The organism is Bradyrhizobium sp. 23AC (assembly GCF_054863025.1).
In genome coordinates, this window is sequence record NZ_JAVAYN010000004.1 from 452,050 (window position 1) to 534,624 (window position 82,575).

Here is an 82,575-nt window from a genome sequence, read left to right on the forward strand (position 1 = left end):
ATGGGACCGAAACTGTCGGTCTCGATGCGGGTGGCGGGGCGGGCAGCCTTTGATCGGTCAGTCTTCGATCGGGCAGTTTTGGCCATGAGCACATCCATCCTGCCGCCCGAAATGCCGCGCGGCCGTTTCATGTGCTCTTCTATATAGACAGTTTGGCCGGGCGCGATGGCTTCGGCCCCAACCTAGATCATTTCTTGCGGAAACGATCGAGCCGCACGACTTCGGCGCCGCCCTGGTTCGGGGCCGCCGGCTCCTCCGTGCTTTCCGCCGTTTCAGGGGCGGGCGTCTGCACGGCGACGGCCGATGGCGCGGGAGCTGTCGGCAGCGTCTCGGGCGCGACTTCGGCGACGTCAGACGTGTCGAACTGCAGGCCGAACTTCACGGACGGATCGAGGAAGCTCTTGATGGCGCTGAACGGCACGATCAGCCGCTCCGGAATGCCGCCGAAGGACAGGCCGACCTCGAAGCGGTCCTCGAGCACGGTCAGGTCCCAGAACTGATGCTGCAGGATGATCGTCATCTCTTCCGGATATTGCGCCAGCAGCCGCGACGACAGCTTCACGCCCTCGGCCTTCGACACGAAGGTGATGAAGAAATGGTGCTCGCCCGGCAGGCCCTGGGCCGCGGCATCGGTCAGCACCTTCCGCAGCACGCCGCGCAGCGCGTCGCGGGCCAGCACATCGTATCGGATATGATCGGTCGCCATGGTGGTCCTGTTGCATCCCCGAAGCCGGACCGTGCCGACCCGACTCGCCAAGCCGCAATAGTACCGCGCCTGACGGGTCAGCAGGAGTCCCCGCCGGGGAAGAAATCAAGAGTAAAGTAGTAAAGTGGAGGCTTCTGTTGCCAGGTGCCTCCGAACCCCGCCTAACGGAGCTTAACCCGTTAGGACTTTAAGATGGTCTTTCAAACTGCGTTACGCAGCCTGAGCAACCGGAGCAAAGTTGTCGTTGGCAACTATTGCATAGCCCGATAACGGCGGAACAATACCGGGAAAAAGTTCGCCCTTTACGCCCTCGTCGATCCTATTTCGCCCCCGCCAAAGCCCGCTTCGGGATGACCCGTTGGTGGGCTTTGGTGGAGGCGCCGGGTACCGCCCCCGGGTCCGAATGGTTTATTGCGACGACCGTTTATTTCCATAGCCGGCGAACCGGCAGCCCCAATATAGGGCGCAAAGGTTTCGAAAAACAGGGGTTTGAACGGCCTCCGCAAGGTTCCCTTTGGATAGGTTCCGGCCGGACGGGGGCATGAGCTTGGCCGCGTGACGACCAGCGTTCTAAGCTCCTGAGATGCCCGAGGATTCCGCACCGGCCGCCCAAGAAACAGATCAGGTGCCGGACCACCGGGCGGCCGGCGCCGCTCCGCCCGGCCTGCTCGCGCTGTTTCTGGCCTTTGCCAGGATGTCGCTGGCCGGTTTCGGCGGGGTCTTGGTGTTTGCCCGGCGGGCGATCGTCGAGCAGCACCGCTGGATGAATGCGGACGAATTCAACGAGACCTTTGCGCTCTGCCATTTCCTGCCCGGACCCAACATCGTCAATCTGTCGATGGTGTTCGGATCAAGGCTGCGCGGCATCGCGGGCGGGGTTGCCGCCTTTGCCGGGCTGTTGCTGCCGCCGACGCTGATCATGATGGTGCTTGCGATCATCTACGCCCGTTACGGTGACCTCGACGTGCTGCGCCGCAGCCTCGCCGGCATCTCCTGCGCGGCGGTCGGACTCTTGATCGCGGTGGTGTTCCGCATGATGACGCCACTGCTGAAGCGGACGGATCCCCTCGCACTGATCCTGATGGCCGGCGTGTTCCTCGCCATCGGCGTGCTCCGCCTGCCGCTTCCGGCGGTGCTGCTGGTCGCGATCCCCGTCAGTGTCGGCGCCACTTTTTTCCTGCGGCGGAAAGTAGCAGCATGAAGCCCGAGAATCCGATCTGGGCGCTGATCTCCACCTTTGGACTGATGTCGCTGTTCGCGGTCGGCGGCGCCGCAGCGGCGGTGCCAGAGATGCACCGCATCGCGGTCGAGGTGCATCACTGGATGACCGACAAGCAGTTCACCGACGCCTATGCGATCGCGCAGCTCTCGCCAGGTCCGAACGTGCTTATCGTGACGTTAATCGGCTATGCCGTCGCCGGCATCCCCGGCGCGCTGGCGGCGACGCTGGCGATGTGTCTGCCGACAGCGCTGCTTGCCCATTATGTCAGCCGCCTCCTGAATCGGCCCAGCAAATCGCGTTGGCCCGGCTTGATCCAGGCTGCACTGGTTCCGCTTTCGATCGGATTGATGGCGGCGAGTGCCCTGATCCTGGCCCAGTCGACCGATCGCACAATTGCTGCAGTGCTTCTGACCGCAATGGTTGCGGTGATCGCCTCGGTCTCGCGCATCAATCCACTCTGGCTCCTGCTCGCCGGGGGACTGTTGGGTTTTGCTGGCATTGTGTAATGAAAATCGCTAGGCAGTGGTCGGGCGGGGGATCCATTTCCAGCCGATTTAGAACAACAGTGCTCGTGACTTACGGGTCGCGGAGGAGACATGCATGGCCGATACGATGGGCCACTCGGCGACTGCCACCCGAAACACATCGGTGGCGCTCGGCTTCTGTCTGCTGGCGATTGCGCCGCAGATTTTCGAATTCATCTGGTCGATAGGGACGATTTTCGGTTGGGGCGCGGGCCGCGGCCCGGCCACGGTCGTGATCAGCCACGCCACCGCGTTACTCGTCGGTGCGCCCAGTACGTTGATGGGAGCGGCCACCGGTGACACCAAGAAGGCGTCGTCCGAGGTGCTGCTCGCGCTGATCTATTCCTATCCGATCTTTGCGGTGGCGATCCTCACGCTGTTCATGACCATCAGGTCGGCGCAGGACTATGTCGGTGGGGTCATCCTGATGGCGCTGGCCCTGTTTGCGCTGTGGGCCTCGAGCGATCTGCAGGGGATGCGCGGCTTCTCCTTCGGCGCCGGCACCGCGCCGCGGATGTTCGGCGGACTGCTGGTCGCCTTGTCCGCCGGCATCGCCCTGACCGGACTTCTGACCGATGGGCCGGCGATGGCCCATTACTCGTGGCGCGGGCCGATGTTCGTGATGGCCGCGATCCTGTTTTTCGCGCTGGCGATCCGGCCGCTCGGCCTCGTGGTCACGGCCTTTGCGAGCTTCATGATCGCCGCGACGGGATCGCATGAGACGCGCTGGCTGGAGGCCGCCATCGTCGGCGCCTGCCTGACGATCGGCTGCGCGATCCTCTTTCCCTACGTGCTCGGGTTGCCGATGCCGATGTACCCGCGTTTCCTGATCCAGTGAGGGTGTGATGGATATCTTTGCCAACCTCGCTCACGGTTTTGCCGTCGCGCTCTCGCCCATCAACCTCCTGATGTGCCTGATTGGCGCGCTGGTCGGCACGCTGGTCGGCGTGCTCCCGGGCATCGGCACCATCGCCACCGTCGCGATGCTGCTACCGATCACCTTCGGATTGCCGCCGGTCGGCGCGCTGATCATGCTCGCCGGCATCTATTACGGCGCCCAGTATGGCGGCTCGACCACGTCGATCCTGGTCAATATTCCAGGTGAGGCGACATCGGTCGTCACCGCTATCGACGGTCACCAGATGGCCAAGCAGGGCCGTGCCGGCCCGGCGCTGGCGATCGCGGCGATCGGCTCGTTCTTCGCCGGTTGCGTTGCGACCGTGCTGATTGCCGTGCTCGGCGCGCCGCTGACCAAGCTCGCGCTGGCGTTCGGCCCGGCCGAGTATTTCTCGCTGATGGTGCTCGGCTTGATCTTTGCGGTCGTGCTGGCCAAGGGCTCGGTGCTGAAGGCGATCGCGATGATCGTGTTCGGCCTGCTGCTGTCGATGGTCGGCTCGGACATCGAGACCGGCGCTTCGCGCATGGCCTTCAACATTCCGGAGCTCGCCGACGGCCTCGGCTTTGCGACGGTGGCGATGGGCGTGTTCGGCTTCGCCGAGATCATCCGCAATCTCGACCATGGCGCCGAGATGAACCGCGATCTCGTGCAGCAGAAGATCACCGGCTTGATGCCGACCAAGAAGGATCTGATCGACTCGACGCCGCCGATCCTGCGCGGCACCGTGCTCGGCTCGATCCTCGGCATCCTGCCCGGCGGCGGCGCGGTCATCGCCTCGTTTGCGGCCTATACGCTCGAGAAGAAGCTCGCCAAGAACCCGTCGCGGTTCGGCCGCGGTGCGATCGAGGGCGTGGCGGCGCCAGAAAGCGCCAACAACGCTGCGGCGCAGACCTCCTTCATCCCGCTGCTGACGCTCGGCATCCCGCCGAACGCGGTGATGGCGCTGATGGTGGGCGCGATGACCATCCATGGCATCGTGCCGGGTCCGCAGGTCATGCAGAAGCAGCCCGACCTCGTCTGGGGCATGATCGCCTCGATGTGGATCGGCAATCTGATGCTGATCATCATCAACCTGCCGCTGGTCGGAATCTGGGTCCGGTTGCTTCGCGTGCCGTACCGGCTGATGTTCCCCTCGATCGTGATCTTCTGCGCGATCGGCATCTACTCGGTGAACAACGCACCGGTCGACGTCATCCTTGCCGGCGTGTTCGGTCTCGTCGGCTACTGGCTGATCAAGCACGATTTCGAGCCGGCACCGCTGCTGCTCGGCATGGTGCTCGGACCGCTGATGGAAGAGAACCTGCGCCGTGCGCTGCTGATCTCGCGCGGCGACTGGAGCGTGTTCCTGACGCGTCCGCTGTCGGCGGTGCTGCTCGCGATCGCGGCGAGCCTGCTGCTGCTCACGGTGCTGCCCGTGTTGCGGTCGAAGCGCGACCAGGTGTTCACCGAGTCCGAGAACTAGGGGGCTCCTGCGTCGGCACGCCGCATTCGGAAGTCGAATCGACTTGTGTTACAGCTTCGTGAAATGAAAATGCCGGCCTTTGGGCCGGCATTTTGCTGTGTCCAAGGGAACGACGGGGATCGACATGACCTTCATTCGCGCGCTCACGAGCGCATGTGCCGCAGCGCTCGCCTCGCTGTGCGCTTTTGTTGCGCCGGCCGATGCGCAGACTTATCCGACGCGCAGCATCACCATGATCGTACCGTTCGCGGCTGGCGGACCGACTGACGTGATCTCGCGCATCGTCACCGGGCATATGGCGCAGACGCTGGGACAGAGCATCATCATCGAGAACGTGGTCGGTGCCGGCGGCACCACCGCAACCACCCGCGCCGCGCGCGCGGCCAATGACGGCTATACGCTCATCACCGGGCATATGGGCACGCATGCCGCCTCGGTGCCGCTCTATCCCAAGCTCGCCTATCACCCCGAAAAGGACTTCGAGCCGATCGCGCTGCTCGCGGGTACCCCGATCCTGATCCTCGCGCGCAAGGATTTTCCGCCGAAGGATTTGAAGGAGTTCGTGGCCTATGTGAAGGCCAACGCCGAGAAGGTGAACGCCGCCCATGCCGGCGTCGGCTCGGTCTCGCACGTCTCCTGCGAGCTTCTGCACTCGATCCTCGACATCAAGCCGGTCGGCGTGCCCTTCAACGGCACGGGGCCTGCGATGAACGCGCTGGTGGCGGGGCAGGTCGACTATATGTGCGACCAGATCGTCAATGCCGTGCCGCAGATCAATGCCGGCACCATCAAGTCCTATGCGATCGCAACGCCGGAGCGCAATCCGTCGCTTCCGAACGTGCCGACCACGGCGGAAGCGGGCCTGCCGAAATTCCAGGCCCAGGCCTGGAATGCGATGTTCGCGCCCAAGGGAACCTCGCCGGCCATCCTGGCCAGCCTGAACGCTGCGGCCAACAAGGCGCTCGACGACGAGACCGTGAAGAAGCGTCTGCTCGAGCTCGGCAGCGTCATCCCAGGCCCTGCGGAGCGGACGCCGGAGGCGCTGGCCACCCTCGTCAAGAATGAGATCGCGAAATGGACGCCGGTGCTGAAGCCGGCCACTTAAGCAGCACTTTCAAGCCGATAGGCGAGGGGCGGGACGTTAGGTTCCGCCCCTTGTCGTTTGCGTCGGGACCACTCACTTTTCCGGGTATAATCGGAGCGGACAGCGAATCGCCGCTGTTGCAGCGCGGGGGCGGCCGCTAAGTTCGCCGGCTCCCCAAAGGCTCAGTCGCACATGCACCAGTATCAGGACCTGCTCGAGCGGATTCTTTCAGACGGCGCCGAGAAGACCGACCGGACCGGTACCGGCACGCTCTCGGTGTTCGGCCATCAGATGCGCTTCAATCTGTCGGCCGGCTTCCCGATGCTGACCACCAAGCGGCTGCCGCTGAAGGCGATCATCCACGAGCTGCTGTGGTTCCTGAAGGGCGACACCAACATCAAATATCTGCGCGACAACGGCGTCACCATCTGGGACGAATGGGCGGACGCCAATGGCGATCTCGGCCCGGTGTATGGTCATCAATGGCGCTCCTGGCCGGCGCCTGACGGCCGCAGCATCGACCAGATTGCGAACGTGGTCGACATGATCAAGCGCAATCCGGACTCGCGCCGCCTGATCGTCTCGGCGTGGAATCCAGCCGAAGTCGACAAGATGGCGCTGCCGCCATGCCATTGCCTGTTCCAGTTCTACGTCGCAGGCGGCAAGCTGTCCTGCCAGCTCTATCAGCGCTCGGCCGACGTCTTCCTCGGCGTGCCCTTCAACATCGCCTCCTATGCGCTGCTGACCATGATGGTGGCGCAGGTCACCGGCCTGAAGCCCGGCGACTTCGTGCATTCGTTCGGCGATACCCATCTCTACTCCAACCATCTGGAGCAGGCCCGGCTTCAGCTCTCGCGCGCGCCGCGCGCGCTGCCGGTGATGCGGATCAATCCCGATGTGAAGGACATCTTCTCCTTCCGCTTTGAGGATTTCGAGCTCGTCGGCTACGACCCGCATCCGCACATCAAGGCGGAAGTCGCGGTTTAGCGCCGATGTCGCTCAACATCCGCCGTGTGCGCCCGGGCGAAGCCGGGCTCGTTCTCGCTTTCATCCGAGAACTCGCCGAATACGAAAAACTCTCGCACGAGGTCGAGGCGACCGAGGCTGACATCGCTGCCGCGCTATTCGGCGAGCGACCGCAACTCTATTGCGCGATCGCCGAGTGGGACGGCGAGCCGGTCGGCTTCGCGGTGTGGTTTGCGAATTTCTCCACCTTCAGCGGCCGTCACGGCATCTATCTCGAGGATCTCTACGTGCGGCCGTCGCATCGGGGCAGGGGCCTCGGCAAGGCGCTGCTGGTCTATCTCGCCAAGGAATGCGTCGACAACGGCTGGTCCCGCCTGCAATGGGCGGTGCTCGACTGGAACGCGCCGTCGATCGCGTTCTACAAATCGCTCGGCGCCGTCATGATGGACGACTGGACGCTGTGCCGCGTCACCGGGCCAGCGCTGACGCGGCTTGCGGGGAGCACGAGCTGATGGAGATCGTCTTCGTCGTCGCGATCGCGGAGAACGGCGTCATCGGCGCGGGCAACGCGATGCCGTGGCGACTGAAATCCGACATGCAGCGCTTCAAGGCGCTGACGATCGGCAGGCCCGTGATCATGGGCCGCAAGACCTTTGAATCATTGCCCCGCCGTCCGCTGCCGGGCCGCACGAATATCGTCATCACGCGCGATGCGGGTTATCGCGCCAATGGCGCTGTCGTCACGACATCGGCGGCGGACGCCGACGCGGTCGCGCGTGGCGATGCCCTGCGGCGTTCGGTCACTGAGATCGCGGTGATCGGCGGCGCCGAGATCTTTCGGCAATGGCTCGATCGCGCCGATCGCCTCGAAATCACCGAAGTGCATGCGCGGCCGGAAGGCGACACGTATTTCGACATCGACAAGGCGGAATGGGACGAGGTGGCGCGTGTCCGCCATCCTGCCGCAGGCGAGGACAGCGCCGAATACTCCTATGTGACATATCGTCGGCGGCGCGGCCATTAACCGCTTTCTTCAATGTTTACATTGACTTTTTCGTGCCCGAGCATAGCTCGGAAGACGGTCACCGCTGCGTTGTAAGGGACTTGCCTGTCCCCTATAAAGCGGACCGGACAAAGCGGGCGGGGGCAATTCCACCCTGCCGAGGAGAGCGTCGAATGCCGTGGAAGAATCAGGGCGGTGGCCCATGGGGCTCGGGTCCGAAGGGACCATGGGGCTCAGGCCCGCAACCGGTCGGGCCGAGGCCGCCGGATCTGGAAGACCTTCTGCGGCGCGGCCAGGACCGCCTCCAGCAGATCATGCCGGGCGGCTATTTCTCCGGCATCGGCATCACGCTGATCGTGCTGCTGATCGTCGCGTTCTGGCTGCTGTCGGGCTTCTTCCGCGTGCAGTCCGAAGAGCTCGGCGTCGTGCTGCGCTTCGGCAAGCATGTTCGCACCGTGCAGCCGGGCCTGAACTATCATCTGCCCTATCCGATCGAGACAGTGCTGCTGCCCAAGGCGCTGCGCGTCAACACCATCTCGATCGGCATGACGCTGATCGACGATCCGGCGCGGCGCGGCCGCTCCATTCGTGACGTGCCGGAAGAGAGCCTGATGCTGACCGGCGACGAGAACATCGTCGACGTCGACTTCACGGTGCTCTGGCGCATCAAGCCGGATGGCGTCGGCGACTTCCTCTTCAACATCCAGAATCCCGAAGGTACCGTGAAGGCGGTGTCCGAAAGTGCGATGCGCGAGGTGATCGGCCGCTCGCAGATCCAGCCGATCCTGACCGGCGCACGCAACGTCACCGAGCAGGGCGTGCAGGAGCTGATCCAGAGGACGCTGGACAGCTATGGCGCCGGCATTCAGGTCACCCAGGTGCAGATGCAGAAGGTCGATCCGCCGGCGCAGGTGATCGACGCGTTCCGCGACGTCCAGGCGGCGCGCGCCAATCTCGAGCAGTTGCAGAACGAGGCGCAGACCTACGCCAACCAGGTGGTGCCGCAGGCGCGCGGACGCTCGGCCAAGATCCTGCAAGATGCCGAAGGCTACAAGGAGCAGGCGGTCGCCGAGGCCAAGGGCCAGAGCGCGCGCTTCCTGAAGGTTTACGAGGAATACAAGAAGGCGCCCGACGTGACGCGTGAACGGATCTATCTGGAGACGATGGAGCGTGTGCTCGGCGGCGCGGACAAGCTGGTCTATGACGGCGGGCCCTCGGGCCAGGGCATCGTGCCCTATCTGCCGCTCGGCGAACTGACGACCAAGCGGCCGCCTACCACCGGTCCGCAGTCGAGCGGAGGCAACCGATGAGGTCCCCGGTCACAGGTATCGTCACGCTGCTTGGGCTCCTGCTCGTCGTGATCGTCGGCTACATGTCGCTGTTCACGGTGCAGCAGACCGAGCAGACCATCGTGCTCCAGTTCGGCCGGCCCGTCGACGTCGTCACCGCACCCGGTCTGCACTTCAAGGCGCCGTGGAATTCGGTGATCAACATCGACAAGCGGATCCTCGATCTGGAGAACCCGTCGCAGGAAGCGATCGCCTCCGATCAGAAGCGGCTCGTGGTCGACGCCTTCGCGCGCTACCGCATCAAGGATGCGCTGCGCTTCTATCAGAGCGTCGGCTCGATCCAGGCTGCCAACATCCAGCTCACCACGCTCCTGAACGCGGCGCTGCGCCGCGTGCTGGGCGAGGTCACCTTCATCAACGTGGTGCGCGACGACCGCGAGAAGCTGATGCAGCGCATCCGCGACCAGCTCGATCGCGAGGCCGACGGCTACGGCATCCAGGTCGTCGACGTCCGGATCCGCCGCGCCGATCTGCCGGAGCAGAACAGCCAGGCGGTCTATCTGCGCATGAAGACCGAGCGCGAGCGTGAGGCGGCCGAGTTCCGCGCGCAGGGCGGCCAGAAGGCCCAGGAGATCAAGTCCAAGGCCGATCGTGAGGCGACCGTCATCGTCGCCGAGGCGAATTCGCAGGCCGAGCAGACCCGGGGTGCCGGCGATGCCGAGCGCAACCGCCTGTTCGCCGAAGCCTACAGCAAGGATGCCGACTTCTTTGCTTTCTACCGGTCGATGACGGCTTACGAGAACGGGCTGCGTTCGAACGACACCCGCTTCCTGCTGCGGCCGGACTCGGATTTCTTCCGGTACTTTAGTAACCCGTCCGGCAAGACGGCGACCGAGACGCCGGCGAAGCCGTAAGCTAGACAAAGGGCGGCGGATCTCGCCGCCCTTCGTCCAGACAAGAACAGCATAACGGGAGGTTCCAATCCGATGAGGTCCATTGCGTTCGCCGACTTCCTCATCGGCTTGGGCATCCTGTTCGTGCTGGAAGGCTTGATGTTCGCGGCAAGTCCCAACTGGATGCGCAAGGCCATGAAGAGCGCCATCGCCACGCCGGACAACATCCTGCGGGCGGTCGGGATTGGTTCGGCCGTCGTCGGCCTGGTCCTGATCTGGGTCATGCGGCGCCCCATTTAGGCGGCGCGCCAACGCCAAAGTGAAGGCGAGAGACCGGTTTTCGCCGTATTATCGGGGTCTTGAGGCCCGTTAAGCTCCGCGCTTGCGCCGTCCCCCCGTCAAGCGCAGTCTGGCGCCGAATCCCTCTCTCTGGAGATCACAATGACCGCTGCCACCATTGCCCCGTCCCGCTCGCGACTTGGTGTGCGAATTGGGCTGGCCGCGCTCGCCGTCGCTGCTTTCAGCGCGTTCGGCACGCCGGCTTATGCGCGCGGACCGGAGGGCATCGCCGACGTCGCCGAGAAGGTGATCGACGCGGTCGTCAACATCTCGACCTCGCAGACCGTCGAGGCCAAGGGCGGCGGCAGCAACGCCATGCCGCAATTGCCGCCCGGCTCGCCCTTCGAGGAGTTCTTCGACGACTTCTTCAAGAACCGCAAAGGTCCGGGCGGCAGCAGCAAGGGTGGCGAGCGCGGCGACAGCGGCCCGCCGCCGCGCAAGACCAACTCGCTCGGAAGCGGCTTCATCATCGACACATCAGGCGTCGTCGTCACCAACAACCACGTCATCGCGGATGCCGACGAGATCAACGTCATCCTCAACGACGGTACCAAGATCAAGGCCGAGCTGGTCGGGGTCGACAAGAAGACCGACCTCGCGGTGCTGAAGTTCAAGCCGACCAAGCCGCTGGTCGCGGTGAAGTTCGGCGATAGCGACAAGCTGCGTCTCGGCGACTGGGTGGTCGCGATCGGCAACCCGTTCAGCCTGGGCGGCACGGTGACGGCCGGCATCGTCTCGGCCAAGAACCGCGACATCTCCTCGGGTCCCTATGACAGCTACATCCAGACCGACGCATCCATCAACCGCGGCAATTCCGGCGGTCCGCTGTTCAACCTCGATGGCGACGTCATCGGCGTCAACACGCTGATCATCTCGCCCTCGGGCGGCTCGATCGGCATCGGCTTCGCCGTGCCCTCGAAGACGGTCGCGGGCGTCGTCGACCAGCTCCGTCAGTTCGGCGAGCTGCGCCGCGGCTGGCTCGGCGTGCGGATCCAGAGCGTTACCGACGAGATCGCCGAAAGTCTCAACATCAAGCCGGCGCGTGGCGCGCTGGTTGCGGGCGTCGACGACAAGGGCCCGGCCAAGCCGGCCGGCATCGAGCCGGGCGACGTCGTCGTCAAGTTCGACGGCAAGGACGTCAAGGATCCGAAGGACCTGTCCCGCGTCGTCGCCGACACGGCGGTCGGCAAAGAGGTCGACGTCATCATTATCCGCAAGGGCAAGGAAGAAACCAAGAAAGTCACGCTCGGCCGTCTCCAGGATCCCGAGAAGGTGCAGGCTGCGGTGAAGACCGACGAGCCCGCGCCCGAGAAGCCGGTGACGCAGAAGGCGCTCGGCCTTGATCTTGCGGCGCTGAGCAAGGATCTGCGCACCCGATACAAGATCAAGGAGAGCGTCAAGGGCGTGGTCGTCACCAATGTCGACGCCAATTCCGACGCCGCCGAGAAGCGCCTCTCAGCCGGCGATGTCATCGTCGAGGTAGCGCAGGAGGCGGTCACCAGCGGCGCCGACATCCAGAAGCGGGTCGACCAGCTCAAGAAGGACGGCAAGAAGTCGGTGCTGCTGCTGGTGTCGAACGCCGACGGCGAGCTGCGGTTCGTGGCGCTGAGCGTGCAGTAGTCTCGGGCGCGGTCCCGTAGGGTGGGCAAAGCGAAAGCGTGCCCACCGTCTTTCCACCGCCGCAGCAAGAATGGTGGGCACGGCGCAAGGGCGCCTTTGCCCACCCTACGGCTGCCGAGCGCGCCGCGAGAGAGGCTACCCCTCCACGAACTCGTCCCGCCGATACCCCTGCGCATAGAGCAGCGCGGTGAGGTCGCCGTGATCGATCCGCGCCGCGGCCGCAGCCGCCACGGCCGGCTTGGCATGATACGCGACGCCCAGCCCCGCGGCCTGGATCATTGCGAGATCATTGGCGCCGTCGCCGACCACGACCGAGTCGATGTCGTCGAGATCGAACGACTCCATCAGATCCACCAGCGTCGCGAGCTTCGCCGCGCGACCCAAAATCGGCTCCTTCACCTCGCCGGTGAACTTGCCGTCGCGCACGACCAGCTCGTTGGCGCGGTTCTCCTGGAAGCCGATCTTGGCGGCGACCGCGGTCGTGAACAGCGTGAAGCCGCCGGAGACGAGGCAGGTATAGGCGCCGTGGGCGCGCATGGTCGCGACCAGTTCGCGGCCGCCCGGGGTCAGCGTGATGCGCTTGGCCAGCACCTCGTCGACCACGCCGGCGGGCAGGTCCTTCAGCAACGCGACGCGCTCTCGCAGCGCCGGCTCGAACTCGATCTCGCCTCGCATCGCGCGTTCGGTGATGGCGGCGACGTGGGCCTTCATCCCGACGAGATCGGCGAGTTCGTCGATGCATTCCTGGCCGATCATGGTGGAATCCATGTCGGCGAGAAAAAGCTTCTTGCGCCGGGCGCCGACTGGCTGCACGACGATGTCGACGGGCAGGTCGCCGCGAAGCTCGCGGAGCCGCTGCTCGATGGCGTGACGGTCGCCTTCGAGGTTACTGTCGGCGCCGAAGGGAATGTCGACCGCGACCCCGTCGAACAGCCAGTGCGCGGGAGCCGCCTGAGGCAGCACGGCGCGGGCGCCATCGACGATGGTGGAGTCGAGCGCGGGATTGTCGGGATTGCAGATCAGCGTGGCGACGAGGGACATTTGAGGTTTTCGTGAGCGAGGGGCAAGTCAGCAGAAGCCATGTTGGCAAGGCCGTGCTTATCGCAGGCCCGACCGCCAGCGGCAAGTCGGCGCTGGCGCTGGAGCTTGCCCTCAGCACGGGCGGGGTCGTCATCAATGCCGATTCCATGCAGGTCTATCGTGACCTGCGGATCATCACGGCGCGCCCCACACAGGGCGAGGAAGCGCGCGCGCCGCATCGCCTGTACGGTCATGTCGATGCAGCCGTGAATTTTTCGGCCGGTGCCTGGGTGAGTGATGCCGCCAAGGCGCTCGACGAGGCGAAAGGCGAAGGCCGTCTGCCGATCTTCATCGGTGGCACCGGGCTCTATTTCAAGGCGCTGACGACGGGGCTCTCCGTGGTGCCGCCAATTCCTGCCGAGGTGCGCGAGGACGTGCGCGCGCGGCTGGAGCGCAACGGCGCGGAGGCGCTGCATGCGGAACTGGCGCGTCGTGATCCCAGTGCGGCCGGGCGTTTGAACCTGCGTGACCGCACCCGGATCGCGCGCGCGCTCGAAGTGGTCGAGGCGACCGGCCGTTCGCTGCTCGACTGGCACCGGGAGGGTCAGCCGCCGCTACTGCCGAAGGACACTTTTCACGCGGTATTTCTCGCTCCCGAGCGCGCCGAGCTCTACGCCCGCATCGATGCCCGCTTCGATACCATGCTGGGCGCCGGTGCGTTGAAGGAGGTCGAGCAGCTCGCCGCCAAAAACCTCGATCCGCTGCTGCCGGCGATGAAGGCTCATGGCGTGCCGGCCCTGATCCGGCATCTGCGCGGTGAGCTCAGCCTTCAGGACGCCGCAGGAATCGGCCGCGCCGACACCCGCCACTATGCCAAGCGGCAATTCACCTGGTTCCGGCACCAATTGCCGGAGTTCGAATGGGTGAAGCCCGGGGAGGCGAGGGGATGGCTCGCCGCCATTGTGAACGCGGCCCGCGACCCCGCCTGAGGCGCTTTTCTGTCCGGGTTCCAGAATTTACCTCTCGCCGAACCCGGGGAACACCGCTACACTGCCAAAATCGCGCGGGAACGGCCGCATCGCCTTGACATCCAGGCTTTGGCCGCTATGTTTCGCGCAACCTTTGGGAAGCCGGGCGCCCGCCATGCGTAACATTATTACCAAACTCCTTATCGCCGTCGTACCCAGGCACACCGCCGGGGGTGGCTAGCTGCCATCCACATGACAGGCGGTGTGCATGGGCCCTCTTCGGGGCCTTTTTTATTTCCCGAACCAGACACGAACGAAGCCGCTAACAACAGCGCATCCGGAGCAAGCCATGAGCGACAAGAGCCACGATCCGAACCAGATGACCGGCGCCGCGATGATCGTCCGCGCGCTCATCGATCACGGCGTGACCGACATTTTCGGCTATCCCGGCGGCGCGGTGCTTCCGATCTATGACGAGATATTCCAGCAGAGCGAGGTCCAGCACATTCTGGTCCGCCACGAGCAGGGCGCGGGCCACGCCGCCGAAGGCTATGCGCGCTCGACCGGCAAGCCGGGTGTTGCACTGGTGACCTCCGGCCCCGGCGCCACCAACATGGTGACGCCGCTGACCGACGCGCTGATGGACTCGATCCCGCTGGTCTGCATCTCCGGCCAGGTGCCGACGCATCTGATCGGCAACGACGCGTTTCAGGAATGCGACACCGTCGGCATCACGCGTCCCTGCACCAAGCACAATTGGCTGGTGCGCGACGTCAACGATCTCGCAAAAGTGCTGCACGAGGCCTTCTATGTCGCGACCTCGGGCCGTCCCGGCCCGGTGCTGGTCGACGTCCCCAAGGACGTGCAGTTCGCGACCGGCACCTATCATCCGCCGCGCAAATCCGACGTGCACCGCTCCTACGCGCCGCGCGTGAAGGGCGATGCGACGCAGATCCGCAAGGCCGTGGCGCTGCTGGCCAATGCCAAGCGCCCCGTGATCTACAGCGGCGGCGGCGTCATCAATTCCGGTCCTGAAGCGACCAAGCTGCTGCGCGAACTGGTCGAGGTCACCGGCTTTCCGATCACCTCGACGCTGATGGGCCTCGGTGCCTATCCGGCGTCGGGCAAGAATTGGCTCGGCATGCTCGGCATGCACGGCACTTATGAAGCCAACATGACGATGCATGATTGCGACGTCATGTTGTGCGTCGGCGCGCGCTTCGACGACCGCATCACCGGCCGCGTCGATGCGTTCTCGCCGGGCTCGAAGAAGATCCACATCGACATCGACCCGTCCTCGATCAACAAGAATATCCGCGTCGACGTGCCGATCATCGGCGATTGCGGCAACATCCTGGGCGACATCCTCCAGGTGTTCAAGGCGGAGACGAAGAAGCCCGACATCAAGGCGTGGTGGCAGCAGATCGCACAGTGGCGTGCCCGTAACTCGCTCTATTACAGGAAGAGCAACGAGGTGATCCTGCCGCAGCACGCGATCCAGAGCCTGTTCGAGGCGACGCGCGGCAGGGACACCTACATCACCACGGAAGTCGGCCAGCACCAGATGTGGGCGGCGCAGTTCTTCGGTTTCGAGGAGCCGCATCGCTGGATGACGTCGGGCGGTCTCGGCACCATGGGCTACGGCCTGCCGGCGGCCGTCGGCGTGCAGGTTGCCCATCCCGACAGCCTCGTCATCGACATCGCGGGCGATGCCTCGGTGCAGATGACGATGCAGGAGATGTCGACGGCGGTGCAGTACGAGCTGCCGATCAAGATCTTCATCCTGAACAACCAGTACATGGGCATGGTGCGGCAGTGGCAGCAGCTGCTGCACGGCAACCGCCTGTCGCATTCCTACTCGGAGGCGCTGCCGGATTTCGTCAAGCTCGCGGAAGCCTATGGCGGCGTCGGCATCCAGGTGCACAAGCCCGGCGATCTCGATGGCGCCATCCAGGAGATGATCTCGGTCAAGCGCCCGGTGCTGTTCGACTGCCGCGTCGCCGCGCTCGAAAACTGCTTCCCGATGATCCCCTCGGGCAAGGCGCACAACGAGATGCTGTTGCCGGAGCAGGCCAACGACGAGGCCACCGCCAAGGCCTTCGCCGGCGGCAAGGCGCTGGTGTGAGGCCATGTTCGACCTGACCGAGCTCGAGCGCGCACATGCGATCGTGGGGCAGGCGGTGCCGGCAACGCCGGCGTACGCCTGGCCGCTGCTCGCCGAGCGGCTCGGCGCGCAGGTCGTGGTCAAGCACGAGAACCACACGCCGATCGGGGCTTTCAAGGTGCGCGGCGGGCTGGTCTATCTCGAGCGGTTGAAGCGCGAGCGGCCGAACACGCCCGGCATCATCTCGGCAACGCGCGGCAATCACGGCCAGAGCCTGGCGTTCGCGGCGAGCCGCCACGGCGTGCCCGCGGTGATCTACGTGCCGCGCGGCAATTCGGCCGAGAAGAATCGCGCGATGAAGGCCTTTGGCGCCGAGCTCGTCGAGCATGGCGAGGACTTCCAGGCCGCGCGTGAGGAAGCCGAGCGCCGCGCGCAGTTTACCGGGCTCCATATGGTGCCGTCGTTCCACCCCGACCTCGTGCTCGGCGTCGCCACTTATGCGCTTGAGCTGTTCAAGACCGCGCCGGACCTCGACATTCTCTATGTGCCGATCGGGCAGGGCTCCGGCATCTGCGGCTGCATCATGGCGCGGGACCTGCTCGGCCTGAAGACCGAGATCGTCGGCGTGCAGTCGACGGAAGCTCCGTCCTACGCGCTGTCGTTTGCGGCCGGAAAGATTGTGACGACCGAAACCAGCAACACGCTCGCCGATGGCATGGCGACGCGCATTCCGGACGCCGAGGCATTCGCGCTGATCCGCAGGGGCGCCTCGCGCATCGTCCAGGTCACCGACGCTGAGGTCGCGGCCGCGATCCGCGCGCTCTGGACCGACACGCATAATCTCGCCGAAGGCGCGGGCGCCGCCGCACTCGCCGCGGCGCTTCAGGAAAAAGCAAAACTGTCAGGCAAGCGCGTCGGTCTCGTGCTGTCCGGCGGCAATATCGATTTCGATCTGTTCCGCCGTTGGGTCGGGACGGACGCGTCAGCGATGGCGTGAGGAAGAGACAAGAGGGGACGACAATGAACCAGCCCGCATCCGCCTACTTCATCGAGGACCGCCACGATCCCAACGAGACGCATACGCTCTCGGTGCTCGTGCAGAACGAGCCGGGCGTGCTCGCGCGCGTCATCGGCCTGTTCTCGGGCCGCGGCTACAACATCGAGAGCCTTACGGTCTCGGAGACCGAGGCCCAGAAGCACCTGTCGCGCATCACCATCGTCACCACGGGTACGCCGATGGTGATCGAGCAGATCAAGCACCAGCTCGACCGCATGATCCCGGTCTACCGCGTCGTCGACATGACCCAGACCAAGCGATCGATCGAGCGGGAGCTGGCGATGGTGAAGGTGCGCGGGCAGGGCGAGCATCGGGTCGAGGCGCTCAGGCTCGCGGATGCGTTCCGCGCCCGGGTGATCGACGCCACGACCGAGAGCTTTGTGTTCGAGATCACAGGCAATACGGACAAGATCAATCAATATATCGACCTGATGCGCCCGCTCGGCCTCGTGGAGGTGTCGCGCACCGGCGTTGCCGCGATCGGCCGCGGGCCTGAAGGGATGTGAACCATGCTGGCGCGCGACTGGTACTATAACGAGCGGAACCGGATGGGGATCGAGCCCGCGGTGGCCTCGATCTACGACGCCCACGACGATGCCGATCTGCGGGCGCGCGCTGCGCTGAAAATGCTGGGAGTCCAGCGCGGCTGGCGCATCGCCGACATCGGCTGCGGCAACGGCGTGCTGGCGACCGAAGCCGCGCTGCTGGGTGCCGAGGTCGACGCCATCGACATCTCGCCGGCGATGCTGGCGCTTGCCGAGATCTACGCGCGTGATCGCAAGGCGCCCGTGCGCACCCAGTCCGCCGGCCTGCTCAGCTTCGCCTATCGGCCGGAATCCTACGACCTGATCGTCAGCGAATTCACGCTGCACCACCTGCCGGATTTCTGGAAGGCGGTGGCGATGTCGCGGATCTATCGTGCGCTGAAGCCGGGCGCGAGCTTCTTTCTGCGCGACATCGTCTATGCCTCCATGCCCGACGCGATCGAGCGCGACGTCGAGCAATGGGCCGACTACCAGATCAAGAACCACGATTTTTCGCGCGAAGGCGTCGTCACGCATATGCGCGACGAATACTCCACCTTCGGCTGGGTGATGGAGCGGATGCTGACCGACGTCGGCTTCACGCTGGTCTCGGCCGATTACCACGCACCGATGCACGGCACGTATCTGCTGCGCAAACCAAGAGCCGGCGAGCAAGGCTAGACCAATAACAACAGGGCTGCACGACAGGGCAGAACCGAGAACAACAATGAAGCCGGCCGATATCCTCATCGCCATCCTGGTGGCGATCATCTGGGGACTTGCCTTCGTGGCGAGCCGGATCGCGCTCGACGAGCTTTCGCCGGAGCTGATGACGGCGCTGCGTTTCGGCATCGCTGCGATCCCATGCCTGTTCATCCGCAAGCCCAAGGTTGCCTGGTCGCTGCTGATCGCGATCAGCTTCACGTTGTTCCTCGGCCAGTTTCTGAGCCAGGCCTATGGCATCGCTCATGGCGTGCCGGTGGGGCTGACCAGCGTCGTCGTGCAGAGCCAGGCGCTGTTCACGATCGGCTTTGCCGCGATCGCCTTTGGCGAGCGGCCGACGCCGATGCAGGCGCTCGGCGTTGGTGTCGCTGCGATCGGCCTTCTGATGATCTGCGGTACGGTCGGCTATGATTTCAGCGTCGCCGCGTTTGCGGTGCTGATGATCTCGCCGATCAGCTTTGCCGTCGGCAATCTGCTGCTGCGCGGCGCCCGCGGCGTGCCGATGTTCGACCTGTTCGCATGGCTGTGCCTCGCCGCGGCCGTGCCGCTGTTCGTGCTGGCGCTGATCGCCAATGGTCCCGCGCCGACATGGACATCGCTGAGCCACATAACGCTGACAGCGGCTCTCTGCATGCTGGCGCTTGGCGGCATCTCCACCAGCATCGCCTACTGGCTCTGGGGCCGGCTGCTGCGTGACTATCCCGCCGCGCAAGTGGTGCCGTTTGCGCTGCTGGTCCCGTTCGTCGGCTCGGCCGCCTCCAGCATCGTGTTCGGCGAGCGGTTCGGCCCGTTGCGCCTCGCCGGCATGCTGACCGTGATTGGCGGTATCGCTGTGATGGTGCTGGCGAAGCGGCCCAAGGCGTTACCCGAAGAACCGTTGCCGAAAACGGCGTGAGGTGAGCATGTCCCAGTCGCTGCTCTATGCCTTCCTGATCTTCATGGTCGTGATGTATTTCACGCCCGGGCCGAACAACATCATGCTGCTGTCCTCGGGCCTGACCTACGGCTTCCGCCGCACCGTCCCCCACATTGTCGGCGTCGTCATCGGCTTCGCCTTCATGATCGCCGCCGTCGGCCTCGGGCTCGGCTCGGTGTTCCTGGCCTACCCGATCCTCCAGACTCTCCTGAAATATGCCGGTGCGGCCTATCTCGTTTATCTTGCTGCCGTGATCGCCATGTCCGGCCCGACCAAGCCGGGTGAAGGTGATGGTCGCCGTCCGATGACCTTCTGGGGCGCAGCCATGTTCCAGTGGATCAATGCCAAGGGCTGGGTGATCGTGATCGGCACCATCACCGCCTTTGCGGCCATCGCCCAATTCCCGCTCAACATCGCGATCCAGACCCTGATCAGCCTGCTGGTGGGGTCAGTGTCGTGCGTGGTCTGGGCGCTGTTCGGTACCGCGTTGCGGCCGGTCCTGACCTCCGAGCGGCTGGTCCGCGCCTTCAATATCCTGATGGCGATCCTGCTGCTGGTCTCCCTCTACCCCGTCTTCATGGATGCATGATGCCGCAGTTTTCCATGCAGAAACGGGTTTCCCAGGGGGCTGAAAATGCTCTAGACAGCCCCCGAAATCCGCAAATTTCACTGCCAAGACCTGACCAACGGCCGATTCTGGCCACCTGAACGAGGAAACGACCCATGCGTGTTTATTACGATCGCGACGCCGACCTGAACCTGATCAAGGGCAAGAAGGTCGCCATCGTCGGCTATGGCAGCCAGGGCCACGCCCATGCGCTCAACCTGAAGGATTCCGGCGTCAAGGACGTTGCCATTGCGCTGCGCAAGGACTCGGGCTCGGTCAAAAAGGCGGAAGCCGCCGGCTTCAAGGTGATGGAAGTCGCCGAAGCCGCCAAATGGGCCGACCTCGTCATGATGCTGACCCCGGACGAGCTCCAGGGCGACATCTACCGCGAGCACCTGCACGACAACATGAAGAAGGGCGCCGCCCTGGTGTTCGCGCACGGCCTCAACGTCCACTTCAACCTGCTCGACCCGCGCGCCGATCTCGACGTGCTCATGATCGCGCCGAAGGGCCCCGGCCACACCGTGCGCTCGGAGTATCAGCGCGGCGGCGGCGTGCCCTGCCTGATCGCGATCGCCAAGGACGTCTCGGGCAACGCCCATGACCTCGGCCTGTCCTACGCCTCGGCTGTCGGCGGCGGCCGCGCCGGCATCATCGAGACCACTTTCAAAGAAGAATGCGAGACCGATCTGTTCGGCGAGCAGGTGGTGCTCTGCGGCGGCCTGGTGGAGCTGATCAAGGGCGGCTACGAGACCCTGGTCGAAGCCGGCTACGCCCCGGAGATGGCCTATTTCGAGTGCCTGCACGAAGTGAAGCTGATCGTCGACCTGATCTATGAAGGCGGCATCGCCAACATGAACTACTCGATCTCCAACACTGCGGAGTATGGCGAGTACGTCACCGGCCCGCGCATCGTGACAGCCGAGACCAAGGCCGAGATGAAGCGCGTTCTCGCCGACATCCAGGGCGGCAAGTTCGCCCGCGACTGGATGCTCGAGAACAAGGTCAACCAGACCTCGTTCAAGGCGACCCGCGCCAAGCTCGCTCAGCACCCGATCGAGGAAGTCGGCGCCAAGCTGCGCGACATGATGCCCTGGATCAAGAAGGGCGCGCTGGTCGACAAGTCGAAGAACTAAGGCGTTTCCCGGACGCAGCGCATCACGCAAGTGGTGCGCTGCTGATCCGGGGTCCATTGCGGCTCCTGGGCCTCGGCTTCTGCGCTCCGTTTCGCTGCGCTTGTCCGGGACATGGGCAAAAATCCAAGGCATGATCGCAGGAACTCCAGGGGAGGAAGACCATGCGATCTGTCGTCGTCACCGGTGCGTCCACAGGCATCGGCTGGGCTACTGCCAAATTCCTGATCGGGCGCGGCTATCGCGTGTTCGGCAGCGTCCGCAAGCAGGCCGATGCCGACCGGCTTCAGGGTGAGTTTGGCGCCAATTTCGCGCCGCTGCTGTTCGACGTCACCGAGGAGGCCGCGGTCCTCGCTGCCGCGCGAAAAGTTCGCGAGGCGCTGGGTGGCGAGACGCTGGCGGGCCTCGTCAACAATGCCGGCATTGCCGTCGCCGGTCCCGTGCTCGAATTGTCGGCGGATGATTTCCGCCGCCAGATGGACATCAACGTCATCGGCCCTGTCATCGCGACCCAGGCGTTCGGGCCGCTGCTCGGGGCCGACCCGTCGCTGAAGGGGCCGAAGGGGCGGATCGTGATGATCAGCTCGGTCGCGGGCAAGAACGGCAATCCGCTGTCGGCGCCCTACTGCACCTCCAAGCACGCCGTCGAGGGACTGTCGGAAAGCCTGCGCCGCGAATTGATGCTGTTCGGCATCGACGTCATCATCGTCGCTCCCGGCGCGGTTAAGACGCCGATCTGGAGCAAGGCCGAACAGATCGATCTCTCCGTCTACCAGAACTCGCCCTATCTGCCAGCGCTGAACAAGGTCATGGCGTTCATGATGGACCTCGGCGCGAAGGGCCTGCCGGCCGAGCGGATCGCCGAGATCGTGTTCGAGGCGCTGACTGCGGCGAGCCCCAAGGTGCGCTATCAGATCACGCCGGACCCGCTCCGCCATCTGATCGGCGCCGTACTGCCGAAACGGACGATCGACCGGATCATCGCCAAGCGGCTCGGGCTGCTGCCGCAGTAAAGGCAGGCGCTTCAGCCCGCCGCAACGGTCTGCCCGCGCGAGTGGCGGGCCATCGCGATCATGCGCAGCATCATCACGATCAGAAGCGGTATGAGGAACGCGGCGTAGAGCGGCATCGCCGGCACGCGCTTGCCGAACGACACCATGAACTGGAGCCAGAGATAATAGCCGCCGACAAGGTGCAGCGTACGCCAAGCGCGGGAGCCGATCCGCGCGGCGGTGCGGTCGAACGAGGTGGCGCTCATCGCGATGATGAAGCCATAGCCGATGCCGCCGAAGATGTAGGAGACGGCCGAGGTTGCCTCGGCAAAGCTGGCAGGATCCATCCAGGCGAAAACAACGATCGCAACGGCGTGGATGGCGTGGGAAGCCGCAAAACTGAGGCCGAGATAGCGGCGGTTGCGGCGCTGCCAGCGCGTCCATGCGCTGGGCCAAAGCCGCGCCAGCGCTGCGGCGCTGAAGGCGAGGCAGAACAGCAGCAGCGAGCTGCGTGCGGTGAAACGGATCACCATCCGAACGCCCTCGACCTCGAATTGCCGCATCGAGGCGATCCACAGGCTGAGAAGGATCAGGCTGAGGGTGAGGGCGGCGAGCAACCGCCAGCCTTCGAACCAGCTTTGACGTTGCGGCATGGTGATCTTCCTCCGTTATGTAATCATCGATTACATTCGGCGTCGCGCGGCGGTCAATGGTGTAATCACCGCTTACATTCACGTTCGGGTGATGCTAGGAAGCGCCATGCCCGCCCGTCAGCCGTCCAAGCCGCGCGCCCGCCGCCCTGCCGCCCAGGCCAGGCCTTATCACCACGGCGACCTCCGCCGTGTCCTGATCGATGCTGCGCTGCAATTGGCGGAGGAGGGAGCGGAGGTCTCCGTCCGTGAGGCCGCGCGCCGGGCCGCGGTGTCGCCGGGCGCGCCGTTCCGGCACTTTCCGAACCGCGATGCCCTCATGGCGGCGGCGGCCGAGGAGGCGCAGCGGCGTTTCCGTGCCGAGATCGAGGCGGCGCTGAGCGAGGCTCCGGCGGCCGGCCCGCTTGCCCGTTTCCGTGCCTTTGGCGTTGCTTACCTGCGCTGGGCGATGCGCCATCCCGCCCATTTCGAGATCATCTCGACCGGGCGCTATTTCGCCCATGGCAGCTCCGCGGAATTGACGCGCGACAATGCCGAGTTAATCACGCTGACCGAGGGGATTCTGGCCGAGGCGGCGGAGCAGGGCCTGCTGCGCTCGGCCGACCTCAAGCGCATCCAGATCGCCGGCCGCGCCCTGGTCTACGGCTTCGCCCGGATGAATCTCGATGGCCACTTTCCGCGTTGGGGCGTCGAGGAGGGGGCGATCGAGCGGATGGCGGAAGGAGTGCTCGACCTCTTCATCGCCGGCATCGCAAAGCCCTAACCGAGCGAGCGGCTCGGCCCGCCGTGCGGGCTTCGCCGGTCACTAACAATAAGCGAAGGTTGGGTCACCGCATGCGTTGCCTGTCCTTGACCGTTCCGTTACAGTTTTATGACACGGTGCAGGCTTCCGGCTGCTCCGGACGCCCCGTCACCGTCTCGAGGACCAGACGGCCTGGCATCACCGCGCCGGACTTGAAGTATAGCGTGTCGTCGATGGCGTCCGCGCCCAATCCAGGTCCTTCTGCCGCCACCGCCGTGCTGGCGAGCGTCGCCGCGCTCGGCATCTGGCGGCTGCTCGCGGTTGCGGCGCCGCATCTGGCCGCGCTCGCGCTGATGTACCAGACCGAGACCGATTTCGGCTCGCGCCTCTCCTTCGCGCTGGCCTGGGGCATCCTCAATTTTTTCTGGATCACGCTGCTGCGCCGGCCGGCGCTATCAGGCGCGCTGTCGCTGACCATGGTCGTCGTGCTGGTGCTGCTGTCGCGGCTCAAGCACGACGTCGTCCAGATGACGGTCAACTTCATCGACCTGATGATGATCGACCGCGACACCGTCGCGTTCCTGTTCACGATCTTCCCGAATTTGCGCTGGTCGGTGATCCTGGCCGGCTTCGTCACGCTGCCGCTGATGTATGCGCTGTGGTGGCTCGATCCGTTCCGCATCCGCCGCCTACCGGCGCTCGCCTGCAAGCTGGCCTGCCTTGCCGCGCTGGTCGGCTATTCGCTCTATCATCCGGACGAAGCCTGGCGCGGCTATTACGACGACGGCTATCTGTCGAAATTCTTCCGCTCCGGCGTCAGCTCGGTCTCCGATTTCGTGCAATACGGCTTCATGGAATCGGCCGCCGCGACCAACGAGCGGCTCAACATGCCGCTGGTCGATTCCTGCCATCCTGCCGGGCGCCGGCCGAACATCATCATGATCCATGATGAATCGAGCTTCGACATCCGCGCCGCCCAGAGCATCAAGGTGCCGCAGGGCTATGGCAGCCACTTCAAATCCTGGGACGGCAGGCAGCGCACGTTCCTGGCCGAGAGCAATGGCGGCCCGAGCTGGTTCACCGAATACAACGTGCTCGCAGGCCTCTCCTCGCGCTCGTTCGGCCGCTTCGCCTATTTCGTGACACGCATCGCCTCGAACCGCGTCGAGCGCGGCCTGCCGCTGGCGCTGCGCCGTTGCGGCTACGACACGATGTCGCTGTATCCCGCCCATGGCGGCTTCATGGCTGCGCGCAGCTTCCAGCTGACGACCGGCATCGAACGCTTCCTCGACGCCAAGGACCTCGGTGCCAAGGACGTCGAGCCGGACGGCTTCTTCTACGACAAGGCGCTCCAACTGATGGGCCAGCAGCCGCCCAACAAGCCGCTGTTCACCTTCATCTATCTCGGTGCCAATCATTTCCCCTGGGAGACGCGCTTCCGTCCCGAGCTGCTGCCGAACTGGCGCGCGCCGGGCAATGTGCCGTCCATCGACGAATATCTGCGCCGGCAGGCGATCAGCGCCGAGCAATACAAGGCGTTCGTCGCGGGCCTGAAGAAGACGTTCCCGGGCGAGCCCTTCCTGATCGTGCGCTATGGCGATCATCAGCCGGAGTTTGCACCTGCTATCCTCGAGCCCGGGCTCGACGAGGGCGCTCTCGGCAAGAGGCTGGACGCCTACGATCCGCGCCTCTACGCGACCTATTACGCGATCGACGCCGTCAATTTCGAGCCGGTCAAGAGCGAGGCCGTGATGGACACGATCGACGGCCCCTATCTGCCGCTGGTGATCCAGGAGGCCGCCGGCATCCCGCTCGATCCGTCCTTCGCCGAGCAGAAGGAGATCATGCTCCGCTGCAAGGGCGTTTTCTACAGCTGCAAGGACGGCGCCGAAGCGCGGCGGCTGAACCGCCTGCTGATCAACGCGGGGATCATCAGGGGGCTGTAGGCTCTACCGCCATCCTGAGAATCCGTAGGGTGGGCAAAGCGAAGCGTGCCCACCACCTCTCACACGCATCCAGCGACCGTGGGCACGGCGCTTGCGCGCCTTGCCCACCCTACGAAATCTCAACCTACCGCCCGCCCACCTTCCCCCACAGCCACTTCGCGACCGCATCCGGCGAGGAATTCGCGTCGTTGCCGCTGGCGCGCAGGTTCGCCTCGCGCATGGTGGCGATGTTGATCTTGCCGAGCAGTGGCTTGAGTGCGGCCTGCAGCCGCTCGTCCCCGGCACGTTTCGGGGCCAGCAGCAGGATGGCGTCGTAGGGCGGGATCGCGTGCCTGGGGTCGTCGAGTGCGACCAGATCGTATTTCGCGATCAACCCGTCGCTGGTGTAGCCGGCGATCACGTCGACCTCGCCGCTCGCAACCGCCGCATACATGAAGTCGGGCTGCATCTGGCGCTGGGCGCGGAACGAAAGGCCATAGGCCTTTTGCAGCGCCGCCCATTCGGGCCGCGAGAAGAACTCGTAGTCGCCGGCAATCGATAGCGTCGATGCGTGTGCGGCGAGATCGGCAATGGTGCGGATATGAAGCGCTTCGGCGCGCTTCTTCGGAAGCACCAGCGCATAGGCATTCTCGAAGCCGAGCTCGCCGAGCAGGGTGATGTTGTCCTTTGCCAAACTTGTCTTCAAATCCGTCAACAGCTCGGCGCGCGGCTTGATGTCGGTGCGATGCAGCTGGTTGGCCCAGAGCGTGCCGGAGTAATCGACATAGAGATCGATGTCGCCGGCCTTCAACGCCCCGAAGATCACGCTGGAGCCGAGGCCCGAGCGCGCCGTCGCGGACAGACCGGCGGCCTGGAGGCGATCCCTGAGCAGGGCCGACAGCACATATTGCTCGGCGAAGGTCTTGGCGCCCACGACATAGCCCTGCGACGAGCGCCCCAGCGTCGGCACCAGCGTTGCGGCGACGAGCGCTGCGATTCCGGCCGCGCCAAGCGCGGTGCGGGCGCGGCTGCGGCGGCGCAGGCCGCCCTCGATCAGGCCGAGCAGCTGATCGACGGCGAGCGCGAGCAGGGCCGAGGCAAAGCAGCCGAACAGCACGAACACCCAGTTCTGGGTTTGAAGCCCGGCGAAGATGTAATTGCCGAGGCTGGTCTGGCCGATGGGCGTCGAGAGCGTCGCGGTGCCGATCACCCACACCGCGGCGGTGCGGATGCCCGCCATCATTACTGGCAGCGCCAGCGGCAGCTCGACCATCACCAGCGATTGCCGCGCGGTCATGCCGACACCCTTGGCGGCCTCGATCAGCGCGGGATCGATGCCGTTGAGCCCGGTGATGCCGTTGCGCAGCACCGGCAGCATCGAATAGAGCGCCAGCGCCAGCATCGCCGGCAGGAAGCCGAACGCCGAGAAGGACACGCCGAACCAGGCCAGCGTCACCGACGCGGCTAGCAGCAGCAGCGGATAGAACAGCGCGAGCAGCGCCAAACCCGGCACCGTCTGCACGATGCTGGCGATTGCGAGCAGGATGGCTCGCGGCGCCGGGCGGTTGCGCGTCAGGATCGCCAGCGGCAGGCTGACCGCAAGGCCGAGCGCGAGCGCGGCAAGACTCACCCGCACATGGTTGCCGAGATAATCGGGCAAATGGGCCAACGCCTCGCCCCAGCGTGGATCGGAAAACAGGCTCATGCCGCACCGCTTTGAGGCAGCAGCGCGTTCAGCCGCTCGACCTGGCGCCGCGGCGTACGCAGCAGCTCCAGCACGTAAGCGTCTTTGCTGTTCGACAGCTCGGCGGGCGTGCCCTGCGCGAGCAGCTTCCCGCTGCGCATCACCGCGATGCGGTCGGCGAGCAGGATCGCCTCCGTCATGTCATGGGTAATCATCACGGTGGTCAGGCCGAGCTTGCGATGCAGCGAACGATAATCCTCGCCGAGGGCATCGCGGGTGAGGGGATCGAGTGCGCCAAACGGCTCGTCCATCAGCACGATGCGGGGCCTTGCCGCAAGTGCCCGCGCTACGCCGACGCGCTGGCGCTGGCCGCCGGAGAGCGCCTCCGGCAGACGGCTGCGATGCGCGTTGCGGTCGAGCTGCACGAGACCCAGCAGCTCATCGACACGTGCTGCGATATCGGCCGCCGGCTCGCCGAGCAGTTTCGGCGTGATCCCGATATTGTCGGCGACGCTCAAATGCGGAAACAGCCCGCCGCTCTGGAACACGTAGCCGATCCGCCGCCGCAGCGCGACCGGATCGACGCTTTGCACGTTCTCGCCTTCAATCGTGATGGTGCCGCCATCGACTTCGATCAGCCGGTTGGCGAGCCGCAGCAGCGTGGTCTTGCCGGAGCCCGAGCCGCCGACGATCGCCAGAAATTCGCCTTCGGCGATGTCGAGCGACAAATCGTCGACGGCTGTGAGGGAGCCGAAGCTCTTGGTGACGTGCTGGTAGCTGATCGCCAGCTTGGAAGGCATCGCGGGTGGGCTCGCTTTTCTCTTACCCTCCCCTGGAGGGGGAGGGTCGATCGCGCGTAGCGTGAGCGGGGTGGGGTGATCTGTCCACTCGGGCACTGTTCGAGGTGGAGAGACCGTCACCCCACCCCGTCTCACATTTCGCTGCGCTCATGTGAGCCGACCCTCCCCCTCCAGGGGAGGGTAAGAGCACGGCAAGACCCATGCGTAGCACGCTTGGCGCCTTGATTGAACTTGGCCGCGCGAGCGGCTAAGGCATCGGGCCAAGTTCGGAGGGAATACATGTCAACGCCAACGGCAGTGGCGCTGGAAGATGCCAAGGTTGCGTTCCGGCTCGGGGACGGGCGGGTCTACCCGGCGGTGGAAAAGGCCCATCTCACGGTGGCGCAAGGCGAGTTCGTCGCCATCGTCGGGCCCACGGGCTGCGGGAAATCCACGCTGCTCAACGTCGCGGCCGGGCTGCTGAAGCCGGCCGCCGGCAACGTCAGGATATTCGACCGACCGCTCGCGGGGCTGAACCGGGATGCCGGCTACCTGTTCCAGGCCGACGCACTGTTCCCGTGGAAGACCGCGCTCGACAATGTCGCGATCGGGCTGGAGATCAAGGGCACGCCGCGCCCCGAGGCGCTGCCGCGCGCGCAGAAATGGCTGACCTCCGTCGGCCTCGGCGCGTTCGCGGGTCGCTATCCGCACATGCTCTCCGGCGGCCAGCGCAAGCGCGTGGCGCTGGCGCAGGTGCTGATCCGCGATCCAAAAATCCTCTTGATGGACGAGCCGTTCGGGCCGCTGGATGCACAGACCCGCCAGGTGATGGGCAATCTGCTGCTCGACCTCTGGAACGCCGACCGCAAGGCCGTGTTGTTCGTGACCCATGACCTTGAAGAGGCGATCGCGCTCGCCGACCGCGTCGTGATCATGTCGGCCGGGCCGTCCTCGCGTATCATCGGCGACTGGCGCGTGAGCCTGCCGCGCCCGCGCGACATCTTCGAGGTGCGACTGGACAAGGAGTTCCACGCGCTCCACCGCGAGATCTGGAGCGTGCTCAAGGACGAGGTGATGAAGGGCTACGCGCAATCCACCCAAGCGGCGGAGGCGGTCTGATGTCGCGTCCGACGCTATTCGCGCTGCAAGTCCTGGTCGCGGTCGTCTGCATCGTGCTGTGGCAGGTGCTGTCGACCGTTCCCGTGTTCGGCAAGATCCTGCTGCCGCCGTTCTTCTTCTCCAACCCGCTCGACGTGTTCAGCCAGATCGTGAAATGGTTCGCGTCCGGCGTGATCTGGAAGCATCTCGGCATCACGCTGGCGGAATCAATCCTGGCCTTCGTGATCGGATCGGCCGGTGGTGTGCTGGTCGGCTTCTGGTTCGCGCGCCAGCCGCTGGTCGCCGCGGTGTTCGACCCCTATGTCAAGATGGTCAACGCACTGCCCCGCGTGGTGCTGGCGCCGATATTCGCGCTGTGGCTGGGCCTCGGCATCTGGTCCAAGGTCGCGCTCGGCGTGACCTTGGTGTTCTTCATCGTGTTCTTCAACGTCTATCAGGGCGTCAAGGAGGTCAGCCGCACCGTGCTCGACAACGGCCGCATGCTCGGCATGAGCGAGCGGCAGCTGATGCGGCACGTCTATTGGCCCTCGGCGCTGTCTTGGATGTTCTCCTCGCTGCACACCTCGGTCGGCTTTGCCGTGGTCGGCGCGGTCGTCGGCGAATATCTGGGTTCGGCGGCGGGCCTTGGCTATCTCATTCAGCAGGCCGAGGGCGTGTTCGACGTCGCCGGCGTGTTCGCCGGCATGTTCGTGCTGTCGGCCTTCGTCATCCTGATCGACTATGGGGTCACGCTGGTGGAGCGGCGCCTGTTGGTGTGGCGGCCGACCGCGTCGGATGGGCGCGGCTAGGCGCGAGGCGGGACCCGCGTATCAGCGCGGGCCCCAGTCGCGAAGCCTCAATCCAGCAGCTTGGTGTCGTCGGGCGCCTGCGGCGGCGTCTTGATCGCGATGGCCTTGACCTGTCCGCTGATCGGCTTGGTGCCGCCATGCGGCGTGCCCTTCGGAATGATGACGAGGTCGCCCGGCTTCACCGTGACCTCCTTGTCGCCGAGCCAGATCGTGCCGGTGCCGTCGAGAATGTACTGGATCTCGTTGGTATTGGGATGCATGTGCTTGGGCACATTTCCGACCTGGATCGAGATCGTGGCGCCGTCGGCACTGGCGAACATTTTTGAGCGGAAGCCGGCATTGTTGGCGGCGCCGAGCGCATCGCCTTCCATCTCTCCGGTGTGGATGATCTGCGCGGTGATGTTCTCGGCGGCGAGCGCCGGCCGGAGCAGCTGGTTCGCGCCGCATCCGGCGGCAAAGGCGGCGGCGATCGACAGCCCGATTGCAAGGCGATTCATGGATGATCTCCCCATCACAAGTTTGTTGTTGTACCCGCATGCTATTGCGCCAAAAGGCCGATGGCCAGTGCCTTAGGCCACGCTTCTCAAGCCTGTCGCGCTGCTCTATGGTGCCGCCGGCCGAACGGAGGAAACCAATGAAGAACACGATTGCCAGGCTCGCCGCGGCACTGCTCGCGCTGACGCTCACCACCTCGCTTGCCGCAGCGCAAAGCAAGGTCACCATCGCGGTCGGCGGCGGCTCCTGCCTGTGCTATTTGCCGACGGTGCTGGCCAAGCAGCTCGGCGAATACGATAAGGCCGGCCTCGATGTCGAGCTGGTCGACCTCAAAGGCGGCTCGGACGCGCTCAAGGCCGTGCTCGGCGGCAGCGCCGACGTCGTGTCCGGCTATTTCGACCATTGCGTCAATCTGGCTGCCAAGAAGCAGGAGCTCCAGGCTTTCGTGGTCTATGACCGCTATCCCGGCCTCGTGCTCGTGGTCGCGCCATCGCGCACCAACGACATCAAGTCGGTCAAGGATCTCGCCGGCAAGAAGGTCGGCGTCAGCGCGCCCGGGTCCTCGACCGACTTCTTCCTGAAGTACATGCTCAAGAAGAACGGCATCGATCCGACCAGCGCCGCCGTGATCGGCGTCGGCCTCGGCGCCACCGCGGTCGCCGCGATGGAGCAGGGCCAGATCGACGCGGCCGTGATGCTCGACCCCTCCGTCACCGTGCTCCAGGGCAGCCACAAGGATCTGCGCATCCTGTCCGACACCCGCACGCAGAAGGACACGCTCGAGACCTTCGGTGGCGAATATCCCGGCGGCGCGCTGTACTCGACCGCGGCCTGGGTTGCCAAGCACGAGAAGGAGACCCAGGCGCTCACCAACGCGATCCTCGCCACGCTCGCCTGGATCCACTCGCATTCGCCAGAGGAGATCATGGCGAAAATGCCGGAGGAGACGGTCGGCAAGAACAAGGATCTCTATCTCGCCGCACTGAAGAACACGATCCCGATGTTCTCCGAAACTGGCAAGATGGACCCGAAGGGCGCGGACGCCGTGCTCGCGGTGTTCAGCGTCGGCTCGCCCGAGGTGGCCAACGCCAAGATCGACGTCAGCAAGACCTTCACCAACAAGTTCGTCGAGCAGGCCAAGAAGACGACGGGGACCGCCAAATAGCGGACGCAAAGGCGTAATAATCGTCTCTCATGACGTCACTGATCATTCATCGCGTCACGACGCTCGATCTTGCCGTGCGACCGATCGTCTGGCCGTTCGCCGAGGAGCGTCGCGACGAGATCGCAGCGCACTTTGCCGAGAAGCAGCGCGAACGACCGAAGATCTGGAACGGCCGCGTCCTGCTCGGGCGCGATCCCGTGTTCACGGACGGCCATTTCGCCTCGACCTATTTCGAGACCGATTTCGCAAGCTTCCTCGCCTGGCGCGACTGGGGCTTTCCCGGCGTGCCCGTGTTCAACGGGTTTGGCATGGGCGCGCTGCGCACGTCCGACGGCGCCTTCCTGATGGGCGAGATGGCGCAGCACACTGCGAACGCAGGCCGCATCTATTTCCCGTCGGGCACGCCCGATCTCGACGATGTCAGGGATGGGACGCTGGACATTCCCGGCAGCGTCGTCCGCGAAATTCAGGAAGAGACCGGCTTGACGGCGGCGGACTATAAGGCCGAGCCGGACTGGTATTGCGTCGTCAGCGGCCCCGCGATTGCGATGATGCAGGTGCTCAACCTCGATATGCCCGGCGACGAGGCTCGCGCCCGGATCGAAGCCAATCTCGCCTGTGAGGACGAGCCTGAATTGTCGGCGATTCATCTCGTGCGCGGGATGGGTGATCTCACGCCGACCATGCCGCGATTTGTCACGGCCTTTATCGAGCAGCAGTTCGCCTCGCGCTGATGCGCGAGGCTTGACATCCCTGCGCTCTGCCCATGTGATGGAGGCAACCAAAAGCAAGACGAATGCAATGCACAATCGTCCAGGGAGGTTTTGATGCGCCTGCGCATGGCTGCCCGATTGGTACGTGGGCTGGTGATCGCGATATCCGCGACGAGCCTGGCGGCGGCCGCCCAGGCTCAGGACAAGAAGATCAAGATCGGCGTCGTTTTTGATTTGACCGGACCTCTGGCCGGCGGCGGTTCCGAGCTCGGCTATATCGGCGCAAAGATCATCCTCGACCATTTCGCCAAGACCGGCGTCGAAGGCTACAAGATCGAGGCGGTCTATGCCGATGCGCAGAGCAAGCCCGACATCGCCATCAACGAATCCGTCCGCCTGCTCGAGCAGGAGAAGGTCGACATGGTGCTCGGCTTCTTCTCCTCGGCGCAGTGCGTGCCGGTGGCCGCCCGCGTCGAGCAGCTCAAGAAGTTCATGTGGATGACGACCTGCATCTCGTCCGCCGTGTTCAACGAGAAGGGTTACAAATACGTCTTCCGCCCGCAGGCGAGCGGCGACCAGTTCGGCATGATGACGATGGATTTCATTGCGCAGAACGCCAAGGCGAAGTTCGACAAGGAGCCAAAGGACCTGCGCGTCGCCATCATCCACGAGGATGGCGCCTATGGCGTCGACGTCTCCAAGGGCAACGAGGCAGGCGCGAAGAAAGCCGGCTTCAACGTCGTGATGAAGGAGGGTTATTCGGCAACCGCGCCCGATCTGTCGGCGCTGGTGACCAAGCTGAAGCGCGCCAAGCCCGACGTGATTTTCCACACCGGCTATAACCCCGACATCACGCTGCTGCTCCGCCAGGCTCGCGAGCAGGGCCTGAAGTTTGGCGCGTTGATGGGGCATGGCGCGGGCTACGGCGTCTATGAGAAGCTGAAGGAAGGCATGGGAGCCGACGCCACCTACATCTTCAACACCGACCCGATCTCGATCTGGCTCGCCAACCAGAAGACCATGGATCCCAAGCTCCCACCCGTGATCAAAATGGTCGGCGAGGAGTTCGACAAGATCCGGCCCGGGGTTGCCATCCGCTCCGCCCATGTCGGCATCGGCGCGTCCAACACCTACGTGTTCATGGCCGACGTGCTGCCGCGCGCGATCAAGAAATACGGTGGCGTCGATCCCGAGGCGCTACGCAAGGCGGCGCTCGACACCGACATCCCAGAAGGCGGCACCATGCTCGGCTTCGGCGTGAAGTTTTACGGTGAAGGCAGCCCCATGGCCGGGCAGAACGAGCGCTCGTTCCCCGTCGTGATCCAGTATATCGACGACAAATCCTCCGTGGTGTGGCCGAAGAGCCAGGCGCAGCGTGAAGCCGTGCTGCCGCTGCCGAAAGGCACCACCTACAGCAACCAATAGCGGCGGAGTGCTCTGGTGCTGGAGGTCAGTGGGCTGGTGAAGCGGTTCGGCGGCTTCACCGCCGTCAACAACGTGTCGTTTCGGGTTGATCAGGGGGAGATCCTCGGCCTGATCGGCCCCAACGGTTCGGGCAAGAGCACGATCTTCAACATGCTCTCTGGCACGCTGGCGCCGACATCGGGCTCGATCATGTTCGGCGGCTCCGAGATCGCGGGTCTCGCCCCGCACCGGATCATCAACAGCGGCGTCGGCCGCACCTTCCAGATTCCGCGGCCGTTCCGCCGCCTGACCATCTTCGAGAACGTCGCGCTCGCCGGCTTTTACGGCCAGGGCCGCCACAGCCGTGCCAGGGCGGAGGAGGCGGCGGAAAGATCGCTGGCGATGGTCGGTCTGCCGACCGATCGCCATGCCAGCGTCGATGGTCTCGGCGCAGCGGGGTTGAAGAAGCTCGAGCTTGCGAAAGCGCTCGCCACGGCGCCAAAGCTGCTGCTGGCCGACGAGAGCCTCGGCGGTCTCGACGAAACCGAGATGGATCAGGCCGCCGACATGTTGCGCAACATCCGCGACGAGCTCGGCATCACCATCATCTGGGTCGAGCACATCATGGGCGTGCTGATGCGCGTCGTCGATCGCGTCATGGTGCTCGATCACGGCGAGAAGATCTCGGAAGGCTTGCCGAGCGCGGTCGCGGGCGACCCGCGCGTGATCGAGGTCTATCTCGGCACCGATGCCGAGACCACGCAGGCCGCGGCCGCCGAAGCGCGCCGCCGCGCGGGAGGCTAGGCATGCTGGAGCTCCGCGCCGTCAATGCCGGCTATGGCACGTTCCAGGCGCTGTTCGATGTCAATCTCGACGTGAAGGCCGGCGAAGCCGTCGGCGTCATCGGCCCCAATGGCGCCGGCAAGACCACTCTGATGCGTGTCATCTCCGGCCTGATCCGGCCCTCGCGCGGGTCGATCCGGATGGAGGGGACCGACGTCGTGGCAACGCCGCCGCACAAGATCGTCAGCCTCGGGATTGCGCATGTGCCGGAGAACCGGCGACTGTTTCCGCAGCTCTCGGTCGACGACAATCTCAAGATGGGCGCCTTCATGAAGGAGGCGCGCAGCCACTATGCCGATCGGCTCGAAGTGGTGTTCGGCCTGTTTCCGCGCCTGAAGGAACGGCGCCACCAGATGGCGGGCACCATGTCCGGCGGCGAGCAGCAGATGTGCGCGATCGGCCGCGCGCTGATGTCCAATCCAAAGCTGCTGCTGCTCGACGAGCCCTCGGCGGGGTTGGCGCCGGTCGTGGTGCAGCAGGTGTTCGAGCTGGTGAAGCGGATCCGCGCTAGCGGGCTGACCGTGCTGATCGTGGAGCAGAACGTGCAGCAGGTGCTGAAAGTGGTCGATCGCGCCTATCTGATCGAGGCGGGCACCATCCGGGCATCCGGCACGTCCGCCGAGATGCTGGCGAGCGACACGGTCAAGGAAGCGTATCTCGGGGTGTGAGGGGGCATGCAGGCATTCTTGGACGTCTTCGACATCTATCTGCTGGAGGCCGTGATCAACGGCATCCTGCTCGGCGGCGTGCTGGCGCTGCTCGCGCTCGGGCTGAACCTGATCTTCGGCGTCATCGACGTGACCTGGATCTGCTATGCCGAGCTGGTGATGATCGGCATGTACGCCATGTATTTCATGGTGCAGTATTACGGCGTCAGCTATTTCGTCGCCGCGCCTCTCACCATCGCGCTGGTCGCGATCCTCGGCGCGGCGCTGCATTACCTCGTGATCGCGCCGCTGCTGACCGCGCCGCCGATCAACCAGCTGCTTGCCACCGGCGGCGTGCTGTTCGTGCTGCAGAGCTTTGCCACCGTCGCCTTCGGCATCGACTTCCGCAATCTCGGCATCCGCCTGCCGGTGCTCGCCCTCGGCGACATGAATTTCAGCTACGCACGGCTGCTGTCCTTCCTGGCCGCGCTGGTCGGCATGGTCGCCGTCTATCTGTTCATGACGCGCACCTTCACCGGCACCGCGATCCGCGCCATCTCGCAGGACCGGCAGATCATGGCGCTGATGGGCGTCGACACCAAGCGGATCTATCTCATCACCTCTGCAATCGGCGGCGGGTTGGCCGGGCTCGCCGCCTGCCTCCTGGTGCTGCAATATGACGTGCACCCCTTCGTCGGCCTCTCCTTCGGGCCGATCACCTTCCTGATCTGCGTGCTCGGCGGGCTCGGCAATTTCATCGGCGGCTTCATCGCCGCCTTCGTGTTTGCCGAGATCATTTCCCTCGGCGGCCTGTTCTCCGATCTGGAATGGGGCTATGTGCTCGCCTTCGCCTTCTTCATCGTCATGATGTTCATCCGGCCCGCGGGCCTGCTCGCGAGGCGCCGATGATGGGGCAGGGACGGCTTGCAGCATGGGGGATTGGGCTGGCGGCGCTGGTCGCGCTGCCCTTCGTCTATCGCGATCCCTATCATCTGCACATCCTGGTGCTGATCCTGATCTGGTCGTTCGCCTACACGTCGTGGTCGATGATGGGGCGGTTCGGCCTCGTCTCGCTCGGCCATGGCGGCTTCATGGGGATCGGTGCCTATGTCACTGCGCTGCTCTGGAACCACCTCGGCGTGTCGCCCTGGATCGGCATTCCCGTCAGCATGGTCGCGGCCGGCGCACTGGCCCTGATCGTCGGCTATCCCTGCTTCCGCTTCCGCATCACCGGACACTATTTCGTTCTGGTGACGCTGGCGCTGTCAGGCATCGTGCTCCAGGTCATCACGGCGACGCGCGACTACACCGGCGGCTCGCTGGGCTACACGCCGAATCGAACTTCGGGCAACAAGCTGCTGGCACTGCAGTTCGACGACAAGATCACCTGGTATCTGATCGCGCTCGGGGTTTGGCTGTTCGGCATCGTGGTCTGGCACTGGGTCGACCGCAGCATGAGCCGCTACGCGCTGGAGGCGATCTCGGAGGACGAGGACGCAGCCGCCGCCGCCGGCGTCGACGTCACCGCGGAGAAGCTGAAGATCACGTTGCTCAGTGCCCTGATGACGGCGCTCGCGGGCGCGATCTACTGCCAGTACCAGATGTTCATCACGCCCGACACCGTCAGCGGCATCGCGGTGTCGCTCCAGATGGTGTTCGCGGCCATCGTGGGTGGCCTGTTCGTCTCGCTCGGCCCGACCTTCGGCGCCGTGATCACCATCCTGCTGGCGGAAACCCTTCGCATCGGCTTCGGCACCAAGGCGGTCGGCTGGGACAATCTCGTCTACGGCGTGCTGCTGGTCCTTTTCATCATATTCCTTCCCAAGGGCATCCTTGGTAGCTTGCTCGACCGATTGAAGCCGCAACGCAAGGTGCCCCGCGCTCATGAGCAAGAAGCCGTCCAAATCGCTCGCCCAGGAACTTGACCGCTATATCACGCCGTTCCGCTATGACGGCTCGGGCAAGTTTCATCTCAAGGCGCACAAGTCCGACGAGAAGGGCGATCTCGACAAGGAGAAGGCGTTGGCGATTCTCGACGCCAACAAGAAGCGGCTGATCGGGTTTCAGGAGAAGCTCTATGCCCAGGACCGCTGGTCGCTCCTGATCGTGTTCCAGGCCATGGACGCCGGAGGCAAGGACAGCGCCATCAAGGCGATCTTCGAAGGCATCAATCCGCAGGGATGCGAGGTCCATGCCTTCAAGGCGCCGAGCAGCAAGGAGCTCGATCACGATTTCCTCTGGCGGCACGCGATCGCGCTGCCCGAACGCGGCCATATCGGCATCTTCAACCGCTCTCATTACGAGGAATGCCTGGTGACGCGCGTGCATCCGGAGATCCTTGCCAAGGAGAAGCTGCCGCAAAAGCTCCTCACCAAGAACATCTGGAAGGAGCGGTTCGAGGACATTGCCGCCTGGGAGCGGTATCTCTGCCGCAACGGCACCGTGGTGCTGAAGTTCTTCCTCAACGTGTCCAGGGAGGAGCAGCGCGAGCGCTTCCTCGACCGGCTGGAGGAGCCGGCCAAGCAGTGGAAGTTCTCCATGGACGACATCAAGGAGCGCGCGCTGTGGCCGCGCTACCAGGCGGTCTATCAGGACATCGTCCGGCACACCTCGACGGCTCATGCGCCGTGGTACGTCGTGCCCGCGGACCACAAATGGTTCGCGCGCGTCGTGATCGGCTCGGTGATCAATGCCGCGCTCGAAAAGCTCGACCTGCGTTTCCCCCGCGCCGACAAGGCCTCGGTGGCGGAGTTCGAGCAAGTGCGGAAGGCGCTGGAGAAAGAGGGGACGGGAGGCAAGAAGAAAGCAAAGTGACAGCCAATCGGACCGCCGACCGCAAGACCGTCAATTTCGCGCTCCAGGGCGGCGGCGCGCACGGCGCCTTCGTCTGGGGCGTGCTCGACCAGGTGCTCGAAGACGGCAGGCTCGCGATCGAGGCCGTCAGCGCGACCAGTGCCGGCGCCATGAATGCGGTGGCGATGGCTTCCGGCATGGCGCACGGGGGTGCGGAGGCCGCGCGGGAGAGCCTGCACGCATTCTGGTACGAAGTGTCTCGCATGGACATGGCGTACGATTTGATGTCGCCGCTGAACCAGTGGATTCAGGCCCTGAAGCTGCCGCCGGAATATCATCCGGTTCACGCCGTCATCCACACGTTGACGCACACGCTGCCGCCGGGTCTGCTCAATCCCTTTCATTTCAATCCGCTCCGGTCGCTCTTGCAGCGGGTCGTCGATTTCGATCGTCTCAATTCCTCGCCCAAGGCGCCGCAACTGTTCCTCAACGCGACCAACGTCCGCACCGGCAAGATCAAGGTATTTCAGAGCCCGCATCTCACCGCGGAGACCGTACTGGCCTCGGCCTGCCTGCCGCCCTATTTCCAGGCCGTCGAGATCGACGGCGAGCATTATTGGGACGGCGGCTATCTCGGCAATCCCGCGATCTTCCCGCTGATCTACCGTAAGGGCAGCCACGACGTCATCGTCGTGCAGGTCACGGCCATCCGGCGCGACGAGCTGCCGACGAGCGCGGCCGACGTCCTCCATCGCATCAACGAGATCAGCTTCAATTCGTCCCTGATGCGCGAGATGCGCGCGATCGCCTTCGCCACACGGCTGATCGACGATGGCGAGCTCGACAGCGGCAAGCACAGCCGCATGTACATGCACTGGATCGGCAACGACCAGCTGATGTCGCAGCTCGGCACGGCCACGCAATTCCATCCCGAATGGAGCCTGTTGTGCCGCCTGCGCGACGAGGGCCGTTCGGCGGCGCGAAGCTGGCTGGCGCGCAACTTCGACCGGGTCGGGACGGCCTCGACGGTGGACCTTGCCGACATGTTTCTCTAGGCCACAGACAAAAACTACGAAAACGACCCCATGCAAAGTAGCCGGGCGTAGCGGAATCAATGGCTTGCCGGCGGGTGTCATATGAATGCGGATTGTGCGAAATTGAGTTGATGCGTCGGGCAAAATAGATGCTGCGCCAAAACCCTGCGGAACTGACGCCTCCAATTGTGATCGCGCGCTTGTCGTTCCCGCTTGACAGTTTTGTGGCACAGGAGGAGCATTCCGCTGGTCGCAATAAGCGACGCGCAACGTCCACCTCATGAGCAAGGGGAGGTCTATGACTCCACCTCCGCAAATCCAGCCGCGTTAAGTGCGATGGAGCTCGTTCGGACTATCGCATAGCGGCGGAAACCGCGAACGGCACGCCGGGTCAAGGTTTAGAGGGCTGCATCAGTAAGGCAGAGCCCCTACCTTCCCGGCGCTGTATTTTGCATCACATCGATCGTGTCCGGATGGCCGTGACGAGGCTGACCGCGACAGGTGGTTTTGACATCCTGCTTTTCTCCTCCACCTTCCTCCTTGCCGTCATTCCGGGCCGCCTCCCGGAATGACGGAGGGTGTTGCATGGCAGGTCGGCTGGCCCGAGCGCGTCTCGAAGAATGGCCGCGACGCAATTGCCGGGCAACTGACCCGCGCCGATGCTGCGGTTCCCCGATCTTCGCATTGCGGTAAATGCCAAGAGAATGTCGCCTCAAAGGCCAACTTCCGACACAGGCCGGAGGCGAATAGCTGCGATCCGACATGACGCATGTGCTTCGGCGGTGACGGTCCCGACGCCGCCGGCTCATTCATTTTTTTCAGGGAATCCTCGTGTCGCATAAGCTTGCCCCGGCGGTCCTCGCCGCTCTCTTCCTCGCGATCTTCTCTCTCTGCGGTGTCCGCGCCGAAACGCCTCGGCCGGCGACGAATAACGCTGCCGCACTGTCGCCCGACGAAGCCAGGCGCGCGCTGGAGACGCTCCAGGACGACAAGAAGCGCGCACAGATGATCGATACGCTGCGCGCGATCGCGAGTGCGTCCGGTCAGCAGCAGCCTGCGCCGCCCGCGCCCGAGCAGAAGTCGCCGATCCCGCTCTCCGCCGATGGCCTCGGGGCGCAACTCCTGCTCACGGTGTCGGAGGAGATCGGCGCGATCTCGAGCGAGATCGCCAGCATGGCGCGGACGCTCACGCACTTCCCGGCCTTCTACTATTGGTTCCTGCGGACTGCGAACGATCCTGCCGCCTACAATCTCCTGATCGAGATCGCCTGGAAGCTGGCGCTGGTGCTCGGCTGCGCCCTTGCGGCCGAGTGGGTGATCTTTCGCCTGATCCGCCGCCCGGTCGCGTTCCTGGAAGGACGCGTGCCGCAAACCGCGCACCTGCCGGCACAGGTGATCCCCATTGCCGACCCGCCGTCCTCAACCGCCGATGTCACGCCCGCGCCCGACTTGAACAAGCGACGCCACAGCCTCGCGCGCGTGTGGCAGGTTTTGTTGCGGCTGCCCTTCGTACTGGGACGTCTCGTGCTCGAACTGCTGCCGGTGGTCATCTTCGTCGGCGTCGCCACCGCGCTGCTCGGCACCGAGATCGGCGAGCCCACGACCGTTCGCCTCGTGATCCTCGCGGTGGTCAATGCCTATGCCTTCTCGCGCGGACTCATCTGCGTGATCCGGGCGCTGGCGGGACCGTTCGGGCTGTTTCCGGTCCGGGCCGAGACCGCGGCCTATATCGAGATCTGGGCGCGCCGCATCGTCGGCGTCGGCGTCTCCGGCATCGCCTTTGCCAATGTGGCCCTGCTGCTCGGCCTGCATCGTACCGGTTATGCGGCGCTGCTGCGCATGGTGATGCTGGTCGTGCACCTCTTCATCGTCGTCATCATCCTGCAATGCCGCCGGCAGGTCGCCGAGGCCATCCGTGCGCCGGCCGAGCGGCAGGGCATCGCGGCCCGCCTGCGCAACCGCGTCGCCGGCGGCTGGCACTATCTCGCCATCGCGCTCGATCTTGCGCTGTGGGCGGTGTGGGCGCTCAACATCCGCAACGGCTATTCGCTGCTTTTGCAGTATTTCGTCGGTACGGTCGTGGTGGCGCTGGTCACGCGCGTCGCCATCATGCTGACGCTCAGCCTGATCGACCGCGGCTTCCGCATCAAGCCGGAGATCCTCCAGCGCTTTCCCGGTCTCGAGATCCGCGCCAACCGCTATCTGCCGCTGCTGCGCAAGATCGTATCCGGCGTGATCGGCTTCATCGGCTTCGTCGCCGTGCTCGAGGTCTGGGGCGTGGACGCCATCGTCTGGTTCTATGGCGGCCAGATCGGCAGCAGGCTGATCTCGGCCGTGGTGACGATCGGCCTCGCCGTCCTGATCGCTGCTGCAATCTGGGAAGCCAGCAACGCGCTGCTGGACCGCCAGATCAACACGCTGTCGCGGGACGGGCACTACGCCCGTGCCGCGCGGTTGCGCACCTTCCAGCCGATGCTGCGTACAGCGCTGCTGTGCCTGATCGCCACCGTCGTCGGCCTCACCGCGCTGAGCGAGATCGGCGTCAACGTCGCGCCGCTTTTGGCAGGCGCCGGCATCGTCGGTATTGCCATCGGCTTCGGCTCGCAGAAGCTGGTGCAGGATCTCATCACCGGGCTGTTCCTGCTGCTGGAGAACACGGTCCAGGTCGGCGACAATGTCAGCGTGTCGGGGCTGTCTGGCGTGGTCGAGAACGTCTCGATCCGCACCATCCGTCTGCGTGCCGGCGACGGCGCCGTGCACATCGTGCCGTTCAGCGCGGTCACGACCATCACCAATGCCAGCCGCGGCGCCGGCAACGCCTCGGTCAGCGTCAACGTCGCCTACAAGGAAGACACCGACCGCGCCGGCCAGATCCTCAAGGACATCGTCGACGAGATGCGCCGCGAACCGGAATTCCGCCCGCTGATCCGCGGCGACCTCGATCTGTGGGGCATCGACAAGGTCGACGGCGCGATGGTGTCGATCGTCGGCCAGATCCGCTGCACCGAGGCCGGGCGCTGGCCGGTCCAGCGCGAATTCAACCGCCGCATGAAGCTGCGCTTCCAGCAGAACGGCATCGACGTCGCATCCGCCACCCAGACCATTTTGATGCACGTCGTGCCGCCGGCAGATGGCGCGGCCAATCTGACGCCGCGGCGGGCGGCCGGATAGCCATCGGCTGTAACTTCCGGCTTGCCTCCGCCCGTCCGGCAGCGTTCACTCGCCCTCCAGCCCGCTGACAACATGCGGGCGGCAAAAAGGGTGGGAGAGGCTGATGCGGGGGCTGTGGGCCGTGTTGCGCGGTCATGTGATCGTCGTTGGCGCGTTGATCGGATGCGCGATGTGGTGCGCACCGACAAGGGCCCAGTCATCGCGCCCGATCACCCTCATCGTACCGTTCGCGGCGGGCGGTCCGACCGATACGCTGGCGCGGATCCTGTCCGAGCGGATCGCCGCCGAGCTGCACACCACGGTCGTGGTCGAGAACGTGGCCGGCGCTTCCGGCAGCATCGCCGGTGCGCGCGTGGCGCGTGCGACCCCGGACGGCACCACGATCACGATCGGCCATTGGGGCACCCATGTGCTGAACGGCGCGATCTTCAAGCTGCCCTATGACATCGTCGCCGATTTCGAGCCGGTCGCGATGATCGCGATGGGAACGCAGCTTATCGTCGGCAGGAAGTCACTCGAGGCGAACAGCCTGAAAGAGATGATCGCCTGGCTGAAGGCCAACCCCGGCAAGGGCACCGCCGGGACGGCCGGGGCCGGTACCGGCGCGCATGTCGCCGGCGTCTTCTTCAAGGACAAGACCGGCACCGACTTCCAGTTCGTGCCCTATCGCGGCGCAGGGCCCGCCATGATCGATCTCGTCGCCGGGCAGATCGACATCATGTTCGACCAGGCCTCGAACTCGCTGCCGCACGTCAAGAGCGGTGCGATCAAGGCCTTCGCGGTGACCTCGCCGACGCGGCTTGCGTCTGCGCCCGATGTGCCGACCGTCGACGAAGCGGGCCTGCCGGGCCTTTACATCTCCTACTGGCACGGCATCTGGGCACCGAAGAACACGCCGAAGGACATCGTCACGAAGCTCAACGCGGCGATCGTCGCCGTGCTCGCCGAGCCTGCCGTCAAGCAGCGCTTTGCCGAACTGGGGCAGGAGATACCGCACCCGGCGCAGCAGACGCCGGCAGCGCTTGCGGCGTTCCAGAAGGCCGAAACCGAGAAATGGTGGCCGATCGTGAAGGCGGCCGATATCAAGCCGGAATAGCCGCGGCGTTAACCTTTTCTCGCGCGCAACTGCCTGTTGTTCGCGAAAGTCTCGCTGCGGTGCGAGATCACAATCGATGCCCCAGACGCTACGTCCTTGATCTCAATGGAGCGCTGGCCGACAATGTCCGCGGTTCAATATGAAGCTTTTTGGGGGAATTCGTGAATAGACCTGCCCGGGTCGTTGCCCAATCGACGTCGTCTAGCTCGCCGCAAGGCATGACATTGCTGCGCGATCCCTTGCTCAACAAGGGGACCGCCTTCACGGAAGCCGAACGCGAGGCCCTGGGCCTGCGCGGCCTGCTGCCGCCTTGCGTGCTGACGATGGAGACGCAGGCTCAGCGCGTCCTCACCAATCTGCGCACGCTGCCGACCGATCTAGAGAAGTACGTCGCGCTGAACGCGCTGCATGACCGCAACGAGGCGCTGTTCTTCCGCGTCGTCGTTGACAACATCGATGAGATCCAGCCGATCATCTACACCCCGACGGTCGGGCTCGCCTGCCAGAAATTCGGCCTGATCTTCCAGCGGCCGCGCGGCATGTTCATCTCCTCGCGCGACCGCGGGCAGATCGCCGAGCTTCTGAAGAACTGGCCCTATCCGGCCAAGCTGATCGTCGTCACCGACGGCGAGCGCATTTTGGGACTTGGCGATCTCGGTGCCAACGGCATGGGCATTCCGGTCGGCAAGCTCTCGCTCTATTCGGCCTGCGCGGGCGTGCATCCGGAAGCGTGCCTGCCTGTTGTGCTCGACGTCGGCACCAACAACGAAGAGCTCTTGAACGATCCCTATTATCTCGGCCTGCGCGAGCGACGGCTGACGGGCGAGGCCTATGACAGCTTCGTCGACGAATTCATGCAAGCCGCGCGAAAGACCTTTCCGGGCGTGCTGATCCAGTTCGAGGATTTCGCCAATCATTCGGCGTTCAAGCTGCTGCACAAATATCGCGACGAGGCCTGCGTCTTCAACGACGACATCCAGGGCACCGCGGCGGTCGCGCTCGCCGGCCTGTTCTCGGCGCTGCGCGTGAACGGCGGCAAGCTGAAGGATCAGAAGATCCTGTTCCTAGGGGCAGGCGAAGCGGCAACCGGCATCGCCGATCTCGTGGTGTCCGCGATGATGGCGGAGGGTGCTTCGGAAGCCGAAGCACTGCAGCGCAACTGGCTGGTGGATTCCCGCGGCCTCGTCGTTGGCGGCCGCGAAGGCCTCTCCGGCCACAAGCTGCGCTACGCCCACGCCGACCAGGCGCCGATCAGCGACTTCCTCAGCGCGATCAAGACGCTGAAGCCGACCGCGATCATCGGTGTCGCCGCGGTCGGCGGCGCCTTCACGCCCGAGGTGCTCAAGGCGATGGCCGAGCTCAACGAACAGCCGATCGTGTTCGCGCTCTCCAACCCGACCTCGAAGGCCGAATGCTCGGCGGAGGACGCCTATCGATACACCGATGGGCGCGCGCTGTTCGCCTGCGGCAGCCCATATGACCCGGTGACGCTCGACGGCCGCAGATTCGTGCCGCGCCAGGGCAACAACTCCTACATCTTCCCCGGCGTCGGCCTCGGCGTCATCGCCAGCGGCTCGAAGCTGGTGACCGACGAGATGTTCATGGCGGCGGCCCATACGCTTGCCGATTGCGTCGGCAAGGAGGATCTCGCGCAGGGCAGCCTCTATCCGGCCCTGCCGCGCATCCGCGAAGTCTCGGTCCGCATTGCCGCGGCCGTCGCGGATGTCGCCTATCAACGCGGGCTCGCCGACGGACCCGCGCCCAATGACGTCAAGGCCCTCGTGCAGTCGCAGATGTACGAGCCGCATTACTAAGCCGCCATCCCCCGCCCAAGCGGCGCGGTTAGGGCGCGTCACGTGTCCGCCTCGTCATGGCCGGGCTTGTCCCGGCCATCCACGTCTTGACGCGCGGTACGAAAGAACGTGGATGCCCGGGACAAGCCCGGGCATGACGACCTCGCATATTTCGACTTCCCTCAAATCACGAACCGGCAACTAGGTCAGCACACCGACACCATCCCAGGTGGAATCGCCGTTGTGCCGCGCGGCCCTATATGCGACAATCTGTAGCGTTACAAGAAAATTCAATCCGCAAGGTAAGCCGCCATGGACGATCGTTTGCCCGAACTGGGCGACCTCGAGCACGAGGTCATGCAATTGGTTTGGGCCCATGGTCCTGTCACGGCCGAAATCGTGCGCGAGCGCTTGTCGCGGCGTCTGAAGGAATCGACGGTGCGCACGGTGCTGCGTCGGCTCGAAGAAAAGGGCTATGCTAACCACACCGTGGACGGACGTACCTACGTCTACCAGGCCGCCGAACCGCGCGCGAAGGTTGCGGCCAAGGCGGTGCAGCGCATCGTCGACTGGTTCTGCAACGGCTCGATCGAGGAGGTCCTCGTCGGCATGGTGGACAACAAGATGCTCGACCAGCAGCAATTGCGCACGCTGGCCGACCAGGTGGCCAAGGCGAAGAAGGCGAGGGGAGTGAAGAAAGAATGATCGCAACTCTGGCGGAGGCGGCACTGCGCTCCCTTGTGCTGGGAGGCGTCGTCTGGTTCGGTCTCAATCTGTTTCGCGTGCGCAATCCGCACGTTCACATGACGGCCTGGGTCGTCGTTCTGCTGGCATCGCTGGCGATGCCATTCGTGATGCATTGGCCGACGCTCACGATCACCCGGCTGCCTTTGCCGGTCGCCGTGCCGGATGATTTTCTGCCGACCGACATCCCGATGCTGGAGACGCCGCAGCCCGCGCTGCCAGTCGCGCCCGGCATTGCTATCGCGCCGCAAGCCAAAAGTGGGCTCTCGATCAATTGGTGGCTCGTTGCCACCGTGATCTATGCCGGCGTCGCCGGCCTGTTGCTGCTGCGGCTCGCGATCGGGCTCTGCCTGACCTGGCGTTTGGCGCGCGCGGCAAAGCCGATGAAGGGCCTGCAGATGATCGACGCCGACGTGCGCGTCAGCCGCGATGTCGGCGGCCCCGTCACCTTCGGCTCGACCATTCTGGTGCCCCCGCAATTCGCCAGCTGGGACGCGAAGAAGCGCCTAGCGGTGCTCGCGCATGAAGGTGCGCATGTCGTCAACCGCGATTTCTACGTCCTCCTGCTCGCATCGCTCAACCGCGCGGTGTTCTGGTTCAGCCCGTTCTCGTGGTGGCAGCTGGCGCGGCTTGCCGAGCTCGCCGAGATCATCAGCGATGCCGAGGCGATCGAGGTCATCGACGACCGGCTGTCCTATGCGGAAATCCTGCTCGATTTCGCCAGCACCGTGAAACCGCGGCCGGTCGAGCTCGCGATGGCGCGGGCCTCGACCGTGCGCGCCCGTGTCGAGCGCATCATCGCGGCTGCCGCGATGCCCGTCGCGGTCAGCTGGCGCAAGCGGCTGTGGATCGCGGCTGCGATCGTCCCGGCGGTGATCGTGTCCGCCGGCATGATCGCCTATCGCACGCCGGACGCGGCGCCCGCCGCCGCGGATGCCGGCGAGGTGCCTGCCCAGCATTACCGCCCGTTCGTCAATTTCTACGCCATGGGTCCGGCCTCGGTGTTCGCCATCTTCCGTGAGGGCGACGAGCTCTACGGCCAACTCACGGGTCAGCGCAAGCTGCGCCTCACGGTCGGCAATGACGGCACGGCGTCCTACGCGGCCTCGTCCGGCGAGATCACCTTCGCGCTCGATGCGGAGCGCCGCTCGTCCGAGCTGACGCTGCGCATGAACGGCCGCGACATTCGTGCGGTTCGTGTCGCCGAGATGCCGGCGGCGGTAGCCGAGCCGGTATCGCTCGATCCGTATGTCGGTTGGTACAGGATTGCGCCAAACCGCGTGCTGACGGTGCGGCGTGACGGTGATCGGCTCCGGGTGCAGGAAACCGTGCTGGGCCCGGCGACGCTCCTCGCCGAAGGTGCCGACATCTTCTCAATCCGTGGCGAAAATCTCCTGATCTTCCTGCGTGACGAGCAATCAAATGTCTCGCGCGTGCTGGTGCAGAATTCGGTCTTTGGCGCCCGCTTGGCGCCCCGGATCGAAGCAGCGGTGGCTCAGGCGATCGAGGCGGATTTCGCGCGCCGCCTTGCGGAAGTGCCTGACCGATTCAGGGAGCAGGTCCCGGCGCCCGGCGGCAAGGAGATGATCTTGCGCGGCATCGAGGATCTTCGCCGCGGTACGCCCAACTACGATCGGATGAGTGCGCCGCTGGCGGCCAAGGTTCACCGGCAGCTCAGTGAGTCGCGGGCGACGTTCGTGGCGCTCGGCGCGGTGGAGTCGATCTTCTTCCGCGGCGTCGGCCCCGGCGGCTACGACATCTATGGCGCGAAGTTCGAGAACGGCACGGCGGAATTTCGCCTGATGATCGAGCCGGACGGCAAGGCCGGCGACGTGCTATTCCGGGCCGACGGCAATGAGGAGCTCGGCGGCATCACGCCTTGCGCGGAGGAGGCGAGCGTTCGCGGCCGCGCCGGCACTTCGCCGATCAGGATCATGCTCTACAACGAGATGGCCGACGACATCCAGGTGGTCAATCTGGACGCGGACGGCAATCGCAGGGCGCAGATCGTCAGGCCCAACATGACCTGGTTCACCACCACCACCGTGAACAATCCCTGGATGATTGCCGACAAGTCGGGACGGTGTCTGGAGATCCTGATGCCGGGCCGGCAGACCCGCTTCCACAATGTCGAAGCTTCAAACCTCGGCGTGCGTCCGGGGCGCGCCGCGCGCCGCGCCGTTCCGATCGCCAATGGCGAGGCGATGCTGCGCCGCTATATCGAGGGCGTCGGCAGAGGACAGCCGGACTACGAGCACATGACTTCGGAAGTGGCCGACATCACGCGTCAGCAGCTGCCGTTCGACCAGGCGATCCTGGCGCGGCTCGGTGCGCTGCGTGCCGTCTCCTTCCGCGGCGTCACCGCGCTGGACAGCGACATCTACATCGCCCAGTTCGCCAACGGTTCGGCGGAATGGCGCATCGGCGTCAGGCACGACACCATCACGAAGATCGCGCTCGGGCCGAATTTCTGAGGGCAGCGGCCGCTCCCGATGTCTTGATGGAGGTGTTTCAATCTCCGCTTGTCTGCCAGTCCCGCGAATGCTACGATCTGTAGCATTACAATTCGTAGCCTCGAGCGGTGCCGTCGGGCGGGCTCGTAGAATTGGGCATTCGCCATGAGCAATTCCGCAAAGGCCGAAGCCGCCCTGGCGCTCCATCGCTTCGGGATGGGGCCGCGGCCGGGCTCGATTGCCGCGCTGGGAAGCGACCCGCGGGGCGCGCTGATTGCCGAGCTCGACCGGCCGCTCGTGCTCGCCGCGGCGGCCAGCCTGCCCTCCAGTGCGAAAGCCTATCGCATCGTGGCTGATGCCAATGCTCGGCGCACGGCGCGGGCGAAGCAGGCGCAGCAGCAGGCCAAGAAGCAGCAGATGGCGTCGGCGCCCACCGCAGCTGACGACCAGGCTCAGCCGCAATCGCAGACGCAGGGGCAAGCGGGCCAGGAAAAGGACGCCGCCGAGATGGCGGCGAAGCAGGCCGCCGACGCTATTCCTGATCCCGGACGCCCGATGTATTTGCAGGAAGCCAAGCTGCGCACGGAGGCGGCGCTTGCCGCCGATATCGGCTTTGCCGAGCGGCTGGTCTGGTTCTGGTCCAATCATTTCTGCATCTCGGCCAACCGGATCCAGAGCATGTCCGGCGCCTATGAACGCGAGGCGGTTCGCGCCAATGCGCTTGGCCGGTTCGTCGATCTCCTGCTGGCCGTCGAAAGCCATCCGGCGATGCTGTTCTACCTCGACAATCTCGGTTCGATGGGGGCGAACTCGACCGCGGGCATCAACCGCAGCAGCGGCCTCAACGAGAACTTTGCCCGCGAGATCATGGAGCTGCATACGCTCGGCGTGCGCACCGGCTACACCCAGGACGACGTCATCAGCTTCGCCAACGTGCTGACCGGCTGGACGCTGGTGCCGCCGGGGGCCGATCCCCAGCATGGCGGCGACTTTACCTTCAATCCGCGGCTGCATGAGCCCGGCGGACAGACCGTGCTCGGCAAGCGCTATGAGCAGGAGGACGTCGAGCAGGGCCGCGCCGTGCTGCGCGATCTCGCGGTGCATCCGGCAACGGCGACCCATGTTGCGACCAAGCTCGCGCGCCATTTCATCGCCGACGAGCCGCCGCCGGCCCTTGTCGAGCAGATGGCGAGAGCGTTCCGCGACAGCGACGGCGATCTCAAGCAGGTCGCGACCCTGATGGTGTCGTCGGACGAGGCGTGGCGCGCGCCGCCGTCAAAGCTCAAGCGTCCCGGCGAATGGGTCGTCGGCATGGTGCGCGCAATCGGCATCACGCAGGTCGATCCCGTCCGCTTCACCGGCGGCCAGGAGCTGCTGGGCGAGGCGCTGTGGCGTCCGCCCGCGCCCAAGGGTTATCCGGACGATGAAGCAAGCTGGATCGACGGCGTCGGCCGGCGGCTCGACGTCGCCAACAATTTCGCGGAGCGCATCACCGGCATGGCCGATCCGCAAGCCATCATCGAGGACGTCTTTGCATCGCAGATCGCCCCCGAGGTGAAGCAGGCGGTCGGCCGCGCCGAGAGCCGGCAGCAGGCGCTGGCGCTGCTGTTCATGTCGGCAGATTTTCAGAGGAGGTGAGCATGGGCGTCGTCAATCATTTGCCCACGCGACGCGAGCTTCTGGTCGGCTCCGGTGCGCTGTTCGCATGGAGCCAGATGCCCAGGATCGCGCGCGCCGAAGGCCGCGATCCGCGCCTGCTCGTCATCGTGCTGCGTGGTGCGCTCGACGGTCTCGGTGCCGTCGCTCCGGTCGGCGATCCCGACTGGATCTCCTTGCGCGGCGATCGCGCGCTGGTGCTGGACGGCAAGCCGCCGGCGCTGCCGCTCGATGCCTTCTTCGCGCTCAATCCGGCGATGCCGAATTTGCACCGGCTCTACAAGAGCGGCAAGGCGGCGATCGTCCACGCAGTTGCGACGCCCTATCGCGAGCGCTCGCATTTCGATGGCCAGGACGTGCTGGAGAGCGGGCTCGTCAAGCCCGGTATGACCAGCTCCGGATGGCTCAACCGCGCGCTGCTCGCGCTGGAATCGGGCGGCCGCGTCGATCCGCGCGGCAGCCGCGCGCTCGGGATCGGCTCGGTGACACCGCTGGTGGTGCGCGGCTCGGCGCCGGTCATGACATGGGTGCCGCAGAAATTGCTCCCGGCCAGCGAGGACACGCAGAGCCGCCTGCTCGATCTCTACCAGCACACCGACCCGAAGCTCGCGACCGTGCTGCAGGCGCGCATGAAGCTCGCTTCGCTCAGCGGGGCACCTGGCGCGGGCGACGCCATGTCGGACGATCCGACTCTCGCGCCGCCGGGCATCGCGCGCGTGCGCGCCTACTTCGCCGACGCCGCCGGCACCGCCGCGCGCTATCTCGCCAAGCCCGACGGTCCGCGCGTCGGCGCCATGGGCTTCGTCGGATGGGATACGCACATCGCGGAAGGCGCGGCCTCGGGCCAGCTCTACAATCTGCTCGGCGCGCTCGACGGCGCGTTCGCCGCGATCGAGAGCAACATGGGCGAGGCGTGGGGCGAGACCGTGGTCGCCGTGGTCACCGAGTTCGGGCGCACCGCGCGCATCAACGGAACGCAAGGCACCGATCACGGCACCGGCACGGTCGCATTCCTGATCGGCGGCGGGCTCGCCGGCGGCCGCGTGATCGCGGATTGGCCGGGGCTGAAGCCGGCGCAACTGTTCGAGGATCGCGATCTCAAGCCGACCACCGATCTGCGCGCCGTGCTGAAGGGCCTGCTCAGGGATCATTTGCGCGTCGAGGAGAAGGTGCTGGCGGATGTGGTTTTCCCCGGCAGCGCCGACGTCAAGCCGATGGGGGGCCTTGTGGCCTGAAGCCGCGATGTGCACGCTGACGCAAAGAGAGCTCGATTTTCTCGCCAGCTTGACGACGAACTGGCGAAGGCTCTATTGGCGTGAATTCGCGCGCATCCTCAGAGAGAACGCGCAGCCCCGATATGCCGGCGCCGAAGCTGGCGCTGCGCCGCAACAGGGATGAGGCTCGCGTGAGGCGGCGCCAGTTCATTTCGCTTCTCGGCGGCGCCGCACTGGCGCCGCTCTCCGCGGTCTGCGCGAACGCAGCCGACGGCTGCGGTGTTCCGCTCGAACGGGGCGACGGCTGGCCGGGCGGCTCCGTCGCTGGCGACAGCCTCGTCAATCGCGAGGCGCTGTGCGGGATGGCCGACCGGCTCGCCACGAGCGATGCCAATATCCATGCGGTGCTGGTCGCCCGCGACGGCAAGCTGGCGTTCGAGCGTTACTTCAAGGGCGCCGACGAGATACCCGGCTACATCTACGGCCGCCGGGTGGAAACCATCGCCTTCGATGCCGATACGTTGCACAACATGAAGTCTGTTTCGAAGAGCGTTGCATCACTCGTCGTCGGGATTGCGATCGATCGCGGGCTGATACGCGGCGTCGACGAGCCGATCTTCAGCTTCTTCCCCGAGCTGTCCGACTTGCGTTCTCCCGAAAAGGACCGCATTCGGCTGGTGCATGTGCTCACCATGTCGATGGGCCTGAAGTGGGTCGAGGCGACACCCGCGACGGGAGACGACGACAATGACGAGACGCGCATGCATATGGCATGGGATCCGTGTCGCTACGTTCTCGGTCTTCCCGTGACCGCCGCGGCGGGGCAGGAGTTCTTCTACAACACCGGCGCGCTCACGCTTGTGTCGGCCATCATCCGCAAGGTGACCGGCCGTCCTCTCGACGAATTCGCGCGCGAGAATTTGTTCGAGCCTCTGGGTATCACCGGCACCGCGTGGGGCCGGTACAGGGGGGATACCGATGCCGGAGGAGGATTGCGCTTGCGACCGCGCGACATGGCCAAGATCGGCCAGCTCGTGCTTGCGGGCGGTCGCTGGAACGGCCGCCAGATCGTCTCCAAGGCGTGGATCGAGGCTTCGACGGCAGAGAAGATCAAGGCGACGGACGCTCAATCCTACGGATATCTGTGGTGGCGCGGCCAAACGCGCCTCAATGACCGCAAGATCAGCTGGATCGGTGCGCTGGGCCGAGGCGGGCAGTCGATCCGCATTGTCCCGGAGCTCGATCTCGTCGTCGCAGTGACTGCGGGTTACTATCAGGACTACAGCTCGCAAGCGTTTCGATTGCAGTTCGGCGTCTTCCGGGACGTGTTGCGCGCGATCCCGCCTCCGGCCTGAGCCGGAGCCGGCCACTGGGGCAGCTTCTGTCCCGATTCAGGACGCGTCACTGTGATGGAATCGTCACAGTTGACGCGAAACGGCGGCGGCCCCAGGCCCGCTTTTGTTCCGACAAGGTTCTGCCCTCATTGCCCACCGAAACTCCGGGCAGTTCGGAGGGCGCATCATGTCTTGCATTGCACGTGCCGAAGCTGCCCGGATTTCGCTGGCAACCTCGAGCCGGCTGCTGCTGGCCATCGTCGGGGCCGCCTCGCTCGCCGCCTGCGCGCAATCGCCGGTTGGCCGCCAGAAGGCCGATCTCGGGGCCACCGGCCGGCAGGCCGCGGTCGAGCGGCCGCACCGGGTGGCGGCGCTGCATCCAAGGCCGGTCAGCCGGGTGCGCATTCCCGATGGCGATGCAAAGCAAGCGGCCTCGCACGGCGTTGCCAGCTTCTATTCGGATACGGAGACGGCGAGCGGCGAGAAGTTCGACAAGAACGAATTGACCGCGGCCCATCCGACCCTGCCATTCGGCACCAAGCTGCGCGTCACCGACGTTTCCTCCGGCCGCTTCGTGACCGTCAGGGTCAACGATCGCGGTCCCTATATCCGCGGACGCGTCGTCGACGTCTCGCCTTCCGCGGCCGAGGCGCTCGGCATGGTCGACAGGGGCATCACCAATGTCCGGCTCGACGTCGTGCAATGAGTTCGAGACATCGCGTTCGGCCCGCCGCGCTTAACCGGGTGTTAGCGGCTTCTCAAGCACCATGTCTGTCCGAACAATTTGGGGCTGTTGGGGAGGCGGGCGCTTGAACACGATCCGATATCTCGAAGATCAAGCCGCGCGCGCCGAGCGACTCGCCAAACGGATCACGGATACGCTGACGATCGAAAAGCTCCAGGCCTTCGCCGACGAGCGCCGTCGCGAAATCGAAGTCATCGCCGGCAAATATCGGCGCGCATAACTCCCGCATTCATGCTATGGCTATCGACGAAGTCGCTGAGATAGTCGGGTAGCTCTATGCCATAGATGTCGCAGCGTGCCTTTATCGCGCCGGCGACATCGGTCGAGATGTCCTTCATCCAATGTTCGAGCGTGTTGAACGAAATCACCTTGATGGGGTCGTTGAAGCAGCCGGCGACGAGCTCGCCGATTGTGGCTTCGAGATCGCTTCGTTCGATGCGAATCTCCGTCGCCTGGTCGAGGCGATCGATCACCACGAACAGGGTCTGGTCTGCGCCATAGGGCACGACCGGGGGTGGTACGCCAGCTTCAAGCATGTGAGGCACTCGCGGCTTGACTTCCGATCTCCAACAACGGGAAAAACCGGCAGAAGGTTCCTACGCGCCTGCATGTGAAGCGCCGTCAGAGAAATTCTCTCCAGCGCGAGAGCTCGATGACGTGTTCGGGCGAGAGGATGCCGGTCACGAGCGGCGGCTGCGCCGCTGTCCGGATCTCATAGAGATGCCGGGTCGTCGCCGGCTTCCCCATCAACGCCGAGATGCACTCGTCGAGGGTGCCTTCCCTTATCGGGTATGATTCCCGGTCCGGCCGGCGCTGATTTGCCAATGATGGCCATTTATGCAGGGCCGCAAGCGCATCGAAATCGACTTTTGAATCCGCAACCACGTCCCCCATCGTCCCACCTCACGCAAAAAACACCCCAGCACGCGGATTTGCGTGCCGGGGCCCATACCTGTCGCTGCATCTCAATGCCACCGGCACCCAACGCGATGACCGGGAAATGGTTCCCGGCTAATCCGCTACGGCGTAAGGCTCAATCATTGGGAATCTTCGGAGTTTGCAATATCCAGCGGACAAACGCCTTCACGCGGGGATCTTTGGCCATTGCCGGGGGCCAGCGCACGATTTGAGCCTTGCTCGACGGCAAGTCCCAGGATTGCGGAAGCACCCGTACCAGCCTCCCGTCCTTGAGCGCATCCTGGACCAGCAGCGAACGCGCGAGCACGATCCCGTTGCCGGCGAGGGCGGCGGCTATGGCGGTAGCTATCGTTGCAAAACGTATCTCGGCGGGTGGCGGGCGGCCGAGGTCCAATCGTTCGAACCAGGTGCTCCATGACCACTCGACCCCACGGTCTTCGCCGGCCCGGCCCTTGTGCAGGAGCGGCAACGATTTGAGGCGCGTCACGTCGGTCAGTGGTCGCTGGCCAGGCAGCAGGCGTGGGTGGCAGACGGGGTAAACATGCTCGCGAAATAGCAAACGCTGCGTGGACGTTGGCCTCAAGCCCGCCGCTGGTTGCCACAGCACCGCGACGTCAAGATCGTTCGACCTCGCGTGTGCGTCGGCTTCACGTACGGCCAGCTCAACCGGTATGCCGGGATGAGTCTGCGCAAAATCGGGCAAGCGGCGCACGAGCCAATAGTCGGCAAGCGCTGCACCGACGCCGACTTTCAAGGCCGGAGGCGGAGCAGCGGCGCGACAGAGCGCACGAAAATCCGCCATCCTGTCGAGCAAACCGGCCAACTCGTTCGAGAGGGCAATACCGGCGGGCGTGGCGCATAAGCCGCTCGGCTGCCGAATGAGAAGGGGCGTCCCGACGAAGTTCTCGAGTTTGCGAAGCCGATGACTGACCGCGCTCTGCGTGAGCCCGAGCTCTGCGGAAGCGCGCGTGACGCTCGCATGTCTCAAGGCGGCCTCGAACGCAATCAGCCCGTCGAAGGGAGGAAATGAGCGCATTGCATCATCATGAAATATTTTCATGCCGATGTGAATACATCGCATTGGCGCAGGCCTCGCCCTGGCATGCATATCGGTACCAGACGCTTTCACGATGGGACAACGATGATCACGCCTGAACCCGATATGCAGCCCCGACGCCGTTGGCACGACCTGCTGCCAGCGATGGTGCTCGGCATGGCGGCTTTTCTGACGCAATTCGACGTAACCGCGGTTGTTGTCGCGATGCCGGCTATGGCCGCCGAACTCGGTTTCGGCGGCGCTGCCTATGCCTGGGTGATGGATGCCTATAGTCTGGCATTTACCGGTGGGCTGCTCGCTGCCGGCGCGCTGGCCGACAAGTATGGACGCCGACGCGCTCTGCTTGGCGGCAACGCCGTGTTCCTGGTCGGATCGATCATTTGCGGCTTTGCGGCGGGCGGTCCGATGCTGTGGGCCGCGCGTGCGATTCAAGGCCTTGGCGCGGCTTTCGTTATCACTGGAGGCATTGCGCTGCTTGCGAGTGCCTATGCTCGGCCTGACGAGCGCGCCCGCGCCTTTGCATTCATGGGCGTGCTCTCTGGCACCGCCATGGCGCTCGGACCAACGCTCGGGGGACTTGTCTCGGCCTGGTTCGGATGGCGCTGGATCTTCCTGGCCAATATCCCGCTTTGTCTGCTCACGCTTCTGGCCGTTCCGCGGCTGGTCGCAGAGTCGCGTGATCCTGCCGGCCGCCCGCTGGACTGGAGCGGCGTCGTGCTTCTCACGTTTGCGCTTGGTATTGCAATCGAGAGCCTGCTGACGGGAGGTGCAATGCCGGCCCGGATTGCAGCGGGCCTCGGGCTGAGCGCGTGTCTGCTCGCCATCTTCGTGATGCAGCAGCGGCGCCGGCCCGTGCCGATTTTCGATCCCGCTGTGTTCATTCGGCCGGTCATGGTCGGCATTTCCTCGCTGCTGATTGCCGTTTCTGTTGGATACTGGGCGGTTCTCGTCTATCTGCCTCCGTTCCTGAGTGCAGCGTTCGGCTGGCCAGGCCCGTCCGTTGGCTTCGCTATGCTCTTCGCGACGTTGCCGATGCTTCTGCTGCCGCCCTATGGTGCTCGCCTGGCAAAACGCTGGGGCTGGCGCCGGCTGTTCGCGACGGCGATGCTGGCGCTGCTGGCAGGCGATCTCATTCTGGTGCTAGCGGCGAGCGGCTGGCTCCCGAACGCGCAAGTCGTTCTCGCTGCGGCGGCAACCGGAATGCTGTTGACCGGGATTGGCGCCGTCCTCGCGCATCCGCAACTGTCGAGCGCTGTCGTTGCGTTGGTGCCTCCGGCCCAAACGGGTATGGCTTCGGCCGTCACCGTGGTCATGAGGCAGGCCGGATTTGCGCTCGGCATCGCAACGCTCGGTGCGATGCTATCGGACGAAGGGACGCCTGCCGATTACGCGTGGCCCTGGCTTGTTGCCGCTTTTGGCTCAGCAGGCGGCCTCATCGCCGCATCGATGTTGCTGCCTGACCATCAGCCGTAGCTGTATCTGGCAGATACAGCCGGCTGCCGGGGCCACACCAATCGCCACGCCGGCCGGGAAACGCTTCCGGCCGCTCCGTTTCGGCTCAACTCGCGGCCGCCGCGATTTTGTGCCCCGGGCTGGCGTCGCCGTGATTGTCCTCGTCGCCGCGGCTGATCTCCGGCGGCAGCCCGGCGAAGCGCCGCAAGGCTTCCGCCATCTGCACCCGGCCCGAGACGCCTGTTATCACCACATCGACCATGGTGAAGGACGAGTGGAAATGGCCGTGCGCCTTGAGTTGCTCGACCGGGACGCCTGCGGCCGCCATCGCCTCGGCATAAGCGATGCCTTCGTCGCGCAAGGGATCGAACTCGCAGGTCGCCACGAAGGCCGGCGGCAGCCTTTCGACCTTGCCGCGGAGCGGCGAGGCGCGCGGATCGGTGCGGTCCGCCGGCGAGCAGTAGAGGTCCCAGAACCAGTACATCAGCGAGCGCGTCAGGAAGTAGCCGGTCGCATTGTCGTTATAGGACGGGCGATCGAAGGTGCAGTCGGTGGCCGGGCAGATCAGGAGCTGGCCGGCGATCTCCGGCCCGCCGCGGTCGCGCGCGAGCTGGCAGGTGACGGCGGCGATGTTGCCGCCGGCGCTCCAGCCCGCCACCAGCACCGGGCCCGGCTTGCCGCCGAGCTCCACGGCGTGCTCGGCGATCCAGCGCGTGGCCGCATAGCCGTCTTCGGCTGCAGTCGGGAAGCGATGCTCCGGCGCGTGGCGATAGCCGACGCTGACGAACATCATGCCGGTCCGCCGCACCATGTCGCGGCAGAACGGCTCGTCCGACTGCTCGTCGCCGAGCACCCAGCCGCCACCGTGGAAATAGACCACGATCGGATGCGGTCCCGGCGTTGCCGGCTTGTAGACGCGATAGGGCAGCGCGCCGTCGGTGACGGGCAGGGTGCCGTCGACGATGTCGCCGATCGGCCGTCCGGCGGGGCGGCCTTTGTTGAACTCGTTCACGAACTCGCGCGCGCCGATTGCGCCCATCGACTCGATCGGCGGCAGGTTCAGCGACGCGAGCAGGTTCATCACCAGCCGCACATCCGGCTGCAGCCGCACCACCTCGCCGTCATTGCATTGCTCTGTGCCGCCAGGGCCGGTGAGCTTGAAACCGAGCATGCCGCGGCTGACCACCTCGTCGCAGATGCTGCGATAAGGGCCGACGCCGCCGGTATAGGGCATCAGGCCCTGCACCTTGCCGGGGACGTTGGCGCCCGTGTACCAGGTGTTGGCGAGCCGATGCAGCGTCACCATCGAACAGTCCGCCATGTGCCTGTTCCAGCCGGCCTGCGCCGTCGCGGTCGGCTCGATCGTGGTGAAGCCGGCATCGCGCAATGCGGCCAGCCGGTCGACCACCCAGTCGACATGCTGCTCGATCGACACCGCCATGTTCGACAACACCGACGGGCTGCCGGGCCCGGTGATCATGAAGAAGTTCGGAAAGCCTTCGACGGTGAGCCCGAGATAGGTCTGCGGTCCCTGCGCCCAGACGTCGGTCAGCGACTTGCCGCCGCGCCCGGTGATCGGATGCACGGCGCGGATCGCGCCGGTCATGGCGTCGAACCCGGTCGCGAACACGATGACGTCGACGTCGATGCTGCGGCCGTTCGTGGAGATGCCACTCGCCGTGATCGCCTTGATCGGCTCCTGGCGCAGATTGACCAGCGTGACGTTCGGCCGGTTGTAGGTCGCGTAGTAGTTGGTATCGAGGCAGGGACGCTTTGCGCCGAATGGATGATCGTGCGGCGTGAGCGCAGCCGCTGTCTCGGGATCCTTGACCGCCGCCCGGATCTTCTCGCGGATCAGGTCCTGGACGATCTTGTTGCCGTCGACGTCGACGGCCTGATCGGCCCAGAGCTGGGTCAGGATGTGGACGAGGTCGCCGGCGGCCCAGGCACGTTCGAACCGTTCGCGACGCTCGGCATCGCTCAATTGCCAGCTCACGACCGTCTGCTGCGGATAGGGCACGCCCGCCATCGACTGGCGCGCCTGGTCGCGATAGGCCGGGCGATCGGACTGCAGCAGGCTCATGCGGTCGGATGGCGCCGGGCCGTTATGCGCAGGCAGTGCGAAGTTCGGCGTGCGCTGGAACACGGTCAGATGCGCGGCCTGCTCGGCGATCAGCGGGATCGACTGGATCGCCGACGATCCGGTGCCGATCACGGCGACGCGTTTTCCCGCGAGATTGACGCCGCCATGCGGCCAGCGTCCGGTGAAATAGACTTCGCCCTTGAAATCCTTGACGCCGTCGATCTCCGGCGGCTTTGGCGCCGAGAGGCAGCCGGTGGCCATGATGTAATGGCGGCAGGAGACCGGCGCGCCGTTGTCCGTGGTGAGCTGCCAGCGCTCGGCCTTCTCGTCCCACTTGGCTTCCGTGACCTTGGTCCTGAAGCGGATGTCGCCCCTGAGGTCGTAGCGGTCGGCGACGAAGCCGAGATAACGCAGGATCTCGGGCTGGGTCGCGTATTTCTCCGACCAGGTCCAGGCCCTCTCGAGCTCCGGATCGAACGTGTAGCTGTAGTCGATGGTCTGGATGTCGCAGCGCGCGCCCGGATAGCGGTTCCAGTACCAGGTGCCGCCGACGTCGCCGGCCTCTTCGAGGCCGACCGCCGAGAGGCCGGCCTTGCGCAGGCGATGAAGGAGGTAGAGGCCGGCAAATCCGGCGCCGACCACGGCGACATCGACCTGCTGAGCGGTTCCGCGCTCATCGGAGGCACGTGTGGCAACCATCGCATCTGGCATGGCATCCTCCCGTATGTTTTGTTTTGCCGGCAGGCTATCGCCACATGCACGGCTTGTCATCACAGCAAGTGCAATCTTCGGTAGGCGTTTGCGGCGTCATCGTGGCCGCGTGAATGTTGCGGCACTACACGCACCGCGATGCACAATGGCCGTGATTGCCCGGGCTAATCATGCCCGATCCGCCTGTGTATGCTTGCGGTTACAAGCCACGCGTAACGATCGAGCGTCATGCCAGAGTTGAGTGAGCGGACCAAAGCGAACATGGACGTCGTCCTGGAGCAGACGTGCCGGCAATTGCCGCATGGCGGCGATCACGACAGCCGCAGGTTCATCGCCGAACGCCTGATCGAGGCCGCGCGGGCCGGGCACTCCACGCTCGGCGAGCTCGGCATCGTCGCGCGGCACGCGCTGGCGGAGATTCTCGCAAAGCGCGGTTAGTGCGAGCCGGCAGGCTTGCCCCGCCGACGGCGGCGGACGTAACCTGCAGGAAACCGTTCCGCGTATCGAGATGCACCGAAGATGCGACCCCTGCTCGCGCTTCTTGCGGCCTCCATTGTCCTGTGTTGCGCCGGCTCGGCCGTGGCGCAGCCGGTCGGACAGTTTCCATTCGCGCTGACGCGTGAAGGACAGATTCTCGGCGCCGTCGAAGGTGAGGTGGCTTCGTTCAAGGGACTGGCCTATGCGGCGCCGCCGGTCGGCGCATTGCGCTGGCGACCGCCGCAGCCGACGCCCGAAAGTTCGGAGATGCACACCGCCTACGATTACGGCGCGCCGTGCCTTCAGCCGTCCTTGCCTGATGCGAGCGAGGATTGCCTGACGCTGAATGTGTTCCGCCCCTTCGGGGTCGACGGCCCGCTACCGGTGATGATGTTCATCCACGGCGGCGGCTTCATCAGTGGTACCGCGAATGAGCGGCTGTTCGACGGTGCCAGGCTGGCGCAGGCCGGCCTCATCGTGGTCACCGCAAATTATCGCCTCGGCGCGCTCGGCTGGCTCACTGATCCCGCGTTGACGGACGGCGGTTCCGGCAATTACGGCCTGATGGACCAGATCGCCGCGCTGCATTGGGTTCATGACAACATCGCAGCCTTCGGCGGTGATCCGCACAACGTCACCTTGTTTGGCAGCGACGCGGGCGCGACATCGATCGCGCTTCTGATGCTGTCTGCGCAGTCGCGCGATCTGTTCCAGAAGGCCATTCTGCAATCGGTGCCCGCTCGCGTGCCCCTGCGCTCGGTGCAGGACGCGCAGGCGATGGGCCGGCAGTTCGTGGCGGCGCTTGGACCGCAGGCGGATTTGCGTGCCGCCGGACCGCGACGCCTGCTTGCCGCGGAAAGCCGTCTGCTGGAGCAATCGCGGCACGGCTTCGCGCCGATGATGGACGGAGCTCTGGCGACCGAGGATATCGCCGCAGGCTTTGCGGCCGGACATCAAAGCCGCATTCCCCTGATGATCGGCTCGAACGACGACGAGACGGGTTTCGACGGCGAGTTCGATGCCAAGGAGGAGCTTGAAGCGTCAGGCCTCACAAGCGATGAGCTGCGCAAGCTCTATCCCGATCTCGCCAAGCCTTCTCTCGACGGGCCTTCTCTCGCCAAGCCTTCGGATCTTGCGGCACGGTTCTACACCGACAAGGTCTTTTCCGAGCCCGCAAGACTGCTGGCGCGCCTGCATGCCGCAAGCGGCGCGGCGACCTTTCGCTATCGCTTCGCCCATTTGCCCGAGGCGCGTCGCGCCAATCCTGGGCCCGGGCACGGGCGCGAGCTGCAGTTCATCTTCGGTGCGGAAGGCGTGCCGGGAGCGGGCATCTTCTCGCGGGCTGATCGCGAGGTCGCAAGCCGCATGCGGTCCTATTGGATCAACTTCGCCAGAAGCGGCGATCCCAACGGTCCCGGTCTGCCGCATTGGGATTCCGTCGCTGGCCGCGATCGCCTGCTGCTGATCGCGAACGATCACATCGCGAGCAGAGACGACCCCTGGTCGGAGCGTCTCGACCGGATCGCAGGCGAGAGCAAAAAATGAGTTGGACTTAAGCGGCGAGCTCGACGCGGGGCGCCGGCGTCAGCCGGCCTTCCTCCAGGTAGTCCATCGCGCCGTCCTTCTCGACGGCGTAGAACTGCTGGCCTTCGCGCGACTTGAAGGCGGCGCGAACGATGCCGCGGCGGCCCTTGTCACTGTTGACGACGTCCCCCAGCGCAAACTTCTTCATCTCACGTCTCACTTGTCTTCAGGCCGACTGCTTCGGCCACGCCGGGGATTTTGGGCGGCAAATCGTTAACGACTTGCTAACCATGCCGGTTTGCCTATGCTCGCCGCCGGACGCGCGGAAACGCGCAGAGTGCCGATGAGACGAGCCCCATGACGCGATTTCCGACCCTGTTCCTGTCGCATGGCGGCGGCCCCTGGCCCTTTATGGAGGACCGGCGGGTGCAATATGCCAGGACCGCCGAGGAGTTCGGCCGGTTGCCGCAGCTTCTCCCGGAGAGACCGAAAGCCGTGCTCGTCATCACCGGCCATTGGGAGGCCGATGCCTTCACCGTCTCGACCTCGGCGCAGCCGCCGATGGTGTACGACTATTACGGTTTCCCCGAGCATACCTATCATCTCAAATATCCGGCGCCGGGCCGGCCCGAACTGGCGACCGAGGTGAAGGCGCTGCTCACGCGCGCCGGCCTGGACTGCCGGGAAGATCCCAACCAGGGTTTTGATCACGGCACCTTCGTGCCGCTCGGCCTGATGTATCCGAACGCCGACATGCCGATCGTGCTGCTGTCGCTGAAGTCTGCTTACGATGCGGCCGAGCACGTCAGGGTCGGCGAAGCGATTGCCTCGCTCCGCGATGAAGGCATCCTGATCGTCGGCAGCGGGCTGACCTATCACAACATGCGTGGCTTCAACCGGCCGGAGTCCAAGCCGGTCTCGTATGACTTCGAGGCCTATCTGAACGAGGCGATCAGCAACCCCGATCCGGCCCGCCGCAACGCGATGCTGGTCGATTGGGAGAATGCACCGAGCGCGCGCCTGGCGCATCCGCGCGAGGACCATCTGCTGCCGCTGATGGTGGCCGCCGGCGCCGCCGGCAGCGATATCGGCAAGCGCGTCTTCGTCGACGAGGTCGCAGGCGTCGCGATGGCGTCCTACGTATTCGGTTGATTCCGTAGGGCGGATTAGCGAAGCGTAATCCGCCGTCGTGCGGCAATGAAGGTGGCGGATTACGCCCGCAGACTGCGCTTCGCGCAGCCAGGGGCTAATCCGCCCTACGCATCGCGCAAGCTCACCCGTATTTCAGCTTCATGAACAAAATGCCGCCGGCGAGCAGCATGGTGATGGCGTTGGCGGCGACCAGCGGCGCATCGCCCGAGAGCAGGCCGTAGATCAGCCAGAGCGCCAGCCCGAGCACCATGACCAGGAACATGCCGAGCGAGATGTCTCCGGTGGAGCGGGTCTTCCACACCTTGATGGCTTGCGGCGCGTAGGCCACGGTGGTGCAGGTGGCGGCGGCAAAGCCGATCAGCTTGATCACGAACGGGTCCATGCCGGCTCTATAGCATGGATTCGACGACGGTCATGCTTCAGGCACGCTCCGCCATGAGCCCACGATAGAGCGCGGCATAGTCGCCGGCGCGGTTGCGCCAGGAGACGTCGGTCGCAAGGCCGTGTCGTTGCAGTTGGCGCCAGGTCGGCTTGTCGTGGAAGGCGGTGTTGGCCTTGCGCAGCGTGCCGGCGAGGGCCTCCGCCGTCACGGGTGCGAACTTGAAACCGGTGGCATCGCGGTCGGCGGCGTCGGCCTCTCCGATGTCGACGATGGTGTCCTCGAGCCCGCCGACGCGTGAGACGATCGGAACGGCGCCGTAGCGCAGCGCGCAGAGCTGGGTCAGGCCGCACGGCTCGAAGCGCGAGGGCACGATCAGCGCGTCCGAGCCGGCCTGGAGCAGGTGCGCCAGGATCTCGTCATAGCCGATCACGACGCCGATCCGGCCGGGATTGGCGCGGGCTGCGGCCTGATAGCGATCCTGGAGATCGCGGTCGCCGCTGCCGAGCAGCGCGAGCTGCATGCCTTCGGCCAAGATGGTCGGAATGGCCTCGAGCAGCAGATCGAGCCCCTTCTGCCACGACAGCCGGCTGATGACGCCGAGCAGCGGCGCCTCGTCGGAGGAATCGAGATTGAACTGCTGCTGCAGCACCGCCTTGTTCGCGGCTCGGAACGTCAGGTCCTCGGCGCCGTAGCGGTAGGCGATGTGCGGATCGTCCTGCGGATTCCACACCGAGATGTCGATGCCGTTGAGGATGCCGCTCAGCACGTTCGCGCGTGCGCGCAACAGGCCACCGAACCCCATGCCGCCTTCGTCGCTCTGGATCTCCTGCGCGTAGGTCGGCGACACCGTCGTGATGCGATCGGCGAATTGCAGGCCCGCCTTCAAGAAGCTGATGCCGCCGAAATATTCGATCTCGTTGACGTTGAACGCGTGCCAGGGCAGGCCGATCGCACCGATCAGCTCGGGAGCGAACTTGCCCTGATAGGCCATGTTATGGATGGTCATCACGGTGCCGGGCCGCGGGCGATTGTCATAATGCAGATAGGCCGGCGCGAGCCCGGCCTGCCAGTCATGGGCGTGCACGACATCGGGTACGAAGGCGGGGACGAGGCCGTGGCCGATATCGGCGGCGATGCGCGACAGTGCCGCGAAGCGCACGCCATTGTCCGGCCAGTCGACACCCTCTGTGGTGACATAGGGATTGCCCGGCCGCGCATAGAGATGCGGCACGTCGAGCACGAACAGGTCGAGCCCGTCATGGGAGCCCGCGAGCAGTCGGCCCGGTCCGCCGAAATAATCCGGCCAGCTCCGGATTTCCTCTGCGTTCGATACGATCCGCGTCACGTCGGGATAGCCCGGCATCAAGGTGCGCATCTCGACGCCATGCGCCTTCAGCGCAATCGGCAGCGCGCCGGCGACATCCGCGAGGCCGCCGGTCTTGACGATGGGATAGACTTCAGAAGCGACCGCGAGGACGCGAACAGGCCTCATGTATTGAGCCTGTCGATCATCGGCTGAGTGACGAGCGAAATCCCCTGCTCGGTGGTGCGGAAGCGCTTGGCATCGAACGCCGGGTCCTCGCCGATCACGAGTCCTTCCGGAATCTCGACGCCGCGGTCGATCACGACGTTCTTCAGGCGAGCGCCGCGGCCGACGCTGACATAGGGCATGATCACGGCGTTCTCGACATTGGCATAGGAGTTGATGCGCACGCCGGTGAACAGCAGCGACCGGCGCAGCGAGGCGCCGGAGATGATGCAGCCGCCCGAGACCAGCGAGCTCACGGCCTGGCCGCGCCGGCTCTCCTCGTCATGAACGAATTTCGCCGGCGGCGTGATCTCCGCATAGGACCAGATCGGCCAGGAGCTGTCGAACAGGTCGAGCTCGGGCACAACGTCAGTGAGGTCGATATTGGCGGCCCAATAGGCATCGACCGTGCCGACGTCGCGCCAATAGGCGCGGGGGTCGCTGCCGGAACGCACGCACGAGGTGGAATATTGGTGCGCCATCGCGCGGCCGTTCTTGACGAGGTAGGGAATGATGTCCTTGCCGAAATCGTGGTTCGAGTTCGGGTCATCGGCGTCGCGCTTGAGCTCCTCGAACAGGAACTTCGCGTCGAACACGTAGATGCCCATGCTGGCGAGCGAGACGTCCGGCTTGCCCGGCATCGGCGGCGGATCCTTCGGCTTCTCCAGGAACTCCTGAATCCAGCCGTTCTCGTCGATATGCATGATGCCGAAGCCGGAGGATTCCGCGCGCGGCATCTCCAGACAACCGACCGTGACGTCGGCGCCGCTGTCGACGTGCTGGCGCAGCATCACCTCGTAGTCCATCTTGTAGATGTGGTCGCCGGCCAGCACCACGATGAAGCGGCAGGCGTGGGATTCGATGATGTCGATGTTCTGGTAGACCGCATCCGCCGTGCCGACATACCACATGTTCTCTGAGACGCGCTGGCTCGCGGGGAGGATGTCGAAGCTCTCGTTTCGCTCCGGGCGGAAGAAGTTCCAGCCCATCTGAAGGTGCCGGATCAGGCTGTGCGCCTTGTACTGGGTGGCGACTGCGATGCGGCGGATGCCCGAATTGACGGCATTCGACAGCGCGAAATCGATGATGCGGGACTTGCCGCCGAAATAGACGGCCGGCTTGGCGCGGCGATCGGTCAGCTCCAGGAGCCGGCTGCCGCGTCCGCCAGCCAGGACGAACGCCAGCGCCTGACGGGCAAGCGGCTCGGGTCTCGCGGCACTCATGTCATTCCTCCCCACAACTGTGGCGCTTCGCGAGAAGCCTCCCCGCCCGCGCACATTGGAACCGATACTAATGGCACGAATAGTAAATCGGGAAGGTGGTTGTTGGTTGCGACCACGGGGGAAGCTTAATGCTTTGCCCCGGTGATCGGGCCGCAAGCACCGTCGTGCCGGTGTCACATGCGCAGAGGGCGTCGATCCCCGCCGCAAACCGGTTGGTCAGAATGGAGGCATGCGTCTTGTGCGGTGCACGCAAAGTCGAGGCCAAATTCGACACTTTGACTTGGCGCAAGGATGACCGATCATGGCGCTGCGATCCATTTCCAAGCGAAACGTCAGACAGGGAGTAAGACGATGAGGATCTGGAAAACGGCAATTGCCTGTTCGCTCGCCAGCGCGGTCGTGGTCGGCGAAATTCAGCAGGCCGCGGCAGCCCCGCTGCCGACCAACGTCGCAGCGATGAAGGCCGCGGTCGGTGACGACGTCACGCCGGTGTATTGGCGCGGCCGAGGCTGGGGCGGGGGCTGGGGCTGGGGTCTTGGCGGCCTTGCGGCCGGCGCGATCATCGGCGGCGCCATCGCCGCCAGCAGCGCGCCTTACGGCTACGGCTATTATGGCGGCGGCCCGTATTACGGTGGCTATGGATATCCGGGCTACGGTTACGGCTACGGCTATGCGCCGGCTTATTACGGCGGCGGCTATGGACCGGGTTACGCCTACGGTCCGGGTTACGGTTATGGGTATCGTTCCTACTACCGTCCCCGTCCGTATTACGGCTACCGCTATGGCTACTACCGGCCCCGGGCGTATTACCGGCCGTACTACCGAGGGTATTGGTGAGCTTGCGCGGCTAGAGCGAAAGCCACACGATCAGGCTCATGCAGGCGAAATGCGTGAGCACGATCGCGGCGAGATGCGGTGGGCCGGGCTTGAGGCGAGGCCTGCGCATCCCGCCGCCTTCTGCCTTGCTGAATTTGCTTTGCCGCGGGCACGGTGAGCTCCCTCTCCCGCTTGCGGGGGAGGGTTGGGGTGGGGGTGTCTCCGCGGGCGAGAACCCCCAAGAGGAGAGAGCCCTCACCCGGCGCGCGGGACGATGCTTCGCATCGCCCGGAACGCGCCGACCTCTCCCGCAAGCGGGAGAGGTTGAGCGAGCCCGCGGCTCAGTCCGCAATTCATCTCGCTCAATTCGAGCCGGCGGCCGCGGCGGTGAAGCTGCGGTCGACGGCTTTGCTGACGTCGAGCTTCTTGGGCAGGATGCCGTAACGCGTCGAGCGGTCGGAGGCTTCCTGCACCTCCTTCACCAAGTTCTGGTCGATCACGATCGGGCTGGTACGCTGCGCGGTATAGGCTGACAACAGCACGTCTTCCGGCAATTTGGTCAGCTCGGCGGTGTTCTTGGCGTATTCGGAAACGTGATCCAGCGACCACAGCCGCGCCTTGTTCAGCCGCTGCACCAGATCCTGCACCGCCGCGCGCTTGGTGGCGATGGCGTTGTCGGAGGCGACAATGAAGGTGATGGTCGGCGTCAGGCCTTCGCCGTCGGCGATCACCCGCGCCTTGTCCTTCAGCGTGGCGAACGACACGTAAGGCTCCCACACCGCCCAGGCGTCGATCGAGCCGGCGACCAGCGCGATCTTGGCATCGACGGGGCCGAGCGGCGCGAAGGTCGCATCCTCGAGCTTGATCTGCGCCTTCTCCAGCGTCGCGTCGATCAGGAACTGGCCCCAGCCGCCGCGCGTGCCCGCGAGGCGTTTGCCCCTAAGGTCAGCGGCCGATTTGATCGGCGAGTCTTGACGCACCAGGATGGCTTGCGTCTTCGCATCCGACCTGGTGCCGCCGATCGCCTTGATCGGCGCGCCGGCGGCGTAGACCGAGAGGAAGGAGAGATCGCCGGTGTAACCGACGTCGAGCGCGCCGGCGTTGAGCGCTTCCAGGATCGGCGCCGCCGCGGGGAATTCCGACCATTCGATTCTGTAGGGCAGGTCCTTCGCATAACCGGAGATTTCGAGCAGCGAGCGGTTGCCGCCCTTCTGGTCGCCGACGCGCAGCACGACGGTGTCCGCGGCAAACGACGCGGCAGTCGTCGACAGCGTGATGGCGGCGGCGAATAGCGATGCGGCGAGCCGGCGGGTGATGGAATGATCGTGGGAGTTGATGCTCATATAGCCTGTCTTGTTGCTTGCTTGTGACTTTGGCTCACGACGCGTGAGCGAGCGATGCAGCGAGGCGATCAAGTCTATGACCGCGCGAAGTGCAGTCAATGAAATGGCCAACCGTATTGCGCGCGCATCGGGCAAGGACGTTTCATTGAATCCTTGCGCGCGAGAACACGACGGTCTTGCGAGAGAAAGATGCGCGGGATCTAAGCAGATGCACGCTCGTGGCGATCGCCGGGAGCAACCGCATTCACGAAAATCGTTTCATCGTTCTCGCGCGCGCCGATGGAGAGAATGACCTCGCTTCGCATCACATTCGAAATTCCATTTCATTGACGATGCGGCGAGCGCGCCGCATGATTTGCGCATCGCATCAACGCGGCGCGACAAACGCCGACGGAACAACTTTCTCTCAACGCAGCTCCGCACGGAACATGCGCAACGTGAAGCGTTGCGCACATAGCGGAGCCGTGCCAGCGCAGGAGTGGGGACGGATGAACAACGACGACAAGCGCGGCGGACGGGGGCTCGACCGGCGCCATCTGCTCCAGGCGGGGCTTGCGGCAGCTTTCGCCGCGCCACTCGGCGCGCTGGGCGCGCAGGCTTTTGCGCCGCGCGGGATCGCATCCGGCATCGACTTCTCGGAGTTTCCGCTGTGCCGGACGGCGTCCGATGCGCCCGCGCTCACCGGCGCGCCGCGCAAGCTGAAACTGTCGTGGAACGCCGGCGCCGTCTGCCTCGCGCCCGTGCCTGTTGCGATCGAGCACGGCTTCTTCCAGAAGCACAATCTCGACGTCGAGCTCGTCAACTATTCCGGCTCGACCGACCAGTTGCTCGAGGCGATCGCGACGGGCAAGAGCGATGCCGGCCTCGGCATGGCGCTGCGCTGGCTGAAGCCGCTGGAGCAGGGCTTTGACGTCAAGATCGCCGCCGGCACCCATGGCGGCTGCATGCGCGTGCTGTCGCGCGCCGATTCCGGCGTCGCCAGGCTCGCCGATCTCAAGGGCAAGATCGTCGCGGTCGGCGATCTCGCCGGCCCCGACAAGAACTTCTTCTCCATTCAGCTTGCCAAGCTCGGCATCGATCCGAACAAGGATGTCGACTGGCGCGCCTATCCCGGCAACCTCCTTAACGTCGCCGTCGAGAAGGGCGAGGTGCAGGCGTTCCTGTCCTCCGATCCGCTGGCCTATCTCTGGCTCAAGGACACCCAGTACAAGGAAGTCGCCTCCAACCTCGACGGCGAATTTCGCGAAAAGAGCTGCTGCATCCTCGGCCTGCGCGGCAGCCTGGTGCGGGAGGAGCCGCAGGTCGCGCGCGCCATCACACAGGCGCTGCTCGATGCCGCGATGTTCAGCTCGCAGAATGCGACGGCCGCCGCAAAATCGTTCCAGCCCTACGCGCCGAAGGCGGCCACGCTCGCCGATATCGAGGGCATGGTGCGCTACCACACCCACCATCATCATCCCGTCGGCGATGTGCTGAAGCGCGAGCTCAAGGCCTATGCCGACGATCTCAAGAGCGTGCAGGTCTTCAAGCCGAGCACCGACACAGCCAAATTCGCGGAGCGCATCTATGTCGACGTATTCGCTGTCTGACGGGCTCGCCTCCGGCGCGCCGCGTCTTTCCCGCACGCCGCTGCTGGCGAGCTGGGCGAGGGAATCCGGCGTCGGCGTGCTCGCCAGCATCGCCTGGACCGCCTTCGGCCTGTCCTGCCTGTGGTGGGAGGATGTCGGCGACTGGTCGCGCACGCATTCGCTCGGCATCGCCGCCTTCGTCATCGCGGCCATTGCGCTGTTCGGCACCGTCGGTGCCGATTATCTGGGATCGGCGGGCAGGGCCCTGCACAAGCGCGCGCCCTGGCTGGTCGCGCTCGGCGCCTTCCTGACGCTGTGGGAGGTCGCGACGGCAAAGTTCGCCTGGCTGCCGCTGCCATTCTTCCCACCGCCGCAGTCGATCATCGAGGTCTATACCGACGATTTGCCAAAGCTGCTCGATAGCGTCTTCGCCTCGGTCAAGCTTCAGCTCGGCGGCTATCTGATCGGGGCCACGGTCGGCTTCCTGACCGGCGTCTCGATCGGCTGGTCGCGCGCGGTCGGCTATTGGGTGCATCCGGTGCTGCGCTTCATCGGCCCGCTGCCGGCAACGGCCTGGCTGCCGATCGCCTTCTTCACCTTCCCGTCGAGCTGGAGCGCCTCGACCTTCCTGATCGCGCTGGCAACGGGCTTTCCCGTCACCGTGCTGACATGGTCGGGCGTCGCAAGCGTCAGCAATGCCTATTACGACGTCGCGCGCACGCTGGGTGCCAAACCGTCGTTCCTGGTGCTGAAGGTCGCGATCCCCGCCGCGCTGCCGCACGTCTTCGTCGGCCTGTTCATGGGGCTCGGCTCGTCCTTTGCCGTGCTGGTCGTCGCCGAGATGATCGGCGTGAAGGCCGGGCTCGGCTGGTATCTGCAATGGGCGCAGGGCTGGGCCGCCTACGCCAACATGTATGCGGCACTGATCGTGATGTCGCTGCTCTGCTCCGGCGCGATCACGCTGCTGTTTGCGATCCGCGATCGGCTCTTGGTCTGGCAGAAGGGGACCGTGAAATGGTAGCCGCAGCTCTCGCTGAAGCCGTCACGCATCCCGCCGCCGGCGCCGCGCTCGACATCGAGCAGGTCAGCCACGCCTTCGACATCGACGGCGCCGAGTTGCCGGTGCTCAGCGACGTCAGCCTCTCGGTCGAGCCAGGCGAGTTCGTCGCGCTGCTCGGCCCCTCCGGTTGCGGCAAGTCGACCTTGCTGCGCCTCGTCGCCGGCCTCGACAAACCCAGGGCCGGGAGGTTGCGCGAGGACGAGGAGCGCATCAGGAGCCCGCATCCCTCGCGCGTGGTCGTGTTCCAGGATCCGACCTTGTTTCCCTGGCGGTCGGTCTGGGACAACGTCGCCCTGGGCCTCGAGGCCCAGGGCATTTTGAAGAGCCAGCGTCACCGTGTCGACGACGCGCTCGATCTCGTGGGGCTGGCCTCGTTCCGCAACGCCTTTCCGCACCAGCTCTCCGGCGGCATGGCGCAGCGTGTCGCGCTGGCGCGTGCGCTGGTGAACGATCCGAAAATCTTGATCCTCGACGAGCCGCTCGGAAAGCTCGACTCGCTGACCCGTATCACGATGCAGGCCGAGCTGGTCTCGCTCTGGCAGCGCAAGGGTTTTACCACGCTGCTGGTGACGCACGACGCCGAGGAGGCGCTGGTACTCGCCAACCGCGTCATTGTGTTCAGCGATCGGCCCGCCCGCGTGAAGGCCGACATCCGCGTCGATCGGCCCTATCCGCGCCATCGCGGCGATCCCTATCTGGCGGACCTCCGCCGCCAGATCCTCGGTCTGCTGGGGCTGGACGCCACATGGTGACATCCGCAGCCAAGGGGCGGACGGCCCAGAGCGAGCCCGACTACATCGCGCGGGCCGAAGCATTGGCCGAAGGTTTCGCGGCACGCGCAGCCGAGCATGACCGCACCGGCAGCTTCCCCTTCGAGAATTTTCGCGAGCTGTCCGAAGCGGGCTTGCTGTCGCTGACGGTGCCGGCGGTCCATGGCGGGGCAGGCGCGGGCGCAAGGTACACCGCGCGCGTCATCGGCGTCATCGGCAAGGCCGATCCGTCGACCGCGCTGGTGCTGTCGATGCACTACATCAACCATCTCGTCATGGCGCGCAGCCCGACCTGGCCGGTGCGGCTGTCGCGCAAGCTTGCGCGAGAGAGCGTCGAGGGCCTTTCGCTCGTCAACGCGCTGCGGGTCGAGCCCGAGCTCGGCTCGCCCGCCCGTGGCGGCCTGCCGTCGACGATCGCGCGGCGCACCGAGACCGGCTGGCGCCTCTCCGGCCACAAAATCTATTCGACGGGCTCGCCGATCCTGAAATGGTATCTGGTCTGGGCCCGCACCGACGAGGCCGAGCCGCGCGTCGGGCAATTCCTGGTGCCGGCGGGCCTGCCGGGCACGCGCATCGTCGAGACCTGGGATCACCATGGCCTGCGCGCCAGCGGCAGCCACGATGTCATCTTCGACGACGTCGTGATCCCGCTCGATGCCGAGGTCGATGTGCGCCAGCCCGCGGACTGGCGGACGCTCGATATCACGCAGGCCGCCGTTCACACGGTCTTCGTCGCGGCGATCTATGACGGCGTTGCCCGTGCCGCGCGCGGCTGGCTGATCACGTTCCTGAAGCAGCGCGTTCCCGCCAGCCTCGGCGCGCCGCTCGCGACCCTGGCCCGCGCACAGGAGATCCTCGGTGCCATTGAGGCGCGGCTCGCGGTCAATGCGCGGCTGATCGCCTCCTTCGCCGGCGATTTCGACGACGGCATTGGACTCTCTGCCGGCGAATCCAACGTCATCAAGCTCACCGTCACCAACAACGCCATTGCCGTGGTCGAGGATGCACTGTCGCTCACGGGCAATCATGGCCTGTCCCGCGCCAATCCGCTGGAGCGGCACTATCGCGACGTGCTGTGCGGCCGCGTGCACACGCCGCAGGACGATTCCACGCGCATCGGTCTCGGCCGCGCTGCGCTCGGGCTCTAAGAGATCAACAGGGAGACGATCATGTCGATCGAGTTCATCGGCTTCATCAGCAACAACAATTCGTCCGAGACCGTCGTCCGCGAGGGACCGGTCCTCAACCCCACCCACATCGAGGCGGTGGCGAAGGCGCATGAGAATGCCGGCTTCGATCGCGCGCTGCTGGCATTTCATTCGACCTCGCCCGACGCGCTCCAGGTGGCGCAGCACGTCCTTGGCGTGACCTCCCGCCTCAACGTGCTGATCGCGCAGCGGCCGGGTTTCACCGCGCCGACGCTGCTGGCGCGGCAGTTTGCCGTGCTCGACCAGTTCTCGCGCGGGCGCGTTGCGCTGCACGTCATCACCGGCGGCAACGCCACCGAGCTCCGGCAGGACGGCAACACGCTCGACGACAAGGACGAGCGCTACGCCCGCACCTCCGAATTCCTCGATATCCTCAAGCTGGAATGGACCAGCGACAAGCCGTTCACCTACAAGGGCAAGTACTACCAGGTCGAGAACGCCTTCTCGCAGGTGAAGCCGTATCGGCCCGAGGGCATCCGCGTCTATTTCGGCGGCGCCTCGGATGCGGCGATCGATGTTGCCGGCAAGCACGCCGACACGTTTGCGCTGTGGGGCGAATCCTACGCGCAAGTGCGCGATGTGACCTCGCGCGTCCACAACGCCGCGGTCCGGCAGGGCCGGCCGACGCCGCGCTTCAGCCTCTCGGTGCGGCCGATCATAGCGCCGACCGAGCAGCAGGCCTGGGAGAAGGCGGAGGAAATCCTGGCGCGTGCCACCGCGCTGCAAGACAAGACCGGCTATCGCAAGCCCGCCGATGGCCACGCCACCGCCGGTGCGCGGCGCCTGCTCGCGCTCGCCGACCAGGGCAGCCGCATCGACAAGCGGCTCTGGACCGAGATCGCAAAGCTCACCGGCGCCAACAGCAACACCACCGCGCTGGTCGGCACGCCCGAGCAGGTCGCCGAAGTCTTCGGCGATTATTACGATCTCGGCATCAGCCATTTCCTGATCCGCGGATTCGATCCGCTGATTGACGCCATTGAATACGGCCGCGAGCTGATCCCGCTGACCCGTGAGCTGGTCGCCAGGCGCCAGGCCGTTCGCGGCCAGGCCGCGGAATGATCCGCCTCTCGTGACCCGGCTCTGCAGCGCACCGCTGCGTGATGCGCTGCGTCCCGGGCACGAGAACTCACAGGGCGCTCAAGCATCCGTGAAACGAGGGTGCGCCTTCTAGCTCGACAACCATCCTCGACACGTTCCTTCTGCGCGTCACGCCGCCGACAACGTCCCCATTGCTATTTGCACCGCCTCCCTTGCGCCGCTTCGCACCCCGTCAAAAATCAATCCGACGACCACATCGGGAGACCGGCCATGGGCCTGCAAGAAACGAGAATCGAATCGCTTCCCTTCGTCACTGCCGAACTGAACTATCTCGCGCCGACCGCGGGAAAACCGCGCACCTACGCTTTCGACCCGCCGCCGGGCGAGCCCAAGAGCACGTCGCTGCCGGAGCCGCATCAGGTGCCGATCTTCGATGCGCGCCTGATCGCGAACAATTTCTCGCTCGACCGCGAGGGCTTTGCCCTGGTGCGCCATCCGACCCAGGTGAAGGATTTTTACGACGACGCAGAGGTGAGGGCGATCTACTATCCCGCGGTCGAGGCGTTCCTGCGCGCGACGCTGAAGGCGGACCGCGTCGTCATCTTCGACCATACCGTGCGCAAGCGTGTCGAGGGCGCCGCCGATATCCGCGGCGATGGCCCGCGCCAGCCGGCGACGCGCGTCCATGTCGACCAGACCGCCATCTCCGGCGCCAACCGCGTGCGCGAGCATCTGCCTGATGAAGCCGAAGAGCTGCTGAAGGGCCGCGTGCAGGTGATCAATCTCTGGCGTCCGATCCGCGGCCCCTTGCGCGACTCACCGCTGGCGATGGCGGACGGCACCACGGTTGCGCCCGGTGATCTCGTGGCGTCCGACCTGATCTATCCCAACCGCCGCGGCGAGACCTATTCGGTGAAATACAATCCCGATCATCGCTGGTTCTATTTTCCGGAGATGACGCCGGACGAGGCGCTGCTGCTGAAGTGCTACGATTCCGCAACCGACGGCCGCACCCGCTTCGGGCCGCACACCGCCTTCATCGATCCGACCAAGCCTGATGATGCCGCGCCGCGCGAGAGCATCGAAGTGCGCACGCTGGTTTTTCACAAACAGTAACAATCTTTGATGGGGCTGCCGGGATCCGTCCCGGCAGTTCCAGGAACCTAAGGGAACAAACTGACGTTTGCGGGACGGGTCTGGGCCAACCCGGAGCGGTGCCGTGCGCGCGCAGCCGACGCTATTGTTTTGTCTCGCTACTTTCTCGTTTTCACCATTTTCTGTTGCACATGCCGAAAGCGGGCTCGCCTCCTATTACGGCTACGGAAAAGCCGGCAAGGGCGGCGAACTGACCTGTGCACACCGCACGCGCCCGTTCGGCAGCGTGCTGAGGGTCTCCTATGGCAGCCGCACGATCCAGTGTCGCGTCAACGATCGCGGCCCCTTCATCCGCGGCCGTATCGTCGACCTCTCGGTGCCGGCCGCCCGTGCGCTCGGCATGATGAGCGCCGGCGTGGTGCGAGTCTCCGTGGAATAGGCCGGCCAGCACGCTATAGTGCCGCCCAAAGCAAGGGGGCACTATGGCTGGGATCAGGATCGGACTCGTCGGCTGCGGCTTCGTGTCGGAGCTGCACATGTATGCGTTCCGGCGCGTCTATGGCGTGGACGTCGAAGTCGCGGCGGTGGCCGCGCGCGGCGACCATGTCGTCGAATTTGCCGGCCGCCACAACATCCCGCGGGTCTATCGCAGCTTTGCCGATCTGATCGCCGACCGCGAGATCGACGTCGTCGACATCTGCACCCCGCCCAATCTTCATGCCGAAATGATCGTCGCGGCGATGCAGGCCGGCAAGCACGTGATCTGCGAAAAGCCGTTCGCCGGCTATTTCGGCCGCGACGGCGACAAGCAGCCGATCGGCAAGCACGTGCCGAAGGCGCTGATGTATGAGCGCGTGCTGGAGGAGATGGACAAGACGCGCGCCGCGATCGAGCGCACCGGAAAACTCTTCATGTATGCCGAGGACTGGATCTACGCGCCCGCGGTGACCAAGACCGCGGAGATCATCAAGGCGACCAAGGACAAGATCCTGTTCATGAAGGGCGAGGAGAGCCATTCCGGCTCGCACGCGGCCCATGCTGCGCAATGGGCGATGACCGGCGGCGGCTCGCTGATCCGCATGGGCTGCCATCCGCTCTCCGCCGTGCTCTATCTCAAGCAGGTCGAAGCGAAGGCGCGCGGCGAGAGCATCCGCGTTGCCAGCGTCACCGGCGATGTCGGCAACGTCACCGCCGGCCTCAAGCCGGAGGAGCGCACCTACATCAAGGCCAATCCGGTCGATGTCGAGGACTGGGGCACGCTGACGGCGACGTTCTCGGACGGCACCAAGGCGACCGTGTTCTCCGGCGACATGATCATGGGCGGCGTGCGCAATCTGGTGGAGACCTACACGTCAGGCGGCTCGCTGTTCGCCAACATCACCCCGAACAATCATCTGATGAGCTACCAGACCTCCGAGGAGAAGCTCGCCAGCGTCTACATCACCGAAAAGGTCGATCGCAAAACCGGCTGGCAATATGTCTGCCTCGAGGAGGAATGGACGCGCGGCTATCTGCAGGAGATCCAGGACTTCATGGAATGCGTGGCGACAGGCCGGCAGCCGCTGTCCGACCTCGCGCTGGCCTATGAGACGATCAAGGTGAACTACGCGGGGTACTGGGCCGCGGAGGAGGGGCGGAGGGTGGTGTTGTAGGGCACGCTTCTCTTACCCTCCCCTGGAGGGGGAGGGTCGATCGCGCGCAGCGCGAGCGGGGCGGGGTGATCTCTCCAATCGGGCAGTGTCCGTGAGGAGAGATTACCCCACCCCGCCACGCATTCCGCTTCGCTGCATGCGTAGCGACCCTCCCCCTCCAGGGGAGGGTGGGAGCAAGCCGCCCCTACGTCCCGTAGGTCGAGCCCTTCGGCAGCGGGAATACCGGGTCTTGCGTGCGGATGTTGGTCGGCCACACCACCGAGATGTGCTCGCCCGCGTTCTGCATCACCACCGGCGTCGAGCGTTCGTTCTGGCCGGAGAGCGGCGTGCCCGGCGGGAAGAATTTCACGCCATAGCCCTGGATGGTGCCGCCGGCGGGAATGTCGACGTCGAGCGCGGCCTTGCGGATCGCCTCCGGCTCGAAGCTGCCGTACTTCTCCTTGGCGACAGGCAGCACGTTGTTGAGCAGCACCCAGGTCTGGTTGAAACCCATCGAGCAGTGCGGCGGCACGTCGGTGGCGCCGGTCTTGGTCTGGTAGCGCGAGACCATGGTCTTGATCAGCTCGCCCATGCCCGGCGCGAGTTTCGCCGCATCGAGCAGCTGTGCCGGCACCGGGTCGATGTTGCAGAAATTGTCGATGTCGGGACCGAAGGTCGCGCGCAGCTTGTCGAGCTGGCTGTAGCCGGCGCCGGCCCCGAACAGCATCTTGAAGCGCAATCCGCTCTCGCGGGCCTGGCGCAGGAACAGGGTGATATCGGGGTTGTAACCGGCGTGCGAGATCACGTCGGCCTTGGCGCGCTTGATCTTGGTCACTAGCACCGAGAGGTCGGGCGCGGAAGCCGAATAGCCCTCGCGCAGCACGACCTGGATGCCGGCCTGCTTGGCATAGGCCTCGTCGGCCGCGGCGACGCCGACGCCATAGGGGCCGTCCTCGTGGATCAGCGCGACCTTGACGTCCTTCGCCTCCATGCCGAGCTTGCCTTTCGCATGCTCGGCGATGAAGCCGGCAAAGGCCTGGCCGTATTGGTCGGAATGGATCTGCGCGCGAAACACGTATTGCAAATTCTTGTCCTTGAACACGGCGGTCGAGACCGCAGTCGTGATCCAGAGGATCTTCTTCTGCTGCTCGACCTTCGCCGCCATCGGCACCGCATGCGCGCTGGAATAGACGCCGTTGATGATGTCGATCTTTTCCTGGCTGATCAGCCGCTCGGCCTCGTTGATGGCGACGTCGGCCTTGCTCTGGGAGTCCGCTGCAACCGGCACGATCTTGGTCTTGCCGCCGATGCCGCCCTTCTCGTTGACGAGGTCGATGGCGATCTGCGCGCCGACCGAGGAGGCGACCGAGCCGCCGGCGGCGAAGGGACCGGTGAGGTCGTAGATCAGGCCGATGCGCAAATTCTCGGCCTGCGCCTGGGCCCTGGTCCAATCGAGGCTGAGTGTGGCGGCGGCAGCCGCCGTACCTTTCAGCAGCTGCCTGCGTGAAGTCGGCATCCTATCCTCCCTCAAAACCGTTCTTATGACTGGTTGTTATTTTTTTGCGAAGTATGGGGAGCGGGACGGCGGAAAGTCAACATGGCGAAAGTCGGGTCAGTCAGCTGCGCCATAGAACGCAATTGCGAAATAACGGTGAGGTTCGGCGAGACCGAGCGCTACTGCTTCAAGCGCCGCGAGAGATAATGCGCGGTCTTGCCGCTGGCCTTGGCAACCTGATCCGGCGTTCCCGATGCGACGATGCGGCCGCCCTCGTCGCCGGCACCGGGGCCGAGATCGATGATCCAGTCGCTGTGCGAGACGACGTCCATGTCGTGCTCGACCACGACCACGCTGTTGCCGGCATCCACGATCCGTTCGAGCTGGGCGATCAGCCGCTCGACGTCCCGTGGATGCAGCCCGGTGGTCGGCTCGTCCAGAACATAGAGCGTGTGGCCCCGTTGCGGGCGCATGAGCTCCGTCGCCAGCTTGATGCGCTGGGCTTCGCCACCGGATAATTCGGTGGCGGACTGGCCGAGGCGGATATAGCCGAGGCCGACCTCGCGGACCACCGAGAGCGACCGGTCCAGCGCGGCATCGCCCTCGAAGAACTCGAAGGCCTCGTCGACGCGCATCGCCAGCACGTCCGCGATGGATTTGCCGCGGATTGTCACCTCGAGGGTCTTGTCGTTGTAGCGGGCGCCTTTGCAGGTCGGGCAGGGGGCGTAGACGCTGGGCAGGAACAAGAGCTCGACACAAACGAAGCCTTCGCCCTCGCAAGTCGCGCATCGTCCCTTCGCGACATTGAACGAGAAGCGTCCGGCATCGTAGCGGCGCGACTTTGCCTGCGGCGTTGCCGCGAACAGTTTTCGGACATGGTCGAACAGGCCGGTATAGGTCGCAAGATTGGATCGCGGCGTGCGGCCGATCGGCTTCTGATCGACGACGACGAGGCGATTGACCTGGTCGAGGCCCGCAGCGATCCTGCCGCCCAGTGTTTCGACCGTCGGGGCCAAGCTGTCGTCATCGGCGTCAGCGGCAAGCGTATGGCCGAGATGCGCGGCGACGGCCTCGACGAGGAACTGGCTGATCAGGCTCGATTTGCCGGAGCCGGACACGCCGGTGATGCTGGTGAGGATGCCGAGCGGAATATCGACGTCGAGACCACGAAGGTTGTTGCGGGATACGCCCCTGAGCTTCAGATGGCCGTTCGGCTCGCGGCGCGCCGTCGGCAGCTTCTTGCGCGGACGTCCGAGGTAATGCGCGGTTCGCGATTGCTCGATGTCACCGAGCCCTTCCGGCGGCCCGCTGTAGAGGATGAGCCCGCCGCCGTCGCCGGCGTCGGGGCCAACATCCACCAGCCAGTCGGCGTGGCTGATCACCTCGATCTCGTGCTCTACCACGAAGATCGAGTTGCCGGCGTGCTTCAGCCGGTCCAGCGCGCGCAGCAGCGCCTCGGTGTCGGCGGGATGCAGGCCCGCGGACGGCTCGTCGAGCACGTAGACGACGCCGAACAGGTTCGAGCGGACCTGCGTCGCGAGGCGCAGCCGTTGCAACTCGCCCGGCGACAGCGTCGGCGTGCTGCGTTCGCAGGCGAGATAGCCGAGGCCGAGGTCGAGCAGGACGGCGAGGCGCGCCGACAGATCCTCGCAGATACGCCTGGCGACGACGGTCTTCTCCGATCTGTCCGTCGAGGTTTTTGCGAACGGCTTGACCAGCTCCTGCAGCTGCTTGAGCGGCAAATGCGACATCTCGGCGATATTGAGCCCGGCGAACTTGACCTTGAGCGCCTCGGGCTTCAGCCGCGTGCCATGGCAGGTCGGGCAATCCTGGGTGATCATGAACTGCGCGACGCGGCGCTTCATCATCGCGCTCTCGGACCTGGCGTAGGTCTGCATCACGTAGCGCTTGGCGCCGGTGAACGTGCCCTGGTAGCTCGGCTCCTCCTTGCGGCGCAGCGCGCGTTTGACCTCAGCGGCGTCGTAACCGGCGTAGACCGGCACGGTCGGCTGCTCCTCGGTGAACAGGATCCAATCGCGGTCCTTCTTGGGCAGCTCGCGCCAGGGTCTGTCCACCTCGTAGCCGAGCGTCGTCAGGATGTCCCGGAGGTTCTGCCCTTGCCAGGCACTCGGCCAGGCCGCGACGGCGCGTTCGCGGATCGTTTTGGTGTCGTCGGGCACCATCGATTTCTCGGTGACGTCGAGCATCCGGCCGATGCCGTGGCAGGTCGGACAGGCCCCCTCCGGCGTATTGGGTGAGAAAGCCTCCGCATAAAGCATCGGCTGTCCCCTCGGATAATCGCCGGCCCGCGAATACAGCATCCTGAGCAGGTTCGAGATGGTGGTCACGCTGCCGACTGACGACCTCGTCGTCGGCGCGCCGCGCTGCTGCTGAAGTGCCACGGCGGGCGGCAGGCCCTCGATGTCGTCGACTTCAGGGATCTGCATCTGGTGGAAGAGGCGCCGCGCATAGGGCGACACCGACTCCAGATAGCGCCGCTGCGCCTCGGCGTAGATCGTTCCAAAGGCGAGCGAGGATTTCCCCGAGCCCGACACGCCCGTGAACACGACGAGGGCGTTGCGGGGGATCCTGACGTCGACGTTTTTCAGGTTGTGCTCGCGCGCGCCGCGCACCCGCACGAAGCCGTCGTCCTGCATCAGGTCGGGTTGTCTTGGTCGATCGTCCATCTCGCCTCCTTGCGGCTCCCCGTGGGGGATCAACCGCAAGATCGCAGGATGGGTCCCATGATGCCAGTGGGCCGATGCTATCCACACAAGGCGATGGGCCTTGCAAAAGTGTCGGGCAGGAGATCGCAGAAGACTTGGCGCCGGCGGTTCACGCCGGCGCCCTGCCCGGGTTCTTGCCTCGCCTCAGCCGGGCCCCGCGCCTTGCGTCGCCGTGAACACCGCGTAGAGCGACTGGCTCGCGGCCATGAACAGGCGGTTGCGCTTGGGGCCGCCGAAGGTGATGTTGCCGCACACCTCCGGCAGGCGGATGCGGCCGAGCAGCTTGCCCTCCGGTGACCATACCGTCACGCCGTTATAGCCGACGGCGCGGCCGGCATTGCTGGAAGCCCAGACATTGCCGTTGACATCGCAGCGCACGCCGTCCGGCCCGCACTTCACGCCGTCGATCACGCAATCGCTGAACTTCTTGGGGTTGGAGAGCTTGTTGTCGCCGCCGACGTCGAACACGAAGATCTCGCCCTTGCCGCCCGCGCCGGTGTCGCCCGGCCCTTTGCCGGTCGAGGCGACGTAGAGCTTCTTGTAGTCAGGCGAGAAGCACAGTCCGTTCGGATCGGGCACCTGCTCCTCGGTGACGACGAGGTCGATGCGGCCGGAGGGGTCGATGCGATAGCAGTTGGTCGGCAGTTCGCGCTTGCCCGGCTGGAAACCGGCCGGCTGTCCAATCCGCGGATTGAGCTTGCCGCCCGCATTGCTCGGACCGCCCGCTGCATCCGGCTCGCCTTCGTAGAGCTGACCGCCATAGGGCGGATCGGTGAACCAGTAGCTGCCGTCGGGATGCGCGACGACGTCGTTCGGCGAGTTCAGCTTCTTGCCTTGATAGGAGTCCGCGAGCACGGTGGCGGTGCCGTCATGCTCGTAGCGCGTCACCCGGCGGGTCAAATGCTCGCAGGAGAGCTGGCGGCCCTGGAGGTCGAAGGAGTTGCCGTTGGAATTGTTGGACGGCGTGCGAAACACGCTGACGCGGCCGTCATCCTCGCTCCAGCGCATCTGCCGGTTGTTGGGAATGTCGCTCCAGAGCAGATACCTTCCTTGCGCACTCCATGCCGGGCCCTCGGCCCACAGCAGGCCGGTGTACAGGCGCTTGATCGCGGTGTTGGGCTGCGCGAGATCGTTGAAGGAGGGATCGACCGCGATGATGTCGGGGTCCCAGAAATAAGTGGTCGGCGCGCCGTGGGGGCCGAAATCGCGCGGCGGGGTGGTGATGGTGGTCGGCGGTGCGGCGGGTCCGGTCTGGGCCAGCGCGGAGCCGGCCCCCGTCACGGTCGCCGCCGCGCCGAGCGCAAGCCCCCGGACAAGTGTTCGTCGTGAAAGCGCAGCATCCTGGTCACGCTGCTCGTGGTCACGAGCCGTGTGGTCACGAGCCTCTTGGCGTGTCATCGCGTCCTCCCAATGATGTTCGCTGGCCGGTTGATCCGGCCGAGCAACTGGAGGTTAATGCGGTCCGGCGCCGGTTGCGAGGGGTGGAATCGGATTCGCGCGGGTCTCAATCCTGTCATATTCGAATGCACTTCGCGTCCGCCTTGCGCCGTTTGCAAGGCGCGAAAATGTTCCGCGGATCGAAGCAAAAATTTGCTTGCGGCAAAGCGCGGCAGGCCGCCCGTTCGGCGAAGTTCAAGCCTTGATTTTGCGCTGATTGCCACGCAGAACCCGTCCGGGGGCGATGGACGGAGTTGATTGTGGCTGGCGTCATCGTATTGATCGTGTTGCTGGGAATCGCGTTCGCGGCCGGCTATTTCACGCGTGAATTCATCTCCAACAAACGACGCGCCGAAGCGCGCCGCTGGCGCGAATATACCGAGCCGGATTGGCTTCCCGCCAACGCGCCCGCCAACACCAACGAGATCGCGAGCGCCATCACGGCCATCCCCGTGGTCACCGGCGAGCTCGGCCAGATGCTGAACCGCTGGGAAAGCAGGGCCCGCGCCCGCCGCGCGGGATAGGGCGAAGTTCGGAAGTGCCAGTAGCCCGGATGAAGCGAAGCGACATCCGGGGCCGCTCGCCCGGCATCTCGCACCGTCCCGGATTACGCTGGCGCTCCATCCGGGCTACGGCACCGAGAGCCTGTGTCGCCCTCTGTCAATCCATGCGCACAAAAATATTCCACTTTACCGAAATTCGGTTTCGGCGTATGTGTCGCCCATCCCGGCTCATCCAAGAGGGGCGATCATGTGTCGTCACTATCGCGAGCCGGGCTTGCGGTGGACGCGGCAGCGTCGGCACGAGAGGCGCGGGCAGGGCGGGTAGTCCCTGTGAGCCC

The 82,575-nt window shown here is 65.2% G+C and carries 77 protein-coding genes and 1 other RNA gene (1 of these 78 only partly in view); 58 read left to right on the forward strand and 20 right to left on the reverse strand.

Translation table 11 applies throughout. The annotated features are described in order from the left end of the window. The 3 genes from fumC to ssrA form a co-directional block, all read right to left on the reverse strand. Window positions 1–98, reverse strand: the 5' portion of a protein-coding gene (fumC, locus tag RAD10_RS13235; RefSeq protein WP_461617903.1) for a class II fumarate hydratase. Its footprint begins 1,351 nt before the window's first position; 98 of the gene's 1,449 nt are visible here — the first part of the coding sequence; it begins with the start codon at window positions 96–98; its stop codon lies off the left edge, out of view. A gap of 89 nt (window positions 99–187) precedes the next feature. Beyond that, complete coding sequence (locus tag RAD10_RS13240; protein WP_028145462.1) at window positions 188–706, reverse strand: SspB family protein; 519 nt, start codon at window positions 704–706, stop codon at window positions 188–190. Window positions 707–829: 123 nt separating this feature from the next. Continuing rightward, window positions 830–1,194, reverse strand: a transfer-messenger RNA (tmRNA) gene (ssrA, locus tag RAD10_RS13245). Between the two features lie 95 nt (window positions 1,195–1,289). Between ssrA and RAD10_RS13250 the strand changes: the two genes are divergently transcribed. From RAD10_RS13250 to RAD10_RS13305, 12 genes are all read left to right on the forward strand, one after another. Further along, window positions 1,290–1,907: a chromate transporter gene (locus tag RAD10_RS13250; protein WP_461617824.1), complete on the forward strand. Its 618-nt coding sequence runs from the start codon at window positions 1,290–1,292 to the stop codon at window positions 1,905–1,907. Further along, on the forward strand, window positions 1,904–2,434 hold the full coding sequence (locus RAD10_RS13255) for a chromate transporter (protein WP_461617825.1): 531 nt from the start codon (window positions 1,904–1,906) through the stop codon (window positions 2,432–2,434). Before RAD10_RS13250 ends, RAD10_RS13255 begins: the two co-directional genes overlap by 4 nt. Before the next feature lie 94 nt (window positions 2,435–2,528). Next, complete coding sequence (locus tag RAD10_RS13260) at window positions 2,529–3,290, forward strand: tripartite tricarboxylate transporter TctB family protein (RefSeq protein ID WP_461617826.1); 762 nt, start codon at window positions 2,529–2,531, stop codon at window positions 3,288–3,290. A gap of 7 nt (window positions 3,291–3,297) precedes the next feature. Continuing rightward, complete coding sequence (locus RAD10_RS13265) at window positions 3,298–4,812, forward strand: tripartite tricarboxylate transporter permease (protein WP_461617827.1); 1,515 nt, start codon at window positions 3,298–3,300, stop codon at window positions 4,810–4,812. 124 nt (window positions 4,813–4,936) lie between these two features. Beyond that, a complete protein-coding gene (locus tag RAD10_RS13270) occupies window positions 4,937–5,917 on the forward strand; it encodes a tripartite tricarboxylate transporter substrate binding protein BugD (RefSeq protein WP_461617828.1) in 981 nt (326 codons plus the stop codon). 171 nt (window positions 5,918–6,088) lie between these two features. Then, window positions 6,089–6,883, forward strand: a complete 795-nt coding sequence (locus RAD10_RS13275) for a thymidylate synthase (RefSeq protein ID WP_461617829.1) — start codon at window positions 6,089–6,091, stop codon at window positions 6,881–6,883. A gap of 5 nt (window positions 6,884–6,888) precedes the next feature. Then, window positions 6,889–7,374: a GNAT family N-acetyltransferase gene (locus RAD10_RS13280; RefSeq protein WP_461617830.1), complete on the forward strand. Its 486-nt coding sequence runs from the start codon at window positions 6,889–6,891 to the stop codon at window positions 7,372–7,374. Further along, complete coding sequence (locus tag RAD10_RS13285; protein ID WP_461617831.1) at window positions 7,374–7,886, forward strand: dihydrofolate reductase; 513 nt, start codon at window positions 7,374–7,376, stop codon at window positions 7,884–7,886. The genes RAD10_RS13280 and RAD10_RS13285 overlap by 1 nt, the downstream gene beginning before the upstream one ends. A gap of 152 nt (window positions 7,887–8,038) precedes the next feature. Then, window positions 8,039–9,175: an FtsH protease activity modulator HflK gene (hflK, locus tag RAD10_RS13290; protein ID WP_018319714.1), complete on the forward strand. Its 1,137-nt coding sequence runs from the start codon at window positions 8,039–8,041 to the stop codon at window positions 9,173–9,175. Next, window positions 9,172–10,068 (forward strand): protease modulator HflC, encoded by an 897-nt coding sequence (gene hflC, locus RAD10_RS13295; protein ID WP_461617832.1) that lies wholly within the window; start codon window positions 9,172–9,174, stop codon window positions 10,066–10,068. Before hflK ends, hflC begins: the two co-directional genes overlap by 4 nt. Window positions 10,069–10,140: 72 nt before the next feature. Further along, window positions 10,141–10,347: a DUF2065 domain-containing protein gene (locus tag RAD10_RS13300; protein WP_028145452.1), complete on the forward strand. Its 207-nt coding sequence runs from the start codon at window positions 10,141–10,143 to the stop codon at window positions 10,345–10,347. Window positions 10,348–10,488: 141 nt separating this feature from the next. Beyond that, window positions 10,489–12,006: a Do family serine endopeptidase gene (locus RAD10_RS13305; RefSeq protein WP_461617833.1), complete on the forward strand. Its 1,518-nt coding sequence runs from the start codon at window positions 10,489–10,491 to the stop codon at window positions 12,004–12,006. Window positions 12,007–12,141: 135 nt separating this feature from the next. Here the strand turns inward: RAD10_RS13305 and serB are convergent, their stop codons facing one another. Then, window positions 12,142–13,047: a phosphoserine phosphatase SerB gene (gene serB, locus RAD10_RS13310; RefSeq protein WP_461617834.1), complete on the reverse strand. Its 906-nt coding sequence runs from the start codon at window positions 13,045–13,047 to the stop codon at window positions 12,142–12,144. A gap of 11 nt (window positions 13,048–13,058) precedes the next feature. On the opposite strand from serB, the gene miaA reads away from it, so the two are divergent. The 9 genes from miaA (at window position 13,059) to RAD10_RS13355 (ending at window position 22,071) form a co-directional block, all read left to right on the forward strand. Further along, the gene (miaA, locus tag RAD10_RS13315; protein WP_461617835.1) at window positions 13,059–14,015 is read left to right on the forward strand and encodes a tRNA (adenosine(37)-N6)-dimethylallyltransferase MiaA; all 957 of its coding nucleotides are present in this window, start codon (window positions 13,059–13,061) and stop codon (window positions 14,013–14,015) included. Between the two features lie 328 nt (window positions 14,016–14,343). After that, on the forward strand, window positions 14,344–16,119 hold the full coding sequence (locus RAD10_RS13320; protein WP_091961431.1) for an acetolactate synthase 3 large subunit: 1,776 nt from the start codon (window positions 14,344–14,346) through the stop codon (window positions 16,117–16,119). Window positions 16,120–16,123: 4 nt separating this feature from the next. Then, on the forward strand, window positions 16,124–17,095 hold the full coding sequence (locus RAD10_RS13325; protein ID WP_461617836.1) for a threonine dehydratase: 972 nt from the start codon (window positions 16,124–16,126) through the stop codon (window positions 17,093–17,095). Window positions 17,096–17,118: 23 nt separating this feature from the next. Further along, complete coding sequence (gene ilvN, locus RAD10_RS13330) at window positions 17,119–17,661, forward strand: acetolactate synthase small subunit (protein ID WP_011089241.1); 543 nt, start codon at window positions 17,119–17,121, stop codon at window positions 17,659–17,661. A 3-nt stretch (window positions 17,662–17,664) separates the two neighbouring features. After that, window positions 17,665–18,360, forward strand: a complete 696-nt coding sequence (locus tag RAD10_RS13335) for a class I SAM-dependent methyltransferase (RefSeq protein WP_461617837.1) — start codon at window positions 17,665–17,667, stop codon at window positions 18,358–18,360. A gap of 46 nt (window positions 18,361–18,406) precedes the next feature. Then, window positions 18,407–19,297: an EamA family transporter gene (locus tag RAD10_RS13340; protein WP_461617838.1), complete on the forward strand. Its 891-nt coding sequence runs from the start codon at window positions 18,407–18,409 to the stop codon at window positions 19,295–19,297. Between the two features lie 7 nt (window positions 19,298–19,304). After that, the gene (locus RAD10_RS13345) at window positions 19,305–19,907 is read left to right on the forward strand and encodes a LysE family translocator (protein WP_461617839.1); all 603 of its coding nucleotides are present in this window, start codon (window positions 19,305–19,307) and stop codon (window positions 19,905–19,907) included. Window positions 19,908–20,041: 134 nt separating this feature from the next. Beyond that, window positions 20,042–21,061, forward strand: coding sequence for a ketol-acid reductoisomerase (gene ilvC / locus RAD10_RS13350; protein ID WP_028145443.1), 1,020 nt, complete (start codon window positions 20,042–20,044; stop codon window positions 21,059–21,061). A 161-nt stretch (window positions 21,062–21,222) separates the two neighbouring features. Next, on the forward strand, window positions 21,223–22,071 hold the full coding sequence (locus RAD10_RS13355; protein WP_461617840.1) for an SDR family oxidoreductase: 849 nt from the start codon (window positions 21,223–21,225) through the stop codon (window positions 22,069–22,071). An 11-nt stretch (window positions 22,072–22,082) separates the two neighbouring features. Here the strand turns inward: RAD10_RS13355 and RAD10_RS13360 are convergent, their stop codons facing one another. Then, window positions 22,083–22,703 carry a hypothetical protein gene (locus tag RAD10_RS13360; RefSeq protein ID WP_461617841.1) on the reverse strand — a complete coding sequence of 207 codons (621 nt, stop codon included), beginning with the start codon at window positions 22,701–22,703 and terminating at the stop codon, window positions 22,083–22,085. Between RAD10_RS13360 and RAD10_RS13365 the strand changes: the two genes are divergently transcribed. Both RAD10_RS13365 and RAD10_RS13370 read left to right on the forward strand, forming a co-directional pair. Further along, window positions 22,702–23,463: a TetR/AcrR family transcriptional regulator gene (locus tag RAD10_RS13365; RefSeq protein ID WP_461617842.1), complete on the forward strand. Its 762-nt coding sequence runs from the start codon at window positions 22,702–22,704 to the stop codon at window positions 23,461–23,463. The two genes, RAD10_RS13360 and RAD10_RS13365, sit on opposite strands and share 2 nt — an antisense overlap. A 212-nt stretch (window positions 23,464–23,675) precedes the next feature. Continuing rightward, window positions 23,676–25,388 (forward strand): sulfatase-like hydrolase/transferase, encoded by a 1,713-nt coding sequence (locus tag RAD10_RS13370; protein WP_461617843.1) that lies wholly within the window; start codon window positions 23,676–23,678, stop codon window positions 25,386–25,388. A 124-nt stretch (window positions 25,389–25,512) separates the two neighbouring features. Here the strand turns inward: RAD10_RS13370 and RAD10_RS13375 are convergent, their stop codons facing one another. Then, complete coding sequence (locus tag RAD10_RS13375) at window positions 25,513–27,072, reverse strand: ABC transporter permease/substrate-binding protein (RefSeq protein ID WP_461617844.1); 1,560 nt, start codon at window positions 27,070–27,072, stop codon at window positions 25,513–25,515. Then, window positions 27,069–27,851 carry an ATP-binding cassette domain-containing protein gene (locus RAD10_RS13380; protein ID WP_461617845.1) on the reverse strand — a complete coding sequence of 261 codons (783 nt, stop codon included), beginning with the start codon at window positions 27,849–27,851 and terminating at the stop codon, window positions 27,069–27,071. Before RAD10_RS13380 ends, RAD10_RS13375 begins: the two co-directional genes overlap by 4 nt. 279 nt (window positions 27,852–28,130) lie before the next feature. On the opposite strand from RAD10_RS13380, the gene RAD10_RS13385 reads away from it, so the two are divergent. Continuing rightward, window positions 28,131–28,949 carry an ABC transporter ATP-binding protein gene (locus tag RAD10_RS13385; protein ID WP_461617846.1) on the forward strand — a complete coding sequence of 273 codons (819 nt, stop codon included), beginning with the start codon at window positions 28,131–28,133 and terminating at the stop codon, window positions 28,947–28,949. After that, window positions 28,949–29,737, forward strand: a complete 789-nt coding sequence (locus RAD10_RS13390; RefSeq protein ID WP_038947610.1) for an ABC transporter permease — start codon at window positions 28,949–28,951, stop codon at window positions 29,735–29,737. Before RAD10_RS13385 ends, RAD10_RS13390 begins: the two co-directional genes overlap by 1 nt. A gap of 47 nt (window positions 29,738–29,784) precedes the next feature. Here RAD10_RS13390 and RAD10_RS13395 read toward each other — a convergent pair whose 3' ends face one another. Then, complete coding sequence (locus RAD10_RS13395; protein ID WP_461617847.1) at window positions 29,785–30,234, reverse strand: cupin domain-containing protein; 450 nt, start codon at window positions 30,232–30,234, stop codon at window positions 29,785–29,787. 137 nt (window positions 30,235–30,371) lie between these two features. Between RAD10_RS13395 and RAD10_RS13400 the strand changes: the two genes are divergently transcribed. The 19 genes from RAD10_RS13400 to RAD10_RS13490 all read left to right on the forward strand — a co-directional run bounded on the left by RAD10_RS13400 (window position 30,372) and on the right by RAD10_RS13490 (window position 53,257). Further along, window positions 30,372–31,397, forward strand: a complete 1,026-nt coding sequence (locus RAD10_RS13400; protein ID WP_461617848.1) for an ABC transporter substrate-binding protein — start codon at window positions 30,372–30,374, stop codon at window positions 31,395–31,397. 29 nt (window positions 31,398–31,426) lie between these two features. Then, on the forward strand, window positions 31,427–32,131 hold the full coding sequence (locus RAD10_RS13405; RefSeq protein WP_461617849.1) for an NUDIX hydrolase: 705 nt from the start codon (window positions 31,427–31,429) through the stop codon (window positions 32,129–32,131). A gap of 93 nt (window positions 32,132–32,224) precedes the next feature. Then, window positions 32,225–33,535 carry an ABC transporter substrate-binding protein gene (locus tag RAD10_RS13410; RefSeq protein WP_461617850.1) on the forward strand — a complete coding sequence of 437 codons (1,311 nt, stop codon included), beginning with the start codon at window positions 32,225–32,227 and terminating at the stop codon, window positions 33,533–33,535. Between the two features lie 15 nt (window positions 33,536–33,550). Beyond that, window positions 33,551–34,318 (forward strand): ABC transporter ATP-binding protein, encoded by a 768-nt coding sequence (locus RAD10_RS13415; RefSeq protein ID WP_461617851.1) that lies wholly within the window; start codon window positions 33,551–33,553, stop codon window positions 34,316–34,318. Between the two features lie 2 nt (window positions 34,319–34,320). Beyond that, window positions 34,321–35,025 carry an ABC transporter ATP-binding protein gene (locus tag RAD10_RS13420; protein WP_038971199.1) on the forward strand — a complete coding sequence of 235 codons (705 nt, stop codon included), beginning with the start codon at window positions 34,321–34,323 and terminating at the stop codon, window positions 35,023–35,025. Between the two features lie 6 nt (window positions 35,026–35,031). Beyond that, window positions 35,032–35,913 (forward strand): branched-chain amino acid ABC transporter permease, encoded by an 882-nt coding sequence (locus RAD10_RS13425; RefSeq protein WP_461617852.1) that lies wholly within the window; start codon window positions 35,032–35,034, stop codon window positions 35,911–35,913. Next, the gene (locus RAD10_RS13430) at window positions 35,910–36,929 is read left to right on the forward strand and encodes a branched-chain amino acid ABC transporter permease (protein ID WP_461617853.1); all 1,020 of its coding nucleotides are present in this window, start codon (window positions 35,910–35,912) and stop codon (window positions 36,927–36,929) included. The genes RAD10_RS13425 and RAD10_RS13430 overlap by 4 nt, the downstream gene beginning before the upstream one ends. Continuing rightward, window positions 36,889–37,818: a polyphosphate kinase 2 family protein gene (locus RAD10_RS13435; protein WP_461617854.1), complete on the forward strand. Its 930-nt coding sequence runs from the start codon at window positions 36,889–36,891 to the stop codon at window positions 37,816–37,818. Before RAD10_RS13430 ends, RAD10_RS13435 begins: the two co-directional genes overlap by 41 nt. After that, a complete protein-coding gene (locus RAD10_RS13440; RefSeq protein WP_461617855.1) occupies window positions 37,815–38,852 on the forward strand; it encodes a patatin-like phospholipase family protein in 1,038 nt (345 codons plus the stop codon). Before RAD10_RS13435 ends, RAD10_RS13440 begins: the two co-directional genes overlap by 4 nt. Window positions 38,853–39,662: 810 nt before the next feature. Beyond that, a complete protein-coding gene (locus RAD10_RS13445) occupies window positions 39,663–42,002 on the forward strand; it encodes a mechanosensitive ion channel domain-containing protein (protein ID WP_461617856.1) in 2,340 nt (779 codons plus the stop codon). Between the two features lie 103 nt (window positions 42,003–42,105). Then, window positions 42,106–43,098 carry a Bug family tripartite tricarboxylate transporter substrate binding protein gene (locus tag RAD10_RS13450; RefSeq protein WP_461617857.1) on the forward strand — a complete coding sequence of 331 codons (993 nt, stop codon included), beginning with the start codon at window positions 42,106–42,108 and terminating at the stop codon, window positions 43,096–43,098. A gap of 161 nt (window positions 43,099–43,259) precedes the next feature. Beyond that, window positions 43,260–44,912: an NAD-dependent malic enzyme gene (locus RAD10_RS13455; protein ID WP_461617858.1), complete on the forward strand. Its 1,653-nt coding sequence runs from the start codon at window positions 43,260–43,262 to the stop codon at window positions 44,910–44,912. 291 nt (window positions 44,913–45,203) lie between these two features. After that, window positions 45,204–45,596: a BlaI/MecI/CopY family transcriptional regulator gene (locus RAD10_RS13460; RefSeq protein ID WP_018319749.1), complete on the forward strand. Its 393-nt coding sequence runs from the start codon at window positions 45,204–45,206 to the stop codon at window positions 45,594–45,596. Beyond that, a complete protein-coding gene (locus RAD10_RS13465; RefSeq protein ID WP_461617859.1) occupies window positions 45,593–48,109 on the forward strand; it encodes a M56 family metallopeptidase in 2,517 nt (838 codons plus the stop codon). The genes RAD10_RS13460 and RAD10_RS13465 overlap by 4 nt, the downstream gene beginning before the upstream one ends. 144 nt (window positions 48,110–48,253) lie before the next feature. Next, window positions 48,254–49,726 carry a DUF1800 domain-containing protein gene (locus RAD10_RS13470; protein WP_461617860.1) on the forward strand — a complete coding sequence of 491 codons (1,473 nt, stop codon included), beginning with the start codon at window positions 48,254–48,256 and terminating at the stop codon, window positions 49,724–49,726. A gap of 2 nt (window positions 49,727–49,728) precedes the next feature. Next, complete coding sequence (locus tag RAD10_RS13475) at window positions 49,729–50,979, forward strand: DUF1501 domain-containing protein (protein ID WP_461617861.1); 1,251 nt, start codon at window positions 49,729–49,731, stop codon at window positions 50,977–50,979. Between the two features lie 122 nt (window positions 50,980–51,101). Further along, window positions 51,102–52,313: a serine hydrolase domain-containing protein gene (locus tag RAD10_RS13480; protein ID WP_461617862.1), complete on the forward strand. Its 1,212-nt coding sequence runs from the start codon at window positions 51,102–51,104 to the stop codon at window positions 52,311–52,313. A gap of 166 nt (window positions 52,314–52,479) precedes the next feature. After that, entirely contained in the window at window positions 52,480–52,998 is a 519-nt protein-coding gene (locus RAD10_RS13485; protein WP_461617863.1) for a septal ring lytic transglycosylase RlpA family protein, read from the forward strand. 103 nt (window positions 52,999–53,101) lie between these two features. Next, window positions 53,102–53,257: a hypothetical protein gene (locus tag RAD10_RS13490; RefSeq protein WP_177236955.1), complete on the forward strand. Its 156-nt coding sequence runs from the start codon at window positions 53,102–53,104 to the stop codon at window positions 53,255–53,257. Here RAD10_RS13490 and RAD10_RS13495 read toward each other — a convergent pair. From RAD10_RS13495 to RAD10_RS13505, 3 genes are all read right to left on the reverse strand, one after another. Further along, window positions 53,229–53,573: a hypothetical protein gene (locus tag RAD10_RS13495; protein WP_461617864.1), complete on the reverse strand. Its 345-nt coding sequence runs from the start codon at window positions 53,571–53,573 to the stop codon at window positions 53,229–53,231. The genes RAD10_RS13490 and RAD10_RS13495 overlap by 29 nt on opposite strands. 85 nt (window positions 53,574–53,658) lie before the next feature. Then, on the reverse strand, window positions 53,659–53,931 hold the full coding sequence (locus RAD10_RS13500; protein ID WP_461617865.1) for a hypothetical protein: 273 nt from the start codon (window positions 53,929–53,931) through the stop codon (window positions 53,659–53,661). A gap of 139 nt (window positions 53,932–54,070) precedes the next feature. Next, window positions 54,071–55,015, reverse strand: coding sequence for a LysR substrate-binding domain-containing protein (locus tag RAD10_RS13505; protein ID WP_461617866.1), 945 nt, complete (start codon window positions 55,013–55,015; stop codon window positions 54,071–54,073). Here RAD10_RS13505 and RAD10_RS13510 point away from each other — a divergent pair. After that, window positions 55,001–56,485 (forward strand): MFS transporter, encoded by a 1,485-nt coding sequence (locus RAD10_RS13510; protein ID WP_461617867.1) that lies wholly within the window; start codon window positions 55,001–55,003, stop codon window positions 56,483–56,485. The two genes, RAD10_RS13505 and RAD10_RS13510, sit on opposite strands and share 15 nt — an antisense overlap. Window positions 56,486–56,570: 85 nt before the next feature. Here RAD10_RS13510 and RAD10_RS13515 read toward each other — a convergent pair whose 3' ends face one another. Then, window positions 56,571–59,258 carry a flavin-containing monooxygenase gene (locus RAD10_RS13515; protein ID WP_461617868.1) on the reverse strand — a complete coding sequence of 896 codons (2,688 nt, stop codon included), beginning with the start codon at window positions 59,256–59,258 and terminating at the stop codon, window positions 56,571–56,573. Between the two features lie 228 nt (window positions 59,259–59,486). Between RAD10_RS13515 and RAD10_RS13520 the strand changes: the two genes are divergently transcribed. Both RAD10_RS13520 and RAD10_RS13525 read left to right on the forward strand, forming a co-directional pair. Further along, entirely contained in the window at window positions 59,487–59,696 is a 210-nt protein-coding gene (locus RAD10_RS13520) for a hypothetical protein (protein WP_104463219.1), read from the forward strand. Window positions 59,697–59,777: 81 nt separating this feature from the next. Next, complete coding sequence (locus tag RAD10_RS13525; protein ID WP_461617869.1) at window positions 59,778–61,280, forward strand: carboxylesterase/lipase family protein; 1,503 nt, start codon at window positions 59,778–59,780, stop codon at window positions 61,278–61,280. 7 nt (window positions 61,281–61,287) lie between these two features. Here RAD10_RS13525 and RAD10_RS13530 read toward each other — a convergent pair whose 3' ends face one another. Beyond that, a complete protein-coding gene (locus RAD10_RS13530; RefSeq protein ID WP_028145412.1) occupies window positions 61,288–61,467 on the reverse strand; it encodes a hypothetical protein in 180 nt (59 codons plus the stop codon). A 149-nt stretch (window positions 61,468–61,616) separates the two neighbouring features. Here RAD10_RS13530 and RAD10_RS13535 point away from each other — a divergent pair, with 149 nt between their 5' ends. After that, entirely contained in the window at window positions 61,617–62,411 is a 795-nt protein-coding gene (locus tag RAD10_RS13535) for a DODA-type extradiol aromatic ring-opening family dioxygenase (protein WP_461617870.1), read from the forward strand. A 121-nt stretch (window positions 62,412–62,532) separates the two neighbouring features. On the opposite strand, the gene RAD10_RS13540 is transcribed toward RAD10_RS13535, so the two are convergent. Genes RAD10_RS13540 through glgC form a run of 3 tightly spaced genes read right to left on the reverse strand, consistent with a single transcriptional unit; the run spans window position 62,533 to window position 65,544 of the window. After that, window positions 62,533–62,793 (reverse strand): SemiSWEET transporter, encoded by a 261-nt coding sequence (locus RAD10_RS13540; protein WP_028145410.1) that lies wholly within the window; start codon window positions 62,791–62,793, stop codon window positions 62,533–62,535. Between the two features lie 37 nt (window positions 62,794–62,830). Next, complete coding sequence (glgA, locus tag RAD10_RS13545) at window positions 62,831–64,285, reverse strand: glycogen synthase GlgA (protein ID WP_461617871.1); 1,455 nt, start codon at window positions 64,283–64,285, stop codon at window positions 62,831–62,833. Then, on the reverse strand, window positions 64,282–65,544 hold the full coding sequence (gene glgC, locus RAD10_RS13550) for a glucose-1-phosphate adenylyltransferase (RefSeq protein ID WP_461617872.1): 1,263 nt from the start codon (window positions 65,542–65,544) through the stop codon (window positions 64,282–64,284). Before glgC ends, glgA begins: the two co-directional genes overlap by 4 nt. Window positions 65,545–65,895: 351 nt before the next feature. Between glgC and RAD10_RS13555 the strand changes: the two genes are divergently transcribed. Beyond that, on the forward strand, window positions 65,896–66,381 hold the full coding sequence (locus tag RAD10_RS13555) for a hypothetical protein (RefSeq protein ID WP_461617873.1): 486 nt from the start codon (window positions 65,896–65,898) through the stop codon (window positions 66,379–66,381). 341 nt (window positions 66,382–66,722) lie between these two features. On the opposite strand, the gene RAD10_RS13560 is transcribed toward RAD10_RS13555, so the two are convergent. Further along, window positions 66,723–67,703, reverse strand: coding sequence for an ABC transporter substrate-binding protein (locus tag RAD10_RS13560; protein ID WP_461617874.1), 981 nt, complete (start codon window positions 67,701–67,703; stop codon window positions 66,723–66,725). 488 nt (window positions 67,704–68,191) lie between these two features. Here RAD10_RS13560 and RAD10_RS13565 point away from each other — a divergent pair, with 488 nt between their 5' ends. The 8 genes from RAD10_RS13565 to RAD10_RS13600 all read left to right on the forward strand — a co-directional run bounded on the left by RAD10_RS13565 (window position 68,192) and on the right by RAD10_RS13600 (window position 76,097). Next, on the forward strand, window positions 68,192–69,292 hold the full coding sequence (locus tag RAD10_RS13565) for an ABC transporter substrate-binding protein (RefSeq protein ID WP_461617875.1): 1,101 nt from the start codon (window positions 68,192–68,194) through the stop codon (window positions 69,290–69,292). After that, window positions 69,270–70,292, forward strand: a complete 1,023-nt coding sequence (locus tag RAD10_RS13570) for an ABC transporter permease (protein WP_461617876.1) — start codon at window positions 69,270–69,272, stop codon at window positions 70,290–70,292. Before RAD10_RS13565 ends, RAD10_RS13570 begins: the two co-directional genes overlap by 23 nt. Continuing rightward, complete coding sequence (locus RAD10_RS13575; RefSeq protein WP_461617877.1) at window positions 70,286–71,083, forward strand: ABC transporter ATP-binding protein; 798 nt, start codon at window positions 70,286–70,288, stop codon at window positions 71,081–71,083. Before RAD10_RS13570 ends, RAD10_RS13575 begins: the two co-directional genes overlap by 7 nt. Further along, on the forward strand, window positions 71,077–72,249 hold the full coding sequence (locus RAD10_RS13580; RefSeq protein ID WP_461617878.1) for an acyl-CoA dehydrogenase family protein: 1,173 nt from the start codon (window positions 71,077–71,079) through the stop codon (window positions 72,247–72,249). The genes RAD10_RS13575 and RAD10_RS13580 overlap by 7 nt, the downstream gene beginning before the upstream one ends. A 21-nt stretch (window positions 72,250–72,270) precedes the next feature. Further along, complete coding sequence (locus RAD10_RS13585; protein WP_461617879.1) at window positions 72,271–73,371, forward strand: LLM class flavin-dependent oxidoreductase; 1,101 nt, start codon at window positions 72,271–72,273, stop codon at window positions 73,369–73,371. Window positions 73,372–73,620: 249 nt separating this feature from the next. Then, entirely contained in the window at window positions 73,621–74,466 is an 846-nt protein-coding gene (locus tag RAD10_RS13590) for a CmcJ/NvfI family oxidoreductase (RefSeq protein WP_461617880.1), read from the forward strand. Window positions 74,467–74,569: 103 nt separating this feature from the next. Next, a complete protein-coding gene (locus RAD10_RS13595; RefSeq protein WP_461617881.1) occupies window positions 74,570–74,884 on the forward strand; it encodes a septal ring lytic transglycosylase RlpA family protein in 315 nt (104 codons plus the stop codon). Between the two features lie 43 nt (window positions 74,885–74,927). Next, the gene (locus RAD10_RS13600) at window positions 74,928–76,097 is read left to right on the forward strand and encodes a Gfo/Idh/MocA family protein (RefSeq protein WP_461617882.1); all 1,170 of its coding nucleotides are present in this window, start codon (window positions 74,928–74,930) and stop codon (window positions 76,095–76,097) included. 184 nt (window positions 76,098–76,281) lie between these two features. Here the strand turns inward: RAD10_RS13600 and RAD10_RS13605 are convergent, their stop codons facing one another. From RAD10_RS13605 to RAD10_RS13615, 3 genes are all read right to left on the reverse strand, one after another. Then, window positions 76,282–77,592, reverse strand: a complete 1,311-nt coding sequence (locus RAD10_RS13605) for an ABC transporter substrate-binding protein (RefSeq protein WP_461617883.1) — start codon at window positions 77,590–77,592, stop codon at window positions 76,282–76,284. A gap of 158 nt (window positions 77,593–77,750) precedes the next feature. Then, a complete protein-coding gene (gene uvrA, locus RAD10_RS13610; protein WP_461617884.1) occupies window positions 77,751–80,258 on the reverse strand; it encodes an excinuclease ABC subunit UvrA in 2,508 nt (835 codons plus the stop codon). Window positions 80,259–80,441: 183 nt separating this feature from the next. Then, window positions 80,442–81,695 carry an SMP-30/gluconolactonase/LRE family protein gene (locus RAD10_RS13615; protein WP_461617885.1) on the reverse strand — a complete coding sequence of 418 codons (1,254 nt, stop codon included), beginning with the start codon at window positions 81,693–81,695 and terminating at the stop codon, window positions 80,442–80,444. Window positions 81,696–81,994: 299 nt separating this feature from the next. On the opposite strand from RAD10_RS13615, the gene RAD10_RS13620 reads away from it, so the two are divergent. Further along, the gene (locus tag RAD10_RS13620) at window positions 81,995–82,258 is read left to right on the forward strand and encodes a hypothetical protein (RefSeq protein WP_461617886.1); all 264 of its coding nucleotides are present in this window, start codon (window positions 81,995–81,997) and stop codon (window positions 82,256–82,258) included. Window positions 82,259–82,575 lie beyond the last annotated feature (317 nt).

What these genes read in the sequence shown, in the direction of transcription:
- RAD10_RS13515 (WP_461617868.1), bottom strand. Translation starts at nt 59,258, where the DNA reads ATGCCAGATGCGATGGTTGCCACACGTGCCTCCGATGAGCGCGGAACC.
- RAD10_RS13370 (WP_461617843.1), top strand. Translation starts at nt 23,676, where the DNA reads ATGGCGTCCGCGCCCAATCCAGGTCCTTCTGCCGCCACCGCCGTGCTG.
- RAD10_RS13345 (WP_461617839.1), top strand. Translation starts at nt 19,305, where the DNA reads ATGTCCCAGTCGCTGCTCTATGCCTTCCTGATCTTCATGGTCGTGATG.
- RAD10_RS13325 (WP_461617836.1), top strand. Translation starts at nt 16,124, where the DNA reads ATGTTCGACCTGACCGAGCTCGAGCGCGCACATGCGATCGTGGGGCAG.
- RAD10_RS13475 (WP_461617861.1), top strand. Translation starts at nt 49,729, where the DNA reads ATGGGCGTCGTCAATCATTTGCCCACGCGACGCGAGCTTCTGGTCGGC.
- RAD10_RS13605 (WP_461617883.1), bottom strand. Translation starts at nt 77,592, where the DNA reads ATGCCGACTTCACGCAGGCAGCTGCTGAAAGGTACGGCGGCTGCCGCC.
- RAD10_RS13600 (WP_461617882.1), top strand. Translation starts at nt 74,928, where the DNA reads ATGGCTGGGATCAGGATCGGACTCGTCGGCTGCGGCTTCGTGTCGGAG.
- RAD10_RS13355 (WP_461617840.1), top strand. Translation starts at nt 21,223, where the DNA reads ATGCGATCTGTCGTCGTCACCGGTGCGTCCACAGGCATCGGCTGGGCT.
- RAD10_RS13430 (WP_461617853.1), top strand. Translation starts at nt 35,910, where the DNA reads ATGATGGGGCAGGGACGGCTTGCAGCATGGGGGATTGGGCTGGCGGCG.
- RAD10_RS13410 (WP_461617850.1), top strand. Translation starts at nt 32,225, where the DNA reads ATGCGCCTGCGCATGGCTGCCCGATTGGTACGTGGGCTGGTGATCGCG.
- RAD10_RS13300 (WP_028145452.1), top strand. Translation starts at nt 10,141, where the DNA reads ATGAGGTCCATTGCGTTCGCCGACTTCCTCATCGGCTTGGGCATCCTG.
- RAD10_RS13255 (WP_461617825.1), top strand. Translation starts at nt 1,904, where the DNA reads ATGAAGCCCGAGAATCCGATCTGGGCGCTGATCTCCACCTTTGGACTG.
- hflK (WP_018319714.1), top strand. Translation starts at nt 8,039, where the DNA reads ATGCCGTGGAAGAATCAGGGCGGTGGCCCATGGGGCTCGGGTCCGAAG.
- uvrA (WP_461617884.1), bottom strand. Translation starts at nt 80,258, where the DNA reads ATGGACGATCGACCAAGACAACCCGACCTGATGCAGGACGACGGCTTC.
- RAD10_RS13390 (WP_038947610.1), top strand. Translation starts at nt 28,949, where the DNA reads ATGTCGCGTCCGACGCTATTCGCGCTGCAAGTCCTGGTCGCGGTCGTC.
- RAD10_RS13470 (WP_461617860.1), top strand. Translation starts at nt 48,254, where the DNA reads ATGAGCAATTCCGCAAAGGCCGAAGCCGCCCTGGCGCTCCATCGCTTC.
- RAD10_RS13375 (WP_461617844.1), bottom strand. Translation starts at nt 27,072, where the DNA reads ATGAGCCTGTTTTCCGATCCACGCTGGGGCGAGGCGTTGGCCCATTTG.
- RAD10_RS13250 (WP_461617824.1), top strand. Translation starts at nt 1,290, where the DNA reads ATGCCCGAGGATTCCGCACCGGCCGCCCAAGAAACAGATCAGGTGCCG.
- RAD10_RS13495 (WP_461617864.1), bottom strand. Translation starts at nt 53,573, where the DNA reads ATGCTTGAAGCTGGCGTACCACCCCCGGTCGTGCCCTATGGCGCAGAC.
- RAD10_RS13275 (WP_461617829.1), top strand. Translation starts at nt 6,089, where the DNA reads ATGCACCAGTATCAGGACCTGCTCGAGCGGATTCTTTCAGACGGCGCC.
- RAD10_RS13570 (WP_461617876.1), top strand. Translation starts at nt 69,270, where the DNA reads ATGTCGACGTATTCGCTGTCTGACGGGCTCGCCTCCGGCGCGCCGCGT.
- RAD10_RS13435 (WP_461617854.1), top strand. Translation starts at nt 36,889, where the DNA reads ATGAGCAAGAAGCCGTCCAAATCGCTCGCCCAGGAACTTGACCGCTAT.
- RAD10_RS13615 (WP_461617885.1), bottom strand. Translation starts at nt 81,695, where the DNA reads ATGACACGCCAAGAGGCTCGTGACCACACGGCTCGTGACCACGAGCAG.
- RAD10_RS13240 (WP_028145462.1), bottom strand. Translation starts at nt 706, where the DNA reads ATGGCGACCGATCATATCCGATACGATGTGCTGGCCCGCGACGCGCTG.
- RAD10_RS13535 (WP_461617870.1), top strand. Translation starts at nt 61,617, where the DNA reads ATGACGCGATTTCCGACCCTGTTCCTGTCGCATGGCGGCGGCCCCTGG.
- RAD10_RS13485 (WP_461617863.1), top strand. Translation starts at nt 52,480, where the DNA reads ATGTCTTGCATTGCACGTGCCGAAGCTGCCCGGATTTCGCTGGCAACC.
- glgC (WP_461617872.1), bottom strand. Translation starts at nt 65,544, where the DNA reads ATGAGTGCCGCGAGACCCGAGCCGCTTGCCCGTCAGGCGCTGGCGTTC.
- RAD10_RS13530 (WP_028145412.1), bottom strand. Translation starts at nt 61,467, where the DNA reads ATGAAGAAGTTTGCGCTGGGGGACGTCGTCAACAGTGACAAGGGCCGC.
- RAD10_RS13500 (WP_461617865.1), bottom strand. Translation starts at nt 53,931, where the DNA reads ATGGGGGACGTGGTTGCGGATTCAAAAGTCGATTTCGATGCGCTTGCG.
- RAD10_RS13340 (WP_461617838.1), top strand. Translation starts at nt 18,407, where the DNA reads ATGAAGCCGGCCGATATCCTCATCGCCATCCTGGTGGCGATCATCTGG.
- RAD10_RS13380 (WP_461617845.1), bottom strand. Translation starts at nt 27,851, where the DNA reads ATGCCTTCCAAGCTGGCGATCAGCTACCAGCACGTCACCAAGAGCTTC.
- RAD10_RS13285 (WP_461617831.1), top strand. Translation starts at nt 7,374, where the DNA reads ATGGAGATCGTCTTCGTCGTCGCGATCGCGGAGAACGGCGTCATCGGC.
- RAD10_RS13520 (WP_104463219.1), top strand. Translation starts at nt 59,487, where the DNA reads ATGCCAGAGTTGAGTGAGCGGACCAAAGCGAACATGGACGTCGTCCTG.
- RAD10_RS13385 (WP_461617846.1), top strand. Translation starts at nt 28,131, where the DNA reads ATGTCAACGCCAACGGCAGTGGCGCTGGAAGATGCCAAGGTTGCGTTC.
- ilvN (WP_011089241.1), top strand. Translation starts at nt 17,119, where the DNA reads ATGAACCAGCCCGCATCCGCCTACTTCATCGAGGACCGCCACGATCCC.
- RAD10_RS13450 (WP_461617857.1), top strand. Translation starts at nt 42,106, where the DNA reads ATGCGGGGGCTGTGGGCCGTGTTGCGCGGTCATGTGATCGTCGTTGGC.
- RAD10_RS13360 (WP_461617841.1), bottom strand. Translation starts at nt 22,703, where the DNA reads ATGCCGCAACGTCAAAGCTGGTTCGAAGGCTGGCGGTTGCTCGCCGCC.
- RAD10_RS13580 (WP_461617878.1), top strand. Translation starts at nt 71,077, where the DNA reads ATGGTGACATCCGCAGCCAAGGGGCGGACGGCCCAGAGCGAGCCCGAC.
- glgA (WP_461617871.1), bottom strand. Translation starts at nt 64,285, where the DNA reads ATGAGGCCTGTTCGCGTCCTCGCGGTCGCTTCTGAAGTCTATCCCATC.
- RAD10_RS13265 (WP_461617827.1), top strand. Translation starts at nt 3,298, where the DNA reads ATGGATATCTTTGCCAACCTCGCTCACGGTTTTGCCGTCGCGCTCTCG.
- ilvC (WP_028145443.1), top strand. Translation starts at nt 20,042, where the DNA reads ATGCGTGTTTATTACGATCGCGACGCCGACCTGAACCTGATCAAGGGC.
- RAD10_RS13585 (WP_461617879.1), top strand. Translation starts at nt 72,271, where the DNA reads ATGTCGATCGAGTTCATCGGCTTCATCAGCAACAACAATTCGTCCGAG.
- serB (WP_461617834.1), bottom strand. Translation starts at nt 13,047, where the DNA reads ATGTCCCTCGTCGCCACGCTGATCTGCAATCCCGACAATCCCGCGCTC.
- hflC (WP_461617832.1), top strand. Translation starts at nt 9,172, where the DNA reads ATGAGGTCCCCGGTCACAGGTATCGTCACGCTGCTTGGGCTCCTGCTC.
- RAD10_RS13405 (WP_461617849.1), top strand. Translation starts at nt 31,427, where the DNA reads ATGACGTCACTGATCATTCATCGCGTCACGACGCTCGATCTTGCCGTG.
- RAD10_RS13505 (WP_461617866.1), bottom strand. Translation starts at nt 55,015, where the DNA reads ATGAAAATATTTCATGATGATGCAATGCGCTCATTTCCTCCCTTCGAC.
- RAD10_RS13510 (WP_461617867.1), top strand. Translation starts at nt 55,001, where the DNA reads ATGAAATATTTTCATGCCGATGTGAATACATCGCATTGGCGCAGGCCT.
- RAD10_RS13590 (WP_461617880.1), top strand. Translation starts at nt 73,621, where the DNA reads ATGGGCCTGCAAGAAACGAGAATCGAATCGCTTCCCTTCGTCACTGCC.
- RAD10_RS13365 (WP_461617842.1), top strand. Translation starts at nt 22,702, where the DNA reads ATGGTGATCTTCCTCCGTTATGTAATCATCGATTACATTCGGCGTCGC.
- RAD10_RS13575 (WP_461617877.1), top strand. Translation starts at nt 70,286, where the DNA reads ATGGTAGCCGCAGCTCTCGCTGAAGCCGTCACGCATCCCGCCGCCGGC.
- RAD10_RS13540 (WP_028145410.1), bottom strand. Translation starts at nt 62,793, where the DNA reads ATGGACCCGTTCGTGATCAAGCTGATCGGCTTTGCCGCCGCCACCTGC.
- RAD10_RS13305 (WP_461617833.1), top strand. Translation starts at nt 10,489, where the DNA reads ATGACCGCTGCCACCATTGCCCCGTCCCGCTCGCGACTTGGTGTGCGA.
- RAD10_RS13425 (WP_461617852.1), top strand. Translation starts at nt 35,032, where the DNA reads ATGCAGGCATTCTTGGACGTCTTCGACATCTATCTGCTGGAGGCCGTG.
- RAD10_RS13460 (WP_018319749.1), top strand. Translation starts at nt 45,204, where the DNA reads ATGGACGATCGTTTGCCCGAACTGGGCGACCTCGAGCACGAGGTCATG.
- RAD10_RS13525 (WP_461617869.1), top strand. Translation starts at nt 59,778, where the DNA reads ATGCGACCCCTGCTCGCGCTTCTTGCGGCCTCCATTGTCCTGTGTTGC.
- RAD10_RS13335 (WP_461617837.1), top strand. Translation starts at nt 17,665, where the DNA reads ATGCTGGCGCGCGACTGGTACTATAACGAGCGGAACCGGATGGGGATC.
- RAD10_RS13480 (WP_461617862.1), top strand. Translation starts at nt 51,102, where the DNA reads ATGCCGGCGCCGAAGCTGGCGCTGCGCCGCAACAGGGATGAGGCTCGC.
- RAD10_RS13560 (WP_461617874.1), bottom strand. Translation starts at nt 67,703, where the DNA reads ATGAGCATCAACTCCCACGATCATTCCATCACCCGCCGGCTCGCCGCA.
- RAD10_RS13320 (WP_091961431.1), top strand. Translation starts at nt 14,344, where the DNA reads ATGAGCGACAAGAGCCACGATCCGAACCAGATGACCGGCGCCGCGATG.
- RAD10_RS13400 (WP_461617848.1), top strand. Translation starts at nt 30,372, where the DNA reads ATGAAGAACACGATTGCCAGGCTCGCCGCGGCACTGCTCGCGCTGACG.
- RAD10_RS13565 (WP_461617875.1), top strand. Translation starts at nt 68,192, where the DNA reads ATGAACAACGACGACAAGCGCGGCGGACGGGGGCTCGACCGGCGCCAT.
- RAD10_RS13260 (WP_461617826.1), top strand. Translation starts at nt 2,529, where the DNA reads ATGGCCGATACGATGGGCCACTCGGCGACTGCCACCCGAAACACATCG.
- RAD10_RS13555 (WP_461617873.1), top strand. Translation starts at nt 65,896, where the DNA reads ATGAGGATCTGGAAAACGGCAATTGCCTGTTCGCTCGCCAGCGCGGTC.
- RAD10_RS13465 (WP_461617859.1), top strand. Translation starts at nt 45,593, where the DNA reads ATGATCGCAACTCTGGCGGAGGCGGCACTGCGCTCCCTTGTGCTGGGA.
- RAD10_RS13280 (WP_461617830.1), top strand. Translation starts at nt 6,889, where the DNA reads ATGTCGCTCAACATCCGCCGTGTGCGCCCGGGCGAAGCCGGGCTCGTT.
- RAD10_RS13270 (WP_461617828.1), top strand. Translation starts at nt 4,937, where the DNA reads ATGACCTTCATTCGCGCGCTCACGAGCGCATGTGCCGCAGCGCTCGCC.
- RAD10_RS13420 (WP_038971199.1), top strand. Translation starts at nt 34,321, where the DNA reads ATGCTGGAGCTCCGCGCCGTCAATGCCGGCTATGGCACGTTCCAGGCG.
- RAD10_RS13395 (WP_461617847.1), bottom strand. Translation starts at nt 30,234, where the DNA reads ATGAATCGCCTTGCAATCGGGCTGTCGATCGCCGCCGCCTTTGCCGCC.